Annotated in this window: 90 protein-coding genes, 1 tRNA gene and 2 pseudogenes (1 of these 93 running past the window's edge); 53 read left to right on the plus strand and 40 right to left on the minus strand. The window is 66.8% G+C overall.

Going from position 1 to position 115,343, the window contains the following annotated elements:
* Positions 1–165 precede the first annotated feature (165 nt).
* Positions 166–798, plus strand: a complete 633-nt coding sequence (locus tag AC1Q7H_RS22265) for a TetR/AcrR family transcriptional regulator (RefSeq protein WP_153956031.1) — start codon at positions 166–168, stop codon at positions 796–798.
* Here the strand turns inward: AC1Q7H_RS22265 and AC1Q7H_RS22270 are convergent, their stop codons facing one another.
* Positions 799–1,752 (minus strand): delta(1)-pyrroline-2-carboxylate reductase family protein, encoded by a 954-nt coding sequence (locus AC1Q7H_RS22270; protein ID WP_013958418.1) that lies wholly within the window; start codon positions 1,750–1,752, stop codon positions 799–801.
* 59 nt (positions 1,753–1,811) lie between these two features.
* Positions 1,812–2,825, minus strand: a complete 1,014-nt coding sequence (locus tag AC1Q7H_RS22275; RefSeq protein WP_211980441.1) for an aldo/keto reductase — start codon at positions 2,823–2,825, stop codon at positions 1,812–1,814.
* Positions 2,826–2,925: 100 nt separating this feature from the next.
* Here AC1Q7H_RS22275 and AC1Q7H_RS22280 point away from each other — a divergent pair, with 100 nt between their 5' ends.
* On the plus strand, positions 2,926–3,849 hold the full coding sequence (locus tag AC1Q7H_RS22280; RefSeq protein WP_041228246.1) for a LysR family transcriptional regulator: 924 nt from the start codon (positions 2,926–2,928) through the stop codon (positions 3,847–3,849).
* Here AC1Q7H_RS22280 and pbpC read toward each other — a convergent pair.
* The 4 genes from pbpC to AC1Q7H_RS22300 form a co-directional block, all read right to left on the minus strand.
* Positions 3,839–6,064 carry a penicillin-binding protein 1C gene (gene pbpC / locus AC1Q7H_RS22285; protein ID WP_249221215.1) on the minus strand — a complete coding sequence of 742 codons (2,226 nt, stop codon included), beginning with the start codon at positions 6,062–6,064 and terminating at the stop codon, positions 3,839–3,841. The genes AC1Q7H_RS22280 and pbpC overlap by 11 nt on opposite strands.
* Positions 6,061–6,765, minus strand: a complete 705-nt coding sequence (locus tag AC1Q7H_RS22290) for a lysoplasmalogenase (protein ID WP_211980442.1) — start codon at positions 6,763–6,765, stop codon at positions 6,061–6,063. The genes pbpC and AC1Q7H_RS22290 overlap by 4 nt, the downstream gene beginning before the upstream one ends.
* On the minus strand, positions 6,762–12,833 hold the full coding sequence (locus AC1Q7H_RS22295) for an alpha-2-macroglobulin family protein (protein WP_492381710.1): 6,072 nt from the start codon (positions 12,831–12,833) through the stop codon (positions 6,762–6,764). Before AC1Q7H_RS22295 ends, AC1Q7H_RS22290 begins: the two co-directional genes overlap by 4 nt.
* A gap of 109 nt (positions 12,834–12,942) precedes the next feature.
* Positions 12,943–13,428, minus strand: a complete 486-nt coding sequence (locus AC1Q7H_RS22300; RefSeq protein WP_013958424.1) for an Lrp/AsnC family transcriptional regulator — start codon at positions 13,426–13,428, stop codon at positions 12,943–12,945.
* Between the two features lie 169 nt (positions 13,429–13,597).
* Between AC1Q7H_RS22300 and phhA the strand changes: the two genes are divergently transcribed.
* The 4 genes from phhA (at position 13,598) to AC1Q7H_RS22320 (ending at position 17,581) form a co-directional block, all read left to right on the plus strand.
* Positions 13,598–14,527, plus strand: coding sequence for a phenylalanine 4-monooxygenase (gene phhA, locus AC1Q7H_RS22305; RefSeq protein WP_013958425.1), 930 nt, complete (start codon positions 13,598–13,600; stop codon positions 14,525–14,527).
* Between the two features lie 149 nt (positions 14,528–14,676).
* Positions 14,677–14,976, plus strand: a complete 300-nt coding sequence (locus AC1Q7H_RS22310; protein WP_041228247.1) for a 4a-hydroxytetrahydrobiopterin dehydratase — start codon at positions 14,677–14,679, stop codon at positions 14,974–14,976.
* Between the two features lie 143 nt (positions 14,977–15,119).
* On the plus strand, positions 15,120–15,824 hold the full coding sequence (locus AC1Q7H_RS22315; RefSeq protein ID WP_013958427.1) for a response regulator transcription factor: 705 nt from the start codon (positions 15,120–15,122) through the stop codon (positions 15,822–15,824).
* 59 nt (positions 15,825–15,883) lie between these two features.
* The gene (locus AC1Q7H_RS22320) at positions 15,884–17,581 is read left to right on the plus strand and encodes a sensor histidine kinase N-terminal domain-containing protein (protein WP_492381711.1); all 1,698 of its coding nucleotides are present in this window, start codon (positions 15,884–15,886) and stop codon (positions 17,579–17,581) included.
* A gap of 43 nt (positions 17,582–17,624) precedes the next feature.
* Here the strand turns inward: AC1Q7H_RS22320 and AC1Q7H_RS22325 are convergent, their stop codons facing one another.
* The gene (locus AC1Q7H_RS22325) at positions 17,625–18,140 is read right to left on the minus strand and encodes an SET domain-containing protein (RefSeq protein ID WP_492381712.1); all 516 of its coding nucleotides are present in this window, start codon (positions 18,138–18,140) and stop codon (positions 17,625–17,627) included.
* 1,179 nt (positions 18,141–19,319) lie between these two features.
* On the opposite strand from AC1Q7H_RS22325, the gene AC1Q7H_RS22330 reads away from it, so the two are divergent.
* Both AC1Q7H_RS22330 and AC1Q7H_RS22335 read left to right on the plus strand, forming a co-directional pair.
* The gene (locus tag AC1Q7H_RS22330) at positions 19,320–19,598 is read left to right on the plus strand and encodes an HU family DNA-binding protein (RefSeq protein ID WP_012354324.1); all 279 of its coding nucleotides are present in this window, start codon (positions 19,320–19,322) and stop codon (positions 19,596–19,598) included.
* A 239-nt stretch (positions 19,599–19,837) separates the two neighbouring features.
* Positions 19,838–20,857 carry a DUF2272 domain-containing protein gene (locus tag AC1Q7H_RS22335; protein ID WP_492381713.1) on the plus strand — a complete coding sequence of 340 codons (1,020 nt, stop codon included), beginning with the start codon at positions 19,838–19,840 and terminating at the stop codon, positions 20,855–20,857.
* A gap of 74 nt (positions 20,858–20,931) precedes the next feature.
* Here AC1Q7H_RS22335 and dinB read toward each other — a convergent pair whose 3' ends face one another.
* The 3 genes from dinB to AC1Q7H_RS22350 form a co-directional block, all read right to left on the minus strand.
* Complete coding sequence (gene dinB / locus AC1Q7H_RS22340; RefSeq protein ID WP_492381714.1) at positions 20,932–22,011, minus strand: DNA polymerase IV; 1,080 nt, start codon at positions 22,009–22,011, stop codon at positions 20,932–20,934.
* 53 nt (positions 22,012–22,064) lie between these two features.
* On the minus strand, positions 22,065–22,970 hold the full coding sequence (rarD, locus tag AC1Q7H_RS22345) for an EamA family transporter RarD (RefSeq protein WP_492381715.1): 906 nt from the start codon (positions 22,968–22,970) through the stop codon (positions 22,065–22,067).
* Positions 22,971–23,121: 151 nt separating this feature from the next.
* Positions 23,122–24,258 (minus strand): TRAP transporter substrate-binding protein, encoded by a 1,137-nt coding sequence (locus tag AC1Q7H_RS22350; RefSeq protein WP_492381716.1) that lies wholly within the window; start codon positions 24,256–24,258, stop codon positions 23,122–23,124.
* 529 nt (positions 24,259–24,787) lie between these two features.
* Here AC1Q7H_RS22350 and AC1Q7H_RS22355 point away from each other — a divergent pair.
* Complete coding sequence (locus AC1Q7H_RS22355; RefSeq protein WP_492381761.1) at positions 24,788–26,413, plus strand: carbohydrate porin; 1,626 nt, start codon at positions 24,788–24,790, stop codon at positions 26,411–26,413.
* On the opposite strand, the gene AC1Q7H_RS22360 is transcribed toward AC1Q7H_RS22355, so the two are convergent.
* The 11 genes from AC1Q7H_RS22360 to def all read right to left on the minus strand — a co-directional run bounded on the left by AC1Q7H_RS22360 (position 26,397) and on the right by def (position 37,453).
* Positions 26,397–27,131, minus strand: a complete 735-nt coding sequence (locus AC1Q7H_RS22360) for an aquaporin (protein WP_013958435.1) — start codon at positions 27,129–27,131, stop codon at positions 26,397–26,399. The genes AC1Q7H_RS22355 and AC1Q7H_RS22360 overlap by 17 nt on opposite strands.
* 294 nt (positions 27,132–27,425) lie before the next feature.
* A complete protein-coding gene (locus tag AC1Q7H_RS22365) occupies positions 27,426–28,046 on the minus strand; it encodes a LysE family translocator (RefSeq protein ID WP_013958436.1) in 621 nt (206 codons plus the stop codon).
* A gap of 107 nt (positions 28,047–28,153) precedes the next feature.
* On the minus strand, positions 28,154–28,645 hold the full coding sequence (locus AC1Q7H_RS22370; protein WP_211980451.1) for a hypothetical protein: 492 nt from the start codon (positions 28,643–28,645) through the stop codon (positions 28,154–28,156).
* Between the two features lie 296 nt (positions 28,646–28,941).
* Positions 28,942–29,017 (minus strand) — tRNA-Phe (locus AC1Q7H_RS22375).
* 52 nt (positions 29,018–29,069) lie between these two features.
* A complete protein-coding gene (locus AC1Q7H_RS22380; protein WP_492381717.1) occupies positions 29,070–29,780 on the minus strand; it encodes a response regulator in 711 nt (236 codons plus the stop codon).
* Positions 29,781–29,832: 52 nt separating this feature from the next.
* Positions 29,833–32,265 carry a sensor histidine kinase gene (locus AC1Q7H_RS22385; protein WP_211980453.1) on the minus strand — a complete coding sequence of 811 codons (2,433 nt, stop codon included), beginning with the start codon at positions 32,263–32,265 and terminating at the stop codon, positions 29,833–29,835.
* On the minus strand, positions 32,262–33,167 hold the full coding sequence (locus AC1Q7H_RS22390) for a DUF4390 domain-containing protein (protein ID WP_492381718.1): 906 nt from the start codon (positions 33,165–33,167) through the stop codon (positions 32,262–32,264). Before AC1Q7H_RS22390 ends, AC1Q7H_RS22385 begins: the two co-directional genes overlap by 4 nt.
* A 9-nt stretch (positions 33,168–33,176) precedes the next feature.
* A complete protein-coding gene (gene rsmB / locus AC1Q7H_RS22395; protein ID WP_492381719.1) occupies positions 33,177–34,598 on the minus strand; it encodes a 16S rRNA (cytosine(967)-C(5))-methyltransferase RsmB in 1,422 nt (473 codons plus the stop codon).
* A gap of 133 nt (positions 34,599–34,731) precedes the next feature.
* Positions 34,732–35,592 (minus strand): zinc metalloprotease HtpX, encoded by an 861-nt coding sequence (gene htpX, locus AC1Q7H_RS22400; protein ID WP_013958442.1) that lies wholly within the window; start codon positions 35,590–35,592, stop codon positions 34,732–34,734.
* A 188-nt stretch (positions 35,593–35,780) separates the two neighbouring features.
* Positions 35,781–36,794 (minus strand): methionyl-tRNA formyltransferase, encoded by a 1,014-nt coding sequence (gene fmt / locus AC1Q7H_RS22405; RefSeq protein ID WP_211980456.1) that lies wholly within the window; start codon positions 36,792–36,794, stop codon positions 35,781–35,783.
* A gap of 152 nt (positions 36,795–36,946) precedes the next feature.
* Complete coding sequence (gene def / locus AC1Q7H_RS22410) at positions 36,947–37,453, minus strand: peptide deformylase (protein WP_013958444.1); 507 nt, start codon at positions 37,451–37,453, stop codon at positions 36,947–36,949.
* A gap of 160 nt (positions 37,454–37,613) precedes the next feature.
* Between def and AC1Q7H_RS22415 the strand changes: the two genes are divergently transcribed.
* From AC1Q7H_RS22415 to AC1Q7H_RS22440, 6 genes and pseudogenes are all read left to right on the plus strand, one after another.
* Positions 37,614–38,795: a LysM peptidoglycan-binding domain-containing protein gene (locus AC1Q7H_RS22415; RefSeq protein WP_211980457.1), complete on the plus strand. Its 1,182-nt coding sequence runs from the start codon at positions 37,614–37,616 to the stop codon at positions 38,793–38,795.
* A 53-nt stretch (positions 38,796–38,848) separates the two neighbouring features.
* A pseudogene (locus AC1Q7H_RS22420) lies at positions 38,849–39,070 on the plus strand (DNA-processing protein DprA); the annotation flags it as partial.
* Positions 39,005–39,366 (plus strand): annotated as a pseudogene (locus AC1Q7H_RS22425) (DNA-processing protein DprA); the annotation flags it as partial. The pseudogenes AC1Q7H_RS22420 and AC1Q7H_RS22425, both read left to right, overlap by 66 nt.
* A gap of 36 nt (positions 39,367–39,402) precedes the next feature.
* The gene (locus AC1Q7H_RS22430; protein ID WP_249221218.1) at positions 39,403–39,774 is read left to right on the plus strand and encodes a DprA-like winged helix domain-containing protein; all 372 of its coding nucleotides are present in this window, start codon (positions 39,403–39,405) and stop codon (positions 39,772–39,774) included.
* Positions 39,749–40,153, plus strand: a complete 405-nt coding sequence (locus AC1Q7H_RS22435) for a thioredoxin domain-containing protein (protein ID WP_153956046.1) — start codon at positions 39,749–39,751, stop codon at positions 40,151–40,153. Before AC1Q7H_RS22430 ends, AC1Q7H_RS22435 begins: the two co-directional genes overlap by 26 nt.
* 147 nt (positions 40,154–40,300) lie before the next feature.
* Positions 40,301–42,988 (plus strand): DNA topoisomerase III, encoded by a 2,688-nt coding sequence (locus AC1Q7H_RS22440; RefSeq protein ID WP_211980458.1) that lies wholly within the window; start codon positions 40,301–40,303, stop codon positions 42,986–42,988.
* 73 nt (positions 42,989–43,061) lie between these two features.
* Here AC1Q7H_RS22440 and AC1Q7H_RS22445 read toward each other — a convergent pair whose 3' ends face one another.
* On the minus strand, positions 43,062–44,009 hold the full coding sequence (locus tag AC1Q7H_RS22445) for a LysR family transcriptional regulator (protein ID WP_013958449.1): 948 nt from the start codon (positions 44,007–44,009) through the stop codon (positions 43,062–43,064).
* Positions 44,010–44,209: 200 nt separating this feature from the next.
* On the opposite strand from AC1Q7H_RS22445, the gene AC1Q7H_RS22450 reads away from it, so the two are divergent.
* Entirely contained in the window at positions 44,210–44,464 is a 255-nt protein-coding gene (locus AC1Q7H_RS22450) for a hypothetical protein (protein WP_211980459.1), read from the plus strand.
* Positions 44,465–44,758: 294 nt separating this feature from the next.
* Here AC1Q7H_RS22450 and AC1Q7H_RS22455 read toward each other — a convergent pair whose 3' ends face one another.
* The 3 genes from AC1Q7H_RS22455 to AC1Q7H_RS22465 all read right to left on the minus strand — a co-directional run bounded on the left by AC1Q7H_RS22455 (position 44,759) and on the right by AC1Q7H_RS22465 (position 47,719).
* A complete protein-coding gene (locus tag AC1Q7H_RS22455) occupies positions 44,759–45,208 on the minus strand; it encodes a YMGG-like glycine zipper-containing protein (protein WP_013958451.1) in 450 nt (149 codons plus the stop codon).
* A gap of 223 nt (positions 45,209–45,431) precedes the next feature.
* Positions 45,432–45,626 (minus strand): YbdD/YjiX family protein, encoded by a 195-nt coding sequence (locus AC1Q7H_RS22460; protein WP_013958452.1) that lies wholly within the window; start codon positions 45,624–45,626, stop codon positions 45,432–45,434.
* A gap of 23 nt (positions 45,627–45,649) precedes the next feature.
* Positions 45,650–47,719: a carbon starvation CstA family protein gene (locus AC1Q7H_RS22465; protein ID WP_492381720.1), complete on the minus strand. Its 2,070-nt coding sequence runs from the start codon at positions 47,717–47,719 to the stop codon at positions 45,650–45,652.
* A 407-nt stretch (positions 47,720–48,126) separates the two neighbouring features.
* Between AC1Q7H_RS22465 and AC1Q7H_RS22470 the strand changes: the two genes are divergently transcribed.
* Positions 48,127–49,533: a cache domain-containing protein gene (locus AC1Q7H_RS22470; protein ID WP_492378194.1), complete on the plus strand. Its 1,407-nt coding sequence runs from the start codon at positions 48,127–48,129 to the stop codon at positions 49,531–49,533.
* Positions 49,530–50,204, plus strand: coding sequence for a response regulator (locus AC1Q7H_RS22475; RefSeq protein ID WP_013958455.1), 675 nt, complete (start codon positions 49,530–49,532; stop codon positions 50,202–50,204). Before AC1Q7H_RS22470 ends, AC1Q7H_RS22475 begins: the two co-directional genes overlap by 4 nt.
* Before the next feature lie 61 nt (positions 50,205–50,265).
* On the opposite strand, the gene AC1Q7H_RS22480 is transcribed toward AC1Q7H_RS22475, so the two are convergent.
* Positions 50,266–52,122 carry a phosphoenolpyruvate carboxykinase (GTP) gene (locus AC1Q7H_RS22480; protein ID WP_492378195.1) on the minus strand — a complete coding sequence of 619 codons (1,857 nt, stop codon included), beginning with the start codon at positions 52,120–52,122 and terminating at the stop codon, positions 50,266–50,268.
* Positions 52,123–52,583: 461 nt separating this feature from the next.
* On the opposite strand from AC1Q7H_RS22480, the gene AC1Q7H_RS22485 reads away from it, so the two are divergent.
* From AC1Q7H_RS22485 to AC1Q7H_RS22545, 13 genes are all read left to right on the plus strand, one after another.
* Positions 52,584–53,609 (plus strand): D-2-hydroxyacid dehydrogenase family protein, encoded by a 1,026-nt coding sequence (locus AC1Q7H_RS22485; protein ID WP_211980463.1) that lies wholly within the window; start codon positions 52,584–52,586, stop codon positions 53,607–53,609.
* Positions 53,610–53,837: 228 nt separating this feature from the next.
* A complete protein-coding gene (locus AC1Q7H_RS22490; RefSeq protein WP_041228251.1) occupies positions 53,838–55,010 on the plus strand; it encodes an MFS transporter in 1,173 nt (390 codons plus the stop codon).
* Positions 55,011–55,148: 138 nt separating this feature from the next.
* A complete protein-coding gene (locus AC1Q7H_RS22495) occupies positions 55,149–55,814 on the plus strand; it encodes an MOSC domain-containing protein (RefSeq protein ID WP_249221219.1) in 666 nt (221 codons plus the stop codon).
* Between the two features lie 260 nt (positions 55,815–56,074).
* Positions 56,075–57,298 (plus strand): efflux RND transporter periplasmic adaptor subunit, encoded by a 1,224-nt coding sequence (locus tag AC1Q7H_RS22500; RefSeq protein WP_492381721.1) that lies wholly within the window; start codon positions 56,075–56,077, stop codon positions 57,296–57,298.
* A gap of 3 nt (positions 57,299–57,301) precedes the next feature.
* A complete protein-coding gene (locus tag AC1Q7H_RS22505) occupies positions 57,302–60,499 on the plus strand; it encodes an efflux RND transporter permease subunit (protein ID WP_211980465.1) in 3,198 nt (1,065 codons plus the stop codon).
* Positions 60,500–60,662: 163 nt separating this feature from the next.
* Positions 60,663–61,511 carry a ChaN family lipoprotein gene (locus AC1Q7H_RS22510; protein WP_492381722.1) on the plus strand — a complete coding sequence of 283 codons (849 nt, stop codon included), beginning with the start codon at positions 60,663–60,665 and terminating at the stop codon, positions 61,509–61,511.
* A 326-nt stretch (positions 61,512–61,837) separates the two neighbouring features.
* Positions 61,838–62,806, plus strand: a complete 969-nt coding sequence (locus AC1Q7H_RS22515; protein ID WP_013958464.1) for a tripartite tricarboxylate transporter substrate binding protein — start codon at positions 61,838–61,840, stop codon at positions 62,804–62,806.
* A gap of 215 nt (positions 62,807–63,021) precedes the next feature.
* On the plus strand, positions 63,022–63,495 hold the full coding sequence (locus AC1Q7H_RS22520) for a tripartite tricarboxylate transporter TctB family protein (RefSeq protein WP_153955222.1): 474 nt from the start codon (positions 63,022–63,024) through the stop codon (positions 63,493–63,495).
* 32 nt (positions 63,496–63,527) lie between these two features.
* A complete protein-coding gene (locus AC1Q7H_RS22525; RefSeq protein WP_492381723.1) occupies positions 63,528–65,042 on the plus strand; it encodes a tripartite tricarboxylate transporter permease in 1,515 nt (504 codons plus the stop codon).
* Positions 65,043–65,166: 124 nt separating this feature from the next.
* Positions 65,167–66,225, plus strand: coding sequence for an AbrB family transcriptional regulator (locus tag AC1Q7H_RS22530; protein ID WP_013958467.1), 1,059 nt, complete (start codon positions 65,167–65,169; stop codon positions 66,223–66,225).
* Positions 66,226–66,275: 50 nt separating this feature from the next.
* The gene (locus AC1Q7H_RS22535) at positions 66,276–66,698 is read left to right on the plus strand and encodes a PaaI family thioesterase (protein WP_492381724.1); all 423 of its coding nucleotides are present in this window, start codon (positions 66,276–66,278) and stop codon (positions 66,696–66,698) included.
* A gap of 22 nt (positions 66,699–66,720) precedes the next feature.
* Positions 66,721–67,617 carry a patatin-like phospholipase family protein gene (locus tag AC1Q7H_RS22540; RefSeq protein WP_492381725.1) on the plus strand — a complete coding sequence of 299 codons (897 nt, stop codon included), beginning with the start codon at positions 66,721–66,723 and terminating at the stop codon, positions 67,615–67,617.
* A 67-nt stretch (positions 67,618–67,684) separates the two neighbouring features.
* Positions 67,685–69,154, plus strand: a complete 1,470-nt coding sequence (locus AC1Q7H_RS22545; protein WP_492381726.1) for a dihydrolipoyl dehydrogenase family protein — start codon at positions 67,685–67,687, stop codon at positions 69,152–69,154.
* A gap of 3 nt (positions 69,155–69,157) precedes the next feature.
* On the opposite strand, the gene AC1Q7H_RS22550 is transcribed toward AC1Q7H_RS22545, so the two are convergent.
* Both AC1Q7H_RS22550 and AC1Q7H_RS22555 read right to left on the minus strand, forming a co-directional pair.
* Positions 69,158–70,624 carry a sensor histidine kinase gene (locus tag AC1Q7H_RS22550; RefSeq protein WP_013958471.1) on the minus strand — a complete coding sequence of 489 codons (1,467 nt, stop codon included), beginning with the start codon at positions 70,622–70,624 and terminating at the stop codon, positions 69,158–69,160.
* 2 nt (positions 70,625–70,626) lie between these two features.
* Positions 70,627–71,301, minus strand: a complete 675-nt coding sequence (locus AC1Q7H_RS22555; protein ID WP_013958472.1) for a response regulator — start codon at positions 71,299–71,301, stop codon at positions 70,627–70,629.
* Positions 71,302–71,597: 296 nt separating this feature from the next.
* On the opposite strand from AC1Q7H_RS22555, the gene AC1Q7H_RS22560 reads away from it, so the two are divergent.
* Complete coding sequence (locus AC1Q7H_RS22560) at positions 71,598–72,692, plus strand: ABC transporter substrate-binding protein (RefSeq protein WP_193351065.1); 1,095 nt, start codon at positions 71,598–71,600, stop codon at positions 72,690–72,692.
* A gap of 9 nt (positions 72,693–72,701) precedes the next feature.
* Here AC1Q7H_RS22560 and AC1Q7H_RS22565 read toward each other — a convergent pair whose 3' ends face one another.
* A complete protein-coding gene (locus AC1Q7H_RS22565) occupies positions 72,702–73,445 on the minus strand; it encodes a TetR family transcriptional regulator (protein WP_153955225.1) in 744 nt (247 codons plus the stop codon).
* A 615-nt stretch (positions 73,446–74,060) separates the two neighbouring features.
* Here AC1Q7H_RS22565 and AC1Q7H_RS22570 point away from each other — a divergent pair.
* The 3 genes from AC1Q7H_RS22570 (at position 74,061) to AC1Q7H_RS22580 (ending at position 80,019) form a co-directional block, all read left to right on the plus strand.
* Positions 74,061–75,311 (plus strand): efflux RND transporter periplasmic adaptor subunit, encoded by a 1,251-nt coding sequence (locus AC1Q7H_RS22570; protein WP_013958475.1) that lies wholly within the window; start codon positions 74,061–74,063, stop codon positions 75,309–75,311.
* A 65-nt stretch (positions 75,312–75,376) separates the two neighbouring features.
* Entirely contained in the window at positions 75,377–78,529 is a 3,153-nt protein-coding gene (locus AC1Q7H_RS22575) for an efflux RND transporter permease subunit (protein ID WP_013958476.1), read from the plus strand.
* 2 nt (positions 78,530–78,531) lie between these two features.
* On the plus strand, positions 78,532–80,019 hold the full coding sequence (locus AC1Q7H_RS22580; RefSeq protein ID WP_013958477.1) for an efflux transporter outer membrane subunit: 1,488 nt from the start codon (positions 78,532–78,534) through the stop codon (positions 80,017–80,019).
* A 65-nt stretch (positions 80,020–80,084) separates the two neighbouring features.
* Here AC1Q7H_RS22580 and AC1Q7H_RS22585 read toward each other — a convergent pair whose 3' ends face one another.
* The 7 genes from AC1Q7H_RS22585 to AC1Q7H_RS22615 all read right to left on the minus strand — a co-directional run bounded on the left by AC1Q7H_RS22585 (position 80,085) and on the right by AC1Q7H_RS22615 (position 88,488).
* On the minus strand, positions 80,085–80,924 hold the full coding sequence (locus AC1Q7H_RS22585; RefSeq protein WP_013958478.1) for an OmpW/AlkL family protein: 840 nt from the start codon (positions 80,922–80,924) through the stop codon (positions 80,085–80,087).
* An 87-nt stretch (positions 80,925–81,011) separates the two neighbouring features.
* Complete coding sequence (locus tag AC1Q7H_RS22590; RefSeq protein WP_492381727.1) at positions 81,012–82,292, minus strand: DUF2957 domain-containing protein; 1,281 nt, start codon at positions 82,290–82,292, stop codon at positions 81,012–81,014.
* A 37-nt stretch (positions 82,293–82,329) separates the two neighbouring features.
* The gene (locus AC1Q7H_RS22595) at positions 82,330–83,682 is read right to left on the minus strand and encodes a DUF2957 domain-containing protein (protein WP_492381728.1); all 1,353 of its coding nucleotides are present in this window, start codon (positions 83,680–83,682) and stop codon (positions 82,330–82,332) included.
* Between the two features lie 250 nt (positions 83,683–83,932).
* Positions 83,933–84,829, minus strand: coding sequence for a DUF1571 domain-containing protein (locus AC1Q7H_RS22600; RefSeq protein ID WP_492381729.1), 897 nt, complete (start codon positions 84,827–84,829; stop codon positions 83,933–83,935).
* A 206-nt stretch (positions 84,830–85,035) separates the two neighbouring features.
* The gene (locus AC1Q7H_RS22605) at positions 85,036–86,010 is read right to left on the minus strand and encodes a TetR/AcrR family transcriptional regulator (RefSeq protein ID WP_013958482.1); all 975 of its coding nucleotides are present in this window, start codon (positions 86,008–86,010) and stop codon (positions 85,036–85,038) included.
* A 268-nt stretch (positions 86,011–86,278) separates the two neighbouring features.
* A complete protein-coding gene (locus AC1Q7H_RS22610; RefSeq protein WP_492381730.1) occupies positions 86,279–87,874 on the minus strand; it encodes a GMC family oxidoreductase in 1,596 nt (531 codons plus the stop codon).
* 8 nt (positions 87,875–87,882) lie between these two features.
* On the minus strand, positions 87,883–88,488 hold the full coding sequence (locus AC1Q7H_RS22615) for a hypothetical protein (RefSeq protein ID WP_492381731.1): 606 nt from the start codon (positions 88,486–88,488) through the stop codon (positions 87,883–87,885).
* A 114-nt stretch (positions 88,489–88,602) separates the two neighbouring features.
* On the opposite strand from AC1Q7H_RS22615, the gene AC1Q7H_RS22620 reads away from it, so the two are divergent.
* From AC1Q7H_RS22620 to AC1Q7H_RS22645, 6 genes are all read left to right on the plus strand, one after another.
* On the plus strand, positions 88,603–89,676 hold the full coding sequence (locus AC1Q7H_RS22620; protein ID WP_211980477.1) for an AraC family transcriptional regulator: 1,074 nt from the start codon (positions 88,603–88,605) through the stop codon (positions 89,674–89,676).
* A gap of 259 nt (positions 89,677–89,935) precedes the next feature.
* A complete protein-coding gene (locus tag AC1Q7H_RS22625) occupies positions 89,936–91,510 on the plus strand; it encodes a flavin-containing monooxygenase (RefSeq protein ID WP_492381732.1) in 1,575 nt (524 codons plus the stop codon).
* Positions 91,511–91,571: 61 nt separating this feature from the next.
* Positions 91,572–92,462: an SDR family NAD(P)-dependent oxidoreductase gene (locus tag AC1Q7H_RS22630; protein WP_211980479.1), complete on the plus strand. Its 891-nt coding sequence runs from the start codon at positions 91,572–91,574 to the stop codon at positions 92,460–92,462.
* Positions 92,459–93,421 (plus strand): alpha/beta fold hydrolase, encoded by a 963-nt coding sequence (locus AC1Q7H_RS22635; RefSeq protein WP_492381733.1) that lies wholly within the window; start codon positions 92,459–92,461, stop codon positions 93,419–93,421. Before AC1Q7H_RS22630 ends, AC1Q7H_RS22635 begins: the two co-directional genes overlap by 4 nt.
* Before the next feature lie 47 nt (positions 93,422–93,468).
* Positions 93,469–94,344 (plus strand): metal-dependent hydrolase, encoded by an 876-nt coding sequence (locus AC1Q7H_RS22640; RefSeq protein ID WP_492381734.1) that lies wholly within the window; start codon positions 93,469–93,471, stop codon positions 94,342–94,344.
* The gene (locus AC1Q7H_RS22645) at positions 94,341–94,505 is read left to right on the plus strand and encodes a rubredoxin (RefSeq protein WP_035817912.1); all 165 of its coding nucleotides are present in this window, start codon (positions 94,341–94,343) and stop codon (positions 94,503–94,505) included. The genes AC1Q7H_RS22640 and AC1Q7H_RS22645 overlap by 4 nt, the downstream gene beginning before the upstream one ends.
* A gap of 106 nt (positions 94,506–94,611) precedes the next feature.
* Here AC1Q7H_RS22645 and yidC read toward each other — a convergent pair whose 3' ends face one another.
* The 4 genes from yidC to rpmH form a co-directional block, all read right to left on the minus strand.
* The gene (gene yidC / locus AC1Q7H_RS22650; RefSeq protein WP_492381735.1) at positions 94,612–96,279 is read right to left on the minus strand and encodes a membrane protein insertase YidC; all 1,668 of its coding nucleotides are present in this window, start codon (positions 96,277–96,279) and stop codon (positions 94,612–94,614) included.
* 21 nt (positions 96,280–96,300) lie between these two features.
* Entirely contained in the window at positions 96,301–96,612 is a 312-nt protein-coding gene (yidD, locus tag AC1Q7H_RS22655; protein ID WP_013958492.1) for a membrane protein insertion efficiency factor YidD, read from the minus strand.
* A 10-nt stretch (positions 96,613–96,622) separates the two neighbouring features.
* Positions 96,623–97,087, minus strand: a complete 465-nt coding sequence (rnpA, locus tag AC1Q7H_RS22660) for a ribonuclease P protein component (RefSeq protein WP_085959671.1) — start codon at positions 97,085–97,087, stop codon at positions 96,623–96,625.
* Between the two features lie 173 nt (positions 97,088–97,260).
* The gene (gene rpmH / locus AC1Q7H_RS22665) at positions 97,261–97,395 is read right to left on the minus strand and encodes a 50S ribosomal protein L34 (RefSeq protein WP_008650850.1); all 135 of its coding nucleotides are present in this window, start codon (positions 97,393–97,395) and stop codon (positions 97,261–97,263) included.
* 818 nt (positions 97,396–98,213) lie between these two features.
* Between rpmH and dnaA the strand changes: the two genes are divergently transcribed.
* The 12 genes from dnaA to pglX (AC1Q7H_RS22725) form a co-directional block, all read left to right on the plus strand.
* Positions 98,214–99,971: a chromosomal replication initiator protein DnaA gene (gene dnaA, locus AC1Q7H_RS22670; RefSeq protein WP_153955238.1), complete on the plus strand. Its 1,758-nt coding sequence runs from the start codon at positions 98,214–98,216 to the stop codon at positions 99,969–99,971.
* A gap of 368 nt (positions 99,972–100,339) precedes the next feature.
* Complete coding sequence (gene dnaN / locus AC1Q7H_RS22675) at positions 100,340–101,455, plus strand: DNA polymerase III subunit beta (protein ID WP_492381736.1); 1,116 nt, start codon at positions 100,340–100,342, stop codon at positions 101,453–101,455.
* A 229-nt stretch (positions 101,456–101,684) separates the two neighbouring features.
* Entirely contained in the window at positions 101,685–104,210 is a 2,526-nt protein-coding gene (gene gyrB, locus AC1Q7H_RS22680) for a DNA topoisomerase (ATP-hydrolyzing) subunit B (protein WP_035817900.1), read from the plus strand.
* A 480-nt stretch (positions 104,211–104,690) separates the two neighbouring features.
* The gene (locus AC1Q7H_RS22685) at positions 104,691–104,822 is read left to right on the plus strand and encodes a hypothetical protein (RefSeq protein WP_492381737.1); all 132 of its coding nucleotides are present in this window, start codon (positions 104,691–104,693) and stop codon (positions 104,820–104,822) included.
* A gap of 78 nt (positions 104,823–104,900) precedes the next feature.
* Positions 104,901–105,812 carry a helix-turn-helix transcriptional regulator gene (locus tag AC1Q7H_RS22690; RefSeq protein WP_492381738.1) on the plus strand — a complete coding sequence of 304 codons (912 nt, stop codon included), beginning with the start codon at positions 104,901–104,903 and terminating at the stop codon, positions 105,810–105,812.
* Complete coding sequence (locus AC1Q7H_RS22695) at positions 105,809–106,420, plus strand: DUF1819 family protein (RefSeq protein ID WP_492381739.1); 612 nt, start codon at positions 105,809–105,811, stop codon at positions 106,418–106,420. Before AC1Q7H_RS22690 ends, AC1Q7H_RS22695 begins: the two co-directional genes overlap by 4 nt.
* On the plus strand, positions 106,417–107,073 hold the full coding sequence (locus AC1Q7H_RS22700; RefSeq protein WP_492381740.1) for a DUF1788 domain-containing protein: 657 nt from the start codon (positions 106,417–106,419) through the stop codon (positions 107,071–107,073). The genes AC1Q7H_RS22695 and AC1Q7H_RS22700 overlap by 4 nt, the downstream gene beginning before the upstream one ends.
* Positions 107,074–107,084: 11 nt before the next feature.
* On the plus strand, positions 107,085–110,645 hold the full coding sequence (gene brxC, locus AC1Q7H_RS22705; protein WP_492381741.1) for a BREX system P-loop protein BrxC: 3,561 nt from the start codon (positions 107,085–107,087) through the stop codon (positions 110,643–110,645).
* An 8-nt stretch (positions 110,646–110,653) separates the two neighbouring features.
* A complete protein-coding gene (pglX, locus tag AC1Q7H_RS22710) occupies positions 110,654–112,462 on the plus strand; it encodes a BREX-1 system adenine-specific DNA-methyltransferase PglX (RefSeq protein ID WP_492381742.1) in 1,809 nt (602 codons plus the stop codon).
* The gene (locus tag AC1Q7H_RS22715; RefSeq protein WP_492381743.1) at positions 112,459–113,604 is read left to right on the plus strand and encodes an AAA family ATPase; all 1,146 of its coding nucleotides are present in this window, start codon (positions 112,459–112,461) and stop codon (positions 113,602–113,604) included. Before pglX (AC1Q7H_RS22710) ends, AC1Q7H_RS22715 begins: the two co-directional genes overlap by 4 nt.
* The gene (locus AC1Q7H_RS22720; protein ID WP_492381744.1) at positions 113,601–114,134 is read left to right on the plus strand and encodes a hypothetical protein; all 534 of its coding nucleotides are present in this window, start codon (positions 113,601–113,603) and stop codon (positions 114,132–114,134) included. The genes AC1Q7H_RS22715 and AC1Q7H_RS22720 overlap by 4 nt, the downstream gene beginning before the upstream one ends.
* Before the next feature lie 283 nt (positions 114,135–114,417).
* On the plus strand, positions 114,418–115,343 hold the 5' portion of the coding sequence (gene pglX / locus AC1Q7H_RS22725; RefSeq protein WP_492381745.1) for a BREX-1 system adenine-specific DNA-methyltransferase PglX. The gene runs 841 nt beyond the window's last position; 926 of the gene's 1,767 nt are visible here — the first part of the coding sequence; its start codon is at positions 114,418–114,420; the stop codon falls past the right edge of the window.

Below are 115,343 nucleotides of genomic sequence, written 5' to 3' on the forward strand. Positions count from 1 at the left end.
TGAGCAACAACAGACGCCGCATTAGCCGCCGAAAGGACGCCGACGGCGTCCGCGCTATCCTTCCCCGGCCTAAAGGCCGAGGCTTGCCGCGCACCTGGTCAAATAGGCATCCGGCCCGAATATTCCTGATTTGCCGCCGGCACCACCTGTCTTTCGCCCCCGCCCATGCCACCGACCCGCCCGGCCGCACAAAAGCCTCCAGCCTCCGTCACCAAGAACCGCCGCGGTCTGGAAACCCGCGAACGCGTCATTGCTGTGACGCGCGGGTTGATCAGCGCGCACGGCTACGCCGAGGTGACCCTCGACCAGATCTCCGCCGAGGCCGGCGTGGCCAAGAGCAGCCTGCTGTGGCATTTCGGCAGCAAGGAAATGCTGCTGGCGGAAGCCGCAACCAGCTTGTTCCGGGATATCGGCGAGGGGCTGGGCGCAGAGCCGCACCGGGGCAAGACCGCGGCGCGGCGGCTGGAAAACGCCTTCGACCGGGTGGCCGACTATTTCACGGCCAATCCGGAAGCCAAGGGTGTCGTGCTGGCCCTGCTGTTCTCAGGCAGCGTACCGCCCAGCGTGCGCGAGGAGATCCGCCGCAGTTGGGACGCGCATATGCAGGACCTGGTCGATGCGCTGTCCTCACCCGGGCGCCCGCTGCCCGCGCCGATGGCGCGCCTGATGGTGGCGACCATCCACGGCTGCTACTGCCACTGGTATGCCAGCGACCGCAGCGAACCGATCGCCGGCTTCCTGGCACCGGCGCGCGAGCTGTTCAGCGACTGGCTGCGCGCCAGGGACGGCGGCGAGTAATCATCCGCGGCTGGCCAGCACGCAAGCGGCCAGGTCCCACAGCGCGTAGCCCACGCTCTTGAACACCAGCGGGCTGCCAGCCCGCGCACGGATGGCATCGGCCCGCAGGATCGCGGTCTCGAACGGCTGCACGTCGGCCCAGTCGATGCCGGCCTGCAGCAGGTCGCCGGCCTCGTCCTCGATACCGAACAGGGTATCGGCCAGCAGCCGGCCGCTATCCGCGGCCACGTGGCATAGCGCCGGCGGCAGTTCGCACATGTCCGGCCGGAACGCACCGACTGCGGCAATGAAGTGATCGTCGCGCCAGAGGCCGCTGTCCAGGTCCGGCACCACCGGGCTGCGGCTGGACGTGACCGTGACCACCATCGATACACGCGGCAATACCGCCGCGGCCGACTCGGCCACCTGTGCTTCCACGCCCAGCGTGCGCGCGTGCGCAGCCAGCGCCTCGGCCTTGTCGCGCGTGCGCGAATGCAGCCACACCTTGCGCACGCCCAGCCCGGCCACGAAGGCCTCCAGGTGCGTCAATGCCTGCACCCCGGCACCGACGACCAGCAGCTCGCCGTCCGTGCGCGCGGCAAAACATTGCGCCGCCAGCAGCGACACGGCCGCGGTGCGCCGTCCCGTCACCGTGGGGCCGTCGAGCATGGCGATGCGCTGGCCGGTGTGCGCGTCGGCCACCACCACCTCGCCGAGGATATTGGGCAGCCCGCGCTGCGGGTTGCCGGGATGGACGGTGATGTTCTTGGTCATCACCAGGCTGCGGTTGCGCGCGGGCATCACCAGCAGCGTGCCTTCGCCACCTTGCGCATCGCCCACCGGCAGCGCAATGCGCGGCGGCGCCATGGCGGTGCCGTCGCGCAGCTCGGCCAGCATGTCGGCGATGGCCTGCGCCAGTTCGGGATACGGCAGGCGCGCCGCCGTGCTGGCGGCATCGAGGGGGACGAGGGACATGCTCTGGCTCCGGCAAGATGTTGCGAAGCGCCATTATTGCGCATGCCCGGCCATGCGCTTCAGCGCGCCAGCAACGCCATCACCTGTGCGGCATAGCGCGTACCCGCCGCTGCGCCGGCCGGGAATACGGCGTCGGTGCCGGCCAGGTCCTGCGCATCCAGCCGCACCGCCAGCGCACCGAGGTTGTCGTCCAGGTTGGCGATGCGGCGCGTGCCGGGAATCGGCACCACCTGCGGCCCGCGCGCCAGCACCCAGGCCAGCGCCAGCTGCGCCGGCGTGCAGCCCTTGTCCGCGGCCAGCGCGCGCACTTTGTCGACTAGCGCCAGGTTGCGCGCGAAATTCTCGCCCATGAAGCGCGGGTTGGTACGGCGGAAGTCGTCCTCGTCGAAATCCTCCGGGCTGCGGATCGCACCGGTCAGGAAGCCGCGGCCCAGCGGGCTGTATGGCACGAAGCCGATGCCCAGGCGCTCGCAGGCCGCAAGGATGCCGTCCTCGTCCGCGTCGCGGGTCCACAGCGAATACTCGCTCTGCAGCGCCGTAATCGGGTGCACCTGGTGGGCGCGTTCAAGCGTGGCGGCACTGGCTTCGGACAATCCCAGCCAGCGTACCTTGCCGGCCTTCACCAGGTCCGCCATGGCCCCCACGGTCTCTTCGACCGGCACCGCCGGATCCACGCGATGCTGGTAGTACAGGTCGATATGGTCCGTGCCCAGCCGCTTCAGGCTAGCCTCGCAGCTGGCACGCACATAGTCGGGGCGGCCATTGACACCGCGCGTGGCCGGGTTGGCCGGGTCGCGCACCAGGCCGAACTTGGTCGCCAGCACGACCTGGCCACGCCGCCCGGCGATGGCGCGGCCCACCAGTGCCTCGTTGGTGTGCGGGCCGTAGATATCGGCGGTGTCGAGCAGGTTGATGCCGCGTTCCAGCGCGTGATGGATGGTGCGGATCGACTCGGCGTCGTCATGCGCCCCATAGAAGTCGCTCATGCCCATGCAGCCGAGGCCGAGCGGATAGACGCTGGGACCGGTCTTGCCCAGCTGGCGGAATGGAGTGGAAATGGCGTTCGCGGTCATCGAGGGCTCCTGTTGGCCGGTCGGGCACCGGCGGTGCATCGGATGGAGCAAGTATGGGCACTCGACCCGCGCGGAAACAGCGTGCTACGCTGCATGTATCATGAAGCCAGACTTCACAATCGATATCGATTCCCTGCCCGCGCTGGCCGCGTTCACGCGCGTGGCGCGGCTCGGCAGCTTTACCGCCGCCGCGGCTGCGCTGGCGGTCAGCCCCTCGGCGGTCTCGCAGACCATTCGCCAGCTGGAAGCGCGCGTGGGCGTGCGGCTGCTGCAGCGGACCACCCGCAGCGTCGGCCTGACCGAAGCCGGGGCCGCGTTGCTGGCGCGCGTGGAGCCGGCGCTGGCAGAAATCGGCGCCGCCACCGACGATATCCGCCAGCAGCGCGACATGCCAGCCGGCACGCTGCGGCTGACCACCCCGACCACCGCCGGCGCGCTGGTGCTGCGGCCGCTGCTGGCCGACTTCATGCGCGCCTGCCCCGCCATCACCGTCGACGTGATCACCGACGACCGTTTCGCCGACCTGGTGGCCGAAGGCTTTGACGCGGGGCTGCGCCTGGGCGAAGCCTTGCAGCGTGACATGGTCGCGATCCCCGTCACCGGCCCGCTGCGCATGGTGGTGGCCGCCTCGCCCGATTACTTTGCCCGCCATGGCACGCCGCGCCATCCGCGCGACCTGCACGCGCATGCCGGCCTGCAGTACCGCTTTGGCCCGCACGGCAGCGTCTATCGCTGGGAGTTCGTCGAGGACGGCCGCACCGTTACCGTGGCCACGCGCCCAGCGCTAATCGCCAACGACAAGACCCTGCTGCATCAGGCGGCGCTCGACGGCATGGGGCTGATCTACGAATTCCCGGTCCATATCCAGCCGGCGCTGGACAGCGGCCGGCTGGTCACTGTGCTCGACGCCTGGCTGCCGCCGTTCGACGGCTTCTACCTGTACTACCCGGGCCGCGTGTTGATGCCGCCCAAGCTGCGCATATTCGTCGATTTCCTGAAAGCGCGCGCCGGCCTCAGCGCCTAGCCGCAGGCACAGGCGCGCGCACTGATGCGCCGCGCACTTCGATGCCGATGCGGTCCACCACCTTGCCTGACGCATCGAGCAGCTCCACCTGGTGCCGCCCCGGCCACGGCAGCCATGCCACCTCGCCGCCGCGCCCCAGCGGCTTGCCGTCCATGCGCCAGCTGACCGTGCGCGCGGTCTGGCCGGCCACGCCCTCGGCATGGAACCAGACACGCTGCGCCGCGGGCGGCATGTCGGGGTCCAGCGCAAACACGGTGCCGTCGGCAGGATTGGCGATCACGGGTGCGGTCGGGCGCGCGGCGGGTGCGCTCACGCTGACGCGCCGGATCGCGGTGCCGGCCAGAAAGACTTCATCGCGCGCTGGCTCCAGCCCGTCGTCGAAGCTCAGCGCTACGCGCTGCACGCCGGCGGGCATAGCGGGCGCCTGGCTGGCGCGCGCGCGGTGCAGCGCTTCCATGACGTCGTGCCAGACCGGCGCTGCGCCCGATACGCCCGAGACCTCGTGCATGCTGGCGCCGCTGGCATTGCCGACCCACACGCCCACGGTGTAATGCTGCGACCAGCCGATGCACCAGTTGTCGCGCATGTCCTTGCTGGTGCCGGTCTTCACCGCGGTCCAGAAGCGCGTGGTGAGCGGGCTGTCCAGGCCGAAGGTGCGCGCGCGCGCATGGCGGTCCGACAGGATGTCGGCGATCACGTAGCTCGCGCCTGGCTGCATCACCGCTGTCATCGATGCGGCCGCGGCCCCTTCCCGCAGCCGTGGCGGCGCGTAGCGCCCGCCATTGGCCAGGGCCCGGTACGCATTGGTCAGTGCCAGCAGCGACACATCGGCGCTGCCCAGCGCCAGGCTGAACCCGTAGTAGTCGCCGGCCTCGGTCAGCGGCAGCCCAAGCGCCACCAGCCGCTTGTGGAAGCGGTGCGGGGTCACCATCACCAGCGTACGCACCGCGGGCACGTTCAGCGACGCGGCCAGCGCCGCGCGCAGGCTGACCCAGCCGGCATAGCGGTGATCGTAGTTCTGCGGCACGTAGAGCCCGCCGCCGACCGGCAGGTTCACCGGCCGGTCGTCCAGCAGCGAGGCCGCCGTCAGCCGCTTCTCTTCCAGCGCCTGCTCATACAGCAAGGGCTTGAGCGTCGAGCCCGCCTGCCGCAGCGCCGCCGCGTGGTCCACCTGCGCGGCGCCTGACAGCGTGCCCGACGAGCCCACATAGGCCAGCACGTCGCCGCTGGCATTGTCGATCACCACCACCGCGCCGTCCTCGACATTGCGCCCGGCCAGTTCGCGCAGGTGCCGGTCCAGGCTGGTGGCAGCCGCGCGCTGCAGGCGGGCATCGAGCGTGGACGTAATACGCGCAGGCATGGGTACGCCCGCAGCCAGCTGCGAGCGCGCCTCGCTGACCAGGCGCCGTGCCAGGTGCGGTGCCAGTTGCGGCGACGCCGCCGACGGCGCGGCCGCCGCGGCGCGCTGCGCCACCGGCCCGGTACGCAGCAGCGCCAGTTGCGCAAAGCCTTCCAGGCCATCGCACTCGCGCGGCAGGCCCATCTCGCGCAGGATGCCGCAGGCGCGGCTTGCCACCTGAGCGGCTTTGGCATTGGGCGCACGCACCAGCGCCACCGCCAGTGCCGATTCGCGCGCGTTGAGCCCTTCCGGGTACTTGCCGAACAGCACCTGCGACATCGCCGACAGGCCCACCAGCTCGCCGCGGAACGGCACCAGGTTCAGGTAGGCCTCCAGGATCTGGTCCTTGCTCCAGCTACGCTCCAGCGCCGCCGCGCCCGCGGCCTGCCCCAGCTTCTGCGTGAAGCTGCGGCCCTGCCCCGGCACGCCCGGCCGGCGCAGGTCCTCATCGAGCAGGCCCGCCAGCTGCATGGTCAGCGTCGAGGCGCCGCGCGTGCGCGTGTTCCACAGGTTGGCCCAGGCCGCGGCCGCCACGCCGTGCCAGTCGACCCCGCTGTGGGCATAGAAGCGCCGGTCCTCCGACAGCACGATGGCGGTGCGCAGCGCGGGCGAGGTATCGGCCAGCGCGACCCAGTCGCCGCGGCGCGCGCGGAAGTCGTCGCGCACGCGCCCCACGGTGTCGCCGTGGCGGTCCAGCACCACCACGTCGGCACTGCGCCAGTCGGTACGAACCTGCTCGAAAGACGGCAGGGCCATGGCCGGTGCGGACCAGATCAACGCCGTCACCAGCACCATGCGAATACTGCGCTGCTTCATGTCTGCCTGCGTCCCGCCACGATGCCCGCCACCAGCAGCACCTGCGCCGCGGCGTAGGTCCACCAGATGCCAAGCTGGAAGGATTCGAACGGCACCAGGAAGCGCGCGATGCCGATCATCATGTCCGAGGCGGCAAAGCACAGCGCCCCCAGCGCCGCCAGCGGCGTGGGCAGGCGCGCCACCAGCGCGCTGCAGGCCATCGCCGCAAGCACGCCCACGTATATCGCCACCGGCACCGTCAGCGGGCCCATATTGGGCCAGAAGCGGCCCAGCATGGTGCCTGCCACGCCCAGCATGGCGCCGCACGCAATCAGCCGGTGCGGGCGCGTGTCGCCCGCCAGCGGCACCAGCACGCGCAGGTAGGCCAGGTGCGCCAGCAGGAAGGCGCCAAGCCCGCCCATGAACGAAAACGTCAGCGTCGGCAGCGCCAGCAGGAGGTCGCCCAGGGCTGAGAACAGCAGCGCCGTGACCAGCCAGCGGCGCTCCACAAGCGGCCGGTGGAACCACGCGGCGCGTGCCAGCAGCACCGCCATCGCGGTCTTCCATGCGGGCTGCATGGCGATATGCCCGGTCAGCGGCGCGCCGTCAGGCAGCTCGATCGCCACCTGCACCAGCAGCGCGCCGTAGATGATGCCGGCCAGCGTGCCCGCGATCCACCACTCGCGCACGCGTGCCGGCATCATCATCGACAGCCAGCTCATGGGCGCGCCCCCACTGCCAGCCGCGCATTGGGCGCCACGCCGAACACGTCGGGCGCGTACATCGCTTCCACGCGCGTGGGCGGCAGCGCGAAGTCGCCGGCGTTGTTCAGCCGCACCGTGTATTCGACCGATACCGTGCCTTTGGGCAGGTAGCCGAAGTACTCGCGGTAGGCTTGCGGCGTGCGCTCGGTGTAGGCCGGCCAGGCCGCGCCCTTGCGCTGCTCGCCGCGCGTGGCGATCTGGGAGTCACGGCCCAGGCCGCTGCCGAGGATGGTGGCGCCGGCAGGCACCGGATCGCTGACCACCACCCAGGTCATGTCGGCCTGCGCATCGATCTCCAGCTTGACTCGGTAGACATCGCCGCGCGACCACTTGCCCTTCACCGCCTGCTCCTGCGGCGTCACGGTGCGCTTGATGCGGTAGCCCGCGGCCAGCGGCGCGGTCACCGGCACCGCCGCCAGCGCCCGCACCGTGGCCCACGGATGGCCGGCGCCGGCGTGCTCCACCTGCAGCGTGCCGCCGTCGGCTCCGGTCGGCCACGGCAGGTCGATGCTGCCCTGGGCCACGCCGTCGGTGCGCTGCGCGCGCGCCCAGTCGAAACTGCGTGAGGCGTCGGCCGCATTGCTCAGGCTCGCCCGTGTGGTGCCCGCCACCGGCGTCTTCTCGAACGCCTGCGAGAAGCGCGTCACTGCCAGCATGCCCCAGGCATTGGCAGTGGTGGTGCCCCAGGCACCATGCACCTGCCGGCCCAGCAGCCCGGTGGCCAGTTGCGGCGCATCTTCCTTCCAGCCCGGCAGTTCCGACGCCAGCGCCAGCAGGCGCGCGGCATTGGTGTCGCCGCCGGCCATCATCCACCACCAGTTGTCGTTGCGCTCGGTGGAGAACGCCAGGCGCGTGCCCTGCACCGTCAGGCGCGAGCGCAGCAGCTGCTGCGCCTCGGCCAGGCGTTGCTCGCGCTGCGGGATGTCCTGCATGCGCGTGAGCAGCAAGGTCCAGTCCAGCAGCGCAGAGGTCGGCCACTGCGCCGGCAGGATCTGGATCGAGCCCAGCATGCGCGCCTGCGCATGGCCGGTGCGCGACAGGGCCTCGAGCGCGGCCAGCTTGCGCGCTTCCAGGTACTGCGTGCCGGCCACCGGCGCCCAGCTGTCGCGGCGGATGCGGCCTTCGACGAAGTCAGTCAGCCCGCGCTCCATCTGCGTGCGCTGCGCGTCGGGGATGCGCAGCGCCAGCCCGGCGCGCGCGGCCTCGTCGGTGACCGCCAGCAGGTAGGCGGTCAGCACTTCGCTGCCGAAGTCGCCGTCGGCGTTCAGCGGGAAGTACGAGGCCAGCCCGTTGGCATCGAGATAGGACGGCAGCTGCGTCATCAGCGCGTCCCACGCGGCGGTGTCGTTCAGGCCGATCGCTTTCGATGCGCGCTGCTCCAGGCAGGTGAACGGGTAGTTGCGGAACCACTCGCGCACGCCCGGCATGCCGCCCGCCAGCGACGACTCGAAGTTGACCTGCAGCCCGCCGCGCACCTTGCCCGCCGGATCCGCCAGGGCACCCGGCGGCGCCTTAATTGGCACCGACAGCGACGGCGACACCTGCGCCAGCGTGGCCTGCTGCACCGTCACCGGCACGGCCGGCACGATCTGCTGCGACACCTTGATGCGGTCGGCCGCGCCACCCGTGCCCTGCTCGCTCGCCTGCACTTCCCACGTCACCGTGCCGCTGCGCGAGTACGCCAGCAGCGCGGGCGCGGTCACGTCCCAGCCGATCTCGCGCGCTTCGCCGGCAGGGATCTGCACGGTCTGCACCGGCAGGCTGGTCTCGTTGCCGAGCAGCGTGCCGCGCGCGCTGGCCTGCACCGTCATCGCGCGCCTGGTGGTATTGCGCAGCGTGAACATGGCGCGGTAGCGGTCCTCCTCGCGCACCAGCAGCGGCAGGCCGGAAATCACCTGCAGGTCCTGCGTGGCGGCGATGGTGGCGCTGCCCGTGCCGAAGCGGCCGAGGCCGAGGTCCGCCACCGCGACGATGCGGAAGCTGGTCAGCGAATCGTTGAGCGGCACCTCGATGCTGGCGCGGCCCTCCGCGTCGAGCTGCACGCGCGGGTTCCATACCAGCAGCGTGTCGAACAGCTCGCGCGTGGGGCTCTTGCCGCCGCCGCCGCCCGCCGGCACCGCCTTGCGCCCGTAGTGGCGGCGCCCGATGATTTCCATCTGCGCGGTCGACGTCTCCACGCCGTAGCCGCGCCGCTGCAGCATCGCATCGAGCAGGTCCCAGCTGGTGTTGGGCATCAGTTCCAGCAGCGCCTGGTCCACCGCGGCCAGCGCCACTTCGCCGTTGGCGGCAGGCTTGCCGTCTGGCAGCTTCACCTGGATCGCCACGCGCGCCTTGCCGCGCACCGGATAGCTGGCCTTGTCCGGCGTCACGGTAACGTCGAGCCGGTGGCCCGCATTGCCGACGCGGATCTCCGCCAGCCCCAGCCGGAAGGCCGGCTTGGACAGGTCTACCAGCGCGGTCGGCGCGGCGTATTCGCGGCCCTCGCTGCGGAACGCGCGCCACCACTCGCCCGGCTGGCGCCAGCCCCAGGTGAAGAACGAATACCAGGGCACCTCATGCAGGCGCCCACGCAAGGCCAGCACCGACACGTAGACGTTGGGCCCCCACTCCGGCTTCACCTGCACGCGCACGGTGGGATCGCTGCCGTGCAACTCGACCACCTGCGTCTGGTAGATGCCCTCGCGCTCCACCGCCACCAGCGCGGTGGCGTGGCGGAACGGCATGCGCACCTGGAACACCGCGGTCTCGCCCGGCGCGTAGGACTTCTTCTCCGGCAGCAGGTCGATGCGGTCATGGTTCTCGCCGCCGAACCAGAGCTCGCCCTGGCGCGTGACCCAGACCGTCGAGGCCGCTTGCGCGGTGCGCCCGTCCTTGTCGCGCGCGCTCGCCACCAGTTCGATCTGGCCGGCCTGCTCCAGCGCCACGTCGCAGCGCGCACGGCCCTGCGCATCGGTGCGGGTCTCGCACACGGTGCCGAGGTCGCGCGTCTCGGAGCGGTTGTCATAGCGGTAGAAGCCGCCCACCACGCGCTTGCGCGCCGAGGTGGTGATGCGTGCCCGCGCGTTGATCTTGACCGGCGCATCCGCCACCGGCTTGCCGTTGACGTCCAGCACCACGCCGTGCACGGCCAGCTTCTGCTTGACCGAGACCCAGCCATCGGTGCGGATGCCGGCCACCACCGCCGCCGGCCACACCGGCACGGTCTGGCGCAGGGTCTGGATCTCGCCGTTGGGGTCGGCAAAGCCGGCTTCGAGCAGCAGGTCGCGCGGGGCTTCGGTCTTGGGCAGCTTGCGCAGCGTGACAGTGCCGTTGCCGTTCTTGTCGAGCGTCACCGGCAGCTTGTCGGCGACCAGCTTCTGGCCGTCGGCACTGGCATCGCTCTGCTCGCCCTCATCCATCTCCTCGTCGCCGCTGGCGCTTTCGCGCTGGGCGCGCGGCGGGTTGAACGAGAACTCGTCATAGCCGGGGAAGCTGACGTATTTGTCGCGCAGCAGCGCGGACACGCGCACGGGCAGCCCGGCCGCGCCGCCGCCGGAGAGGTAGTGGATCTCCACGCCGACCGGCAGTTCGGCAGGCGCGACCACGGGCCCCGCCTTGCCAGCCACCTGCAGCGTGCCGGCCAGCACCGGCAAGCGGAATGCCTCGACCCGGAAACTGCCGCTGGTGTAGCTGCGCGCGCCGCCATTGTCCTGCGCGCCTTCGCCCTTCTGCGTTTCCAGCTCCACGCTGTAGACCCCCAGTTTGGCCGCCGGCGGCACCTGGAAGGTGCTCTCCGCGCTGCGCCCGCCGGTCGCCGTATGGCGCCATTGCAGCGGCAGCTCGTAGGTCTGGCCGCTGCCTTCATGGCGGATCACCACGCGCGTGGGCAGCGGACGGCTGGCCGGCGGCAGGGCAAAGCCCTGCGCGGTCTCGGCACGGATCAGGTGCTTCATCGACACGGTCTCGCCGGCGCGCAGCAGCGTGCGGTCGAAGATGGTGTGGGCGCGCACTGTGGGTGCGGTGCTGGTGTCGGTCGGCACATTGAAGCGCCAGCTCTCGATGCCGCGGTTCCAGTCCGACATCACGAAGGCCATGTCGGCCTTGCCGCGTGCCTGCGGGTGGCCGACGCCGATGCGGGCAGAGACGAAATAGCCCGACAGCCCGTTCTGGTCGCAGGCGCCTTCGGGCGCGGCCGCCAGCCTGGCAAAGCGCACCACGCCGCTGGCGTCGGTACGGCCTTCACCCAGCAGGCGGCCGCTGCAGTCGCGCACCGCCACGGCGGCATCGGCAACCGGCTTGCCATCGTCCAGCGCGGTGACCCAGGCCAGCCCGGTGCGGCTGCCATCGTCTTCATTGCCGGCACTGCGGCCCAGCTTGAAATGCACGCCCAGGTTGGTAACCAGCGCCGCGGTGCGCACGTACATCGGCGCGCGCTTGCCCAGCAGCGACTCGCCCAGCATCGGCGAGGCGATCTCCACCACATGGAAGCCCGGTTCCGGCAGCGGGATGCCCACCACCTCGAACGGCCGCGGCGCATCGCCCGAAGGCTTGGGCACGGCCAGCTTCTGCACGCCGGGGGCGCGCTCGAGCAGAGACACCGAGCGCGTCTCGATCGACACCGCATTGCGCGGGTTGTTGACGCGATACGGCGAGCGGCCCGCCAGCACGGCGTCGAGCTCGGGCCGGGTATAGCTGGCCTCATGCATGCGGCGCACCAGGCCAAACCATTGCATCACGGCCGTGTCGTCGTCCACGCGCAGCTTCATCACGGTGCCGGCCCTGGCCTGGACGCCGCGCACGGCGAGGTCAGCCTCGACGTTGCGCAGCGTCACCGGCAGCAGCGGCGGGTAGTCGGCCGGCGCCTTGCCGCGCGGCAGCTCGCCGAAGCGTTCCACCACGCCAAACGGCGCCGCGGCAAACTTGGCCAGCGGCGGCATCGATGCGGTGGCCACCTTGAGCGGGAACAGGTCGGCATTGGCCAGCGAGCGGCCGCTGTCGTCCTTCAGGTTGCGCGGCACTTCGATGGTGAACTGGGCCTTCTCCGCGAACGGCGCGGCAAAGGTCAGCGCGCTGACGCTGGCGTCCGGCGCCAGGTCGGGATCGAACTGCGGCGCACGCGGGCCGGACGGCGTCTTCAGCACCACGCTCTCGGCCAGCTTGCGCGGCACCGGCGAGGAGAAGCTGACCGACATCGGCCGCAGCGGCGTGCACGGCGACTGCGCGTGTTCACGCTCGCAGCTGAAGCTTGCGGTGAAGGGTTCGCGCACGGTGTAGTCAAAGCGGCGCTCATCGCGCGTGGCCACGCCGGAGGGCGTGGCAATACCCGCGCCCAGCACCAGCTGCACCCGCGCCGCGGCCGGCAGCCGCTGCTGGCAGGCAAGCAGGTGCACGGCATCTGGCGCCTGCTTGGCGATGCGTTCCCAGTGGATGGCTTCGAGCACGGCATCGCGCTCCTTGCCGGCGAGCAAGCGCACCGGGATGCGCTCGCCCAGCCCCTGCGCCTGGCACCAGGCGTGTTCGCGCACCGAGGCCGCGGTGGCGGCGCCATTGAAGCGCAGCGCAAAGACCTGGTCTTCCTCGATCTCGCCGCCCGCAGGCCGGCTGGACACGACCGTCGGGCCGCCGGTCTCGAACCGGTACTCCGGTTTGCCGGCATAGGCGGTGCCGGCCACGCTGCGCAGGCCGGTACGCATGCGCACGGTGCAGCGCACGCCCGGCGGCAGGTCGCTGGCAAAGTCGTAGACCCAGTTCTTCGCATCGATCCAGCGGGCCTGCCCGCCGGTGCCGGCACCGGTGCAGGAAACCGCCGCGGGAGCGGTGGCCTGGACGTCGCCCATCGGCACCATGTCCTCGTCGAAGCGGATCGCCACCTGCCTGACCTGCCCGACCGTGCCTTCGGGGGAGAAGCGCGTCACCTGTGCGGCCTGCGCGCCGCCTGCTGCCAGGATTCCAAGCGTGGCCACCAGGGCCAGGACTGCACGCGGCGCATGCGATTGCATTGGTAACCTGCCAAGACCCCGATCGGCTCGAGCGACGATTCCCTTCATCCTGCCATCCTCCGTTCCCGCCACGTTTGCGGCACCCGGCGAGGGTGACACGCACGCCACAGGAGCGCAAGACCGGCACGCAAACCTGCAACGCGCCGCAGGAAAAGTTTTAGCGCAGGTGCGACAGCGGCAAGGGCCCGTCGCATTTGATGGCGGTCAGCACGATATTCGAACGCACGCTTTCCACACCCGGCACGCGCATCAGCCGCTTCATGGTGAATTCAGCCAGCGTGGGCAGGTCTGGTACGACCACGCGGATCAGGTAGTCAGCCTCGCCGGCCACCGAATAGCACTCCTGCACCTCTTCCAGCAACAGGATCTCTTCGCGGAAGCGTTCGATGATGGTGTCGGCATGGTGGGCCAGCTTGACGCTGATAAAGACCATCACCCCCAGGCCCAGCGCCTGCGAGGACAGGTTGACGCGGTAGCCGGTGATGACGCCGTCGGCTTCCAGCCGCGCCAGCCGGCGCCCGACCTGGCTGGGCGACAGGTGCACGCGTTCGGCCAGTTGCTGGTGAGTGGTGCGGCCGTCGGCCTGCAGGACGGCCAGCAGCGCGAGGTCGAAGGGGTCCAGGGAGACGCCGGAGGCAGCCATACACAAATTCCGCACTCTTTATTTGAACGATGCACATTATATGCGCCACCACACCAAAACAAGCGGATTTTGCGGCCTTTCTGCGCGCTCGGCTGTCTAAACTACGCAGTAAATCCGCATTCATGCTGCCGCCGATGCAGCAAGCACGCATTACAAGGAGACGCGCACCATGTCCATCGCCACGGCCACCGAAGCCCCCGGCGCCTTCCAGGGCACCCTGACCGACAAGCTCAAGGAACAGTTCGACGCCGGCCTGCTGTCCGGCCAGGAACTGCGCCCGGACTTCACCATCGCCCAGCCGGTGCACCGCTACACCAGCACCGACCACGCCATCTGGCGCAAGCTATACGAGCGCCAGGCCGCGATGCTGCAGGGCCGTGTCAGCGATGAATTCCTGCAGGGCCTGGCCACGCTGGGCATGGACAAGGACCGCGTCCCCGATTTCGACCAGCTCAACGAAACCCTGATGCGCGCCACCGGCTGGCAAGTCGTGGCCGTGCCCGGCCTGGTGCCGGACCAGGTGTTCTTCGAGCACCTGGCCAACCGCCGCTTCCCGGCCAGCTGGTGGATGCGCAAGCCCGAGCAGCTGGACTACCTGCAGGAGCCGGACTGCTTCCACGACGTGTTCGGCCATGTGCCGCTCTTGATCAACCCGGTCTTTGCCGACTATATGGAGGCCTACGGCAAGGGTGGCCTGAAGGCGGCCGGGCTGGGCGCGCTGGACATGCTGTCGCGGCTGTACTGGTACACGGTGGAATTCGGCCTGATCCGCACCCCGCAGGGCCTGCGCATCTACGGCGCGGGCATCCTGTCGAGCCAGGGCGAGTCGATCTACAGCCTGGATTCGGCCAGCCCCAACCGGATCGGCTTCGATGTGCGCCGCATCATGCGCACGCGCTACCGCATCGACACCTTCCAGAAGACCTACTTCGTGATCGACAGTTTCGAACAGCTGTTCGACGCCACCCGCCCGGACTTTGCGCCGCTGTACGAAGAACTGCGCGCGCAGCCGACGCTTGGCGCGGGCGACGTAGCCCCGGGCGACCAGGTGCTCAATGTCGGCACCCGCGAAGGCTGGGCCGATACCGAAGACATCTGATCCGGCCCTCGCCGGCAAACCCGGCGCTCCCTGCCCCGCTTGCCGCTTTGTGAAACAATGCCGGCATGCCCGCCGCCACGGCGCGGGCGGGCCGGCTTTCCGCATTGATTTGCGGCCTTCGTTTTCGTTACGACCAGATCGAGCCCCCTATGACTCCGCTTTCCCCGCAAGCCCGTGCCACGCTGCTGGCAGACCTGCCCGGCTGGACCACCGTCCAGGACCGCGACGCGATCTTCAAGCGCTTCACCTTCCATGACTTCAATGCCGCCTTCGGCTTCATGACCCGCGTGGCGATCCAGGCCGAGAAGGCCGACCACCACCCGGAATGGTTCAACGTCTACAACCGGGTCGACATCACGCTGTCCACGCACGATGCCAACGGCCTGACCCAGCGCGACATCGACCTGGCCCACTTCATCGAGCGCGCCGCCGACGCGGTGACCGACTAAGCGCGGGCACGGCGGCAGCTGTAGGCAATCCGTAAGGAACCGGGCGCCTGCGCCTAGTACAATCTGCGGCAGGCCCGCGCCTTCCGTGTGCGCCAAGAGGCCTTCCCTCCAGCCATGCCCAACTTCCTGCCCGAGCTGCCGCCATGCGTATCCTGCTGATCGAGGACGACCGCCAGATTGCCAGCGGCGTCGAAGCCGGCCTGTCCCGTGCCGGCCACCAGGTGCGCGTCGTCCACGACGGCGTCTATGCCACCGAACATCTGCTGCGCGAGCAGCACGACCTGGTCATCCTGGACCTGGGCCTGCCCGGCATCGACGGCATGACCCTACTGGCGCGCTACCGCGCCCGCAACCGCACCACCCCGGTCATCATCCTGACTGCGCGCGACGAGCTGGAAGACAAGCTCTCGGGGCTGAACGCCGGCGCCGACGATTACCTGATCAAACCCTTCGCCCTGCCCGAGCTGGAAGCCCGCGTGCGCGTGCTGCTGCGCCGCAGCCAGCAGGGCGAGGCCGCACCCGAGCGCGACGTGCGCCTGGGGCGCCTGCGGCTGTCGGGCAACGACCGCCGCATGTTTATCGACGCCCGCCCGCTGGAGCTGTCGCCGCGCGAGTTCGCGGTGCTGGAACTGCTGCTGCAGCGCCAGGGCCGCGTGGTCAGCAAGGCGCAGCTGCAGGACCACCTGGCCACCTTTGCCCACCCCGCCGGCGAAGGCGGCGATACTGTGGGCGACACCGCGATCGAGGTCTATGTGCACCGCGTGCGCAAGAAGCTCGAGGACAGCGATGTCGAGATCGTCACCGTGCGCGGCTTCGGCTACCTGCTGCAAATCCGCGCCGGACAATGAAACCGCTCCGGCCGCCGCGGTTATCCGACACGCGGCCCTGTCCTTCGGCCTAGCCGGCAATGTGGCCTCGCTCCCGCACCTCCTCCCGGATTTCCTGGCGCACGGCCTCCCGCATCGCAACGCGGAACGTGCCCCCATCTTCCGCCACGGCTGACGCCGCGGGCGCCACCCCTGCGCCCGCGGCGACGCGCCAGGCCTCCCGCCCCGGCTCCAACATCAGCCTGCGCGCGCACCTGCTGCGCGCACTGGCCACGCCGTTGTTTGCGCTGGTTCTGACCAGCGGCTCGCTGTCGTACTGGCTGGCGGCGCATTACACCACGCAGGTGTTCGACCGCGCGCTGTATGGCGTGGCCAACAACATCGCCCAGCAGATCCGCATTGCCGGCCCGCGCCTGGAGCAGGACATCCCGATGATCGCGCAGACGCTCGTCGAGGCCGAGGGCACCGACCGCATCTACTGGCGCATCCACGGCCCCGACGGGCTGATCGGCGGCATGGACACTTGGCTGGGCTACGGCACCGGCCAGACCACGCTGCACGATGCGCGCCTGTTCTACGCCTGGTTCAGCGGCCGCCAGGTGCGCGCGGTGCGGCTGCCGGTGATGCTGCCCAGCGCCGCGGTCGACGAACTCGGCACCAGCGAGGCCGGCAAAGCCGCGCGCGGGCCGATCGTGGTGGAAGTGGCTGAGCTGCTGGACCGGCGCGAGACCGCCGCCAACGAGATCCTGCTGTCGGTGTCGGTACCACTGATCCTGCTGCTGCTGGTCGGCAGCCTGATCCTGTCGCACGTGCTCAAGGAAGAGCTGGTGCCGCTGCAGATCCTGGCCGACAAGCTCAACCGGCAGACTGCCCGTTCGCTCGCCGCGCTGGACGAGACCCAGGTGCCGGCCGAGGTGGCACCGCTGATCCGCGGCCTTAATGCGCTGCTGGCGCGGCTGCGCGACGCGCTCGACGCGCAGCGCAAGTTCATTGCCGATGCGGCGCACCAGCTGCGCACGCCGCTGACCGCGGTCAAGCTGCATGCCGACCGGGCCCAGGAAGCCGATTCGCTGGAAGTCGCCCGGCATGCGCTGCGCGAGGTGCAGACCGCCGCCGACCGCGCGGTGCGGCTGTCCAACCAGCTGCTGTCGCTGGCGCGCGCCGAGCCCGGGCTGTCGCTGGAGCGTCTCGGACCGGTGGAACACTTCGACCTGGCCGAGCTGGCCTTCGAGATCGGAGCCGAATGGGTGCCGCAGGCGCTGGCGCAACGCATCGACCTGGGCTTCGAGATCCTGCCCGGCCCCACCTTCACCGGCAGCGCGCCCGCCGTGGTGCGCGGCAACCGGCTGCTGATGCGCGAGGCTCTGTCCAACCTGATCGACAACGCGGTGAAGTACGTGCCCGCGGGCGGGCGCATCACGGTGCGCGCAGGCGGCGAGGCCATGGGTCACCGCGGCATGGCGGTGGTGATGGTGGAAGACAACGGCCCCGGCATCCCGCCGCAGCGGCGCGAGGAAGTCTTCAAGCGCTTCTTCCGCGGCGACCGCGCCCCCGAGCCGGGCGGCGGGCGGGCGGCCCACAGCGGCGGCGCCGGGCTGGGGCTGGCCATCGTCCATGAGATCGTGACGCTGCACCAGGGCACCATCCGCATCGAGGACGTGCCGCCGGTGCCGGGTGCGGCTGGCGATGCACCGGCGGCAGGCGGTGCGCTGGAACGGCGGCCGACCATGCGCTTCGTGATCCGGATCCCCTGCGAACCGCCAGGATCGGTGGCCTGAACCCGCTGCTGCGCTGGCGGCGGCGCGGGTCGAGACGCGCGCTTTACTTGTCCTTCGTCTTCTTTTCCTTCGGCGCCAGCATGGTGCCGCGGCATTGCGGGCTGCCGCAGCGGCACTCGAACTCTTTCTTCAGCTTGGCCGTATAGCGCGCGTCAATGACCAGGCCGTAGTCATAGAACAGTTCCTCGCCCTGGGCGATATCGCGCAGCGCGTGGATAAACACGCGGCCCTTCTTCTCGCGCGCCTCGCAGTTGGGTTCGCAGGCATGGTTGATCCAGCGCGCGCGGTTGCCGCCGTACTTGGCGTCGATCACGCTGCCGTCGTCCAGGCTGAAGTAGAAAGTGTGGTTGGGATCGCTGGGATCGTGCGGATGACGCTCCAGCGCCTTCTTCCACGAAATGTGCTCGCCCTTGTACTCGATCACGCGTTCGCCTTCGGCAATCGGGCCGATCGCATAGACGCCCTTGCCGTGCACGCCTGACTGGCGCACCTCGATCCGGTCGCTCGCCGTCTTCTTCCTGCCCTCGCCTGCTGCCTTGCGCTTTGCCTTGTCCGCCATTTGCCTTTCCGTGCTCGTCGCCTGTTGTGCCTGAGTGGCCCGCTGTGCCGGCCGTTCCGGCGCGATCGGGGATGATACCGGTGCAACCGTGACACGTATACGTAACGTCCTTTTTTCCGGCGCCCTCACCGTATACGCCTTTGGGTGCAGCCGACAGGTATACGGCACCCCGTTTACACCCCAGCCGCGACGCGCGTTTACCTGCGCGTATGTGGATAACCCCGCCCGGAACTGTGGACAAGCACGCGGATTGGATGTGGGCTGCCTGGGGCTGGCATGGGGATGCCTCAGGCATAAGTCGGAGGGGGTTCGGCACCGGCCTCGCCCATCGGGCTGAGTCATCCACCTCGGCCAACATTGGATACGACCACTTCTCGTTTACGTAAACCTTTGAAGCGAAAGACGTTTACACGGTTTTCCACAGCGGGGGCGGGTGTTTACCTACTACTACTATTTGTATACATGAAAGAAAAAGGTAAACCGAAAGAACGAGCCAGGCACGTCAGCGAAAGAAGGAAGGCCCCGAAAGGCTTCATCCGAATGGCCGGGGCCGTAAACGTCGCGATAGCGAGAGACTTGGTGGTTTTGGGTTTGATCGGGGGCGTATACCTCGGGCGTATACGCCCAATCACACCAGCTTGCGCGTATACGCTGGCGACAGGATCTGGGGCCGGGCTGTAACCGATCCCCAAGGCGCCATGCATGCGCCGAATAGCCGCGCGGTTCGCCGCCAGGCCCATGATCCGGCAACATGCAACATAGTGCAGTTCGTGCATCCGAGGCTCCCAGAGCGCCTGCAAGCGCTTCTGGCCGACGCTGGCTCTCCAGCCCTGTCCAATACGCCTGAGCGTGCGCAGAGGGCCTCTGAGGGGCTCTGGCGACGGATGGGCAAGGGCACATGCCCTCAATCGCGTTGCACGAACCCCGGTGCCCTGCCCTGTCACCTTAGGGCCCTTTCGTCACCTTCCGCCACTTGCCATGGCTGCGCCCGGCTGCGTCGATTTGCCGCGAAGCCCAGCCTGGCGCGGCCTCGCGGAAACTGCCAGGTAACAATCTGTTCCCGGTGCGCCTTGCCCGACACGGTATCATGTGGCCCGCGGCGTCTTTGCCGAAGCGGTGCCAGCCAGGCCGCCCGGCATGCGGACGCCTGTGTTTTATCAACTCGATACGGAGTGAAGCATGACGAAAACCGAACTGATCGACGCTATCGCAGCCGGGGTGGACGGTCTGACCAAGGCCAAGGCAGAACAGGCACTGAACGTGACCCTGTCGGCCATCATGGACGCAGTGGCCAAGGGCGACACGCTGAGCCTCATTGGCTTTGGCACGTTCAGCAAGGGCGAGCGTGGCGAGCGCATGGCGCGCAACCCGCGTACCGGCGAAGAAATCAAGGTCGAAGCAGCCAAGACCGTGAAGTTCAAGGCTGGCCAGAAGTTCAAGGACGCTGTCAACCAGTGAGCCTGACGGGCTGCACTGCAGGGCCCGAATTGTCAGACCCCGCCATGCCGCCGCCCGGTGCCCGAGGGCGCAGGCGAGCGCCAGGCGGGGGACGTTATCCACAGCGGTAAGCTGATCTTCTGCAGTATCCGCCGCATCGCTGAATCCGCCTTCGGGGCGATCGCGCGCGAAGTCTTCTAACAGGCGCCCAGCCGTGGCCTTGACAGGCCGGACCGGGTGCCGTGCCACATGGGGCCTCCATGCTCGCCCGTCCGCCGCGCCGCAGATCTCCACAGCGTTATGCACAGCGCTTTCCACAGCCGGTTCCACAGCTTTCTCCACAGGCTGCGGGCACCATGCGCGCGGCTTGCGTTGCCGTGGCGCTGGCATTGCTGACTGCCTGCACCACCGTCAGCGAGCCGGTGCGGCCGCAGGCGCGCGCCCTGCCCGACACCGAAAGGCCGGAGACGCGCCCGGGCGCCACGCCGCGCGAACGCATCGTCGAAATCGCCACGCAGGAATGGGCCCGCTGGGGCGGGCAGGTGGTGCGGCTGGGCCGGGACGACACGTCCTGCGTCACCTACAGCCCGGTGCCCGCACCGGAGCTGCCTGCGCCACTGCCAGGGATCCTGGAGGCCCAGCCAGCGTCCCCCGCAGAGGCAGCCGGGGCACCCGCTGCCGCCACCACCGACACCGAATCCAAAACCAACGGCAACCCGCCACCCGCTGCCAGTTGCCTGTCCTTTCCGGACGGCACCGGCATGGAAGCCACGCCCCTGGGCTGCACGCTGGCGCGCCGCTACTGGGGCATCGTCGGCGAAGCGCCCAGCTGCCGGCAGGTGACGCGGGGGTCCTGGGCCTGGTCGGCGGTGTTTATCTCATGGGTGCTGCGCAAGGCGGGGCTGGACGAGCGCCAGTTCCTGACCGGGCAGTCGCACTCGATGTACGTGGTCGATGCCCGCGACGGCATCCTGCCCAGGCCGGCCTTCCATATCGAGCCCGTCCCCGCCATGCCCCGGCCCGGCGACATCATCTGCGCCGGGCGCGGGCGCGACCGCTATCTCGAGGACATCGCCGAAATCGGCTTCGGCACCACGCCCATGCACTGCGACATCGTGGTCGGCGTGGATCCGGCCACGCGCGTGGTGCGTGCCATCGGCGGCAATGTCCAGCAGTCGGTGTCGATGGAGGAGATCGAGCTGGGCGATTCGGGCCGGCTCGACGGCGTCACCAATTCGCATATGCCGTGGCTGCTGGTGATGCGCAACGACCTGCAATAGCTGGTTTATTGATGCCATTTATCAAGGCATCACGATTTCATGTGATTTGATTATTCGCCGGAATAATCCTGCGCTCAGTCAAACAGTTCCAGCTGCGACGTATCCCGGTCGCTGGTCCCTACCCCCACCCCCAGCAGCCGCACCGGCAAGCCCCGGCGCGCATGGCCCTCGGCCAGCAGGCGCGCGTAGACGGTGCGGTCCGGCGCGTGGCCGCGGCATTCCACCGTGGTCTGGCGGAAGTCAGAGAAGCGCAGCTTCACGGTCAGCTTGTCGATGGTGTCATGTGCCTGAGCCCGGTCAATGCGGGCTTCGAGCATGGCGACGAGCGGTTCCAGCTCGGCCATGCAGGCCTGCAGGTCGGGCAGGTCGTCGGCATAGGTCTCTTCCACGCTGATCGACTTGCGCTCGCGCTCGGGCGTGACCTCGCGCTCGTCGACGCCGCGGCACAGCTTGTAGAGCCGCGCCCCGAAGACACCGAACTCGCGGTGCAGCCGGTCCGGCGACCACGGCCGCAGGTCGCCGCAGGTCTCGGCACCCAGGCGCCGCAGCTTGGCCGCGGTGACCTTGCCCACGCCGTGGATGCGCTCCACCGGCAGCGCGGCGACAAAGCCATCGACCGCCGCCGGCTTGACCACGAACAACCCGTCGGGCTTGTTCCAGTCGCTGGCGATCTTGGCCACGAACTTGCTCGGCCCCACCCCGGCCGATACCGTCACGCCCACTTCATCGCGCACACGCTGGCGGATTTCCTCGGCGATGCGGGTGGCGCTGCCGGCGTGGCGGGTGCACAGGCTCACATCCAGGTAGGCCTCGTCCAGCGACAGCGGTTCGACCAGCGCGGTGTATTCGCGATAGATCGCGAAGATCTGGCGCGAGACCTCGCGGTACTTGTCCATTGCCGGGCGCACGATCAGCAGGTCCGGGCAACGCTTGAGCGCCTGTGCCGATGGCATCGCCGAACGCACGCCAAAGGCGCGCGCTTCATAGTTGCAGGTGGCAATCACCCCGCGCCGGTCGGGCGAGCCGCCCACGGCCATCGGGCGGCCGCGCAGCGACGGCTCGTCGCGCATCTCGACCGAGGCATAGAAACAGTCGCAGTCGCAATGAATGATCTTGCGCTGGACCGCGGGCGTGGCATCAGGCGGGGCAGACATGGTGGCCAGGCACCGTATCGGTTATCCGTGCGATGAATGAAATCGTTTGATTTTCAGTTGGCTTCATTGATGGATTGGATGACTGCGGGCTTCTGCCGCGTATTCATCCATAGCCCCTCGGCCGCATACAAGGCCAGCGACAGCCAGATCAGTGCGTAGCCGACCTGCTTCTGCACCGGGAACGGTTCGTTCCACAGCCATACGCCCAGCAGCAGCTGCAGCGTCGGCCCGGTGTACTGCAGCAGGCCCAGCAGCGACAGCGGAATGCGCCGCGCGCCGGCGGCAAAGAACAGCAGCGGCACCGCCGTCACCGGCCCGGCCAGCAGCAGCAGCCACTGCGTACCCGGCGCTGCGTGGGTAAAGCTGTCCTGGCCGGTGGCGAACAGCCAGGCCAGCGCCGCCGCGGCCAGCGGGAACAGCAAAAGCGTCTCCAGCGACAGCCCTTCCAGCGCACCCAGCGCACCGGTCTTGCGCAGCAGGCCATAGCCGCCGAAGCTGGCCGCCAGCCCCAGGGCGATCCACGGCAACTGGCCTGCCGCCACCGTCAGCCAGGCCACCCCGGCCGCGGCGACCGCGATCGACAGCCATTGCAGCAGGCGCAGCCGCTCGTGCAGGAACACCACGCCCAGCAGCACGCTGAACAGCGGGTTGATGAAGTAACCCAGGCTGGCATCGACCACGCGGTTAGCCGACACCGCCCAGATATAGAGGAACCAGTTGGCGCACAGCAGCGCCGCGCTGGCGGTGAACGACAGGAGCAGGCGCCGGTCCTTGAGCACCCGGCCGAGCCACGCCCACTGGTGCCGCCACGTCAGGATCAGGCCCAGGAATACCAGCGACCACACCATCCGGTGCAGCAGGATCTCCAGCGGCGCAATACCGGGCAGCGATTTGATATAGAGCGGGAGCAGCCCCCAGATGACGTAGGCCAGGAGGGCGTAGAGAATGCCGAGTTGCATAGGGATTTCCGGTAGATGCCGGCGATTCTACCGGCGCCGCGCGATCCCCGCCCGGCGGGCGCCCGCGTGCCGTGGCCAACAAAAAACCCCATGCTCCCGAGGGAACATGGGGTTTGCGGCAGGCCGCGGACGGCCCGGGGCCGTGTGCCGCTTACAGCTTGCGCGCGAAGCTGAACTGGGCGAAGCCCTGCTCGGCCACGTTGAACCAGGCGGCTTGGTTGTTGCGGAACACGCGCCAGTCGTCGTAGATCTTCTTGAACGACGGGTTCTTGGCGGTTTCGTCGGCATAGGCTTCCTGGGTCGCCTTGAAGCACGCTTCCATGATCTCCTTGGAGAACGGGCGCAGCTTGACGCCGTTTTCCAGCAGGCGGGCCAGCGCCTGCGGGTTGACCGTGTCGTACTTGGCCATCATGTTGGTGTGCGCCTCGATGGTGGCGGTTTCCAGCGCGCGCTTGTACAGCGCCGGCAGCTTCTCGTACTCGGTGGCCGAGGCGTAGAACGACAGCTGCGCGCTGCCTTCCCACCAGCCCGGGTAGTAGTAGTACGGCGCCACCTTGTAGAAGCCCAGCTTCTCGTCATCGTACGGGCCCACCCACTCGGCCGCGTCGATGGTGCCTTTTTCCAGCGCGGGGTAGATGTCGCCGCCGGCGATCTGCTGCGGCACCACGCCCAGGCGCGACAGCACCACGCCGGCAAAGCCGGCGATGCGGTACTTCAGTCCCTGCAGGTCGGCCACGGTCTTGATTTCCTTGCGGAACCAGCCGCCCATCTGCGCATTGGTGTTGCCGCCCAGGAAGTTGACGACGTTGTATTCCTTGAAGAACTCGCGCATCAGCTTCATGCCGTTGCCCTGCAGCATCCAGGCGTTCTGCTGGCGTGCGGTCAGGCCGAACGGGACGGTGGTGTCAAAGCACAGCGTCGGGTTCTTGCCGAAGTAGTAGTAGCCGGCGGTGTGGCCGATCTGCACGGTGTTGTTCTGCACCGCGTCCAGCACCTGCAGGCCCGGCACGACTTCACCGGCGGCAAAGACCTTGATGTTGAACTTGCCTTCGGTCAGTTCCTTGACGCGGGTCGACAGCAGTTCGGCACCGCCGAAGATGGTGTCGAGCGACTTGGGGAAGCTCGAGGCCAGGCGCCATTCCACGGCCGGGTTGCTGCCGACCACGGCCGGCGCTGCCGGGCCGCTGGCGGCGGCGGGCGCTGCCTTCTCTTCACCCTTGCCGCACGCGGCCAGTGCCCCGGTGGCGGCCACGGCCGACGCTTTCAACAGAAAGGAACGACGTTCCATCTCCACTTCTCCTCTTATAGATATTGATTCGGATGCAGGCTCGCGGCTTGCATGATGCCGCGCGCCGGACCGTGACGCACCAGCCGCCGGGGTACGGCGGCCTGCGCAACGCTGTGCCTGTTGCGAACGGGCACGGCGGCGTGCCCCGCATGCCGGGCGCCGGAAGCGGGCCACGGTAAAGGGCTGTCTTACCCGAAAGACAAGCCAGCCGATTATAGCGGTGGCTCTTTCGCCACGGGGTACCGTGCAAGTGCGGGTTTTCGCTAGTCAATCGCGCCATATCCGGGGGTTTTTCGCATTGTGAGACAGCGCAGGGTGTGATGGATTTTGTAACCCGGCTTGCGGTCAAATGGGTCGGCTGATAAAAAAACAGTCCCGCCTCCGGAGCCCTTGCCTGCTCCGGCCATCGTTGTTGCTTGCTGAATTGCTGTCCGAATTGCCGCCGGTCTCCCGTCTAATTCCCGCCACACCGCCTTGTCCCGGCCCTGCCGGGCGCGGTGGCCTGCCCCTGCGCCGCCTCGGTTTTGCCGTGCTGGCCGCGTGGGGCCTGGTCGCGTGCGCGCAGACCGGGGATGCGACCACCAGTGCCACCACGCCGCCACCCCGCATCGAACCGCACCCGGCGGTGACCGCGGGTCCGGCGCAAACCGCCCGGCCTGCCACGCCGGCCACGGCAGGCGCGGAGGACCCGCTGGCGGCGCTGATCGCCGGCGACGCGGCACCCACGGCCAGCGTGACCGTGCCAGCGGCACCGGCACCAGGCATCACGGGCGAGCCGGCGGCCCAGCCTGCCGTGCAGCCTGACGGCAGCGCGCCGGCAACCCTGGCCCGTACCAGCCCGGCTGCCGACCCCGACTTCGTCGGCCCGCCCGAACCGCCACCCCAGCCGCCGCCACCACTGGTGCTGTTCCCGCCCCGGCTCGGCCAGTTCCAGGCCGAAGCGCCCGCCCAGCCGGCGGACAGCGCCACCGGTGACACACCGCCGGATGCCCCGCCGGTACTGCACTCGCAGCTGCCCGCCGAGGACCCCGCCGGGGATTCCGTGTGGCGCCTCGGTTACAGCGGCCGCGCCGCGGCCGAGGAACGCCCGGCTACCATGCGCGCCTGCCCCGGCGGCGCGCTCTCCACCGGCATCGGCAACGGCCTGGCCTGCCGCAGCGCCGGCGAGGTCAAGATCCGCGAATCGGTGCTGGACCTGGACGGCGGTGCGCAGGTGATGCTGATCGCGCAGGCGCGCGGCACCGACGCCACCACGGTCAATGGCCGCCCCCAGGCGATCGATCCCTATGCCCTGGTGCCGCAGTTCTATACCGCCGTCAGCGGCCTGGCAGTGCTGGACGGCGCCACCATGTGGGCCGGCCGGCGCGACAATGCGCCGTTCCTGCTGTCGTCCGGCCTGCTGCCGCCCAATTCCACGGCGATGCGCTTCGGCGTGGACAACGCCAAGGTGATCGGCGATGTCGGCCTGAGCTACCAGTACACCGCGCGCGCGGACCAGAACGGCCAGAACCTGCCCAGCTACCACTCACTGCGCACCGCGCCCATCAACACCAACGAACAGGGTTCGATCCAGCTCGGCTTCACGCGGGTGGAGGCGCAGCCGCTGGTGCAAGATCCCGGCGGCGCATGGTGGGCGTCTGCGTTGCACGAGCAGAAAGGCGTGCTGTTCGGCACCAACCGGCTCGGGGTGCAGTTCGGATCGGGAGCGCGCAACGCCATGACCGGCTACACCGGCATGGGACCGGCACTGTCGCGCACGCGCGTGGCCGAATCGATGGAATGGAAGGGCCGCTCAGGGCTGAGCGGCGCGGTGGAGCAAAGTCTGCAGTTTGACCGGTCGCCGGTCGGCACGCTGCAGTGGACCACCACGCGCTTGCGTCCTGCTTACGTAGCGAGCAACCAGTTCCGCCTGAATTTCGAGGTCTCGCACGACCAGATCTCGTCCGGCTTCGGCGTCGGCGGCCAGCGCACCGCGCTGACCGTGGCGCCCACGCTGACACTGGGCAAGTCGGCGGGCAATGCCAACCTGCGCGCCTTCTACACCTATAGCCGTGCCAGCGACGTCGACGGCATCGGCTACACCGCGCCGGCCGACGCGTGGGCCTCGCAGCCGAGCGGCTCGATCTTCGGCGTGCAGCTCAATCGGCGCTGGTAGGGGCGCTGGCGGGCGCAGCGCGCCAGTCGGCCTGTGCCGTGGCAGCAGTGGCGGCCGCACCGGGTTTGCGGCACAGCCAGTGGAACAGCAGCGTGGCAGTCAGCCCGCCGCCGATCTGAGCCAGCACGAAGCCCGGCACGTCCTGCGGCCGGATCCCGGTAAAGGTATCGGTCAGCGCGCAGGCGATGGTCAGCGCCGGGTTAGCAAACGAGGTCGACGACGTGAACCAGTAGCCCGCGGTGATATAGCCTGCCACCACGAACGGCACCAGCTGCGGCCGGCTGCGCAGCGTTCCGATGCCCACGCCGACCAGGCCGAAGGTGGCCACGCACTCGCTCCACCACATTGCCGCGCCGGTGCGGCTCTGCGCCGACCAGGCCAGCGCCGGCTCGCCGAACATCGCATGGGCGGCCAGCACGCCGCAGATTCCGCCCGTCACCTGCACCAGCACATAGCGCAGCGCATCGCGCGGCGGCAGCGCGCCCTGCAGCAGCGCCGACAGGCTGACCACCGGATTGAAATGCCCGCCCGAGACCGGGCCAAGCGACACCAGCAAGGCCACCAGCCCGGCACCGGTCGCCAGCGAATTGGCCAGCAGCGCCAGCGCGGTATCGCCGGCGGCGAGGCGCTCGGCACGGATGCCGGAGCCCACCACAATCGCCACCAGCAGCGCCGTGCCCAGGCCTTCGGCCACCAGGCGGCGTGCGAGCGTACTCATCGCTGCGCTCCGTTGACGGCGCGCAGCAGCGATAAAGCGGAGCAACGAACGGGATACGAGAGCGACCGCGAGATCGCGGCAAAGGCAGTAAGGAAAACGTGCAGCGGCAAGATGGACAACGTCGCCTGAGACGACGCCTCGAACGGTGGCGGTTCAGTAGCAAGCCCGCGCACACGCGGTGAGCGCGGACGCGACAGTGTTCCGCTCGCGCACGGAGCGCGTCAATGCGTGGCCGCTTTGTTGTGTGCAGACGCGCGGTATCGAATCGCCGCGCGGGCCGCGGGCCGCGGGCCGTTACCGGTTGCTGGCCGCCAGCCGCAGGCCGAAGCCGACCAGCGCGATCCCGGCCAGTCGCGTTGCCAGCGTGCGCGCGAACGGCAGCGCCCGCAGCCGGCTGGCCACTGCGTTGCCCGCCAGCACCAGCGCCGCCTGGTAGGCTAGGCTGAGCACCGTGACGTGTGCCATCATCGCCGCCAGCGTGGCCGGCGACGCATCCGGGCGCAGGAACAGCGGGAAGAACGCGACAAAGAACAGCACCACCTTGGGGTTGGTCAGGCTCACCGTGAAGCCCTGGCGCAGGTATACGCGCGCTGACTTGCGCGGCTCGGGCACGCCGGCGTCCGCGGCAAAGCGTGTACGCAGCAGCTGCACGCCCATCCAGCACAGGTACGCGGCACCGAACCATTGCAAGCTGTGGAAAAGCAGCGGATTGGCCCGCATCACCGCCGCCAGTCCCGCCACCGCGGCGAGCATGTACCCGAGGTCGCCCAGCAGCGTGCCGCAGACCGCGCCCATGCCGGCCGCCACGCCATTGCGCGCGGTGGCGTTGAGAATGGCGATCGTGCCCGGGCCGGGGATCAGCTGGAACACCAGAATGGCGAGCACGAAGCTGGTGTAGTTCTGGATGTCGAGCATGGTGGCCTGGCAGTGTCGGATGCGAGCGCGGGATGCTTCGCTGCCGCCATGTTAGTGCAGCCTGGCCCATCGCGGCAAAGCGAATGGCTTCACGGCCGCAGCGCGCCTCAGCGCAGCAGGAACGCGATGTCCTCGACGCGGATCTGTGCCACCGGAATGCCCTTGCGGCGCTGGAACAGGATGTGCTGCTGCACGCGGCTGCGCTGCTCGGCAAATGCCGCGGGATCGATTGGCGTGCCCAGGCGCATGTAGTGCTGCACCAGCAGCTTGTAGGCGCGGTGGCGCACCTGCATGGCCTCGGTCTCTGCACGCAGCCGCCGGATCTCTGCCGGGCTGCGGTCGACCGCCTGGTGCAGCTCCTCGACCGTGCGCGCATGCAGCTCGCGGTAGACGTCGCGCTCGGCCTCCATCTGGTGCAGCTCGTCGCGCAGCGCGCGGATCTTGTGCTGCAGCTTCAGCGTCTGCGAGACCGCCTGCTGCACCCGCCCCGCCGCCCCCAGCGCGTGGCTGGCCGCGGCCATGGTGCTCTTCCACAACCCGCGCTCGTCGCCCGCAGTCTGCGGCGGCCAGCGGTTGTCCGTTCCGATCAACGTATCCATCAGACCCCCCAGTAAGAAAGTGATAGCCCTGGGCCGGATGTCCGCGTTATGGGTGCGGCTTGGCCGGCTCGGTCCACGCCGCCGGGCGGCAGCGCATCAGGGCATCGTAGAGATACATATATCGGCTGCCAAGTAGAAGATATTTACTTCTGGGTTGGCTGTTGCGCGTTGCTGGCGTTGAGTCGGGAAGTGTTTCGCCGTTGCGGCGACAGCACGGGGACGGGAATCCGGGCGCGTTTATGACTCTGCACCCCAATGCAAAAAGCCCGGCTGCGGGAGCCGGGCTTTTCTTGTTCTGGTGGCCTGGGACGGAATCGAACCGCCGACACAAGGATTTTCAATCCTCTGCTCTACCGACTGAGCTACCGGGCCAAAGAAGGGAAACTATAACTGGACTTTTTTGGTCAGTCAAGCGTCATGTGCGTCACTGCTCGGCCGGCTCGGGCTTGTTGCGGCCCAGTTCGACGCCGAGCTGCTTGAGCTTGCGGTACAGGTGGGTACGCTCCAGCCCGGTCTTCTCGGCCACGCGGGTCATGCTGCCGTGTTCGCGCAGCAGGTGGTATTCGAAGTAGGCGCGCTCGAACAGGTCGCGCGCTTCGCGCAGCGGCATGTCGAAGGAGAACTGCATCTCGGCCTCGGGCACGCGCGCGGGGTTGCCGTTGGGGGCGGCCTCGGCGGTGGCCTCGGGCACGCCGTCGGCCAAACCGGGTTCGGCCGACGGCGCCGCGGCGGGCGCGGCGGTGGCGGCCGTGCCGCTGCGCGGGCGTTCGATGCCGTGGGCCAGGCCCTGCTCGACCGCGGACAGCAGCTTCTGCAGTGCGATCGGCTTCTCAAGGAAATTGAGCGCGCCGATCTTGGTCGCCTCGACCGCCGTGTCGATGGTGGCGTGGCCCGACATCATGATGACGGGCATCGTCAGCTGTCCCTGCGCGGACCATTCCTTGAGCAGGGTCACGCCATCGGTATCGGGCATCCAGATATCGAGCAGCACGAGGTCGGGCGTACCCGCCGCGCGGTATTCGCGCGCTTGCAGCGCGTTCTCCGCGAGTTCAACCACGTGGCCTTCGTCGCTGAGGATCTCCGAGAGCAGCTCCCGGATTCCCATTTCGTCATCGACTACGAGGATCGTTGCCATACTTCCCCTCTTAACCCCACCGCAGCGTTCCGGGACCGGACGCCATTGTTGACTATGTCAGTTTAACGAACAGGATCGAGATCTGTGCACCGACGATCTCCGCACCTTCCATGCGATTGCGCAACTCGATTCGCGCGCCGTGTTCGTCAATGATCTTCTTTACCATCGCGAGCCCCAAGCCCGTGCCCTTGGCTTTCGTGGTCACATAGGGCTCGAACGCACGGCTCAGGATTCGTGGTGCAAAACCGGGACCATTGTCCGCAATGGTGAGCTTGACGGCCTGGCGGTTTTCGCCGGCAGAATCTTTGTATTCTACAGTCTCGGTGTGCAGAGTGATATGGGGCGCCGCCCTACCGGCCGCGACGTTCTCGGTGGCGGCATCCTGTGCGTTCTGCAGCAGGTTGTGGATGACCTGGCGCAACTGCGTCGGATCGCCCTTGATCTCGGGCAGCGCGGTGCCCAGCGTCGGATGGATCACCGGATGCTCGTGCACCGCGGGATCATCGATGCCATACAGGTGCAGCACCTCCGCCACCAGGCTGTTGAGCTGCAGCGACTGCAGCACCGCGGGCGGCGTGCGCGCGTAGTCGCGGAAATCATCGACCATGCGCTTCATCGCGGACACCTGGTTGACGATGGTGGCGGCGCCACGCTTGAGCACATCGGCGTCGGTGCCCTCGAGCTTGGGCGAGAGCTTCATCTGCAGGCGCTCGGCCGAGAGCTGGATCGGCGTCAGCGGGTTCTTGATCTCGTGCGCAAGGCGCCGTGCCACCTCGCCCCAGGCCACCGAGCGTTGAGCGGAAATCACATCGGAGATATCGTCGAACACGATCACGTAGCCGGGCTCATCGCGCTCGCCGCCGGGCAGGCGTGCGCCGCGCACCAGCAGCGTAAGCGGCTGTTCTTCGCCCTGCGGCAGCTCGATCTGCTTCTGCCAGTGCTCGGCGCCGCCCAGCACCTCGCTGGTGTTCTGGTCCGAGAAGGCCTGGCGCACGATCTCGCCGAACGGCCCCATGCCAGGAATCTGCTCCACCGGCAGGCCCAGCACCGCGCTGAGCGGCTGGCGGAAGATGCGCTCCGCGCCGGGATTGGCGGTAATCAGCACAAAACGGCGGTCGAACACCAGCACGCCTGCGGTCAGGTTCTGGAGCACGCTTTCCAGGTAGGCCTTCGATTGCTCCAGCGCGGTGCGGTTCTCTTCCACCGCCAGCCGCGCCTCGGCCAGCTGGCGCGTCATCTGGTTGAACTGCTGCGTGAGCATGCCGAGCTCGTCGCGGCTCTTCAGTTCGCGCTTGGGCGAGAGGTCGCCCTCGGCCACTTCCTTGGTCCCCTGCAGCAGCATCAGCAGCGGCCGCGCCAGCTGCCCGCCCAGCAGCAGCGCCAGCATCACCGCGATGAAGACGGCCAGGAACAGCGTCAGCGTCAGCGTGCCGATATACATCTTGCGCAGGCCGGTGCGGCCCAGCGCCTTCTCCTGGTATTCCTGGTACGCGCGCTGGACCTCGTCGGCATTGCGCGCGAGCACCGCCGGCACCGGGTGCAGCACCTGCAGGTAACGCTCTTCGCGCACGGTCTCGCCGACCAGCCCGAAGCCGCTCGACGGCGATTCCTCCGGGCGGCGCTCCACGGACAGGCCGGAGCCGGCCCAGCGCGGCGACTTGGCCAGCGCGCGCGGGGCGCTGCCGCCTGCCGCGTCAGTCTGTGCGGTGGTAGGGCTTGCGCCCAGTGGAATGATCACGCGCAGCCGGTACAGGTGGCTGCTGTCGGCGCGCTCGGTGCTCGGGCTGCCGTCACCTGACGGGTCGGTGCCGCCCTCCACCGCCGCGTAGCCACCGGCGAGCCGTGCCTGTTCGGCCAGCACGCCGGAAGGCAGGTCCGGCACCAGCGATGCATAGTTGCTGGACGCCGTGGCCAGCACGCGGCCGCTGCCGGTGAAGATGGCGGCTTCCTGGACCCCATACTGCTCGCGCAGGCGGTTCAGCTGCAGCGAGGTGGCCACGCCGGAGGCGCCGGCGAGCTGCTCGGCCATCAGGCGTGCCTTGACCTGCAGGTCGGCGAGCGAGCTGTCGATGGTGGCGCGGCCCAGGTTCAGGCCGGCCTCGAGCGCAGTTTCCACGCGCACGTCGAACCAGGACTCGATGCTGCGCGAGACGAACTGCAGCGAGACCAGGTAGATCAGCACGCCGGGCAGCACGCCCACCACGCCGAAGAACACGGCGAGCTTGGTCATCAGCCGCGTGCCGAACTTGCCGCGGCGATAGCGCAGCCACAGCGTCAGCGCCAGCGCACCCACGATCAGCACCAGCAGGGCGCCGATCACCAGGTTCACCTTGAACAGCAGCGTGAAATAGCGATCGAAGAATTCGGTGTTGGCCGATGCTCCGGCCAGCAGGCCCACCAGCACCAGCGCCAGGAAGACGATGATCCCGGCCACGACGCGGTACAGCACGCGCCGGAACCGGCTGTCCCACAGCGAGTTGTTCATGGCTGGCTCGATGCGGGCTGCACCAGCAGTGCGGGCGACAGTCCATACGACACCGTCTGCATGGTCAGGCCGCGCGAGTCAATGGCAGCGGCCGGCGCCGACGCAGGCGCAGGTACGGCGGGCGATGCCGGCAGCGCCGGCGATGCGGGGCCTGGGGCCGGCGCGGGCGGCGGCGGTGCTGCGGGCGGCGGCGGTGGCGGTGGCGGTGGCGGCGGTAGGTTCAGGTCCGTCGGCACCGTATAGGCAAAGCGCCGCCAGTCGGAGGCCAGGTTCCATTCACGCGTGTTGACGGCATTGATCTGGAACGGCTTGGGCAGTTGCGACAGGTCCAGCCGCATGCGCACTTCGGCGTGGTAGGTCTCGCCCGGCTTGACCGCATTGCGCTCGAACACGCGCCAGCCGCGCACGCGCTGGATGAACTGCAGCGCGCTCTTCAAGCGCGTGAATGGCAGCTGCAGGCCGCCGGTGGAGACACGGTACTGGCGCGTCAGCGGCTGGTACGACAGGCGCACGCTGCGGGTGGTGTTGACCGGCTTGTCGTCGAACCAGTACCAGCGCGAGCGCGAGAGCTGGAAGTCGACCGCGAAATAGAGGGAGATGCCCTTGTGCAATGCGTCTTCCAGCACGGGCGGCAGGTCGAAGTCGAAGCTGGCGGCAAGCTCGAAGCCGCCATCCTGGAATTCGATGCGCGCGTCGGTGGCCTCGATGACCTGTGCGCGCGCAGCGGGCGGCAACCACAGTAGCGAGGCGAGCGCCAGCACCAGTGCAAGCCACCACCGCGCCAGCAGGCCACGCCTGCCCGCGCCGCCGGGGCGCAGACGCGGGCACGCCTGGTCCGCGGCAGTGTCCACGTTCGTGTTCAACATGACGCGGAAGTCTGACAGGCGCGGCGTGCTCAGCATCGGATCAGATCAGGCGCGTTTCTGGAAGCGGGCGTAGAAGAAGCCATCGTGATCCGACGGCAGGCTGGTGCCGGCCGTGGCGTCCTTTTCGCCATTGGCGCCGGCTGCTTGCGTGGTATGAGTGCCGGGCAGCAGCTGCCCCGGCGCCTGCAATCGTATCGCATCTGCCAGCTGTGCACCAAACCAGCGCGCCTGCTCCTCGCCTTCCGTTGGGAAAATAGAACAGGTGACATAGACCAGGATGCCGCCCGGTTTGAGCAGCGGCCACAGTTGCGAGACGATGCGGCGCTGCTCGGTGATGAGCTTGGCAATATCGGTCTCGCGGCGCAGCCAGCGGATATCGGGATGGCGCCGCACAATGCCCGAAGCGGAGCACGGCACGTCGGCCAGGATGCGGTCAAAGAGCTGGCCGTCCCACCAGTCGGCGGGCCGGCTGGCATCGCCGACCACGATGCTGGCCTGCTTGCCCAGGCGCGCCAGGTTCTCGCCGATGCGGGTGGTGCGCTGCGGATCGCTTTCCACTGCGGTGACGTCGATATCGGCCAGTTCCAGCAGGTGCCCGGTCTTGCCGCCGGGCGCCGCGCAGGCATCCAGCACGCGCATGCCGTCGGCCACCTCGAGCAGCGGCGCGGCCAGCTGCGCGCCGGCATCCTGCACCGAGACCACGCCTTCGGCAAAGCCCGGCAACTGCGTCACCGGCACCGCGCGCACCAGGCGCACGGCCTGCGGGCCGACCACATGGCCAGCCAGGCCGGCGTTGGCAAGATCGGTCTGGTACTGCTGCACGGACACGCGCGCGGTGTTGACGCGCACCGTCATCGGCGGGCGCACGTTGGCGCTGGCGGCCAGGGCCATCCACTGGTCCGGGTAGGCCTCGCGCAGCATGCGCAGCCACCACGGCGGCAGGTTCCAGCGCGCCTGCTCGTCGCGGTTGACGTCGGCCAGCAGCGCCTTGCGTTCGCGCAGGAAACGGCGCAGCACCGCGTTGACCAGGCCGCGCGCATGCGCAGTCTTGGGTTCGGAGGCGGCGGCGCTGACCGCCTGGTCGACCACCGTGAAGGTGCTGTAGCCCGGGCGGCCGGCGTCCGCGTCCTGGCGCGCCTTGTCCGCGCTGTCCTGCTTGTCGCGCGGGCCCGGCGCGTGCTCCAGCAGCAGCGCCAGTGCCACGGCCAGCAGCGAATCGACCTGCGCGCCCGGCGGGCGCGTGACCAGCTTCGTCACCAGTGCGCGTGCCGTGCCGAACTGGCGCATGGTGCGATAGGCGATGTCCTGCAGCGCGCCGCGCGTGGCGGCATCGCGCACGCGGTCCAGGCGCAGCTGTGCGGCGGCGTCCTCGATCGCCTGGGGCAAGGCTGTGCCTTCGCTGACGGCGCGCACCGCGGTGGCGGCGCCAAGCATCTGGAAGGCAAGCGAATCGGGAGGCAGGCGCATATCGGTCAGGCAGCGGGTCAGGTGTTGGAATCGGGAAGCAGGCCGGCACGGGCACAAAAAAAAGCCCGCCGGTCCATGCGGAACAGCGGGCAGTTTACCCTGTGCGGGGGCCCTGCCCCGGATTTCCGGCCGCTCAGGCGGGATAGGTGCCGGTCTGGGCCATCTGCATCAGGCGCGCGATGCGCTCCTCGGTGGCCGGGTGGGTCGAGAACAGATTGGCGATGGCGCCGCCCGAGAGCGGGTTCATGATCATCATCTGCGCCGTGGCCGGGTGTTCTTCTGCCGCCTGGAACGGGATGCCCTGGGCGTAGCGGTGGATCTTGTCCAGTGCGCTGGCCAGCGCCTGCGGGTCGCCGCTGATCTCGGCGCCGCCGCGGTCGGCCTCGAACTCACGTGCGCGTGAGATTGCCATCTGGATCAGCGATGCCGCCAGCGGGGCCAGGATCGCCACGGCAATGCTGGCGATCGGGTTGCTGCGGTTGCCGTTCTCGTCGCGCCCGCCGAAGAACATTGCCATATTCGCCAGCGCCGAGATCGCACCGGCCATGGTGGCGGCGATGGTCGAGGTCAGGATGTCGCGGTGGCGCACGTGCGCCAGCTCATGCGCCATCACGCCGCGCAGTTCTCGCTCGGACAGCACCCGCAGGATGCCGGTGGTGGCCGCCACCGCGGCGTGCTCCGGGTTGCGGCCGGTGGCAAAGGCGTTGGGCGCGTCTTCGTTGATCAGGTACACGCGCGGCATCGGCAGGCCGGCGCGCTGCGCCAGTTCCTGCACCATGCCGTAGAACTGCGGCGCGCTGCCGGCGTCGACTTCCTGCGCGTTGTACATGCGCAGGACCATCTTGTCCGAGAACCAGTAGGAGAAGAAGTTCATGCCCAGCGCAAGCAGCAGCGCCATCATCATGCCGCTGCGCCCGCCGATCATGCCGCCGATGACGATGAACAGCGCCGTGATGGCCGCCATCAGCATGAAGGTCTTGACCCAGTTGAACATTGCGGTGATCTCCGTGTAATCGTGAGCCGCGTCCCGGGGGAAAAGCGGACGCGATGACCGTTAGATAGGGGGTGATACCCGAAAATTCAACGGCTGTTCAACGGTTTCAGGGGGAGCCGTGGCCGGTCGCGCCCGCCGGGCGGTTCCACCGGCACTTATGTTGCCATGTGCGGCAAAGGCCTGCCCGATCATGCCTGTGCGGCGCCGTTGCCGGGTACCGCGCAGCGCGTGCCCGGCGGCAGCGGCAGCCCTTGCAGGAACTGCTGCGCCGGCTGGCGGCGCCCGCCCGGCTTCTGCAGCTCGGTGACCTGCAGTGCGCTGCCCTCGCCGCAGGCGATGAGGACGCCGGCGGCGTCGGCCGCCAGCACCGTGCCGGGCAGATGCGGCAGGCTGCTGGCGGCGGCCAGCGGCACGGCCTGCCAGCACTTGATCACGGTATCGCCGACCTGCACCGTCGCGCCCGGGAAGGGGTTGAACGCGCGCACCTGGTTGGCCAGCGCCGCGGCCGGGCGGCGCAGGTCCAGCGGCGCCTCGTCCTTGGCGATCTTCTCGGCGTAGGTGACGCCTTCGGCCGGCTGCGGCGTGGCGGCCAGCGCGCGGCCGGCGGCCAGTTCCTGCAGCGCTGCCACGGTCATGCGCGCGCCCAGCGCGGCCAGGGTGTCGTGCAGCTTGCCGGTGGTGTCGTCCGGGCCGATCGGCACGGCCTCGCGCGTGAGCATGTCGCCGGTGTCCAGGCCTTCGTCCATCTGCATCAGCGTGATGCCGGTCTCGGCATCGCCCGCTTCGATGGCGCGGTGGATCGGCGCTGCGCCGCGCCAGCGCGGCAGCAGCGAGCCGTGGATATTCAGGCAGCCCAGGCGCGGCAGGGTCAGCACCTCGGCCGGCAGGATCAGGCCGTAGGCGGCCACCACCATCACGTCGGGGGCGGTGCCGGCGAGCGCGTCGATGGCCGCGGCGGCGTCTTCCGGGTACTTGCCCTGGCGGCGCAGCGAGCGCGGCTGCAGCACTGGTCCAAGGCCGCTGGCGGCGGCGAACTGCTTCACCGGGCTGGCCTGCAGTTGCATGCCGCGGCCGGCGGGGCGGTCAGGCTGCGTCAGCACCGCCACGACGGGAAAACCGGCGGCGTGGATGGCTTCCAGCGCGACGCGCGCGAACTCGGGCGTGCCGGCAAAGGCGACACGCAGGGGTCTGGCTTGGGACATGGCAGGTTCCGTGGCCTGAAGCAGAACCGGCCGCTATCGCGGCCGGTGCTTTTGTTCTTCGGAAGTCATAAAGATAACAGACCCCGCGCGGGTGCCGCGCGCTGGCGCCGGGATTCCGGGCGGGCTGTTACATCTTTGTGGCAGGACGCCGCTTACATGCGGGTGCGCTCGCGCTTCTGCAGCCTGCTCTTGATGCGGTTGAGCTTGAGCGGCGACAGGTACTCGACAAAGACCTTGCCGCGCAGGTGATCGATCTCGTGCTGGATGCAGACCGCCAGCAGGTCGTCGGCTTCGAGCTCGAAGCTTTCGCCCTTCTCGTTGAGCGCGCGCACGCGCACCCGGTCGGGGCGCTCGACGCGGTCATAGACCTCGGGCACCGACAGGCAGCCCTCTTCCCACACCTTGCGGTTGTCGCTGGCCCAGATGATCTCCGGGTTGATAAAGACCTGGAGCTGGTCGCGCGTTTCCGAGACGTCGATCACCACCACCTGCTCGTGCACGTTGACCTGCGTGGCGGCCAGCCCGATGCCGGGCGCTTCGTACATGGTTTCAGCCATGTCCTTCACCAGCTGGCGGATACGGTCGTCCACGGCCGCAACGGGTTTGGCAACGGTGTGCAGGCGGGGATCGGGGTAGGTCAGGATATCGAGTTTTGCCATGATGCTCAGGCGCAACGCCGGCTGCTGCCGGCAACCGGACCGCGTTGCGGCGGCCGGTGTTTACATGCAGAATCGGGGCGCAAGTACAAAAATTCAAGGCGCGCCGCAACAGGCGCGCTCTCCCGGGTCAATCCGGCCGAACCACCGGCCGGTCAGGAAAATGCGCGATCTTACCAAAGAACACCAGGCGGCGTCGGGCCGCAGGCTGCACGCGTTCACCCCTAAGTTTGCTTGTGCGTTGTTGAGTGCTGCTGGCTTCACTGCCGCGGCCACGCTTCCGGCCCTGGCCGCGGACCTGACGGTCACGCCGGCACAGCAGGCCGAAGCCCAGCGCACGGCCCAACAGGGTATCCCCGTTTCAGAACTGTCTCCCAATGCGCCGTCGCAGTACACCGTGCGCATGGGTGACACGCTGTGGGGGATCTCGGGCCGCTTCTTGCGCCAGCCATGGCGCTGGCCTGAGCTATGGGGCATGAACCGGCAACAGATCCGCAACCCGCACCTGATCTATCCGGGACAGATCCTGTACCTGATCCAGCGCGACGGCCGTGCCTGGCTGTCGACCACGCCGGGCGGCAGCGGCACGGTGCGCCTGTCGCCACAGATGCGCGGCGGCGCCGCCGATGGCGCCGCCATCCAGAGCATCGCGGCCGCCGATATCGAGCCCTTCCTGATCCGGCCGCTGGTGGTCGACCAGGACACGCTGGCCACCTCAGCGCGCATCGTCGCCGTGTCCGAGTCGCGCGTCATCCTTGGCCGCGACGACACCGGCTACGCGCGCGGCATCCCCGCCGACGCGCCGCAAGGCAGCGACTGGCAGGCCTACCGCCCGGTCACCCCGGTGCGCGACCCCGTCACCAATGCCGTGCTCGGCTACGAGGCCGAATACGAAGGCAACGTGCGCCTGGCGCGCGGCGCGCAGGGCCCGGACGCGGTCTCGACTATGCAGGTCACGCAGGCCAGGCAAGAGATGGGCGTGGGCACGCTGCTGATGCCGCAGCCCGCGCGCGAAGCGCTGCGCTACGTGCCGCACGCGCCCGATACGCAGTTCGACGGCCGCGTGGCCAAGGTCTATGGCGGGGTCGAGTTCGGCGGCGCAAGGCAGGTGGTGGTGCTCAACCTCGGCAGCCAGGCCGGGGTGGAGCCCGGGCATGTGCTGGCGCTGTCGCGCGCCGGCGAGACCGTGGCCGACAAGACCGACAGCAACCGCGCCATCCGCCTGCCCGACGAACGCTACGGCCTGGCCTTTGTCTTCCGCGTGTTCCCGGGGGTGTCGTATGCGCTGGTCACCGACGCCTCCAACGTGATCGCGGTCGGCGACCGGGCGACCTCGCCGCGCTGAGCCGGTCTTGGCGACATCGCAGGCGGCCCCGGCGGCCGCCGCTTCCCTTTGCCATGCCGGCGCTGCCGGCACTGGTCGAACGCACCCTCGCCTGGCTCGGCACACCCGGCAACCATGTGGTCACGATCGGCGACGACACCTACCCTGCCCGCCTGTTCGACCTGCCCGACCCGCCGCCGCTGCTATATATCAAAGGCGATCCCGCGCTGCTGGCGCGTCCTTCGGTGGCCATCGTCGGCGCGCGCGGCGCCACCGAGCAGGGCAGGCGCGATGCGCAGGCCTTCGGGCGGGCGCTGTCCGAGTCGAGGCTGGCGGTGGTTTCGGGGCTGGCGCTGGGCGCGTCGATGCCGCCGCCCATACCGGCGGGCTGCAGGGCTGCGGCGGTACCGTCGCTGTTACGGGTACGGGGGCCGGCCGGGTCTATCCGGCCGAGAACCTGGCGCTGGCGTACCAAGTGGCCCCGCGCGGCGCGCTCGGGCTCGCTGATCACCGCACGGCTTGCGGCGAGCTGGCGCGCGAGGTATTTGCGGTCCCGGGCTCGATCCACGCGCCGCTGTCAGCAGGCTGCCACCTGCTGATCCGCCAGGGCGCCAAGCTTGTAGAGCGCGTGGAGGACGTGCTGAAAGAGATCAACCTGCTGCCGGCACCTGCCTGCCCGGCTGCCAGGCGCGTTTCCGCGTCCGTACCGGAGCAACCAGATCTTTCTGACTTTGCTGGCTACGCCGACCCCCTGCTGGCCGCTCTCGGCTACGATCCGGTTACGCTGGATGCACTGTGCGAGCGCAGCGGCCAGCCGCCGGAAGCCGCCGCGGCGCGCCTGCTGGAACTGGAACTGGCCGGGCCGCCGAGCGTCTACCGGGAAACCTGTTCCGGCGGCTTGGGTGAGCCGCAGCGCAATACCGATACAATCGCCGGCAGCCCGCGTGTCGCGGGCGCCTCATGTTTCCGATGCCATGACCGTTTACTTTCCAGAACGTGACGCCGGCGCCATTGCCGGGTGCCTGGCGGCGCGGCCGCAGGGCCGTCTGGTGGCCTGCCTGTGCGCGCAGTGGTGCGGCACGTGCCGGGACTACCTGGCGGCGCTGACGGCGCTGGCCGCGCGCCATCCAGAGGATTGCTTCGTCTGGATCGACATCGAGACGCATGCGGATGCGCTTGGCGATATCGATATTGAGAATTTCCCGACGCTGCTGGTGCAGCCTGCGTCGGGTGGCACGCCCCAGTTCTATGGCACCCTGCTGCCGCACATCGAGGTGCTGGAACGCATGCTGAGCCGCAGTGCGGCGATGCCGGCGAGTGCCGAAGACGTGCCGCAGGTGCTGGACTGGTTGCTTGCCGGGGGGAGCAGCGCCGCCTAGGCGGCGCCAAGGGCGGCGGCGGAGCTTGCTTGCACCGCCGTTGAAACCGCGCTTATTATTGGCGCCTCATAGCCCCCCGGCGTTCTGATTACTTCGTTTGTAGTGCAATTCGCGGGTTGCCGGATGCAGCTCGCAAGGACCCTTCCCATGTCAAAAGCCCTCATCATCGCGGAAAAACCGTCGGTCGCGGCGGATATCGCCCGTGCCCTCGGGGGGTTTACCAAGCACGACGAGTATTTCGAGAGCGACGACTACGTGCTGTCCTCTGCCGTCGGCCACCTGGTCGAGATCGCCGCGCCGGACGAATACGAGGTCAAGCGCGGCAAGTGGAGCTTCGCCAACCTGCCGGTGATCCCGCCGCATTTCGACCTGCGCCCGATCGCCAAGACCGAGTCGCGCCTGAAGGTGCTGAACCGGCTGATCAAGCGCAAGGACGTCACCGCCCTGATCAACGCCTGTGACGCGGGGCGCGAAGGCGAACTGATCTTCCGGCTGATCGCGCAACAGGCCAAGGCCAAGCAGCCGGTGCGCCGGCTGTGGCTGCAGTCGATGACGCAGCAGGCGATCCGCGATGGGTTCGCCAGCCTGCGCGAAGACGAAGACATGCTGCCGCTGGCCGACGCCGCGCGCTGCCGCTCCGAGGCCGACTGGCTGGTCGGCATCAACGGCACCCGCGCCATGACTGCCTTCAACAGCAAGGGCGGCGGCTTCTTCCTGACCACCGTGGGCCGCGTGCAGACGCCGACGCTGTCGATCGTGGTAGAGCGTGAAGAGAAGATCAAGCACTTCGTGCCGCGCGACTACTGGGAAGTGCGGGCCGAGTTCATCGCCGCCGCCGGCTTATATGAAGGCCGCTGGTTCGACCCCAAGTTCAAGAAGAGCGAGTTCGATCCCGAGGCGCGCGAATCGCGCCTGTGGAGCGAGGCCGAGGCCAAGAGCATCGTCGCCGCCTGCCGCGACAAGACCGGCACGGTCACCGAGGAATCCAAGCCGTCGACGCAGCAGTCGCCGGCGCTCTTTGACCTGACCACGCTGCAGCGCGAGGCCAACTCGCGCTTCGGCTTCTCGGCCAAGAACACGCTGGGCCTGGCGCAGGCCCTGTATGAGAAGCACAAGGTCCTGACCTACCCGCGTACCGATGCGCGCGCGCTGCCCGAGGACTACCTGGACACGGTCAAGCAGACCATGGACATGCTGGCCGACAGCTCGCCCAACTACCTGCCGCACGCCAAGAAGATCCTGGCGCAGGGCTGGGTCAAGCCGAACAAGAAGATCTTCGACAACAGCAAGATCAGCGACCACTTCGCCATCATCCCGACGCTGCAGGCGCCCAAGAACCTGTCCGAGCCGGAGCAGAAGCTGTACGACCTGGTGGTGCGCCGCTTCCTGGCGGTGTTCTTCCCGGCGGCCGAGTTCCAGGTCACCACCCGCATCACCGAAGTCGCCGGCCACCACTTCAAGACCGAAGGCAAGGTGCTGGTCAACCCGGGCTGGCTGGTGATCTACGGCCGCGAGGCGCAGGGCGACAAGGACGCCGCCAACCTGGTGCCGGTGGCCAAGGACGAGAAGGTCAAGACCGACAAGGTCGAGAGCGTCGGCCTGACCACCAAGCCGCCCGCGCGCTACAACGAAGCCACGCTGCTGTCGGCAATGGAAGGCGCCGGCAAGCTGGTGGACGACGACGCGCTGCGCGAAGCTATGGCCGGCAAGGGCCTGGGCACGCCGGCGACGCGCGCGGCCATCATCGAAGGCCTGCTGACGGAAAAATACCTCGTGCGCGAAGGCCGCGAGCTGATTCCGACCGCCAAGGCGTTCCAGCTGATGACGCTGTTGCGCGGCCTGGGCGTGCTGGAACTGACGCAGGCCGAGCTGACAGGCGAATGGGAGCACAAGCTCTCGCAGATCGAACGCGGGCGCATGAAGCGCGACGAGTTCATGCTTGAGATCGCGCAGATGACGCAGCAGATCGTCAAGCGCGCCAAGGAATACGACAGCGACACCATCCCGGGCGACTACGCCACGCTGGACACGCCGTGCCCGCAATGCGGCGGGCAGGTCAAGGAGAACTACCGCCGCTTTGCCTGCACCGCGTGCGAGTTCTCGATCAGCAAGATCCCGGGCGGGCGCCAGTTCGAGATCGAGGAGGTCGAGGAGCTGCTGCTGAAGAAGGAAATCGGTCCGCTGCAGGGCTTCCGCAGCAAGATGGGCCGTCCGTTCGCCGCCATCCTCAAGCTGGGCAAGGACGACGAAGGCCATTACAAGATGGAATTCGACTTCGGCCAGAACGACGACGACAACGACGGCGAGCCGGTCGACTTTAGCGGCCAGGAGCCGGTGGGCACCTGTCCGAAGTGCGGCGGCTCGGTGTTCGAGCACGGCATGAAGTATGTCTGCGAGAACAGCACGACCAGCCCCAAGAGCTGCGACTTCACCACCGGCAAGATCATCCTGCAGCAGGAAATCAGCCGCGAGCAGATCGGCAAGCTGCTCACCGACGGCAAGACCGACCTGCTGACGGGGTTCAAGTCGTCGCGCACCGGCCGCAACTTCAAGGCCTTCCTGGTCAAGCAGCCGGACGGCAAGATCGGCTTCGAGTTCGAGGCGCGCGAGCCCAAGGCGGGCGCCAAGACGGCGGCGAAGACCACGGCCAAGGCGGCGTCGAATGGCACGGCCGAGGCGGCGCCGGCAACCAAGACGGCAGCGAAGGCCGCGGCCAAGACGCCGGCCACCAAGGCACCGGCCACCAAGGCACCGGCCAAGAAGGCGGCGGCCAAGAAGGCTCCCGCCAAGACCGCCGCGGCCAAGAAGTCGCGCGCGGCAGCCGCCGGCGAGTAAGCGTCAGCGCGTCACGGCAAAACGCCCGGCATCGCCGGGCGTTTTGCTTTGGGTGGCTCGGCCAGGCAGGCGCTCAGGTGCGCACGGCTTGCGCGCCGTGGCTGGCGGATGGCGCCGGCTGCGCTTCCTTGCCCCGTACCTGCCCTTCTTCGAGAAGGAAGTCGATAAAGGCGCGCACCTTGGTCGGCAAGAACTTGCGGCTCGGATAGACCACGCTGACATCGCGCCGCGGCAGCTGGTATTGCGGCAGCACGTGCACCAGCTTGCCGGATTCGATATTGGGGCGCGCCAGGTAGGACGACAGCATGGCCACGCCCATGTCGGCCAGCGCCGCCTGGTGGGCCAGCTCGGCATTGCTGCACATCAGCCCGGGGCGGATCGGCACGGTCACCTCGCCTTCCGGGCCCAGCAGCGTCCATTCGTGCTCGGCGCTGGGCAGGCGCATGGCAATGCAGCGGTGGTGGCTGAGTTCATGGGCATGGCGGATCGGCGCATGCGCCGCCACGTAGCCCGGCGACGCGCACAGGATCACCTCGGCCGACAGCAGCGGGCGCGCCACCAGGTGCGAGCCCAGGCCCAGGTCGGACAGCATCACGGCGACGTCGCGGCCTTCTTCGACGATATCGACGTTGCGGTCCGACAGGATCACGTCGAACACCACGTCCGGGTACAGCCGCTGGAAGCGCGCCAGCAATTCCGGCAACAGGTGCAGGCCGAACATCACCGGGGTGACCAGCCGCAGCGTGCCGGACAGCGACTGGCTGCGCGCCGTGACTACGCTTTCGGCTTCTTCCACGTCTTCCAGGATCTGCTGGCAGCGCTGCAGGTAGGTTTCGCCGGCGTCGGTCAGCGACAGGCTGCGGGTGGTGCGGTTGAGCAGGCGCGTGCCCAGATGACTCTCCAGGTCGGCCACGTAGCGCGTCACCACTGCGTTGGACATTTCCAGCTGCTGCGCTGCACGCGCGAAGCTTCCCAGTTCCACCACCTTGGAAAACACACGCATCGATTGCAGGCGATCCATGACACAGTCTCCCGGTTCTGCGCTGAATTCTTACGTAATCAGCCTATTTTATTGTTCGAATCAAAACTAATCATTGTGGATCCTGATATTTATTGATATGAGGGAAATGCCTAATATCTAGCCATCGGATGCCGCAACGCAACATAGTCTTTCGTAGAAGTGACGGTTAAGGCATCCATGCAATAGAGAAGGCCTGAATCATGAAAACCAACCGCTACGCCCTGATCGCTGTCGCCACCCTCGCCGCCGCCCTGTCGGCCGCACCGGCCTTTGCCAAGAACGGCAAGTTCGATGTGTTCACCGACGGCGCCAAGGCAGCCAAGTTCGATCCGTACACCGACGGTGCCCGCGCCGGCAAGTTCGACACGTTCGCCGAAGGCGCCCGCACCGGCAAGTTCGATACCTTCGCCGAAGGCGCCAAGTACGACACCACTACCGATCGCGCGCCGCTGTAAGGCTGCCTGGCTGCCTCTGGCCCGCCTCCCCGGGCGGCCTGGCAGCGCGATCCCGGGGCCGCTTCCTCCCCTTGTGCGGCCCCGCCTGCTTCAAACCTGGTCTCCACAGGTCCTTGGGGGAGCGCCTCGCAGCCTCTCCGCCTCTATTGGAGAAGAAGCCCGCACCGGTTCCGGTTGCGGGCTTCTTTGTTTCTGCATCCGGCGGGTTTGCAACCACTGGCGAATGATTATGCCAGACGCCGCAAATGAAAAACGGGCCATGACGGCCCGTTTTGCTGCCCCACCTACGACTTCTTAGTCGTCGTAGTGGTGGTGATGCTTGTGCTTCTTGCGCTTGTAGTTGCTGTTGTAATAGCGACGGTCATTGTCGTACGAGTTGCTGCGCGAGACATTGCCGCCCAGCGCCGCACCCGCGCCGCCGCCAAGGCCGGCGCCGATCAGGCCACCGGTGCGGCCGCCCATGGCGTTGCCAGCCGCGGTGCCGGCACCGCCGCCCAGCGCGCCGCCGATGATGGCACCGGTGCGCTCGCGGCGGTTGGAGGTCACTGCGCCACCGGCGCCACCGCCTACTGCACCACCGATCACTGCGCCGGTGCTGCCGCCCAGCGCGCCGCCCACCGCGGCACCGGCGACGCCGCCGAGTGCGCCGCCCAGGGCGTTGTTCATGTCGCTCGCGACGGCCGGCAGCGCGCAGGCCGCCAGGGCGAGGGCAATGGTCAGGTTGCGAACGGGATGGCGAGTCATATCTTTTTTCCTCTAATTGCCATGATGTGTCGCAAGTGTAGAGAGGGAGCCGCGCCCTTGCTGTAACCACCTGTAAAGGCCTGTAACCCGCTACAGAAACGGTATCCGTGCATTACAAAAGCGCGGCAAACACGCAACACTTCATAAAAAGACAGGCGATCATGTGATCGCCTGTCTGCTTTGTATGCCGCCGGCCCGCAGGACGGCTGCGTTCAGCGTGTGCTCAGCAGCACTTGCCCTGCCCGCCGCCGTAGCGTGCCTCCTGGCGCTCGCGGAAGAAGGCTTCGTAGCTCATCGGCTCGCGGTCCGGGTGGGTGCTTTCCATGTGCGCGACATAGGTCTGGTAGTCGGGCAGCCCGACCATCAGCCGCAGCGACTGCCCAAGGTAGCGTCCCATGGTTCCGAGTTGTTCCAGCATGGCGGGCTCCTGTGATCCCTGGGTTACTGGGCCGAGGCGCCCGAAGGAAGCGGCTCGAACGGCGTTTCCTTGGCCGTCGGGCGGGCGGCGGCGCGTGCCTGCATCGCGGTCTTGAAGCCGTAGAACACGATCGACAGCACCACCAGCATGAACAGCGCGCACAGGCCGGCGTCCAGGTAGTCGTTGAAGACGATGCGGTGCATCTGCTCCATCGACTTGGCCGGGGCCAGCACCTTGCCGTCGGCGATGGCGGCGCTGAACTTGGCGGCGTGGGTCAGGAAGCTGACCTTGGGGTCGGCGTGGAACAGCTTCTGCCAGCCGGCGGTCAGCGTGCAGATCAGTAGCCAGACGGTCGGCACCAGCGTGACCCAGGCGTACTGGCCGCGCTTCATCTTGACCAGCACGCAGGTGCCCAGCACCAGCGCCACCGCGGCCAGCATCTGGTTGGAGATGCCGAACAGCGGCCACAGCGTGTTGATGCCGCCCAGCGGATCGACCACCCCTTGGTGCAGGAAGTAGCCCCAGGCCGCCACGCACAGCGCGGTGGCGGTCAGGTTGGCAACCAGCGAGTCGGTCTTGCGCATCGACGGGATAAAACTGCCCAGCAGGTCTTGCAGCATGAAGCGGCCGGCGCGGGTGCCCGCATCGACGGCGGTCAGGATGAACAGCGCCTCGAACAGGATGGCAAAGTGATACCAGAACGCCATCATGGCCTGGCCGCCCACCACCTGGTGCAGGATGTGGGCGATGCCCACCGCCAGCGTGGGCGCGCCGCCGGCGCGCGAGATGATGGTGTTCTCGCCGACATCCCTGGCGGTCTGCACCAGCACGTCCGGGGTGACCACGAAGCCCCAGGTCGAGACCGCGTGCGCCACCGCTTCCGGCGTGGTGCCGATCACGGCGGCCGGACTGTTCATGGCGAAGTACACGCCCGGCTCGATCACCGAGGCGGCCACCAGGGCCATGATGGCGACGAAGGACTCGGCCAGCATCGCGCCGTAGCCGATAAAGCGCGCGTGCGACTCATTCTCCAGCAGCTTGGGCGTGGTGCCCGACGAGATCAGCGCGTGGAAGCCCGACACCGCGCCGCAGGCGATGGTGATGAACAGGAACGGGAACAGGTTGCCCGACCACACCGGCCCGCCGCCCTTGGCGAACTGCGTGAAGGCCGGCATCTTCAGCTCCGGCGCGACGATCAGGATGCCGATGGCCAGCGCGATGATGGTGCCGATCTTCAGGAAGGTCGACAGGTAGTCGCGCGGCGCCAGCAGCAGCCACACCGGCAGCACGGCGGCGATAAAGCCGTAGATGATCAGCATCCAGGTCAGCGCCTTGCCGTCGTACGTGAACAGCGGCGCCAGCGTGGCGCTTTCATGCACGTACTGGCCGCCGATGATGGCCAGCATCAGCAGCACGAAGCCGATCACCGACACCTCGCCGATGCGGCCCGGGCGGATATAGCGCGTGTAGATGCCCATGAACAGCGCGATCGGAATCGTCACCGCCACGGTGAAGGTGCCCCACGGCGAATCGGCCAGCGCCTTCACCACGATCAGCGCCAGCACCGCCAGGATGATGATCATGATCATGAAGCAGCCGAACAGCGCGATCATGCCCGGCACCGTGCCCATTTCGGACTTGACCAGGTCGCCCAGCGAGCGGCCGTCACGGCGCGTGGAGATGAACAGCACCATGAAGTCCTGCACCGCGCCGGCGAACACCACGCCGGCCAGGATCCACAGCATGCCTGGCATATAGCCCATCTGCGCGGCCAGCACCGGGCCGACCAGCGGGCCGGCGCCGGCAATCGCCGCGAAGTGGTGGCCGAACAGCACCGCCTTGTTGGTCGGCACGTAGTCCAGGCCGTCGTTGTGGCGCCAGGCCGGCGTCATGCGTTTGGGATCGAGCTGCATCACCTTGTCGGCGATAAAGCGGCTGTAGTAGCGGTAGGCGATCAGGTAGATGCAGAGCGCGGCAACCACGATCCACAGCGCGCTGACGGCCTCGCCGCGCGCCAGCGCGACGGTGCCGAAGGCAAACGCGCCGAGCACGGCGACGGCCAGCCACACCAGGTGTTCTCCGATGCGATTCATAGTGAAGGTCTCCTCAGACCGGGATGTCTTGGATAGCCTGCGGCGGCGAAGGACTGGTAACAGGCAACTGGCAGGATCGGCAGCGGGGGTGCGCCGAGGGCGGGCAGCGGGTGCAATCCGGCGGTGAGGGTGTCTCCTGGGATAGCTGCTGCGCGCCCGGTTGTGTCGTCGTTTCCGGATCTCGTCTTGCAGGCAGGCGGTGCACCGTCCGGGTGTGGACAGTGCACCAGCTGCGTCCGCGCATGCGCCCTGCTGGGGCGGCGGCGCGTCCGGCGTGTAGTATTGACACCCGCCAAACCCCGCACAAGCGCGTAACTACGCAGCACTTCTGCGTAGTACTACGCAAATCGACGGTGGCATGCCGCCTGCGCGGCATCGGTGTTTACCCCCGGGTCCCCCTCACTTGTATGAAACTCCGCCAGAAGATCCTATTGCTCGCCGTGGCGCCGTTGGCGGTGGCCATGCTGGGCATCGCGCTTGCCGTGCGCTTCCAGGCCACGCAGCTGGCGCAGCATGAACGCGCGCTGGTCGAGGCCGCCTACCTGCAGAGCAAGGAAACTGAGCTGCGCCACTACGTAGAACTGGCGCAGAGCGCGATCGCGCCGCTGGTGCGCTCCGGGCGCAGCGACGCCGCCACCCGGCAGGCTGCGATGGAAGCACTTGCGCGCCTGGACTACGGCCCCGACGGCTACTTCTTCCTGTACGACCTGCAGGGCCGCAACCTGATGCACCCGCGCCAGCCCGAACTGGTCGGCCAGGACCTGTGGACGCTGCGCGACCCGCAGGGTGCGCTGACCATCCAGCAGCTGATCGCCGCGGCCAAGGGCGGTGGCGGCGCGGTGCGCTACCTGTGGAGAAAGCCCTCGTCGCAGCAGCTGGCGCCCAAGCTTGGGTATGTGGTGGCAGTGCCCGAATGGGGCTGGATGCTCGGCACCGGCATCTACCTGGATGACGTGGAAAGCACGCTGCGCCAGCTGGATGCGCGCGCCGAGACCGATATCCGCGCGACCATGGCCTGGATCGGCGTGATCGCCGGCATCAGCATCCTGCTGGTCGCCGCCAGCGGCCTGGCGCTGAACGTCAGCGAGCACCGCGAGGCCGACGCCAAGCTGCGCCAGCTGGCGCAGCGCGTGGTGCAGTCGCAGGAAGAAGAGCGCGCCCGGCTCTCGCGCGAGCTGCACGACGGCATCAGCCAGCTGCTGGTGTCGGTCAAGCTGGTGCTGGAAACCGCCACCAACCGCCTGCGCCTGGCCCCGGCCGAAGGCGCCGCGGTGGCGCCGGTGCTGGGCATGGCGCTGAACCGGCTCGATACCGTCTTCAATGAAGTGCGCCGCGTGGCGCGCAACCTGCGCCCCGCCCTGCTCGACGACCTGGGCCTGTACGCGGCACTGCAGCACCTGGCGCGCGAGATGCAGGGCGGCAGCGGGCTAGAAATTGCAGTGACCGAGAGCGGCACCCCGCGCGAACTGCCCGACGAGCAGGCCACGGCGCTGTTCCGCATCGCACAGGAAGCCTTGACCAACGTCGAGCGCCATGCCGGCGCGCGCCGGGTCGCGGTGGCGCTGGCCTTTGATGCCGATGCCACGCGCCTCACCGTGCGCGACGACGGGCATGGCTTCGACGTGGCGCGCATGCAGGAGGACCCGCAGCGCGGCATCGGCCTGCGCAACCTGCGCGAGCGCATCGCCGCGCTGTGCGGGCAGTTCGACATCGTTTCGGGCATGGGCGGCACCCAGCTGGTCGCTTCACTGCCGCTGGCCAGGCCCGCGGCCATTGCGCACGATCCCGTTTCAGCAGGACCCTCGCCGTCATGACCCAGCTAGCCGACTCCGCCGAAGTGCCCGCCCGCGTATTGCTAATCGACGACCATGCGCTGGTGCGCGACGGCATGCGCATGCACCTGGCGCTGCAGCCCGGCCTGCGCGTGGTGGGCGAAGCCGACGACGGCGAAGCCGCGCTGGCGTGGCTGGACCGCGCCGGCGCCGCCGAGCTGCCCGACCTGGTCATCACCGATATCGGCATGCGCGGCATGGGCGGCATCGCCCTGGCCGCGGCGCTGCATGACCGCTATCCGGAACTGGCGGTGCTAATCGTGTCGATGCACGACAACCTGGAGTATGTGCGCCAGGCGGTGCGCGCCGGTGCGCGCGGCTATGTGCTCAAGGACGCGCCCGCCGACGAGCTGATGGCGGCGATCCAGTCCGTGCTGGCCGGACGGGTCTTCTACAGCGCTCGCATTGCACGCGGCATGGCCGAGCAGAGCCCCGCCGCAGGGCCGCTGGATGCGCTGACGCCGCGCGAGCGCGACATCCTGCGCGGTATCGGGCGGGGCCTGGCCAACAAGGAGATCGCGGCGCAGCTGGGGGTGTCGGTACGCACGGTGGAGACGCACCGGCTGAACCTGAAGCGCAAGCTTGGGATCGAGGGGCGGGCGGGCCTGGTGAAGTATGCGGTGGAGACGTTGGGGGACAGCGAGAGGGAATAAAAAAAACGCCCGTCTCTGAAGAGACGGGCGTCTTTATCGCGAACTACGCGAACCGTGGCGATCAGCCGTCCAGCCGCTTGCCCAGCGCCGCGCGCACTTCGGCCAGCGCCTGCGGCAGCCGATGCCGCAGCTTGGTGAACAGCTCGTCATGCAGCGCCAGCTCCTGCTGCCACGCATCGCGATCGATCGAAGTCACCTGCGTGAACTGCGCCGGCGTGAAGTCCACGCCATTCCAGTTCAGGTCCTCGTAGCGCGGGGTGGTGCCGAACACGTGCTCGGCGCCCTGCCCCTTGCCTTCGACGCGGTCGATCATCCACGACAACACGCGCATATTGTCGCCAAAGCCCGGCCACACGAAGTTGCCGTCGGCGTCCTTGCGGAACCAGTTGACGCAGTAGATCTTCGGCAGCTTCGCGCCCGCGGCTTCCAGCTTCTGGCCGAGTTGCAGCCAGTGGCCGAAGTAATCGCTCATGTTGTAGCCGCAGAACGGCAGCATGGCGAACGGGTCGCGGCGCACCACGCCCTGCTGGCCGGCGGCCGCGGCGGTGGTTTCCGAACCCATGGTGGCGGCCATGTAGACGCCTTCGGTCCAGTTGCGGGCCTCGGTCACCAGCGGCACGGTGGTCGAGCGGCGGCCGCCGAAGATGAACGCATCAATGGGTACGCCGGCCGGGTTGTCCCAGTTCTCGTCGATCGACGGGCACTGCGACGCCGGCGCGGTGAAGCGGGCGTTCGGGTGCGCTGCCTTGGCGCCGGTGGCCTTGGCGATTTCCGGGGTCCAGTCCTTGCCCTGCCAGTCGACCAGGTGCGCGGGCGCTTCCTTGGTCATGCCTTCCCACCATACGTCGCCGTCGTCGGTCAGTGCCACGTTGGTGAAGATGACGTTTTCCTTGAGCGTCGCCATCGCGTTGAAGTTGGTCTTCTCGCTGGTGCCCGGGGCCACGCCGAAGTAGCCGGCTTCCGGATTGATCGCGTACAGGCGGCCGTCCTGGCCCGGCTTGATCCAGGCGATGTCGTCGCCGATGGTGGTGACCTTCCAGCCCTCGAAGCCCTTGGGCGGGATCAGCATGGCGAAGTTGGTCTTGCCGCAGGCCGACGGGAAGGCCGCTGCCACGTGGTACTTCTTGCCCTCGGGCGAGGTCACGCCCAGGATCAGCATGTGCTCGGCAAGCCAGCCTTCATCGCGGCCCATGGTCGATGCAATGCGCAGCGCGAAGCACTTCTTGCCCAGCAGCGCGTTGCCGCCGTAGCCCGAGCCGAACGACCAGATCTCGCGCGTTTCCGGGAAATGGACGATGTATTTGGTCGGGTTGCACGGCCAGGCCACGTCCTGCTCGCCGGCGGCCAGCGGCTTGCCGACAGTGTGCACGCACGGCACGAACTCGCCGTTGGTGCCCAGGACGTCGTACACCGCGCGGCCCATGCGCGTCATGATGCGCATATTGACCGCCACGTACGGCGAATCGGACAGTTCCACGCCAATATGGGCGATCGGCGAGCCCAGCGGGCCCATCGAGAACGGAACCACGTACAGCGTGCGGCCGCGCATGCAGCCCTCGAACAGGCCGTTCAGCGTCTGGCGCATCTCGGCGGGTTCGGTCCAGTTGTTGGTGGGGCCGGCGTCTTCCTGCTTTTCGGAGCAGATAAAGGTGCGATCTTCCACCCGCGCCACGTCCGAGGGGTCCGACAGTGCCAGGAAGGAATTCTTGCGCTTGGCCGGGTTCAGCCGCTTCATGGTGCCGGCGGCGACCATCTGCTCGCACAGGCGGTCATATTCTTCCTGCGAGCCGTCGCACCAATAGATATGGTCGGGCTTGGTCAGGGCGGCGATTTCAGCGACCCAGGCCACCAGCTTGGGGTGCTTGACCCAGGCCGGCGCATTGACGGGCGCCGTACCTTGCATCGTGGGGTGGTTCATACTGCAGACTCCAGATTCGTAAAGGGAAGGAAGGGAAGGAATCCTTGCAAAGCCTGGCCAGCGGGCAGATGGGGCCGTCACACCCCCGGAGTGATGTCACACTCGGATCGACACATCCCGTTACAACTCCGCGGCGGCCTCGTTTATGCAAAAGGTCGCGGCGGTCCCTGCGGCTGCGCTACAGTTGCGCTTCGCGCGCGCAGGGGTGGCTGCGCGTGCTGGCCGGACTTTGTCCGGGTGCGATCGCGTGACGGGAGCAAGGCTCGACCGACAATCCGCGGCGGCACCGGAACGGGCAAGGATACCACTGGCGCACCCCCCTGTTTTTTGCTGTGCAACAATCGCTGCCACCGGCCGGCGTGGGGTTTTTCGATATTTCTCAACAATACTGTTGGCCGGCGCGCAGCTTGGTGGCCGCGCGCACCAACCGGCACAAGACCGTTAGACAACCAGAGTTGCCGATGAAGATTGCCGTACTCGACGATTACCAGGATGCCGTGCGCAAGCTGCCTTGCTTCAGCTTGCTGGAGGGGCACGACGTCAAGGTGTTCAACAACACCGTCAAGGGCGTGGGCCAGCTGGCCGCACGCCTGTCAGACGTCGAAGCCGTGGTGCTGATCCGCGAACGCACTCGCATCACCCGGCAACTGCTGGAAAAACTGCCCAAACTCAAGATCATCAGCCAGACCGGCCGGGTCGGCGCCGGCCCCGGCAACCATATCGACCTGGACGCCTGCACCGACCGCGGCGTGGCCGTGCTCGAAGGCGTGGGTTCACCGGTGGCGCCGGCCGAGCTGACCTGGGCGCTGATCATGGCCGCCCAGCGCCGCATCCCCCAGTATGTCGCCAGCCTGAAGCACGGCGCCTGGCAGCAGTCGGGGCTGAAATCGACGACGATGCCGCCCAATTTCGGCCTGGGCCAGGTGCTGCGCGGCCAGACCCTGGGGATCTGGGGCTATGGCAAGATCGGCCGGCTGCTGGCCGGCTATGGCCGGGCCTTTGGCATGAAGGTGCTGGTCTGGGGCCGCGAGGCGTCGCTGGAAGGCGCCCGTGCCGACGGGCTGGGCGTGGCCGAATCCAAGGAGCAGTTGTTTGCCGACAGCGATGTGCTGTCGCTGCAGCTGCGCCTGAACGACGACACCCGCGGCATCGTCAAGCAGACTGACCTGACGCGCATGAAGCCCACGGCACTGTTCGTCAACACCAGCCGCGCCGAACTGCTGGAAGAGAACGCGCTGGTCACCGCGCTGAACCGCGGCCGCCCGGGCATGGCGGCGATCGACGTGTTCGAGTCCGAGCCGATCCTGCAGGGCCACGCGCTGCTGCGCATGGAAAACTGCATCTGCACGCCGCACCTGGGCTATGTGGAGCGCGACAGCTACGAGCTGTACTTCCGCACCGCGTTCCAGAACATCCTGGACGTGCTGGCCGGCAACCATGACTGCATCGTCAACCCGAAGGCGCTGGCGCCGGTGCTGACGCGCTGAGTCACCAGCGGCCGGATTCCCTCCGGACAGCCCGCCCCGACACCACCCCTGTTCCGCCATGCGGGACAGGGGTGTTTCACATCTGGCCGGGCATTTTCTCTGGAAAACGCGAATTCCACGAAACCGCTACACTCGGGACTTCCCTTACCGCCCGGCCTGCCACGGCCCGCGGCAGCCCAGACAACAACAAGGCGCCCTCCTGCGCCAATCCCTATTCCCAAGGCCGGCATGGACCCCAGGCTAGTGACGCTCTGCGTCGGCAATTTCGTCATTGGCACCGGTGCGATGATCGTTACCGGCATGTTGAACGACATTGCCGCCGATTTCGGGCTGGGCGCGGCCAGCGCCGGGCAGCTGATCTCGGTGTTTGCGCTGGCCACCTGCATTGGCGCACCGCTGTTCGCCACGCTGGGCTCGCGCATCGACCGCCGGCTGCTGCTGGCCGGGTCGCTGCTGGTCTATGGGGTGATGCACCTGGCCGCCGCGTTCGCGCCCAGCTTTGCGGCGCTGATGGCGATCCGCTTCCTGACCGCGATCGGCGCGGCCATCTATACGCCCCAGACCGCCGCCACGCTGCCGCTGCTGGTCAACGCGCAGACGCGCGGGCGCGCCATCAGCTTCGTGTTTCTTGGCTGGAGCATCGCCAGCGTGGTGGGCGTACCGCTGGGCACGTGGATTTCCAGCACGCTGGGCTGGCGCGTCAGCATGGCGCTGGTCGGTGCCCTGGCGCTGCTGGTGTCGGCGGCGGTCTGGCGCGCGCTGCCGCGCGGGCTGATCGTGCCGCCGGCCGGGCGAGAGGCCTGGGGTGCGGTGCTGCGCCACAAGCCGATCATGCTGGTGGTGCTGACCACCATGATCTCATCGGCGGGCATGTTCACCGTGTTTACCTATATCGCCCCGCTGATGCGCGATGTGTACGGCATCAGCGGCGGCGCGCTTAGCCTGATGTTCCTGGCCTACGGCGCCTGCGGCGTGTTCGGCAATGCCATGGCGGCGTCGCGCATGGACCGGGTCACGCCCAGCCGGATCGTGCAGGTCACGCTGCTGACCTCGATCACGGCCATGGTGCTGTGGCCGCTGGCCGGGCTGGGCAGCGTGGCGCTGGTGCTGCTGTTCATGCTGTGGGGCGTGGGCGGATTTGCCACCAACAGCGCGCAGCAGGCGCGGCTGGTGCTGCTGGCGCCTGAGCGGGCATCGGTGTCGATCTCGCTGAATTCTTCGTCGATCTACCTGGGCCAGGCGGCCGGCGCCATGGCCGGGGCTGCCATCTATACGCTGGCCGGCGCCGATACGCTGCACTGGGGTGCGGCGGCGCTCATGCTGGTGGCGCTGGCGGTATCGCAGCGCGCCCGGGCGCTGGGCTGCCAGTGGCAGCGGCCGCAGGCGGCGCAGCAGGCGTGATGCCGGGCTGAACCCCGAGGCGGCTCCCCGCCGCCGGGTTCCTTGTGAGGGACCGCACCAAGCACTTGTCCACAGTGTTATCCGCCCCGTTATCCTCAGGCATATCCGCAGCTTATCCACAGCCCTTTCCACAACCGGATGAACAACCACGAAGCGGGGGCGCACGTGAGCGAATCCAGACCTCGGCCGGGCCTTGCGCGTGTGCTGGCGGTCAGCATGGCCAAGGCCATCCCGTTGGTGGTGGCCGGGGCGGGCACCGAGGCGGTGGTGCTGTCGGGCATTCGCAAGCACCCTGTCAGCACCCTGCTGCACCCGTTGCGGGTACAGGTGCAGCCGCTGGGCCTGGCCGGCGACGAACAGGGCGACCTGACCGTGCACGGCGGGCTGGATAAGGCGGTCTACGCCTATCCTTTCGAGCACTACCCGTGGTGGAATGCGCGCCGCCGCGCCTGCGGGCAGCCCGAGTCAGGCCCACCGTTGCCGTTTGGCGCCATGGGCGAGAACCTGACCCTGGAGGGGCTGCTTGAATCCCAACTCTGGATCGGCGACCTGGTGCGCGTGGGCACGGCCCTGCTGCGGGTGGAGTCGCCGCGCAAGCCCTGCTACAAGTTCAACGCCGCGCTGGGCTACCGCCACGCGGTGCGCGACATGATCCAGAGCGGCTACTCCGGGGTCTACCTGAGCGTGGTGCTGAAGGGAGAAGTGCGCGCCGGCGATGTTGTGGTTGTGCAGGCCGGGCCACGCGAACTGTCGGTGGACAGCGTCAATCAGTGGCGCCGCGATGGCCGGCGGCAGCTTTTCTGATAATGTTTGTCTAACCATACAAGCGCCCCGCTACACACATCTCCGGCTTCCCCTGTGGCCCGGACGGCGTTTGCCGGCGCCGGGCATTACCAGACCCTTGCAACCCTGTAACGGACTGTAATACGCGGCGCTGGCTCCGGCGGGCGAAGCGCGGTATCAGTAGAGTCTTTGCGCGACATGCACCGGCAACATCTGGACACAACCAGCCGGGCGATCACGGGGGAGTGGCGCGAAGACGCGGTGCAGAGGGTCCACACAATATGAAATCTGACAGGATCGACCAGCCCAAGGGCTTCGTCGACAGCAACTGGAGGGCGGCCACCGGAACCGGGCGCGGCCGCGTGTCGCCGTGGGCGGTGGTGGCCGTGCTGCTGGTCATTGCCGGGCTGGGCTGGTTTGCGTGGCGTACCTGGTTCGCGCCCAAGCCGGCGCCCAAGGCGCCGGCAGTCGTGGTGGTGTCCACCGCGCGCGTGCAGCAGGGCGACGTGCCGCTGCAGGTCACGGCCAACGGCAATGTCACCGCGCTGTCCACCGTCGAGGTGCGCCCGCAGGTGTCCAGCACCGTGCGCACCGTCCATATCAAGGAAGGCCAGACGGTCAAGCCGGGCGACCTGCTGTTCTCGCTCGATACCCGCATGGACGAGGCCAACCTGGCCAAGGCGCAAGCCCAGCTGCTGCGCGACCAGGCTGACCTGGCCGATGCCCGCCGCACGCTCGCGCGCAGCCAGGAGCTGCTGCAGCGCAACTTCATCTCCAAGAGCGCGGTCGACACGGCCCAGGCCAAGGTGGATGGCTTTGCCGCCACCGTGCGCGCCGACCAGGCCGCCATCGACGCCAGCCGCGTGGCGGTCAGCTACGGCGCCATCCGCGCCACCATCAGCGGCCGCACCGGCGTGATCAACGCCTTCCCGGGTTCGCTGGTGCTGCCCAACAGCACCCAGCCGATGGTCATCATTGCCCAGGTGCAGCCCATCGCCGTCACTTTCAGCCTGCCCGAGCGGCAACTGGGCGCGCTGCGCGAGGCGCTGCACGCGGGTCCGGTGCAGGTCACCGCGCTGCCCAACGACGGCAGCAAGACGCCGGTGACCGGCAGGATCACCTTTGTGGATAACACCGTCGATCCGCAGTACGGCACCATCCGCGTCAAGGCGCAGTTCGACAATGATGAGCAGCGGCTGTGGCCGGGCACCTATGCCAACGTCAACGCCGTGGTGCAGACCCTCAAGGGCGCGCTGTCGGTGCCGCCGCAGGCGGTGGTGACCGGCCCGGAAGGCCGCTTTGTCTATGTGGTCCAGCCCGACAGCAAGGTCGCGCGCGTGCCGGTGCAGGTGGTGACCACCACGGCCGCCGCCGCTGTGGTCGAGGGCGTGCAGCCCGGCGCCCGCGTGGTGGTGGAGGGCACGCAGAACCTGCGCCCCGGCGCGCTGGTGCGCGAAGCCCCGGCCGCCGCCGCCCGCCCGGCCAGCGCCACCGCGGGGCACTGAGCCATGACGCTGTCTGAACTCTGCATCCGCCGTCCGGTGATGACGGTGCTGCTGTGCTTGGCCGTGGTGGTCACCGGCATCGTGCTGTACCCGACCATCCCCATCGCCGCGCTGCCCAGCTTCAATTCGCCGGTGATCCAGGTCACCGCGACCCTGCCCGGGGCCAGCCCCGAGACCATGGCGGCATCGGTCGCCACGCAGCTGGAAAAGCAGTTTGCGACGATCCCGGGCGTGTCGGTGATCAGCTCGTCGAACACGCTCGGCAACTCCAGCGTCACCATTGAATTCAACAACGACCGCGATATCGACGACGCGGCCGTCGACGTGCAGGCGGCGCTGTTCCGCGCCCAGCGTTCGCTGCCGATCGAGATGACGGTGCCGCCGTCGTACCGCAAGGTCAACCCGGCCGATGCGCCGGTGCTGCTGCTGGCGATCAACTCGCCGGCGATGAGCCTGGCGGATCTGAACGCCTTCGGCGACAACCTGATCTCGCCCACGCTGGCCACGCTGCCGGGGGTGGCGCAGGTGCAGATCTTCGGGCAGAAGCGCTTTGCGGTGCGCGTGCGCGCGCACCCGGATGCGCTCGCCGCGCGCGGGCTGACGCTGGACGAGCTGGCCACGGCGCTGAACCGCGCCAACGCCAACACGCCGGTGGGCACGCTCGACAGCGCGCGCCAGACCCTGACCATCCAAGCCAACCGGCAGCTGACCAGCGCCGACGCCTTCCGCAACATCATCGTCGCCAGCCAGCCCAACGGCGCGCTGGTGCGGCTGTCCGACGTGGCCGAGATTGAGGACAGCGTCGAGACCATCAAGACTGGCAGCTGGCTCAACAACGAGCGCTCGATCGTGCTGGCGGTGCTGCGCCAGCCCGACGCCAACACCGTGGCGGTGGTCGATGCCATCAAGGCCGCCCTGCCCCGCCTGATCGCGCAGATGCCGGGTTCGGTCAATGTCGCGGTGGTCAACGACCGCTCGAACTCGATCCGCGAATCGATCCACGACGTGCAGTTCACGCTGGCGCTGACGGTGGCGCTGGTGGTGATGGTGATCTTCCTGTTCCTGCGCCGCGCCGCCGCCACGCTGATCCCCACGGTGTCACTGCCGATCTCGCTGATCGGCACGGTGGCGCTGATGAAGGCGTTTGGCTACAGCCTGGACAACGTCTCGCTGCTGGCCATCACGCTGGCGGTGGGCCTGGTGGTGGACGACGCCATCGTCATGCTCGAGAACATCGTGCGCCATATCGAGGACGGCGTGGCGCCGCTCAAGGCCGCGCTGGTGGGTTCGCGCGAGATGGGCTTCACCATCCTGTCGATCTCGATCTCGCTGGTGGCGGTGTTTATCCCGATCTTCTTCATGCCGGGCGTGATCGGGCTGTTGTTCCATGAGTTCGCGGCGGTGGTGTCGCTGGCGATCCTGGTGTCGGCGCTGGTGTCGCTGACGCTGATCCCGATGCTGTGCGCACGTTTCCTGTCGGCCGAGAACGTGCCGGTGGATGAATCGCACCATGCCTACGGCGACCACGTGCCAGCGCAGCCCGCCATCGCGCAGAAGCAGACCTTCGGCATGCGCTCCACGCAGTGGTTCGAGAACCTGTTCGAGTTCACGCTGCACCGCTATGCGCGCGGGCTGGACTGGTGCCTGACGCATCGCCGCACCGTGCTGGCGGTCGCAGGGCTGACGTTCGTGCTGACCGCCGTGCTCTTCGTCACCATTCCCAAGGGCTTCTTCCCCGAGGAAGACATCGGCCAGATCCGCGTCAACGCCGAAGGCCCGCAGGACATCTCCTTCGACGCCATGGCCGAGCGCCTGCGCGACGCCGCCGAGCGCATGCGCGCCAACCCCGCGGTCAAGAGCATCGTGGTCGCCATCGGCGGCGGCCCGTCGCCGGCCATCAACACCGGGCGCATGTTTGTCGAACTGAAGCCACGTGGCGAACGTGAGGTCATGCCCAGGGTGATCGAGTCGCTGCGGCGCGATGTTGCCGGGGTGCCGGGGCTGGCGGTGTACTTTGCGCCGGTGCAGAACCTGCAACTGGGCGGGCGCCAGAGCAAGAGCCGCTACCAGTACACATTGCAGAGCGTGAAGGCCGGCCAGCTGCAGGACTCCTCCGACAAGCTGATGGCGAAGATGCGCGCCGATCCGATCTTCCGCGACGTCACCAGCGATTCGCAGCAGTCCGGGCTGGAGGCGCACCTGTCGATCGACCGCGACAAGGCCAATGCGCTCGGCGTGCAGATGCAGGACGTGCGCACCGCGCTGTATTCCGCTTTCGGCGAGCGGCAGGTGTCGACCATCTACACGCCGATCGACAACTACTACGTGATCCTGCAGGCGGCCGATGTCGACCGCACCGACGAGAGCGCGTTCTCCAAGCTCTATGTGCGCAGCAAGACCGGCCAGATGGTGCCGATCTCCGCCTTCGCCACCACCGAGCGCCGGGTCGGGCCGATCGCCGTCAACCACCAGGGACAGCTGCCTTCGGTGACGGTGTCGTTCAACCTGGCGCCGGGCGCGGCGCTGGGCGATGCTTCGGCGCGCATCGACCGCTACCGGCAGGAGATCGCCATGCCCAGCTCGATCTTCACCAGCTGGGGCGGCGACGCGGCAGTGTTCCAGTCGTCGCAGACCACGCAGATCGTGCTGCTGGTGGCGGCCATCGCGGTGATCTACACGCTGCTGGGCGTGCTGTATGAAAGCTATATCCACCCGCTGACCATCCTGGCGGGTTTGCCCTCGGCGGCGGTGGGCGCGTTGCTGACCTTGTTTATCTTCAACGTGGAGCTGTCGCTGATCGCGGTGATCGGCGTGCTGATGCTGATCGGCATCGTCAAGAAGAACGCCATCATGATGATCGACTTCGCGCTGGCCGCGCAGCGTGAACAGGGCATGCCGCCGGCCAAGGCGATCCGGCAGGCGTGCCTGCTGCGCTTCAGGCCGATCATGATGACGACCTTTGCCGCGGTGATGGGCGCGTTGCCGCTGGCGCTCGGCTTAGGCGCCGGTGCCGAGCTGCGCCAGCCGCTGGGCCTGGCCGTGGTCGGCGGCCTGCTGTTCTCGCAGGTGATTACGCTGTTCATCACGCCGGTGATCTACCTCGCGCTGGACCGGTTCTCCGGGACGGGGCCGCTGCAGATCGATTCGGAGGGGAACAAGCTGCCGGAGAAGGCGCCGGGCGAGACGGTGCACCAGCACTGAGGCACCGGCAGGCAAGAGGTGGCCGCAGCTTTGCTGCGGCCTCTTTGCTTTCGAGGCGCCGGCCAGGGTCGACGACGTGACCATCATCACCAACCCGGGCAACAAGCGGGAGCGCAGGCCGCCAACCCCGCCACGACAACGAGGTAAGGAAAGGAACCGCGTGATGTCACTCCGTTTTCCTGTCGCAAACATGTGTGCCGGCATGCTGGCCGCCGCTGTCGCTGTGCTCGCCACCGGCTGCGCGGCCACCCGCCCCGCGCCCGAGGCGGTCAGCGCTGCCTTTGCCGGCAAGTCTTACGTGCTGTTGGGCGAGGTCCACGATAACGCCGCCGCGCAGCAGCAACGCCTGGCCGCGCTGACGCGTGCCGTCGAGCAAGGCTGGCGCCCGGCCATCGCCATGGAGCAGTTTGACCGCGAGCGCCAGGCGGATATCGAGCGCGCCCGCCGCGAGCGCCCGCGCGATGCCGACTACCTGATCGCCCAGGCCGGCGGCGATGCCTGGCAATGGCCGCTGTACCGGCCGGTGGTGGCGCTGGCGTTGCAGTACGACCTGCCGCTGGTGGCGGCCAACCTGTCGCGCGCCGACGCCGGCAAGATCGTGCGCGGCGGACTGGACAGCCTGTTCCCGGCCGGCGAGCGCCAGCAACTGGGCCTGTCCGGTGCGCTGCCCGACGACCTCGTGGCGGCGCAGACGGCGGTGCTCGACCTGGGCCACTGCGGCAATTTCCCCAAGGCCATGCTGCCCGGGATGCTGGCGGCGCAGGCCGCGCGCGATGCGGTGATGGCGCAGACGCTGCGCCCCTACGCGCTGCGCGGCGCGGTGCTGATCGCCGGCAACGGCCACGTGCGGCGCGACATCGGCGTGCCGCGCTGGCTGGGGGCGGGCGTGGCGCAGGTGGTCAGCGTGGGGTATGTGGAAAACCCGCCGGCCGACGGCGAGTTCGACATGGCCGTGGTGGTGCCGGCGGTGGCGCGCAAGGACCCATGCCTGCAGGCGAAGCCGGCGGGTTGACGGGCCTGCGCCCGCGCTGCAATGCGCCATCCACGTAAACCCCGACCCATTCTCCCCCCAATTGACAGCCTTTTGACAGTTTCCGCCGCCTAGAATCCGCCCCATGACCGGTAATTCCGGTCTGACGTTCACCAAAAATCCAAGAACAGTCCCGGCCACGCCCCGCCGCGCCGGACAGGAGACAAGCACCGGCACTGCGCCTTTCGCACAGTCCCCCCGGGCTACCTTCCCGTCCTCGCAACGCAGTGGCAGCCGGAACGCCCGGGTCGGATCGCGGCTGCCAGCAGGCTGGCACGGCGCATCCCCGGTACAACCAGGAGACCGCTATGCGCCGTACCTATTCCCGCCTGGCCCATGCCGTGATGGCATCGGCCGCCGTTGCCGCCACCTTCGCCGCCGCGCCGGCCTTTGCGCTGGACAGCGTCAAGGTCATGATCGGCGCCAACCCGGGCGGCGGCTTTGACCAGACCGGCCGCTCGCTGGGCGCCGCGATGATTGCCGCGGGCACGGCCAAGACCGCCTCGTATGACAACAAGGGCGGCGCCGGTGGCACCATCGCGCTGACCCAGTTCGTCAATACCGACAAGGGCAACCCCAATGCGCTGATGGTGGTGGGCGCCGTGATGGTGGGCGCGATCGAGACCAACAAGCCGCCGGTTACGCTGAAGAACGCCACCCCGATCGCGCGCCTGTTCGCCGACACCATGGTCATCACCGTGCCGGCCAGCTCGCCGATCAAGTCGGTCAAGGACCTGACCACGCAGCTCAAGGCCAACCCGGGCAGCGTCAGCTGGGGCGGCGGCTCCAAGGGTTCGATCGACCACATCCTGGCCGGCCTGATTGCCAAGGAATCGGGCGTCGATCCCAAGAAGATCAACTACGTACCCTTCCAGGGCGGCGGCGAAGCCTCGGCCTCGATCATGGGCGGCCACGTGACGGTGGGCATTGCCGGCGTGTCGGAATTCCTGCCCTTCATCAAGAGCGGCAAGATGCGCGCGCTGGCGGTGACCTCCAAGGACCGCACCGCCGATATCCCGACGCTCAAGGAGCAAGGCGTGAACGTCGAGATCTACAACTGGCGCGGCGTGTACGGCGCGCCCGGCATCAGCGCCGAGCAGCGCAAGGCCATGATCGACGCCGTGGTCAAGGCCACCGAGAGCAAGTCCTGGAAGGACACGCTGCAGAAGAACGACTGGACCCCGTTCCTGCTGACCGGAGACGAGTTCGGCAAGTTCGTCGACAGCGAATCGGCCCGCCTGGGCGGCTCGCTGCGTGAACTGGGCGTGGCCAAGTAAGAACCGCCCGCAGCACCGCTTCAACCCGCTTTACCTGTCGTGCCTGCCAACCCCGCCGGTGAACCCGGCGGCAGGAAAACGGCGCAGGGCCCGGTGTCCACCTGCGATACCAGACAAATAACCATACGTCGCCGGGCCCTGCCGCCGCGCGGGCAGCACCTGCCAGCGTCGCGGACGCCAGCGCCCCTGCTGGCGACAAAGGCCAAGGAGTCTCCATGAAACCCTCGCACCTCGCCATCGGCATTGCCGTGCTGGCGCTCTCGCTGTTCTTCTTCCTCGGGCTGTCCGGCATTTCCGGCGAAGAGGGTTATGCCGGCCTGTCGCCGCGCTTCATGCCCACGCTGGTGGCCGTCGGCCTGGCGGTGTGCGGCGCGCTGCTGACGTGGCAGGGCGTGCGCGGCGGTTTCCGCAACATGCCGGAAGAAGATGCCGAGCTGCCGGACGCGCCGCACAACTTCGGCGGCTTCCTGTGGGTGGCCGCGGGCCTGGTGCTGAACATGGCGCTGATCGGCACGCTTGGCTTCGTGTTCGCTTCCACGCTCCTGATGGTGTGCGTGGCGCGCGGCTACGGCAGCCGCCGCATCGTGCGCGATGCGCTGATCGGCCTGTGCATCACGGTGCCGATGTGGGCGCTGTTTGAATTCCTGCTCGGCATCAACCTGCCGCTGCTGCCCATCGCTGGCTTCTGAGCCCGCCCGCCCGACCAGCAAGGAGTCTTCGAATGGATACCCTGAACCTGCTGATGCACGGCTTTGCCGTCGCGATCACGCCAATCAACCTGATGTGGGCCCTGGTGGGCTGCTTCCTCGGCACCGCCATCGGCGTGCTGCCCGGCATCGGCCCCGCGCTGACGGTGGCGATGCTGCTGCCGCTGACCGCCAAGGTGGAGCCGACCGCGGCGCTGATCATGTTTGCCGGCATCTACTACGGCGCGATGTACGGGGGCTCGACCACTTCGATCCTGATGAACACCCCGGGCGAGTCTTCCACCATGGTGACAGCCATGGAAGGCAACCTGATGGCCAAGAACGGGCGCGCCGGCCCGGCGCTGGCCACCGCGGCGATCGGCTCGTTCGTGGCCGGCACCATCGCCACCGTGCTGCTGTCGATGTTCGCGCCGGTGGCGGCGGACGTGGCGCTGCAATTCGGACCGGGCGAGTATTTCATGATCATGCTGCTGGCCTTCACCACGGTCTCGGCCGTGCTGGGCTCGTCGCTGCTGCGCGGCATGACCGCATTGTTCCTGGGCCTGGGCATCGGCCTGATCGGCATGGATTCGCTGTCGGGCCAGACCCGCTATTCGATGAACGTGCAGGAGCTGTACGACGGCATCGACATCGTGGTGGTGGCGGTGGGCCTGTTCGCCGTGGGCGAGGCGCTGTTCAACGCGTTCTTCCCGCAGCCGGTGGGCACGTTCAACAAGCTCAGCTCGGTCCACATGAACAAGTCGGACTGGAAGCGCTCGGTCCCGGCGTGGATCCGCGGCACCCTCATCGGCTTCCCGTTCGGGCTGATCCCCGCCGGCGGCGCCGAGATCCCGACCTTCCTGTCGTATGCCACCGAGAAAAAGCTGTCGGACCACAAGGAAGAGTTCGGCAAGGTCGGCGCGATCGAAGGCGTGGCCGGCCCCGAAGCGGCCAACAACGCCGCAGTGACAGCGACGCTGGCGCCGCTGCTGACGCTGGGCATCCCGACCTCGAACACCACCGCGATCCTGCTGGCCGCGTTCCAGAACTACAACCTGCAGCCGGGCCCGATGCTGTTCCAGACCTCGGGCGACCTGGTGTGGGGCCTGCTGGCGTCGCTGTATATCGGCAACGTCATGCTGCTGGTGCTGAACCTGCCGGCGATCGGGCTGTGGGTGCGCATGCTGCGCGTGCCCACGCCGCTGCTGTACGGCGGCATCCTGATCTTCGCGGGGCTGGGCGCCTACGGCATCCGCCAGTCGTGGTTCGACCTGCTGCTGCTGTTCGTGGTCGGCCTGCTGGGCATGGTGATGCGCCGCTTCGACTTCCCCACCGCGCCGGTGATCGTGGGCATGATCCTGGGGCCGATGGCCGAGAAGCAACTGCGCAATGCGCTGTCGATCGGCCAGGGCGACTGGACCCTGTTCCTGCGCCAGCCGATCTCGGCCACCATCCTGGCGCTGACCGTGGCGGTGGTGGTGATCCCGCGCCTGTTGCGCTGGCACGCGACCCGCACCTCGGCGCACGCGCAGGCCGACAACGCGGCATGATGCGCGCGATCTTGCGGTAAGCTTTGCGAGGCCCGCACGCCAATGGTGTGCGGGCCTCTTGTCTTTCGTCGTCCGTCTTCCAGAACAACAAGCCGCCGGCGCTCCCGCGCCAGGCCGCTGTCACATGCGTCTCTTCTCCAACCCCTGGCTATCCGCGCTGCCCACGCTGGCACTCGGGCTGGCCGCCGCCCTGCTCTGCACCGCGCTGCATACCCCGCTGCCGTGGATGATCGGCCCGTTGCTGTCCGTGGCCGCCGCGCGCATGGCCGGGGCCGACCTGCGGGCGCCGTCGCAGGCCCGCAATGCGGGCCAGTGGGTGATCGGCGCGTCGCTCGGGCTCTACTTCACGCCGGACGTGGTGGCGCGGCTGGTGGAGTACCTGCCCTACATCATTGCCGGCTCGCTGTTCGCGCTGGTGCTGGGCGCGGGCGGCGCCATCCTGCTGCGGCGGACCACCGGCGTGGCCTTCAAGACCGCGTTCTTCTCCACCGCCATCGGCGGCGCCTCGGAGATGGCCAACCTGGCCGAGCGCAACGGCGCGCGCATCGACCAGGTGGCGGCCGCGCATTCGCTGCGGGTGCTGATGGTGGTGGTGACCGTGCCGGCGATCTTCCAGTACGGCGGCATCCACGGGCTCGACCCCTATATCCCCGGCCCGCGCGTGGTCAGCGCGCCGGGGCTGCTGGCGCTGATCGCCATCACGCTGGGCGTGGCGCTGCTGGTGAAGCGGCTGAACATGCCCAACCCGTTCGTGATCGGCACGCTGCTGGCCGCAGCAGTGTTGACTGCATCCGGGATCGAACTGTCGGCCATCCCCACCTGGATGAGCCGTGCCGGCCAGCTGTTGATCGGGGTCTCGCTGGGGGTGCGCTTCTCGCGCGAGTTCCTGCATACCGCGCCGCGCTTCCTGTCGGGCGTGGCGCTCTACACCGTGCTGGCGCTGGTGGTATCAGCGCTGGTGGGCTGGGGGCTGTCGGCGCTGTCGGGCGCGCACCCGGCCACGGTGATCCTGGGCACCACGCCGGGCGGCATTGCCGAGATGTGCATCACCGCCAAGGTGCTGGAGGTGGGGGTGCCGCTGGTGACGGCGTTCCACGTGATCCGGATGGCCTTCGTGGTGCTGGCCACCGGCCCCCTGTATCATTGCCTCAAACATCGCGTCGCGCCGGAGGAGACAGAGTAGCGGTCCGCCACAGGACGGCTACGGTGCGGCCAGCCAGAACCAGGAGCGCCATGTCCGAAGCCGCACCGCAATTCAGCCTCACCGATATCGACGCCACGCTGGAGCGCGTGCTGGCGCCATGGGTGCGCCAGCTCGGCCTGCGCGCCGAAGCCGTCGATGCCCAGGGCGTCACGCTGCGCCTGCCGTTCAGCGAGTCGTTCCGCCATGCGGGCGGCGTGGTCTGCGGTCAGGTGCTGATGTCCGCCGCCGATACCGCCATGATCGTCGCCGTGGCCAGCGCGCTGGGCGCCTTCCGCCCGATGACCACGGTCACACTCACCACCAACTTCATGCGCCCGGTGATCGACGGCGACGTGCTGGTGCGCGCCAACGTGCTGCGCCTGGGCAAGACCGTGGTGTTCGGCGAGATCGAGCTGACCGGCCCCGACGGCAAGCTGGCGGTGCAGGCCACCACCACCTACACCCTGCTCTGATCCGCTCGCAACGCCAGCGTCCATGACCTCCGGCCACGCCAATCCCTTCGACCAGATCGTCTTTGCCGGCGGCGGCAACCGCTGCTGGTGGCAGGCGGGCTGGTGGGACACGGTCGCGCCGGAACTGCAGCTGCGCCCGCGCGTGATCGCCGCGATCTCGGCCGGCGCGGCGACGGCGTGCATGGTCTATGCGCACGATTCGCACCAGACCATGGACTACTACCGCGAGGTGCTGTCCAACAACCGCCGCAATGCCTACTGGGGCAACCTGCTGCGCAATGAGCGCGTGTTCCCGCATTACGGCATCTACCGCACCGCGCTGCTGACGATCTTCGCCGACGGGCGCCTCTCGCACCTGCAGCAGGCGCCGGAAATCCGCATCGGCGTGGCCCATATCCCGCGCTGGAGCGGCCCGCGCCTGGCGGTGGCAGCGGGGCTGCTGGCGTACAACATCGACAAGCATGTGCTCAAGACGCTGCACCCGCGGCTGGGGCGCAAGCTTGGTTTCCGCCCGGAGTTCGTGCGCGCGCAGGACTGCGCCTCGCCCGAGCAGCTGGCCGACCTGCTGCTGCAGTCGGCCTCCACGCCGCCCTTCACGCCGGTGCTGCGCCGCAGCGGCCGCCCGGTGCTGGACGGCGGGCTGGTCGACAATGTGCCCGTGGACGCGCTCGATGCCACCCCGGGCAATGTGCTGGTGCTGGTGACACGGCTGTATCCGCGCCCGCGCCGTTTCGTGCTTGAGCAAGGCGGCCAGCGCCGCCTGTACCTGCAGCCCTCGCAGCGCGTGCCGATCTCGAGCTGGGACTACACCCGGCCCGATGCCATGACGCACGCCTATGAGCTGGGCCGCCGCGACGGGGAAACTTTCCTGCGCGAGTGGCCGTCGATCCTGAATACCGAACTGCGGCCCGCTGCCTAGTGTTTCGTTTGCTGGCGCTGGCCTGATTGTTGTCGATGCGGCCCGCGTGCCGCGACAGGAGGCATGGATGACTAAGCGCCAGACAACCCCCGCCGGGGCCAAGGAACCGCGGCGCGCCCGCGAGGTCAGCGCGGCGCCGCCGGTGGAGCAGGTGCCGCGCGTGCGCAACGGCCGCACGCGGCGCAACGACAAGGTGCGCAAGGCAGACCTGGTGGTGATCGGCGGCGGCTCGGGCGGCGTGGCCTGCGCGCGGCGCGCCGCCGCGCACGGCGCACGCGTGATCCTGGTCGAGCGCGATGCCATCGGCGGCACCTGCGTCAACCGCGGCTGCGTTCCCAAGAAGATGCTGTCCTACGGCGCCGGCTGGTCGGCGATCCTGTCGGGCTGCCTGTCGCACACGGGCGGGCATGAGGACTGGCGCGACGCCATCGTCCGCGTCAACGCCGAAGTCGCGCGGCTGAACGCGGGCTACACCCAGCGCCTGCACGAATCCGGCGTGGAAATCCTGCGCGGCGATGCGCTGGTCACCGGCAAGGGCGAAGTGCGCGTCGGCGACGAGACCATCCACGCGCGCCGCATCCTGATTGCCACCGGCGCGCGCCCGCGCGCGCTCGAAGTCCCCGGCGGCGAACTGGCCGCCAGTTCCGACGACGTCTTCACCTGGCAGACCGTGCCGGGTTCGATCGCGGTCATCGGCGGCGGCTACATCGGCGTGGAGCAGGCCTCGATCCTGTCGCGCTACGGCGTCAAGGTAGACCTGATCGTTGCCGGCGACCGGCTGCTGCCCCACTTCGACCACGACATCTCCCGGTCGCTGGCCGATGCACTGACCGCGCGCGGCGTGCGCCTGCACCTGAACGCCAGGGTGCACCTGCTGAGCCAGGCCAACGGCGCGGTGGAAGTCTGCTACCGCCCCACCGACCGCCCCGGCCAGACCGAGGCCGTGCGCGCGCAGGCCGCGCTGGCGGCGATCGGGCGCATTTCCAACGTGCAGGGCTTCGGGCTGGAGGCGGTTGGCGTGGACTTTGGCGACAAGGGCGGCATCCGCGTGGACCGCCAGTTCCGCAGCAGCGTGCGCGGCATCTACGCGCTCGGCGACGCCATTGACGGCCTGCACCTGACACCGGTGGCCACCGCGCAGGGCCGCTGGCTGGCCGACCGCCTGTACGGCCGGCGCGGCGAACGCGCCGATTTCGACTTCGTGCCCACCGCGGTGTTCTGCGAGCCGGCCATCGGTGCCGTGGGCCTGACCGAGGCCCAGGCGATCGCAGCCGCCGGCAAGCCCGAACGCATCCGCACCGTGGTCAAGCGCTTTGTCTCGCTGGAAAACCGCTTTGGCGGCACGGCCCACCAGTCGATGTTCAAGCTGGTGCTGAATGCGCGCAGCGGGCGCGTGCTGGGTGCGCACCTGATGGACGACGCCGCGCCCGAGATCGTGCAGACGCTGGCCGTGGCGTTGCGGCTGGGCGTGCGCGAATCGCACCTGGAGACCACGGTGCAGCTGCATCCGACGGTGGCAGAAGAGTTGTTTGGTTAGGCGTTATTCACCGATGGGCAGCTTCAGCACCGCGCGCACGCCGGTGCCCTGCAGCCCATCGCCAAGCTCCACCGTGCCGCCAAACCGCGCCGCCATCTCGCGCGAGATGGCCAGCCCCAGCCCGGAGCCCGGCTCCGCATTGCCCACGCGCCGGTAGAAGCGCGCGAAGACTTTTTCGCGCTCTTCGGCCGGAATGCCCGGGCCATCGTCTTCCACCACCAGGCAGGCGGTCTGGTCGGCGCGCGTGGCCGACAGCGTGATGCGGCTGCCGCGCGGCGAGTACTGGATCGCGTTGTGGACCAGGTTGGCCAGCGCCTCGCGCAGCAGCGCGGGGTCGGCGCGCACCGGCAGCTTCAGCCCCGCCACCGGCTCCCAGCCGAAGTCCTGCTGCTTGCCGCGCGCCAGCGGCAGGTAGTCCAGCGCCACCTGTTCGGCCACGGTGACAGCGTCGATGATGTCGATGCCATCGGCTTCCTGGGCGGCTTCGCCGTGGTGCTGGCGTACCCGCGCCAGCGCCAGCAGCTGGTTGGTCAGGCGCGCGGCCTGCTCCAGCTGGGTGACGATGCCGCCCACGGCTTCGCCGGCGGCCTGGCGCGCGGCCTCGGGGTCGGGCGCGCGCAGCTGGCGCTGGGCGTATTCGGCCTGGGTCTTCAGGATGGCCAGCGGCGTGCGCAGCTGGTGCGCGGCATCGGCGATGAACTGGGCCTGCGACTGCGCCATTGCCGCCGAGCGCGACACATGCAGGTTGACCGCGTCGACCAGCGGGCGCACCTCGGCGGGCACGCGCTCGAACGTAAGCGGTGTCAGGTCGTCCGGCGAACGCGCTTCCACATCGTCGCGCACGCGCGCCAGTGGGCGCAGCACGTAGGTGACGCCGCCCACCAGGATGCCGGCGCTCAGCAGGATCAGCAGCAGGTCGCGCGCCAGCGCGCTGCGCCAGACCGTACCGATCAGCGTGGTGCGCGGCTCGGCGGTCTCGGCCACCTGGATGATCACGCGCATGCGCGCATCCGGCCGGTACACCGGCCGCGCCATGGCGGCGATGCGCACGGCCTCGCCCCGGTATTCGGCGTCGTAGAAGCGCGGCTGGTTGTTGACGAGGTTGCCGGCCGGCAGCGGCAGGTCGTCGTAGCCGGTGACGGTCTCGACCTGGCCGGCGCGCTCGGTCGACACGCGGTAGAACACATGGGTCTGCGCCGCGGTCTCGAACATTTCCATGGCGGCGTCGGGCAGGGTGAGCTGGACGCTGTCGCCGGCCATGCCGATGGCATTGTCGATGGCGCGGATCGAGCCATAGAGCGAGCGGTCATAAGCCGTGTTGGCCGCGTCGCGCAGGGTGCCGTAGGTCAGCCAGGTGTCGATCGCCATCATCGCCGCCAGCGCCGGCACCAGCAGCAACAGCAGTTGCCGGCGCAGGCTGCCGCGGCGCCACAGCAGCACCGGATGGCGCGGCCACATCCGCAAGTGCATGATTAGCGCCCGGCCTCAGGCTCCAGCAAGTAGCCGAAGCCGCGCAGCGTGACGATGGTGACGCCGTGCCCGGCCAGCTTCTTGCGCAGCCGGTAGACCAGCACCTCGATCGCGTCGGGAGAGACATCGGCGTCGAGCGAGAACACCTTGTCGAGCAGCTGCGCCTTGGTCAGCGGCTGGCCGCTGCGTGCCAGCAGCGCGCCCAGCAGGGTCGATTCGCGCGGGGTCAGCGCCAGCGGAGCGCCGTCCAGCGTGAAGCTGCGGGTCTCGCCGTCGAATACCAGCGTGCCGCACTGCAGGCGCGGATGCGCGCGCCCGCGGCTGCGCCGGATCAGCGCCAGCAGCCGCGCTTCCAGCTCGGCAATGGCAAAAGGCTTGGGCAGGTAGTCGTCGGCGCCAAGGTTCAGGCCGCGCACGCGTTCGTCCAGCGTGTCCTGCGCAGTCAGGATCAGCACGGGGGTGCGGTCGTCGCGCCCGCGCATGGACTTGAGCACGGCCAGCCCGTCCTTGCCGGGCAGGCGCAGGTCGAGCAGCACCGCGTCGTATTCCTCCGCCTGCAGGCGGGCCTCGGCCTGCAGCCCGTCGGCGACGTGCTCGATCACAAAGCCGCCCTGCTCCAGCGCGCGGGCGACCCAGCGTGCCAGTTCGATTTCATCCTCCACCAGCAGGATGCGCATGCCGGTCTCCTCCTCTGCCGGTTTGGTCCATATTTCGGTTGCGGCGGCGGAAAACGTCCGGATAACAGGGGGCTGCACCGATGGAGCGCGCCCGCCGCGGGCGCCTATAATACCCCCGCCCCGCTGGTCCCGGCGCGTGTTGTCCGCGCGCCCGCTCCCTTCCACAGGCAGTTCTTCCGTTTCCGACCACCGTGCCCACGCGTCCACCCCCGCCGTCCCTGCCGTGCGCCTGCGAGCCGCCTGCCTCGGCGCAGCGCCGCCGCCTGCTGGGCGCGTCGCTGCTGGCCGGCGCCACCTTGCCGGCCGCATGGCCCCTTCATGCCCAGTCTAGGCCGCCGGCGCCGCCGCCGGGGTATCCGTCCGGGTATGACGCCACCATCGCCGGCGCCATGCGCGAAGGCATGGTCACGGTCTATGCATCGACCGACCTGAAAGTGGCGCAGCCGCTGATCGCCGCGTTCGAGGCGCGCTACCCGGGCATCCGCGTGCACTACCAGGATCTCAACACGATCGATCTGAACCAGCGCTTCCTGGCCGAGACCGCGGCGCTGGGCGGCAAGCGGCCCGCGCCCGATGCGGCCTTTGCCGACGTGCTGTGGAGCACGGCGATGGACCTGCAGATCAAGCTGGTCAACGACGGCCATGCGCAGCGCTACGCCTCGCCCGAGCGCGCCGGCCTGCCCGGCTGGGCGGTATGGCGCGACGAGGCCTGGGGCACCACTTTCGAGCCCGCGGTGATTGTCTACAACCGCTACCACCTGGCCGGCATGCGCCCGCCGCGCAGCCGCAGCGGGCTGGCGCGGCTGCTGCAGGAACACGCGCCGCGCTGGCATGGCAAGGTGGTGACCTATGACGTGGAGCGCTCGGGCGTGGGCTACCTGCTGGCGCAGCAGGACGCGCGCATGGGCAGTGAGTTCTGGTACCTGGCGCAGGCGCTGGGGCGCGCCGGGGTGCAACTGTCGGCGTCCACGGCCGAGATGATCGAGCGCATCGCCAGCGGCGAGCTGGTGATGGGCTACAACCTGCTGGGTTCGTACGCGCTGTCGCTGATGGAGCGCGGCGCGGCCATCGACGTGATCGCCCCGCGCGACTACACGCTGGTGATGTCGCGGGTGGCCTTTATTGCCCGGCGCGCGCCGCGGCCCAATGCGGCGCGGCTGTGGCTGGACTACCTGCTCTCGCGCGAGGGCCAGGCGCTGCTGGCCAAGTCCACCTCACAGCTCTATACCATCCGCACCGATACCGACAGCGTACACACCGCGGCGGCATTGTCGGAGCGGCTGGGCTACGCGCTCAAGCCGATCAGCGTCGGCCCGGGCCTGCTGGCCGCGCAGGACGCGATGCGCAAGCGCGCCTTCCTGGCGCGCTGGCGCGAGGCCATGCGCGGCTAAGCGCGGCGCTCAAGGCACCAGGTCGCCGGTTTCGAGCCCGCCCGGTTGGGCGTTGGGGCAGGCCTGCTGGCACAGTGTGGACAGTTCCCGGTCCAGCGCCGCCATCGGGCGCGGCACGTAGCCATGGCGCAGCGCCGGTGAGAACTTCAGGGTATCGATAAAGGCGTCGGACATGCGCTCGGCGTTGGCGTCGAGGTCGAAGTCCTGGGGCGAGAACAGCCAGTGCGCCAGCACCCCGCCGATGGCGGCATGGAAGGCGTTGACGGCCAGGTCCAGGTCCAGGTCGGCGGGCAGCTGGCCGCGCTCCAGGGCCAGGCGCAGGTGCTCGCGCATCTTGATCAGGCCGTCCTGGTGCGACTGGCGCTGGCGCTCGAAGATGGCGCCGTTGTCCTGCACCATTTCACACTTGTGGAAGATGATCTCGAACACCCGGCGCCAGCGCGGGTTGACCACGGTCTGGCGCATCACATAGGCGCAGATGTCGCGGATGCCGCCCAGCGGGTCTTCCTGGCGCGCGAGCCGCTCGGGGTCGCACAGCGCTTCCACGGGCAGGTTGACGCGGTCGCACATGGCGGCGAACACATCGCTCTTGTTCTTGAAGTGCCAGTAGATCGCGCCGCGCGTGACACCCGCCGCCTCGGCGATGTCGGCGAGCGACGGGCGTGCCACGCCGCGGGCGTGGAACACGGCTTCGGCCGCGTCGAGAATCCGGTGGCGCGTTTCAAGCGCCTCTTCCTTGGTACGTCTGACCATTTTTGTCTCTGGTGCCGGCGGCATGACGCGATGGAGCCGTCATGGCCAGCCTTGTTGGTTCTCCCTGGTGCGGCCGCTGAGGCAGCCGCACGGGCCGGCGCACGCGCCGGCGGGTCGTTGTCGTCACATGCCAATGTGCTTGCAGCCTGCGAGCCGACACGACGGCGCGCATCCTAACCTGAGCCGGCGGTTTGCGCCGTGATTCCGAACGGGTAGGACGCAATTCGGACCGATCGGTTGGGTTTGACCGGGCTCGGGATCCGTATTGCCGCGGCCCCGCGGCGCCGGTTGTGCGCCGAAAGGCCCTTCTGCAACATCAACTTAACATACATGCTTGAATGTATATATAATACGCGCTTGCCCGGCGTTCGGCCAGCCGCCTTCTGTGACATACCCAGCACAGCTGGCAATCCCTGCCGCAGGCCAGCCGGTCATGAATCCAGTCGTTACATAAAAGCCACCGTTCGTCGCATCTGACATTGCGACGCCGCGATTTGTGGCTAGCATCACGCTTTTGTCCGCCGCGAACCGTGCGGCGTGCTGTGTCGTTTCCGTTTGTCGGATGACAGCTCGGGACGACGCGGCAGATCTCAAATTGCCATCATGGGGTTATCGATGAGGAAGTCCCAACGTATCCGTTGCGTTGCAGCCTATGCACTAGCGGCGCTGTCTGCCGTGGCGCTTGTTGCCTGTGGCGACAAGAAGGCCGAAGGCGGCCCCCCGCCCCCGCCGGAAGTGGGTGTGGTGACCGTGACGCCGTCGCCGGTCGCCGTCGTCAATGAACTGCCGGGCCGCCTGGAAGGCATACGCACGGCCGAAGTGCGTGCTCGCGTCGAAGGCATCGTGCTGTCGCGCAACTACACCGAAGGCGGCGAAGTGAAGGCCGGCCAGGTGATGTTCCGCATCGACCCGGCGCCCTACCAGGCCACGCTGGCTTCAGCCCAGGCCGCGCTGCAACGCGCCGAGGCCAATGCCGTGTCGGCGCGCCTGAAGGCCGAGCGCTACAAGCCCCTGGTGGCCGTCAACGCGGTCAGCAAGCAGGAGTACGACGACGCCGTGGCCTCCGCCGGCCAGGCCAATGCCGACGTGGCCTCGGCCAAGGCGGCGGTGCGCACCGCCCAGATCAACCTGGGCTACACCACCGTGACCGCGCCGATCAGCGGCCGTGCCGGCCGCGCGCTGGTGACCGAGGGCGCGCTGGTGGGCAAGGGCGAGGCGACCAAGCTGGCGCTGGTGGAGCAGGTCGACCCGATGTGGGTCACCTTCACCCAGCCGGCTTCGGAAGTCACGCGCCTGCGCCGCGCCATCGAGTCCGGCATGGTCAAGGGCATGAACGGCGGCGCCAAGGTGCACCTGTATGTCGAAGACGGCCGCGAGTACGAACAGACCGGCAAGCTGCTGTTCTCTGACATGACCGTGGACCCGACCACCGGCGCGATCACGCTGCGCGCGCAGTTCCCCAACCCGAAGCGCGAGCTGCTCTCGGGCACCTTCGTGCGCGTGAAGATCGAGCAGGGCGTGGATGAGAACGCACTGACCGTGCCGCAGCGGGCGCTGATCCGTGGCGCGCAGGGTGCCAGCGTGATGGTGGTGGGTACGGACGGGAATGTCGCGGCGGTGCCGGTCAAGGCGCCGCAGGCCATTGGCGACAGCTGGGTGGTGACCGAAGGCCTGAAGGGCGGCGAGAAGGTGATCGTCGAGGGCCTGCAGAAGATCAAGGTCGGTGCGCCGGCCAGGGCCGTGCCGTTCAAGCCGGCCGGGGCCTCGGCACCGGCCGCGGCGACGGCCTCCGCCCCGGCGACGCCGGCCTCGGCCCCCAAGGCCGAGAGCCAGCAGCAAGCCAAGTCTGACGCCAAGCAAGGCTGAACCCTGCCGTACCACCAATACGGCAAATAACGGCTAGACCGCTAGACCAAGAGGGAGCCAGTTTTATGGCCAAGTTTTTTATCGACCGGCCGGTGTTCGCGTGGGTGCTCGCGCTGATCATCGTGCTGGGCGGCATATTGGCGATCCTGCAGTTGCCAATCGCGCAATATCCGAACATCGCCCCGCCGACGATCTCGGTCACCGCCACCTACCCGGGTGCGTCGGCCAAGACGCTGGAGGATTCCGTCACCTCGGTGATCGAGCAGGAGCTTAACGGCGCCCCTAACCTGCTCTACTACAACTCCACCAGCGAGTCGTCCGGCCTGGCGAGCATCACCATCGCCTTCGCGCCGGGTTCGAACGTCGACCTGAACTCGGTCGAAGTGCAGAACCGCCTCAAGCGCGTGGAAGCGCGCCTGCCGGCTGAAGTGCGCCAGCAGGGCGTGCGCGTGGACAAGGCCGGGAACAACTACATGATGTTCCTGACCGTGTCGTCCAAGTCCGGCACGGCTGATGCGATCCAGCTCGGCAACTATGTCTCGGCGCAGGTGATCGACTCGATCCGCCGCGTGCCGGGCGTGGGCCAGGCCGACCTGTTCGGCACCGAGTACGCCATGCGGATCTGGCTGGACCCGGCCAAGCTGACCGGCTACAACCTGACCCCGACCGACGTCACCGCCGCGGTGGGCGAGCAGAACATCCAGGTCGCCGTGGGCGAGCTGGGCGGCACGCCCTCGCCCAAGGGCACCGAGCTCAACGCCACCGTCACCACCGAAAGCCGCCTGACCACGCCGGAGCAGTTCGGCAACATCCTGCTGCGCACCAACCCGGATGGGTCGTCGGTGCGTATCAAGGACGTGGGCCGCGTGGAGCTGGGCGGCGCCGACTACTCGACGCTGGCCCGCACCAACGGCAAGCCGTCGGCGGCCATCGCCATCAAGCTGGCCCCGACCGGCAACGCGCTGGCCACGGCCACCGCGGTGCGCGCCAAGATGGAAGAGCTGTCCAAGACCTTCCCGGCGGACTACCAGTACTCGGTGCCTTACGACACCTCGGCCTTCGTCAAGATCTCGATCGAGGAAGTGATCAAGACGCTGCTGGAAGCCGTGGTGCTGGTGTTCCTGGTGATGTACCTGTTCCTGCAGAACTTCCGCGCCACGCTGATCCCGACCCTGGTGGTGCCGATCGCGCTGCTGGGCACGTTCGGCGCGCTGCTGGCGTTCGGATTCTCGATCAACGTGCTGACCATGTTCGGCATGGTGCTGGCCATCGGTATCCTGGTGGACGATGCCATCGTGGTGGTCGAGAACGTCGAGCGGATCATGAGCGAGGAAGGACTCTCGCCACGTGAAGCCACGCGCAAGGCCATGGGCCAGATCACCGGCGCCATCATCGGCATCACGCTGGTGCTGACCGCGGTGTTCATCCCGATGGCGTTCTTCTCGGGCTCGGTGGGCAACATCTATCGCCAGTTCTCGCTGTCGCTGATCTCCTCGATGGCGTTCTCGGCGCTGCTGGCGCTGACGCTGACCCCGGCACTGTGCGCGACGCTGCTCAAGCCCGTCGAAGCCGGCCATCATCATGAGAAGACGGGCTTCTTCGGCTGGTTCAACCGCACCTTCGCGCGCGCGTCGACCAGCTACCAGGGCGTGGTGGCGCGCATCCTCAAGCGCACCGGCCGCTACCTGATCATCTACGCGGTCATCATCGTCGGCGTGGTGGTGCTGTTCAAGCGCCTGCCGTCGTCGTTCCTGCCCGACGAAGACCAGGGCTACATGATCACCGTGGTGCAGCTGCCCAACGGCGCGACCCAGGACCGTACCATCGGCGTGCTCAAGCAGATCGAGGACTACTACCTGCAGAAGGAAAGCAAGGTGGTGGACCAGATGATCACGGTGGCGGGCTTCTCCTTCTTCGGCCGCGGCCAGAACGGCGGTATCGCGTTCGTGCGACTGAAGGACTGGAAGGAACGCACCGGCGCCGGCGAGACCGCGCAGGCGCTGGTCGGCCGTGCTTTCGGCGCGCTCTCGTTCATCAAGGACGCGATCATCTTCCCGCTCAACCCGCCGGCGATTTCCGAGCTGGGCAACTCCTCGGGCTTTGACTTCCGCCTGCAGGACCGCACCGGCCAGGGCCACGCCAAGCTGATGGAAGCGCGCAACATGATGCTGGGCATGGCGGCCAAGAGCCCGGTGCTGATGGGCGTGCGCCCGGAAGGCCAGGAAGACGCGCCGCAGCTGCAGATCGACATCGACCGCGAGAAGGCCAAGGCGCTCGGCGTCACGGTGGCCAGCATCAACTCGACGCTGTCGATTGCGTTCGGCTCCAACTACGTCAACGACTTCATCTATGAAGGCCGGGTGCGCAAGGTGATCGTGCAGGCAGAAGGCTCAGACCGCCGCCTGCCGGACGACCTGACCAAGCTGCGCGTGCGCAACAGCAACGGCGACATGGTGGCGTTTGCCGCGTTCGCGACCTCTAAGTGGGTGATGGGCTCGCCGCGCCTGGAGCGCTACAACGGCATGCCGGCGGTGAAGCTGGCGGGCCAGGCCGCGCCGGGCCGCAGTACCGGTGAAGCCATGCGCGTGATGGAAGAGAACTTCGCCAAGCTGCCGCCGGGCTTCGGCTTCGAGTGGTCCGGCCAGTCTTATGAAGAACGCCTGGCCGGCTCGCAGGAACCGATCCTGTACACGCTGTCGCTGATCATCGTGTTCCTGTGCCTGGCCGCGCTGTATGAAAGCTGGTCGATCCCGTTCTCGGTGCTGCTGGTGGTGCCGCTGGGCGTGCTCGGTGCGCTGCTCGGCGTGACGCTGCGCGGCATGCCCAACGACGTGTACTTCAAGGTGGGCCTGATCGCCACCATCGGCCTGTCGGCGAAGAACGCCATCCTGATCGTGGAATTCGCCAAGGACCTGCAGGCGCAGGGCAAGGGCCTGATCGAAGCCACGCTGGAAGCGGTGCACCTGCGTTTCCGACCGATCCTGATGACGTCGATGGCGTTCATCCTGGGCGTGCTGCCGCTGGCGATCGCCACCGGCGCGGGCTCGGGCAGCCAGCGCGCCATTGGTACCGGCGTGATGGGCGGGATGATCACGGCCACGGTGCTGGCGATCTTCCTGGTGCCGGTCTTCTTCGTCGTGGTGCGCAAGCGCTTCAAGGGCAGTGCGCGCCAGCGCATGCTGGACCAGAAGTGGCACGAGCCGAAAGAGGAAATCTGAACATGACCAAGACTCTGACCACACTGCTGCTGGTGGCCGGCGTTCTGACGGGGTGCACGCTGGCCCCCCACTATGATCGCCCTGCCCCGCCGGTGGCAGACAGCTTCCCGGTGGCGCCCGAGGGCTACGCCACCGCCGAGGCGAAGAGCGGCGAGACCCGCCGCGCTGTCGACATCGGCTGGCGCGAGTTCTTCCGCGACCCGCGCCTGCAGTCGCTGATCGCGACCTCGCTGGAAAACAACCGCGACCTGCGCACCGCCGCGCTGCGCATCGAGGAAGCGCGCGCGCAGTACCAGGTGCAGCGCGCCGACCTGCTGCCGACGGTGAACGCGAATGCTGGCTATACTCGTGCCAGCACCAACGCTGCCACGGGGGTATCGGTTCTGGGCCAGCCTGCGGTATCGCAAGTCTACTCGGCCAGCCTCGGCATCTCGTCCTACGAGCTGGACTTCTTCGGCCGCGTGCGCAGCCTGTCGAACGCGGCGCTGGCGCAGTACTTCTCCACCGAAGAGGCGCATCGTTCGGCGTATATCTCGCTGGTGTCGGAAGTGGCCAAGGCCTACCTGTCCGAGCGTTCCTTCGCCGAGCAATACGAGATTGCACGGGACACACTCAAGGCGCGCGAGAGCACCTATGGGCTCGCCAAGCAGCGCTTCGACGTCGGCGCCACGTCCGCCCTGGACCTGCGCGACAACGAGTCGCTGGTGGCCCAGGCGCGTGTCGCCGCCGCGCAGCTCGCACGCCAGCGCGCGCAGGCGCAGAACGCGCTCGAAGTGCTGGTGGGCAAGCCCATCGGCAGCATCGAGAACCTGCCCGAGCCGATGCGCCTGTCCGACGAACGCATCATCAGCGATATTCCCGCGGGCCTGCCTTCGGACCTGCTGGAGCAACGCCCGGACATCCGCCAGGCCGAACAGCAGTTGCTGTCGGCCAACGCGAATATCGGCGCGGCACGCGCGGCGTTCTTCCCGCGCATCACGCTGACCACCAGCATTGGCACGATCAGCCCGACGTTCTCGAACCTGTTCGATGCCGGCACTAAGGCGTGGTCGTTCGCGCCGCAACTGACGCTGCCGATCTTCGACTATGGCCGCAACAAGTCCAACCTGGACCTGGCCAATGTGCGCAAGAACATCCAGGTGGCCAACTACGAGAAGACCATCCAGACGGCCTTCGCGGAAGTGGCGGATGCGCTGGTGGCGCGCGGCACGCTGGAAGACCAGGTGGCCGGCCAGGAAGAAGTGCGCAATGCCGAAGCCGCGCGCTACGAACTGGCGCGCGTGCGCTTCCGCAGCGGGATTGCCAGCTACCTGGACGAGCTCGATGCGCAGCGCCAGCTGTTCACCGCCGAGCAGGCACTGATCCAGGCGCGGCAGCTGCGGCTGAACAACGCGATCGATTTGTACCGGTCGCTGGGTGGTGGTTTGCAGGAGAGCGGTGCGGTGGCGCAGCAGGGGACGCCTGCGCAACAGGGGACGGTGACGCAGTAAGGGTTGCCGCTTGCCGTTGCACCAATAGAAAACGACGCGCTCAGGCGCGTCGTTTTTTTTCAGCCTCAGAACTTGTACGAAGCCGCCAAAAAGAACACCAGCGGATTCGGCTCCAGCTTGGTCTTCGACGTCGACAACACCGTCCCGTCGGACGCCTTGATCGTCATCGACGACGTCGACTTCAGGGGGATATAAGTCACCGCCGCCGTCACACCCCAATGCTCGTCAAAGTTATAGGTGCCACCGATATTGAACACCGGCGCCCATGACGACGATGCATCCGCACTCACCGACGTCGGCCCCGGGATGCCCGCCCCCGCCGCCAGGATCGCGCCGAGGTTGTTGTTGACCGAACTCGCAAACGCCGGATTGACCTCGATGTTGGTAAAGAAGTTGTACGACACCCCCAGCCCCAGGAACGGGCGGAAACGCGTGCCCGGATCCAGGAAGTGGTACTGCACCATCGCCGCCGGGCTCCACTGCCGCGCCTTGGTGATGATGGGGTTCAGCGCGGGGTCGCCCAAGCTCTGGCGGCCGAGCGCGCCGGCCGGGCCCGGCGGAATCAGTTCGCCGTGGCCATAGAGCTTGAACTCCGGCGGGATGCCGCCCACCGCGGTGACCGCGATATGGTCGGTGACGAAGTGGCTGAAGGTCAGCCCCAGCGTATTGGCATTGGACGACGAGAGGCTGCTGCCCGGCGCGGTGAAGCTGGACGGCAGGCCCAGCGGGTAGTTGATCGGCACGTCGAGCAAGGTGGTGGTCAGCGGGCCGCTCTGGCCATGGGTCTGGATATAGAACCAGCCGGCGGATACCACGTTGTCGCCCTTCTTCTGGGCATGGGCAGGCAGGGCGAAGCTGGCCAGCGCGGCCAGCATCAGCGTGAGCGTGAGGCGTATGGTTTTCATCTTGTGTCCCCCGGCAGTGGATGTCTTTGTTTGGTCGAGTCGTGGTGCAGTGGCCCGGGCTGCGATGGCCCGGGCCTGGTAGCGTGCTTACTGCACGAATGCGCCGACGGTGAAGTACGGGCCGCTGTCGCGCTGTTCCAGGAAGCCGAACACGCCGCCGGTGAACATCAGCTTGCCGGTCGGCGCCGAACCCGCGGGCGCCTCGCGCCGCGACGTACGGACCACGCCCGGCACTTGCTGCGAGTAGTCCAGCCGGTAGGGAATCGCCAGCGACGCATCGGATGGCCGGAACGGATCCATCATGGTGGCGGCGGCGCCGACCAGCGCGGTCACGCGGTAGTTGAAGTTGCTGTCGACGCCGACGTATTCGCCGTTGACCGCGCCTTCGGTGACCGCCACCGCCGGCGCCATCATGCCGATGCCGATCTCGTCATCGGCACCAAGCGGGCCGTTGGCGAGCGAGTCATTGGCATAGCCCACGCGGATCATGACCGGCACCAGCTGGCCGCGCAGCTTGCCCACGATCAGGTAGGCCTTGCCCAGCGTGCTGCCCAGCGTGGGCGGCTGGCTCTCGGCCTTGTAGTTGGTCGACAGCAGCGCGCCGTTGGCCTGCGGCACGAAGTTGTTGCCCTTGCGCTCGCACGTGTTGGTGGCGTTGTCGCAGACGGTGAATGAACCATTCGCAGCCAGCGCCATGCGGTAGTCCTGCGCCACCGTCTTGAACTGCTTGGACGGCACCTCGTGGAAGCCCGTGCCGTTGTATTGCCCGGCGATCTTCGACAGGTCGGTCTCGGTCTGCGCGAAGCCGATGAACTGGAAATACGGGAAGGTGGTATCCGGCACCGCGCCGGCGCCCAGCACGCCGTTGAACTGGATGCGCGCGCCGGGGATGGTGCCGCCCATCACGCCCTCGCCGACGAAGAGCTTGGCGGGACGGTTCGGATCGAGGCTGGCCCCGCTCAGCTCGAACGCGCACTGGTTCAGCTTCTCGGTCGGCAACCCCGTCTCTGCCTTCAGCGCGCCGCGCATCACGTTCTGGCCGTTGGTGGGGTCGCTGCGCGTGGGCTGCACGGTTCCGGTCTGGCGCGGCACGGAAGAATCGAGGAAGGTCACCTGCCAGGTCTTCCTGGTGGTGTCGATCTGCACCTTCACCAACTCGCCGGAGCCGGTGCCGCCGGTGAAGGTCGTGGAGTAGTCGAGCGATGCCGGGCACAGCCGCGTTTGCACCGCGGCCGGCGTGGACGGCGCGTCATCGCCGCCGCCGCCGCCGCAAGCGGCGAGCATGGCAGTGGCGGCCACGGCCAGCGCACGCGCCGGCACCGTGGATGGGCGCGAGGCCCGCGGCAGGATCATTCGATGGGGTTGCATGGTGTGGTCTCCTCGGTCTTGTGTCTTCTTGGTGGACTCAGGGTGCTGCCAGCACGCCGACGCGGAAGGTCGGGCTGGCGCCGCCGGTGCCGGACAGGTGGCTGAACACGCGCCCGCTGGCGATCAGCGCACCGCTGGTGCCGCTGTTGTCGGTGGTGGCAATCATGCCCGGCGCGTTCTGCGTGAAGTCGAGCTGGAAGGCGCCGGTCTGGTTCATCGTCATCGGGTCCAGCAGCTCCACGCGAGCGCCCTTGACCAGCGAGGCGGTGTAGACAAAATCGCTGCCCGAGCCGATATACCCGCCGTCGAGCTGGCCGCTGGCCAGCGACTTCGCCGGCGCCATCAGTGCGAGCCCCGACTCGTCGTCGACATTGACCGTCAGCGGCAGCAGCGAGATCTGCGCGTAGCCGGTGCGCACCAGCAGTGGCACCAGCGCGCCGTTGAGCTTGCCCACCACCATCAGGCCCTTGGCGCGGCTGGCGTTGTTGTTGGTGATGGCCGCACTCTGGAACGAAGGGTAACGGCGGCTGCCATCAGCATTGCTGCTTTCAAAGGCACCGTCGGCGCTGCGCAGCTTCCAGCTGTTGCCAGTGCTGAGGCAGCTGCCGGCCACGACGGTGCAGCTGCCGTCGGCGTTGAGCGTCTCGGTGGTCTGCGCGGTCGCAGGCGTGAAGTGGCTCGACGAAGTCAGCGAGCCGCCGGACGGCACCTGGTGGTAGCCCAGCAGGTTGTAGCTGCCGGCCACCCTGGTGAAATCGGTCTCGGTCTGTGCGAATGCCAGTACCGGGTAGAACGGGAACGTGGTGGCGGGGATCGCGCCCAGCCCGAGCACGCCCGGATAGGAGATGGTGGCACCCGGGATGCCGCCGCCGGCAACGCCGTTGCCCAGGAAGATCACCGGCGGCCTGGTGCTGTCGATATTGGCCTGCGAGGTGCCGTCAGACGCCGTCGCTGTCTGCAGCGCGACTGCGCAGCGGTTCTGCTCGGCGGTTGGCAGCGAGGTCATGTTGGCAAAGGTGCCGGTAAAGGTCACGCCCGCGCGCGTCGGGCTTACGCTGCCGGGTTGCTTGGGCACCGGCGACTCGATGATCTCCAGCTGGTAGGTGCGCGCCGCGGTGTCGAAGCGCAGCTTGACCAGTTCGCCCGCGCCGGAGCCGCCGGTGAAGGTGGTGCTGTAGTCCAGTGCCGCCGGGCACAACGACCCCGGCGGGCCGCCGATGGTGACCGGTCCCTGCGTGGGGCATGTGCCCGTGTTCGCGCATTGCGGCGGTGCCTGCGTGCTGGCGCGCGGCGCCTCTTCGTCGCCGCCGCCACCGCAGCCGGCCAGCGCCGCGGCAAGGCTCACCCCTGTCAAAACCAAAGTGCTGCGTCGAAGCATCGACATGGTCATTGCCTGTCTCCTGATTTTTTCTGGCGACCCCTGGTTCTGGATCTGGTGTCCGGCTCTGCGGCCGGATCCCTCCCGGGTGCGGCGACTCTCGCCGCTCGCGTGTTTTTGCGTCAATAGAGCGGCCGTTCCAAACAGGCGCGCCTGGCGTGCATGCCGCATGTGGCGGTGGATTGCGGGTGTTGCACGGACTGCGCGGCGAAGCGGCGCGGCCACCGATTCAAACGCACGGTGCGCGCCGCTTTGCCACATTTCAGAAGCGATAGTCAGGATTGGCGGGATCGAATGCCGAGGCCTCGAAGGTCTTGCGCACCAGCTTGTCGAACACGATCTTCTCGACCATGTTGCCGTCGGCATCCCAGGCGGTTTCCACGCGGATATAGGGATGCTTCAGGTCCAGCATCAGCTGCACCTTCTTGGCGTAGTACTGCGGCGCGCCGGCCGGCAGGTCCCAGGTCAGCGCCACCATGCGCACGCCCTGCTCCTGCACGATCTCGGCCTTGCTGTATTTCTCGGGCAGGCCGGCAGCGCGCAGGGACTTCGCGTCGCGCTCCAGCATCGACAGCACGAACTGGAAGCCCAGGTCGCGCACGGTGTGGTTGGACTGCGAACGCGCCAGCGTGCCTTCCAGTCCGATCCACATCGAGGTGAAGCCCAGCACGCCGCCCAGGTGGCCGTACATCTCGTCCTTGCGGCGGGTTTCGTCATAGATGATTTCCTGGCCCGACTGCGCGCCGCCGGGCAACCACTTGGCATAGAGCTGGCGCGGCTGATGGCGGTAGCGGATCTGCATCTTCGCGGGCTGGTCTTGCCACTGGTTGTTGAGCCGTTCCTGGCGCGACATCCAGTACTCGTACTCGGGATAGCGGTTCATCTCGGCGCGGGCCCATTTCAGCAGCGCATCCGGCTGCAGCGCCTGGAACACGGCCAGCACCTGCTCATCGGACAACCGCGCGAGTTCGCCGCTGGCGACCTGGCGCGAGAACAGTGCGGCTTGCTGTGCGGATGTCTGGCCGTCATAGCCCGTGCCCGCGGCGGCGGTGGTGGTGGCCGTCTGGGCCATGGCCACGGGGGGTATGGCCAGTGGCGCAGCCAGCAGTCCGATGACGGCACCGGCGACGGCGGCAAGGTAAAGCGGTTGGATCGACATGGCAGCTTCCTCCTCAAGATGTCCGCCAGGAGGCGGAGCGCGGGCAGCGCAGGGCGAACGGGGCCACCGCCGCGCCCGCGGGAATTCCGACCGGGCGCACGGGGTCCGCGGGGCCTGTGCGTGGCCTCGCTGAATGGATCGACGGTTCAGTTTTTGCGTGAGCGCGGTGGCGCCGGCCCGGCGGTAACCGGGCGCGGCGCGCGCCGCTATGTCCTGGTGCGCATTCGCATCCAGTCATCCAGCGGGTTGCTGGGGAAGCTCACGGTTTGCTCGCGCGCGCGGACCGGCATGCTGGTCACGGCTGAGCGTTTGGTGCCCTCATTGCGCACGGTGCGTGCGCTGATGCGGGCCTTGCCGAGGGCGGCGGCGGTTTGGCTGGCTGCATCGTCCATGGTTGCCGCCATCGCGGCGCAACTGGCACTCAGTTCATCGGCAGACTGCGCCGCGGCCAGCCTGCTGGCGCGCTGCTCGGCCTGCTGCTGCTCGCCGAGCTCGAATACCGACTGCAGGGCCGAGAAGTCGTCCGCACTGGGTTGCGCCACGTTCAGCACGGCTTCCACCATGGCAGTGAGCTGCGCCAGCACGTGCGCATCGCTCATCTGCCGGCCCTGCGTGAACACCGGCAGCAGGCTGGTGAGCTCTTCGCCGGCCAGCACGCCGGCCAGCGCCTTGAGCGCAAACTGCAGGCGCCAGCCGAGCTCATGCCGCGGCAGCCCCGGAATGGCGCGCGAGAAGGCGTCGAAGAAGCGCCCGTACACCGGGGCGTAGTGCTCCAGCAGGTATTGCTGGATAAAGGGCGAGGTGTCCGAATACACGCGCCCGAGCAGCCGCAGGAACGATGGCCCGCCTACCGACGGGTCGCGTGCCATCTGCAGCGCGGGCACGAACAGCGCACCCATCACGTGCTCGCAGCGGATGCTGTTGCCGGGCCAGCGCGCTTCGCACGCATCGAGCAGCGCCAGGCGCCGCGCGTTGAGCGGATCCAGCCGCCGGCTCAGTACCGCGTGCATCATGATGTCTTTGCTGCGGAAGTGGTAGTTCACGGCGGCCAGGTTGACGATGGCGCGCGACGTGACTTGCCTGAGCGAGGTGGCTTCATAGCCGACCTCGGTAAACAACTTTTCCGTGGCGTCGAGAATCCGGGCCTTGGTGTCTCCAGCCGAGCTTTTGCCGGTCTTCATGGGGGCGTCTCTCTTCGTTGCTGCCGTAAACCCCTTAGCAATTTGCTACGCTGTTCCGCTCCCTGCTCTGACGGCATACGGATGCTTGAAACAGCTGTACGAAGCCTATCCACCGCTTCGAGCGTTTCACAAGACCTGAATTGGAGTGGGCATTCTAATTGCGCCACTGGTGTGGGGAATCGCACAACAATGTCGCCCGCCGCCTGCATGGAGCAGGCATGCCGGATGCCTGCAATGCAGGACATTGCAGGCTTGCGCGGCCAATACCTCATGACGTGAGGCTCCGTGCCAGCGCGTCCGCATTCTGCGCCGTCAGCGCGAACACTGACAATTGGGGGTTGGCCCCCACGCTGGTCGGAAACACCGAACCGTCGAACACCGACAGGTTGGCCAGCTGGTGGTGGTTGCCATGGCTGTCCACCACGCCGCCGCGCGCATCGTCGCTCATGCCGCAGCCGCCCATCAGGTGCGCGGTGAACAGCGCGGTGCGGAACGGCTTGAGCGGCAGTTGCGCGATGGCGTCGCGCGCCTCGGGCCAGCTGCGGTACTCGGCGGCATCCAGGTGGGCGGGCCGCACGCGCTCCGCACCGGCGGCAAACTGCGCCTGCGCCATGCTCAGCCACGCACGCCGCACGCCGTCCCAGGCGTAGTCGCTCATTTCATAGTCCAGCAGCGGGCTGCCGTCGGCCGCCAGCCGCACGCGCCCGCCCGTGCTCTCTGGCACAAAGCCGTCGCGCAGCAGTGCCAGCATGGCGTTGGTATGGGGCAGTTGCGCCATGTCGCGGCGCAGCGCCTCGCCCACGCCGTTGACCACGCCCGCGCTGATGCCGGGGAACAAGGGCGGCACCTCCAGCTTGTAGCCCATCGGCCCGGTCGCGCCATCCTTCCACTGGAAGTGGTCGGAAGCGATCGACTGCGGTGCGCCATAATAGGGATCAATTCGCTCCGGCATTTTGGCGATGCTGATATTCACCGGATGGATAAACGTGCGCAATCCCAGCCGCTCATGCGGGTCCGGCATGCGCGAGCGCAGCAGCAGCGCCGGCGTGTTGATGGCGCCGCCGGCGGCGATGAAGTGCCTGGCCCGCACGATCACGCCGATGCCGGTGGGCGTGTAGCCATCGGCGCCCAGCGCCTCGCCCGTGACCGACTGCACGCGCTTGCCGTCATGGTCCAGCGTGCGCACGCGAACGCGGTGCACCAGCGTCGCACCGCTGGCCAGTGCCGCGGGGATGGTCGATACCAGCATCGACTGCTTGGCATTGACCGGGCAGCCCAGCCCGCAATAGCCGGAGTTCCAGCAGCCCTTCACATTGCGCGGGATCACATGCCATTCCCAGCCCAGCGTCTCGCAGCCGCGCTTGAGCACATCGTTGTTGGGATTGGGCGCCATCGCCCAGGGCGCGATGCCCAGGCGCTCTTCCACTTTCCTGAACCACGGCGCCATGTCGGCCTCGCTGTGGCCGGTGACGGCATGATGCGTGGCCCAGTGCGCCAGCGTCTGCGGCGGCGTGCGGAAGCTCGATGACCAGTTGACCGTGGTGCTGCCGCCGACGGAGCGGCCCTGCAGGATGGCGATGGCGCCGTCGGCCGTGGTGCGGGCCGCGGCCTCCTGGTACAGCTCGCGATAGGCGCGATTCTCGTCCATGTCGCGGAAGCTGTCCGAGGTGCGCAGCGCCCCCTCTTCCAGCAGCACCACGCGCAGGCCCGCGCGGCTGAGCGCCTCGGCGCTGATGCCGCCGCCCGCGCCGCTGCCGACGATGACGACGTCGGCATCCAGCGTGCGCGTGGTGGTTAAGGTTGCAGCGTCCAGTACCTTCCAGCCGGCGGCGATGCCGGCATCGTAGAGATTGTCGATGGCCATGTCGGGGATCAGGCGTGCAGCGCCTTGTAGACGGCCGCGTTGGGGCCGGGATAGCCGCTGCCAGCCCACGCGGCCGGCAACACGTAGTAGCTCACGCTGGTGAGCTTGACCAGCACCACCGCGCCGGCATTGAGCGTGGCCAGGCGGCTGGCGCGCCAGCGCGCCAGGAAGGCCTGCACCTGCGTGGGCGTGGCCGCGCTCCAGTCCTGGCGGATACCGGTCAGCGCCCAGCGCAGCGGCATGCTGGCAAGCAGGCCGAACAGCTTGCGCAACTCGGCTTGCGCGCCCGCGCCCATCGCGGCGCAGGTTGCGTCGATATTGCGCAGCGCGTCCTGCTCAAGGGTCGCGCGCCGCTGCGGCGGGGATTCGGCCAGTTCGGTGACGATGGCCGGCAGCAGCGCGCGGAACATCGCCACGTCTTCCGGGCGCAGCCAGGTCATGCCGGCCTGCGGCGCGGGATGGGCCGACGAGCAGCCGGCCAGCGACGGCACCAGCGCGGTACAGGCCAGCGCGGCCGAGAAGCCGAGGCCGACTTTCAGGAAGCCGCGCCGCGTCAGCGCGTGCAGCGCCTCGGCATCGGCATCCGCACGGCGGTGTGGATGATTGGGGGGCATGTTGTCTCCTTGCGTCGGTCTCTTGTATTCAGGCGGGGCAGGCCCGCATTGACGCTACCCGGAGTTTGGATAAAGATCGGTGCCCGGTCTTGATCCCGCACGACAGGTGATTTGATGCCACGCGCCAACCAGCCCGACGGCGGTGCCAGTGGTGCGCCAGCGGGCACCGCATCGGGCACCGTCTCGCTTGCCTACCTCCGCGCCGTGCTCGACCACGGCGCGCGCCAGGGCATTGCCCCGGCCGAACAGCTGCGCGCCGTCGGCGTGCCGCCCGAGCTGCTGCACGCCACCGGTGCGCAGACCGCCACGCGCATTCCCGGCGCGGCCTACCTGGCGCTGCTCGACTGGCTGGAGCAGGTCACCGGCGATCCCGATGTCGGCCTGCGCGCCGGCGCCGCCTTCGCGCCGCGCCACTATGCCGAGATGGGCTACGTGGTGCTGACCACGCCCACCGTGCGCGACGCCATCCTGCAAGGCATCCGCTATGAGGTGCTGGCCAACGATATCGGCGGCACCCGCCTGATTGAAACGCCGCATGCCGCCTGCATGACCTGGGAAGCCCGGCATGGCCCGCTGTCGCGCCATGCGCATGAGCTGCACATGGCAACCTGGGTGGTGTTCGCGCGCTGGCTGATCGGTGAGCAGCACGTGGCCACGCAGGTGGAATTCCCGCATCCCGCGCCCGCCGATACCCGGCTGCATGCCGAGGTGTTCGGCTGCCCCGTGGTCTTCAACGCCGCGCGCCATGCCATGCATATCGAACGGGCCTTGCTGGACCTGCCATCGCTGCAGGCCGACGCGGGCATGCAGGCGCAGATGACGCGCATCGCCGATACCCAGCTGCAGCAGATCGTGCCGGCCGGGGCCGACGCATTGGCGCAGGCGCGTGCCTATATCAGCGGGCGGCTGCCGCAGGGCGAACTGCCGATTGCCGACGTGGCAGCGCACTTAGGCATGCCCGTGCGCACCCTGCAGCGGCGGCTGCAGGCGCAGGGCATCAGTTATTCACAGCTTGTGGATAACGTGCGGCGCGCGCTGGCGCAGCAGTATCTTGCCGATCCCGGCATCAGCCTGGCGCAGTGCGCGATGCGGCTCGGCTATTCCGAGCAGAGTGCCTTCACCCACGCCTTCAAGCGCTGGACCGGTGAAACGCCGCACGGCTGGCGGCGCAAGGGACAAGCGGCCTAGCGCCCCCAATGTTGCGGCCACGCCTTCGTGATCCGCGAAGCCTGAAAAAAATCTCCCGGTTTCAAACGCACGACCGAATTCCACAGCGCAAGCGCCTGCGGGGTGGCATCGCCTTGTTTCATGTGCGCCAAACGCCGCTGGAAATCCCCAAAAATTAGAACCATCCTTCAACTCACGGCATTGACCACCTGCCCGGCGCTTCCTACGATGACATCCATCAATGTCACAATAAACACTGTAATAACGGTGAGGAGCGCCCATGAATGCACCCGCGGAGCTGCCGCAGCAGGCATCCCCTGCCCTTGAGCACACAGACATTGCCATCATCGGCAGTGGCTTTGCCGGCCTCGGCATGGCGATACGACTGCGCGAGCGCGGCGAGCGCAACTTTCTGATCTTCGAGAAGGCCGGCTCCGTCGGCGGCACCTGGCGCGACAACCATTACCCGGGCTGCGCCTGCGATGTGCAGTCGCACCTGTATTCCTTTTCCTTCGCGCCGAACCCGGACTGGTCGCGCATGTTCTCGACCCAGCCGGAGATCCGCGCCTACCTGGAAGGCTGCACCGACCGCTTCGGCCTGCGCCCGCACCTGCGCCTGCACCATGAACTGCGCCACGCCGCCTGGGACGAAGCCGCGCAGGTGTGGCGCCTGGAGATGGCCGACGGCAAGGTGGTCCGGGCGCGCGTGCTGGTCTCCGGCATGGGCGGGCTGAGCCGGCCTTCCTACCCCAATATCCCCGGTCTGGACTCGTTCGAGGGCGAGTGCTTCCACTCGCAGCACTGGAACCACGCCTATGCGCTCGCCGGCAAGCGCGTGGCCGTAATCGGCACCGGCGCCAGCGCGATCCAGTTCGTGCCGCAGATCGCGCCGCAGGTGGCGCAGCTGGACCTGTACCAGCGCACCCCGCCGTGGATCATGCCCAAGCCGGACCGCGAGGTCAGCGCGACCGAGCGCTGGCTGTTCCGCCGCCTGCCGTTCACGCAGACGCTGGTGCGCACCGGCATCTACTGGATGCTGGAATCGCGCGTGCTGGGCTTTGTGCTGCATCCGAAGATCATGAAGGTGGTGGAGCGCGTCGCACGCGGCCATCTGGCCAGGCAGGTGCGCGACCCCGCCTTGCGCGCAACGCTGACGCCGGACTACACCATCGGCTGCAAGCGCGTGCTGATCTCCAACGACTACTACCCGGCACTGACGCGCGACAACGTGGACGTTGTCACCACCGGCATCGCCCGTGTGGAGCGCGACGCGGTGGTGCTGCGCGACGGCACGCGCCGGCCCGCGGACTGCATCATCCTGGGCACCGGCTTCCATGCCACCGACCCGATGCCGCGCGGCGTGATCTCCGGCCTTGACGGCGTGGACCTGGTCGATGCCTGGCGCGACGGCGCGCAGGCCTACCTGGGCACCACCGTGGTGGGCTTCCCCAACCTGTTCTTCGTGGTCGGCCCCAATACCGGCCTGGGCCACAGCTCGATGGTGTTCATGATCGAGTCGCAGGTGGCCTACATCGTCGACGCCCTGCAGCAGATGCGCCGCGAAGGCGTGCAGGCGGTGGACGTGCGCGAGCCGGTGCAGCGCCGCTTCAACGAACGGCTGCAGGCGCGGCTGGGCCATGCGATCTGGTCCGCCGGTGGCTGCGCCAGCTGGTACATCGACCCGCGCAGCGGCCGCAACACCACGCTGTGGCCGGGCTTCACCTGGCAGTTCCGCCGCGCCACGGCCAGCTTTCGCATGACCGACTACGACCTGTACCCGGTGCGGCGCGCATTGCCGGACGAGACCGCAATGCAGCCCGGGTCGGCCGATATCGCCACGGTCGCCGGTGCCTGACGTACACGCATTCCCCCCGACTCACACCCAAAAGAACGACATCACCGGAAGGAGACCGGACATGAAGGACTTCCGCAACAAGGTTGCCGCGATCACCGGCGCCGGCTCGGGCATCGGCCGCGCGCTAGCGATGGCGCTGGCACGGCAGGGCTGCCACCTGGCGCTATCAGACCGTAACGAGGCCGGGCTGGCGCAGACGGTGGCCCAGGCCATGGCCGCCGCACCGCAGGCCCGCATCACGCAGCACACCGTGGATGTGGCCGACCGCGCCGCGGTCTACGCGTGGGCCGCCGCGGCCGCCGAGGCCCACGGCCGCATCAACCTGATCTTCAACAACGCCGGCGTGGCGCTGTCCAGCACCGTCGAGGGCATGAGCTACGACGACCTGGAATGGATCATGGGCATCAACTTCTGGGGCGTGGTGTACGGCACCAAGGCCTTCCTGCCGTACCTGAAGGCCAGCGGCGACGGCCACGTGGTCAATACGTCGAGCATCTTCGGCATCTTCGCCCAGCCCGGCATGGGCGCCTACAACGCCAGCAAGTACGCGGTGCGCGGCTTCACCGAATCGCTGCGGCAGGAGCTGGACCTGATGGACTGCGGCGTGTCGGCCACCACCGTGCACCCGGGCGGCATCAAGACCAATATCGCCCAGGCCAGCCGCGTGTCATCCAGCGTCAACGGCTTCCTGGTGCGCGACGCGCAGCACGGCAAGGATGAATTCGAGAAATTCTTCATCACCTCGCCCGACAAGGCCGCGCGCGTGATCCTGGAAGGCGTGCGCCGCAATCGCCGGCGCGTGCTGATCGGACCGGACGCCTATGCCGCCGATGCCATGGCGCGGCTGCTGCCGGCGGCCTACCAGTCGCTGGTGGTGCGCGAGACGCGCCGCAAGCGCGATCTGGGCCCGGTTGCGGCACCGGCCTCGGTCGGCCAGGGAGAGCGCCCGTGAACCGGCTCGCGATCGAACAGGATGCTGCGTTGCTGGCGCCACCGGGGGCGCTCACGCGCTGGTTCGGGCAAGGCCGCGTAGGGCTATTCAGCCTGTCGCGCGCCACGCTGGCGCGGCGCCATGCGCTGCCGGCCTCGCGCTGGGTGCGCGTGCTCGATGCGATGGTGCACTACACCGATGAAGGCCCCGCCGACGGCGAGACCCTGGTGCTGATCCACGGCTTCGGCGCTTCGCTGCATACATGGCAAGGGATCGTGCCGGCGCTCGCGCAGCGCTATCGCGTGCTGCGGCTGGACATCGCCCCGTTCGGGCTGACCGGGCCGCTGCGCGATGCGCGCGGCCGCATCGAAACCATGGACGTGCACCGCTACCGCGATTTCATCGATGCCTTCCTGGCTGCGGTGAACGTGCGCCGCGCCAGCATCATCGGCAACTCGCTGGGCGGGCTGATCGCGTGGGACCTGGCGGTGCGCCGGCCCGATGCGGTCGACAAGCTGGTGCTGATAGATGCCGCCGGCTTCCCGATGCGGCTGCCGATCTATATCGACCTGTTCCGCCATACGCCGGTGCGCTGGTCGGCGCCGTGGATGCTGCCGGAGTTCATCATCCGCGCCGCCACGCGCGACGTCTATGGCGATGCCTCGCGCGTGCCGGAGTCCACCTTCCGCCGCTACGTCGACTTCTTCTACGCCGAAGGCAGCCGCGAGGCCGTCGGCAAGATGGTGCCCAAGCTCGACTTTGCCCAGCTTGACACCCACCTGCTCGGCAGCGTGCGCGCGCCCACGCTGGTGCTGTGGGGCGAGCGCGACCGCTGGATCCCGCCCGCTCACGCGCAGGCCTTTGCCGAGCGCATCCCCGGCGCGCAGCTGCGCCGCTACGCGGGGCTTGGCCATGTGCCGATGGAAGAAGACCCGCAACGCGTGGCCGCAGACCTGCTGCCGTTCCTGGCAGCCCAATGAATTCCCACCGGCGCAACACGCGCCGGCCCTCACCCAAGGAGACCGCCATGATGCCAGTCCGCCGCGACGTGCATCCCCACCTGCCGCCAGAGCGCATCAGCGACTGGCACGAACGGGGCCGTCACATCACCCATTTCATCAACGCGCTGTCGATCTTCTTCCCCGCCGGGGAGCGCTTCTTCATGGACAGCGTGCGCAACTACCGCGACCAGGTGAAAGACCCCGAACTGAGCCGCGCCATCGCCGGCTTTATCGGCCAGGAAGCGATGCACACGCGCGAGCACATCCTCTACAACCGGCTGATGGAAGACGCCGGCCTGCCCGCCGCGGCGCTGGACCGCACGGTGTGGAAACTGCTGGACCTGCTGCGCAAGATCCTGCCCAAGTCCTGGCAGCTGGCCCACACCATCGCGCTGGAGCACTACACCGCGATGCTGGCCGGCGGCCTGCTGCAGGATCCGCGCCACATGGGCGCGGCCTCTGAGACCGGCTACCGGCAGGTGTGGACCTGGCACGCGCTGGAAGAAACCGAGCACAAGGCCGTGGCCTACGATGTCTGGAACACGGTGATGAAGCCCGGCCCCTACCGCTACTTCCTGCGCACCTTCACCATGCTGACCACCACCGTGACGTTCTGGGCCATGGTGTTCGTGTTCCACATCGCGCTGGTGATGGGCGACAAGGGCTGCCGCAACAAGCTGACCGGGTTTGGTGGCGTGCTGCGCTTCCTGTGGGCCTCGCCCGCCGTGCTGCCCAAGATGATCCCGGAATGGCTCAGCTACTTCCGCCCGGGCTTCCATCCGTGGGACGACGACAACCGCGCCGAGCTGGCACGCATCGCCCCGCTGGTCGAAGAGATCGAAGACACCGCGCGCGCCGCCGGCGTCTCTACCCGTGCGCCCTCGCTGCGGGGGGCCGCATGACCATCTGGCAGTGCCGTATCTGTGGATTCGTTTACGAGGAAGCGCTCGGCATGCCCGAGCACGGGATCGCGCCCGGCACACCGTGGGGCGCGGTCCCGCTGGAGTGGAGCTGCCCGGACTGCGGCATGGCGAAAGCGGATTTCGACATGGTAGCGCTATAGGCGGGCGGTGGCCAATGAGGGGTGATGGCTGTCAGCACCCCGATCCATCAAACAAAAAGCCCGGCATCACTGCCGGGCTTTTCGCTTACCGCAACTTGCAACAGCTTCAGCTCTTGGCCACCACTGCCGCCTTGCCCTTGCCGAGCATGCGGTTGATCTGCCATTGCTGCGCAATCGACAGAATGTTGTTCACCACCCAGTACAGCACCAGGCCGGCCGGGAAGAAGAAGAACATCACCGAGAACACCAGCGGCATGATCATCATGACCTTGGCTTGCACGGGGTCCGGCGGGGTCGGGTTCAGCTTGGTCTGCACGAACATCGACACGGCCATCACGATCGGCAGGATGTAGAACGGATCCGGCACTGACAGGTCATGGATCCAGCCCAGCCACGGCGCGCCGCGCATTTCCACCGACGACAGCAGCACCCAGTACAGCGCAATGAACACCGGGATCTGGATCACGATGGGCAGGCAGCCGCCGAGCGGGTTGACCTTCTCGGTCTTGTACAGCCCCATCATCTCCTGGTTCATCTTCTGCGGGTCGTTCTTGTAACGCTCGCGGATCGACGTCATGCGCGGCTGCAGGTCCTTCATCTTGCCCATGGACTTGTAGCTTGCCGCCGACAGCGGGAAGAACACCAGCTTGATCAGCACCGTCAGCGCGATGATCGACCAGCCCCAGTTGCCCAGGAAGCCATGCAGCTTCTCCAGCAGCCAGAACAGCGGCTTGGCCAGGATGGTCAGCCAGCCATAGTCCTTCACCAGCTCCAGGCCCGGGGCGATCTTCTCGAGCATGTGCTCTTCCTGCGGGCCGGCGAACAGGCGTGCATCGGTGGTCACCGTGGCGCCCGGGGCCAGTTCACCCAGCGGCTGCTGGACGCCCACGCGGTACAGGTTCGGGTCGATCTGCTGGACGTAGAAGCTGTGCTCCTTGCCGGTCTGCGGGATCCAGGCCGAGGCAAAGTAGTGCTGCACCATCGCCACCCAGCCATTGTTGGCGGCGGCCGGCACGCTGGCCTTGCCCTTGGCCACATCTTCAAAGCTGATCTTGTGGTACTTGTCGGCGTCGGTGTAGATGGCCGGGCCGGTGAAGGTGCTGTAGAACTGCGACTGCTCGACCTTGCTGCCGTCGCGCGCCAGTTCCAGGTACAGCGTCGGCGAGACCGGCGCGGCACCCGCGTTGGTCACCGCGAACTTGGTGTCGACCACATAGGTGCCCTTGTGGAACACATAGGTCTTGACCAGCTTCACGCCGTTCTTCTCAGCGGTCAGCGCCACTTCCAGCTGCTCGGCGCCGTCCAGCGTGCGCGGGCCCGGGGCGGCGGTGAACACCGTGGTGTGGTTGGGCAGGTCGCCGCCGATCAGGCCCGAGCGTGCCATGTAGGTGCGCACGTTGTCGCGCTCGAACAGCACCACCGGCTTGCCGTCCTTCTCATGCTCCTTGAGCAGCTCCAGGCGCGACACGATGCCGCCGGCGGTGTCGATCTCGGCGCGCACCGTGTCGGTGGTTACCACGATCTTCTCGCCGGCGGGCTGGGCCGCGGCCTGCGGCGCGGCCGGGGCAGCGGTACCCGCTGCGCCTGGCGCCACGTTGGCCTTGGGCACGTCGCCCTGGGCGACAGCGCCGCTGGCGGCGGGCGCCGAAGCGGCCTGTTGCGTCGTGCTCGGGAAGAACATCGACGCATGGCCTTGGGAGCGCTGCCAGTTGTCGTAGAGCAGCACGAGGGCCATCGAGAAGATGACCCAGAGGATGGTGCGTTTGATATCCATGTCTGGCTGTGGTCGGAGAAATCAGGGTCTGGGCAGACGGATCGCAACAGGCGCATGGCCTGCGGCGGCATGGACGGAACGGCCCGCGTGGGTGTCCGGCCTGGCAGTGTCGTCAGCTTGCGTGCCCGGCACGGGATCATACCCGCCTTGGGCGAAAGGATGGCAGCGGCACAGCCGGCAGGCGGCCATCCAGCTGCCGCGCGCGGCGCCGTAATGGATGACGGCGTCGCGGGCGTAGTCGGAACAGGTCGGCAGGAAGCGGCACTGCGAGCCCAGGTAAGGACTCAGGGCGATCTTGTAGATACGCAGCAGGGCTAGCAGGATTCGCTTCATGGCAGGCGGTTCAGGCCGGAAGGCCTGGTGGCTGGCTTTGCGAGGGGCTCGCCGGTGGCGCCGCGGGTGGCGGTGCCGAGGGCGAGGCAGGCGGTGCGGGTGGCGGCAGCGGCTTGGCCGCTACGTCGAGCAGGCTGGCGATTTCCGCCGCGCATGCCCTTCGGACCGCCGCGCGCGTCGCAAATTCCGCGCGCGGAAACTTGGCTTGCAGGCGCAGCAGCACGTCGCGCCCCGCCAGGTGCTCACGGCGCTGGCGAAACAGCTCGCGCGCCATGCGCTTCACCAGGTTGCGCTCAGCCGCGCGCGGCGCGAACTTCTTGCCGACCACCACGCCAAGCCGGCCTTCCGGACGGTCATTGGCGCGCACGTAGAGCACGAAATGCGGGCTGCGCCGCCGGGGCCGCAAAGCAAAAACGGATGAAAACTCATCCGTCTTTGTTAGCCTCGCGGCTTTGGGGAAGGCATGGGCTGACACGCTGGGTGACACTGGTGAGCGCTGGCGAATACTACTGCTGGCGCAAAAGCGGCGCCCTGCGGCAAGCGGCCGGCCGACCTGAAGCCGAGGCGGTGGGCATTGACGGCTGCGCGGCACGGCTGCGGTACGCTGCAGCCGGCGCCGGGCGCGCCGTCAGGCCGGTCGCCCGGGCCTCAGATGGCCAGGCGCTTGCGGCCCTTGGCGCGGCGTGCGTTGATGACGGCACGGCCGCCGCGGGTCTTCATGCGCACGCGGAAACCGTGGGTACGCTTGCGGCGGGTAACGGAAGGTTGGTAGGTACGTTTCATGTTGCACTCTCTGGTTGATCTTGGCTCGCCCGACTCCGGCCGGTGCCGGGGTGCCGTGGCCGCCGCGTATGGTTCGCATGGGGCTGCCGCAAGCAAGAAACTGCCGCGGCGTATCCGACGATTCTGGTTCTGTCTTTGCTGCCGGCCGAATGGCGCGCGCTGCAGGCGGGGTGGCCTGTGGGCGCGGACGGCACGAACAGGCCAGACCCGGCGATGCGCATACGTGATCCCCTGCCGCATCGCAGAACCCGCCATTTAAACGATTTTCTCCGGCGCTGTCAAGGCACAAGTCTGTGTGCAAGGGCACAATTGCCACAGCGCCCAATGGCCCGTGGTGCGCCATTGTCCACAACAGGCGGTGGGTAACTGCATGTGTCCCGAGGGACACCTCTACCGCAGTCATCCACAGGCGAAGTCCCTGTTTTGCCTGAAATTTTGCCCGTTTCCGCACCCCGGAAAGCCGCATCACAGCAAGGGTTGTGCACACAAATCCACTGCATTTGCACAAGTTGTCCACAGACTTATCCTTTGTGGATAACTCAGGGGCGGGGGTACAATCCGGGTCCAAACACAACACGGGCTGCGTGGCGCAGGCGCAACCCGGGCTCCCACCGCGGCAACGCATGACTGAACGCACGCCAGTGCAGCGAACCTGAAGGTTCGTTGGCGGCTGCATTGGCATGCTGCGGAGGCCTCACCGAACGGAACTGATTCCTAATACGGTAAGGATGGCCCGGATCGCGCGGCGTAGATGCTGCTTGTGGCGTGCCGGGGGAACCGCTTAATTGCGGCCGGGTACGATTACCAAAAAACAAACAATGCAAGATTTCTGGCAGGCGGCAGCAGCGCAATTAGAGCGCGAGCTGACGCCGCAACAGTTCAAAACGTGGATCAAGCCGCTGGCGCCCGTTGCGTTCGATGAAGAAACGCACGCGCTGCGCATTGCCGCGCCCAACCGTTTCAAGCTGGACTGGGTCAAGAGCCAGTTTTCGGGGCGCATCACCGCACTTGCCTGCGAGTACTGGGAAGCGCAGGTCAGCGTCCAGTTCGTGCTGGATCCCGCCGCGTCGGGCCGTGCCGCTGCCTATATGCAGCCGGCCCAGCCCGGCATGGGCCCGGGCGGCATGGACGGCCACGCAGCACCGGGTACGGGCATGGCCGGCTATCCCGGTGCCCAGCCGATGGGCGGCCAGGCCCCGTTTGCCATGCCCGGCCAGCCTGGCTATGGCGAGTACCCCACCCCAGCCGCGTACGGCATGGGCCAGCCGCAGTACGGCAATCCGGTCGGCATGCCCTCCGCAGCCCCGGTCCCGGCCGGCGCGCGTGCGCAGGCCCCAGGCATGGGCGGCCAGCACCCCGGCCAGCATCACCCGCAGCACGGCGCCGACATGGGCGAGATCGACGTGGTCCACATGGACCCCGCCGAGGCCAGCGCCCGCTCCTACCGCGTGCAGCCGCAGCAACCCCAGCAGCCGCACCCGTCCCATCAGCCCCACCAGCAGATGGGCGGCGCCACGCCGATGCCCGGCCACCAGCCCAGCGACACGGTGCATGAGCGCTCGCGCCTGAACCCGATCCTGACCTTTGACAACTTCGTCACTGGTAAAGCCAACCAGCTGGCTCGTGCCGCGGCCATCCAGGTGGCCAACAACCCGGGCAAGTCGTACAACCCGCTGTATCTCTATGGCGGCGTGGGCCTGGGCAAGACTCACCTGATCCACGCCATCGGCAACTACATGCTGCTGGAGAACCCGCGCGCGCGCATCCGCTACATCCACGCCGAGCAGTACGTCTCTGACGTGGTCAAGGCGTACCAGCGCAAGGCGTTCGACGAGTTCAAACGCTACTACCACTCGCTGGACCTGCTGCTGATCGACGATATCCAGTTCTTCTCCGGCAAGAACCGCACGCAGGAAGAGTTCTTCTATGCCTTCGAGGCCCTGATTGCCAACCGGGCGCAGGTGATCATCACCAGCGATACCTACCCCAAGGAAATCAGCGGCATCGACGACCGCCTGATCTCGCGCTTTGACTCGGGCCTGACCGTGGCCATCGAGCCGCCCGAGCTGGAAATGCGCGTGGCCATCCTGATGAAGAAGGCCGCCGCGGAAAGCGTCAACGTGCCCGAAGAGGTTGCCTTCTTCGTCGCCAAGCACCTGCGCTCAAACGTGCGCGAGCTGGAAGGTGCGCTGCGCAAGATCCTGGCGTTCAGCAACTTCCACGGCAAGGACATCACCATCGAGGTGACGCGCGAAGCGCTCAAGGACCTGCTGACCGTGCAGAACCGCCAGATCTCTGTGGAGAACATCCAGAAGACCTGCGCGGATTTCTACAACATCAAGGTCGCTGACATGTACTCGAAAAAGCGGCCTGCCAATATTGCACGGCCGCGCCAGATTGCGATGTACCTGGCCAAGGAGCTGACGCAGAAGAGCCTGCCCGAAATCGGCGAGCTCTTTGGCGGCCGCGACCACACCACCGTGCTGCACGCCGTGCGCAAGATCGCCGACGAACGCAGCAAGGACGCGCAGCTGAACCACGAGTTGCACGTGCTGGAGCAAACGCTCAAGGGCTGATGCATGGCCGATGCCCAGGGTACCCCCGGGAAGGCGTTTTGAAGGGTCGGCCCCTCGGGGCTGGCATACTGTAGGGTGCGCGCCACGGACATCCCGTGGCGCCTGGGGAATTAACGTCAGCGTCGCCGGGGCAAGTGTCCGGAAAATGGCCACTGATAAGGCTTTGCGGTGAGTCGGGACGGGATGGCAAGTGCGGTTTGCGCCAGCGTGGCTTTTTGTGCACAGCTGGCCCGCCGGCCGGTCCCGCCCCGCTTCACCGCAGCGGCTTATCCTTGGTACAATGGCATATTAACTCCTTGATTCCTAAGTGAATTTGGAGTTGTTTGCGTTCTGCGGTCGCCGATTACAAACGACGAAGGATAAATTCAATGCAATTGGTCAAAACCTCGCGAGACAACCTGCTGCGTCCGCTGCAAATCGTGAGCGGCATCGTGGAGCGCCGCCACACCCTCCCGATCCTGGCCAATCTGCTGATTCGCAAGTCCGGGTCCAACGTTTCCTTCCTCTCGACCGACATCGAGATCCAGATCACCACGCACGCCGAATGCGGCGTTGGCAGCGACAGCGTTGCTACCACCGTGGCCGCGCGCAAGCTGCTGGACATCCTGCGCGCCATGCCTGACGGCGACGTGGCCCTGTCGCTCAACGACAAGCGCATGACCGTGCAATCCGGCAAGAGCCGCTTCGCACTGCAGACGCTGGCCGCAGAGGAATTCCCGACCGTTGCCGAAGCCAGCGAATTCAACGCCAGCGTCAGCCTGCCGCAGAAGACCTTCAAGCACCTGCTGGCGATGGTCCACTTCGCCATGGCGCAGCAGGACATCCGCTACTACCTGAACGGCATGCTGCTGGTGGTCGAAGGCAAGAAGGTCATGGCAGTCGCCACCGACGGCCACCGCCTGGCCTACTGCGGCGTTGAGCTGCAAACCGAAGCCGTCGGCGTGGGCGCGCGCCAGGAAGTCATCATCCCGCGCAAGACCATCCTGGAACTGCAGCGCCTGCTGGAAGACAACGACGATCCGGTGCAGGTGCAACTGGCCGCCAACCAGGTCAAGTTCACGTTTGCCAATATCGAACTGATCTCCAAGCTGGTTGAAGGCAAGTTCCCCGACTTCCAGCGCGTGATTCCCAAGGGCTACAAGAACGCCTTCGCCATCGACCGCGTGCGGCTGCAGCAGGCGCTGCAACGCACCGCGATCCTGACGACCGACAAATTCAAGGGCGTGCGCTGCATCCTCGACACGCACATGCTCAAGATCAGCTCCACCAACGCCGACCAGGAAGAGGCGCAGGAAGAGCTGGAACTCGATTACTCGGGCGACGCGCTCGATATCGGCTTCAACGTGACCTACCTGCTTGACGTGCTTGCCAACCTGAAGAGCGAGCAGGTGCAGGTCAGCCTCGGCGACTCGAATTCGAGTGCGCTGATTACCGTGCCGGAAGACGACAACTTCAAGTACGTCGTCATGCCGATGCGCATCTGATGATCCGGTAACAGGACCAGGCCAGACAAGAACCGGAGCAGCAAACGGCACGCAACGACACCTGGCCCAGGCCGGGACGTCCTGGGGATGACCATCCCGCAGCGGGGGCAGGATCGAAACGACGATCCGCCCCTTTTGCCGTTTTTAGTAACCCGCCATGCGGACCCTTTCGCGCCCCGCCGCTATGCCGGCCCGGCCCGAATTCCGCCATTGCCGTGAGTAGAAAGACATGACCGAACAGCAGAACCCGCAGCAGGAAAACACCTACGGAGCCTCTTCGATCCAGATCCTGGAAGGCCTGGAGGCGGTACGCAAGCGCCCGGGCATGTATATCGGTGATACCTCCGACGGCACCGGCCTGCACCACCTTGTCTTCGAGGTGCTGGACAACTCCATTGACGAAGCGCTGGCCGGCTACTGCACCGAGATCCAGGTCACCATCCACAGCGACAACTCGATCTCCATCGTCGACAACGGCCGCGGCATCCCGCCCCTGGTCAAGTTCGACGACAAGCACGAACCCAAGCGCAGCGCGGCGGAAATCGCCATGACCGAGCTGCACGCCGGCGGCAAGTTCAACCAGAATAGCTACAAGGTCTCCGGCGGCCTGCACGGCGTGGGCGTGTCCTGCGTGAACGCCCTGTCCAAGTGGCTGCGCCTGACCGTGCGCCGCGACGGCCAGGTCCACCTGATCGAATTCGCCAAGGGCGACGTGCAGAACCGCATCGTCGAGACCGTGACCGGCCCCGACGGCCAGCCCGTTGAAGTCTCCCCGATGAAGATCATCGGCGCCACCGACAAGCGCGGCACCGAAGTCCACTTCCTGGCCGACGAAGAGATCTTCACCAACGTCGAGTTCCACTACGAGATCCTCTCCAAGCGCATCCGCGAGCTCTCGTTCCTGAACAACGGCGTGCACATCAAGCTGGTCGACCAGCGCACCGGCAAGGAAGAAGACTTTGCCTTCTCCGGCGGCGTGAAGGGTTTTGTCGAGTACATCAACCGCTCCAAGAGCGTGCTGCACCCCACCATCTTCTACGCCAACACCGAAAAAGACGGTATCGCCGTGGAAGTGGCCATGCAGTGGAACGACGGCTACAACGAGCAGGTGCTCTGCTTCACCAACAACATCCCGCAGCGGGATGGCGGCACCCACCTGACCGGCCTGCGCGCCGCGATGACCCGCGTCATCAACAAGTACATCGAAGAGAATGAAGTCGCCAAGAAAGCCAAGGTGGAAACCACCGGCGACGACATGCGCGAAGGCCTGTCCTGCGTGCTCTCGGTCAAGGTGCCCGAGCCCAAGTTCAGCTCGCAGACCAAGGACAAGCTGGTCTCTTCCGAAGTGCGCCTGCCCGTGGAAGAACTCGTCGGCAAGGCCCTGAGCGACTTCCTGCTGGAAACCCCGGGCGACGCCAAGATCATCTGCAGCAAAATCGTAGACGCCGCCCGCGCCCGCGAAGCCGCCCGCAAGGCCCGCGAAATGACCCGCCGCAAGGGCCTGATGGACGGCATGGGCCTGCCCGGCAAGCTGGCCGACTGCCAGGAAAAAGACCCCGCCCTGTCAGAACTCTTCCTGGTGGAGGGCGACTCCGCAGGCGGCTCCGCCAAGCAAGGCCGCGATCGTAAGTTCCAGGCCATCCTGCCCCTGAAGGGCAAGATCCTGAACGTAGAGCGCGCCCGCTTTGACAAGATGCTGTCCAGCCAGGAAGTGCTGACCCTGATCACCGCACTGGGCACCGGCATCGGCAAGGACGACTACAACCTGGACAAGCTGCGCTACCACCGCATCATCATCATGACCGATGCTGATGTGGACGGCTCGCACATCCGCACCCTGCTGCTGACATTCTTCTACCGCCAGATGCCCGACATCATCGAGCGCGGCTATGTCTATATCGCGCAGCCGCCGCTGTACAAGATCAAGCACGGCAAGGAAGAGCGGTATATCAAGGATGATGTCGAGCTCAATGCCTACCTGCTGAAGCTGGCCATGGAGAAGGCTGTGCTGGTGCGCCCGGATGGTACGGAGATCAATGGGGATGCGCTGACTGAGTTGGCGCGGCAGTATCAGCTGACTGAGGGGGTGATTTCTCGTCTGTCACGCGTGGTTGATACCGATGCCCTGCGTGCCATTGCTGATGGGGTGGCGTTGGATCTGGATAGCGCGGCTGCTGCTGAGGCGTCTGCTGTGGCGCTGAAGGCTAAGTTGGCTGAGATGCATGCCAAGACGTTGATTGGGGCTGCCGTGAATGACGACGGTACCGCTGACGTCTATGCGCAGTTTGATGAGAAGACGGATAAGCATCGGTTGATGATTGCGCGTCGTCATCATGGGAACGTGCGGTTGTCGCATCTGGATGCGGACTTCGTCCATGGTGCTGACTATGCTGCTCTCTCCAATGCGGCCAAGACTTTCCAGGGGCTGACTCCGGAAGGCACCAAGGTGCAGCGTGGCGAAGGCGAAAAGCTGCGTGATCAGACTGTCAATGACTTCCACGGGGCCATGCAATGGCTGCTGGCTGAGGCTGAGCGTGGGGTTTCTCGTCAGCGCTATAAGGGGCTGGGGGAGATGAATCCTGAGCAGTTGTTTGAGACGACGCTTGACGTTACCCAACGACGTCTGCTGAAGGTGCAGATTGAGGATGCTATTGCGGCGGATCAGATCTTTACCACCCTTATGGGGGATGAGGTGGAGCCGCGGCGGAACTTTATTGAGAGTAATGCCTTGGTGGCGCGGAATATTGACGTTTGATCTGTTGTTGTAGTGTGGGAAACCGGAATTAGCTGGACTACACGCGCTCTTGCTGGACTCGAAATCCGGAATTAGCTGGACTGCCGTGCGAGTCCAGCCGCCCCGGAGCCAGGATGTGACTGAGGACTCCTGAACGCCGTATTCAGCGGTCAAGGTTGGATAGGGATTCCGACACGTTTGTCGAGCTGCTGTAAGGGGGGAGAACCAGGACAGTTCTTAAGTGTTGGCCTTCGACATGCGCATAGCAGGAAGCCGTCCTATCGAAATGCAGCATCGGTCGAGAGTTTGATCCTCCTTCGGTCCACCAAAAACATGTTCTAGGCTCTCTAGGAAAGTCCAAAAACCCCACAAAATTAAGGCTTGTGGGGTTTTTTTTTCTTCTTGCGTCCAACTTCGTCCATTGACCTCCTAGAGGCATGAGGGGGCATTTTAGGGGGGCACTTCAGCCGCCCTTTTGCTGGTGCCCGCACGGAGATCGGAATGCCCTTGACCGATGTCGAAGTCCGCGGCGCGGGCCCGCGCGATAAGGCGTACCGACGGCATCGTGACGAAGAATACTTCTACCTGAAGATCAAGGCCGCCTTCCCCGGAATTCCTGGTGTAACCTTGTAACGGGCGAACACGGAATCATTTTGATGTGATCAGCATCCTTGTTTGATATAATGAGCGTATTATTTTGTTTTTTCTTGGATGCCGCTCATCATCGACGCTGAATCGCTTGCGCACTTGCCGCTTCCACAAAAGGATCGGCTCAAGCACATCGAGCTGCGGTTGCGCTTCCTTGGAGAGGTACGTCGCCCCGACCTGATGCGGCGGTTTGGCATCCAGTCGGCTGCCGCCTCTCGTGATCTGGCGCTCTACAAAGAGCTGGCACCGAACAACATCGACTACGAAAGTCGGGGTAAGCGATACCTGCTGGGTGCCGGATTTTCGCCTCTTTTCCCGACGCCTTCATCTCAAGTCTTGAGCTGGTTGGCTGAGCAACTGGGTGATGCAACTGCGCCAACTTCTGACGCGCTCCTGCCGTGCCTCATACCATCCCGGCTTTCATCCCCTGGGCTCGACATGTTGGCATGCATTACGCGTGCCATTCACCTGGGGCAGGTACTCAGCATCCGCTATCACTCCGTTAGAAGCGGAGAGTCATGCCGCGAGATCGTTCCCTTTGCGCTGCTCGACACTGGGCTGCGATGGCATGTGCGCGCTTTTGACCGCAAGTCCCAAGCGTTTCGCGACTTCGTTCTTACGCGCATCAGCGAGCCGACCCCACGCCTCAACGATGCGCCGTTGCGCCATGAGCTGCCTGAACAAGACGTGCAGTGGACGCGCATCGTGGAACTGGACCTGGTGCCACATCCAGATCAACCGCGCCCCGAGATCACCCTCATGGACTACGACATGCCTGGTGGTCTGTTGCGTCTGAGGCTGCGGGCGGCGCTGGCCGGCTATGCGCTGCGCAAGTGGAGCGTGGATTGCTCGCCAGAACACGGCTTGCGCGGCCCCGAGTATCGCCTTTGGCTGAAAGATCATCTGGCCCTATATGGGGTCGAGACCGCCATCTTGGCACCGGGCTACGCACCGGGAAAAGAGCAGGCTGCATGACAGTGCGCTATCAACTGTCCTTCACGACTGGTGGTCTCTTCCTGCAAGAGGCGTCCATAGTCGCAGAATGCTACCTCCGGCTCGGCGATTGGCCAGCAACACGCGCTCGGGTGCGGCAAGAGAACCTTCTGCAGGTACGCACCGCTGCAGCGGCCACTCGCATCAGTAAGGAGATCACCGCACGCCTGCAGCAGTTGAACGAAGTCGAACTACGGACTTTGCTGGAGTCGAGCCTTCGGGACCAAGCCTACTTGCTTTGGGTGGCGGTTTGCCGACGCTATGCGCTCATCCGTGAATTCGCTATTGAGGTGCTGCGCGAACAGTATTTGCTGCTCCGCCGCCAAGTGTCATTCGCTGACTACGACAGCTTCTACAACGGCAAAGCGCTTTGGCACGCGGAACTCGATGAGATTGCACACTCCACGCAACTCAAGTTGCGGCAGAACATGTTTCGCATGCTTCGCGAAGCAGATCTGGTGTCAGATAAGCACGAGATTCACCCTGCCCAGCTCGGTCCACATCTAGCTCAACTCCTGGCAAAGCAGGGGCGGCAAGAGCTCCTGGTCTTTCCCGCCACCGAAAACGACCTTGAGAGATGGCTTCAATGAATCAGAAGATCAGTCAACAACCACTGGCCATCCGCTTTGAGCATTTGATCCGAGTGATCGGCAGCGATCGCTTCTTGCAAATGCGCGGGCTGAACAACGATCTGCCCTTCTACATCTGCGAGTTTCGCGCCGGCGAAGCTTTTGAGATGCAGCGCATGCAACGCCAACTCATCAGCTCCTTGGCCAATCTCAGCGTGCCATGCCTGGGTGGGCGCGGCGTCAGGGTGCTGGACATCAATCTGTATGACCTCAGCATCGAGCTGCTGCAAGCGAGGGAAGGCAGCAGCGACGGTAGACAGCTCTGGGATGAACTCCTCGCCGTCGAAGCCAATGTCGAGAAGGACAGCCTGCTCGAACTGCTGCAAAACGTGCTCGGTATCGAGGACTACTTGATCCCCGCCATTGGCGAGCGTTTGCAGCAAGCCGACTTTGACGTGCTGTTCCTGTCCGGCATCGGCGAGGTCTTTCCCTACATCCGCTCGCACAACGTCCTCAACAACCTGCAAAGCACCGCCAAGGACAGGCCCACCGTGCTGTTCTTCCCCGGCGAATACCGGCATTCGCTGGAGCAGGGCGCGTCGCTGGAGCTATTCGGGCTGTTGCACGACGACAAGTACTACCGCGCTTTCAATATTTTCGAGACTCAGGTTTGAGGAAAGACCCGATGGAACTCAACCACATCTTTTTGCGCCCAGTCAGCCGCCCGATAGAGGGCGTAATCAAGGCCGACGACGAGTCGAGCCTCTATGTAGAGCTTAACGAGTATGTGCTGACAGACGAGGTCGCCAAGCGGCTGGAGCACTTCCTTGATGCCTACAACGACTACCACGGTGCGAACGGCGTCTGGGTCTCGGGCTTCTTCGGCTCGGGTAAGTCACATCTGTTGAAGATGCTGGCTTTGATGCTGGAGAACCGCACCATTGATGGCAGCTCCGCACTCGATATTTTTCTGCCCAAGATTCCGAAAGAAGACGAACTGGTACGCGCAGCCCTCAAGAAGGCCGTTTCAATTCCTTCGAAGAGCATCCTGTTCAATATCGACCAGAAGGCCGACATCATCAGCAAGAGCCAGACTGACGCGCTGCTCTCGGTATTCGTCAAGGTCTTCAACGAGATGTGCGGGTACTTTGGGAAGCAGGGCTACATCGCGCAGTTCGAGCGAGACCTAGACAGCAGGGGGCAATTCGATGCGTTTAGGGCCACCTATCAGCGTCACGCGAACAAATCCTGGGAGCGTGGCCGAGAACAGGCTCTGCTGGAATCGGGAAACATCGCCCGCGCCTATGCAGAGATCACCGGCGAAGATCCTACGCTGGCCAAGGGCATCCTGGACAAGTACCGCGCTCAGTACAGCGTCTCGATCGAAGACTTCAGCCACCAGGTAAAGGCGTGGCTGGACAAGAAGCCGGCCAACTTCCGTCTCAACTTTTTTGTGGACGAGGTGGGGCAGTACATCGCTGACAACACCAAGTTGATGACCAATCTGCAGACGGTGGCAGAAAGTTTGGCCACCAAATGCCAAGGCCGCGCCTGGATCATCGTCACCGCTCAGGAGGACATGAACTCCGTGCTGGGGGACATGAACAAGCAGCAGAGCAACGACTTCTCAAAGATTCAGGCCCGCTTTGCCAATCGCCTCAAGCTCACCAGTGCTGACGTGGCTGAGGTCATCCAGAAGCGCCTCCTCACCAAGAACGAGATCGGCACCGAGCTGCTTGCCATCACTTATGACCAGCAACTCAACAATTTCAAGACCCTGTTCGAGTTCGCAGACGGTGGTCAGCAGTACACGAACTTCCGGGACGCGGAACACTTCACCTATTGCTACCCCTTTTTGCCCTATCAGTTCCCGCTGTTCCAGGCGGCAATTCGTGGCATCTCGCTGCACAACGGCTTCGAAGGCAAGGCCAACTCGGTGGGCGAGCGGTCCATGCTCGGCGTATTCCGGGAAGTGGCGATTGCCATTGATCAGGAGCCCGTGGGCCAGCTCGCCACGTTCGACCGCATGTTCGAAGGAATCCGTGGCGCGCTCAAGAGCGCCATCCAGAGCGCCATCAACAATGCCGAGCGCCATCTGGGCGACCCTTACGCCGTGCGCGTGCTCAAGGCGCTTTTCCTGGTCAAGTACGTCAAGGAGTTCAAGGCGACGCTACGCAATCTCAGTGTGCTGATGCTGGAGCGTTTTGGCGACGACCTGCCCGCGCAGCGCAAGCGGCTTGAAGCTGCACTCAACCTGCTTGAACAGCAGACCTACATCCAGCGCAATGGTGATGTCTACGAGTACCTGACCGACGAAGAAAAAGATGTCGAAGAGGAGATCAAGAACACCGAGGTCGAGACAACCGACATCCTCAAGGAGCTGGAAACCCTGCTTTTTGATGGCGTCCTCAGACAGCGCAAGATCCGCCACAGCAACGGCCAGGACTATGTCTACACCCGCAAGATGGATGAACGAGCGCTAAGTCGTGAACACGAGCTGGCCATCCACATCGTCACGCCGCTCTCCGACAACTTCGACAACATAACCCTGCAGCGCATGCAAAGCATGGGGCGTGATGAGTTGCGGGTGGTCTTGCCGGCCGACGTACGCTTCATGCAAGACCTGACGATGTACAAGCGAACCGAGAAGTACATTCGTCAGAACAGCAATACCACGCAAGAAGCAGTCAAGCGCATTCTGGATGCCAAGGGCTTCCAGAACAGCGAACGCTTGAATGACCTGCAATTGCGCGCCCGTGGCCTGCTGGGCAAAGCCACGCTCATCATCAACGCGGCGGATGTGGACGTCAGCACCGAAGACGGCCAGACCCGGGTGCTCAAAGGCTTCGAGCATCTGCTGCAAACCACCTACCCCAACCTGCGCATGCTGCGCGATGTGCCATTCAACGAGGTAGACATCGGCAAGCACCTGCGCATGGTGGAAGATGGGCTGCTGGCCAATGACGCCACCAGCCTCACCGAGCCCGAACAAGAACTGCTGGCCTTCATCCAGGGCAACGCTCGGGGCGGCGTGCGCACCACCGTCAAGAGCTTGGTCGAGCGTTTCGAGCGCAAGAACTACGGCTGGTATTACGCTGCCATCCTTTGCAACCTGGCCCTGTTGTGCGCGCGCGGCAAGGTCGAGGTCCGGCAAGACAGCAACCCGCTGGAGCATGACGCTCTGGAGCGCAGCCTGCGCAACACCAATGCCCATCCCTCGCTAGTGCTTGAGCCACAGGTTGAATTCAGCGCCTCGCAAGTACGCACGCTTAAAGAGTTCTTTGCGGACTTCTTCGACAAGCCGGCCAGCAGCAACGAGGCACGTGCGCTGGCTCACGAGACTATCGACGCGCTGAAGGACCTGGAGATCGAACTGGCCGACCTGCACGGACAGAAAACACAGTTGCCGTTCCTGAGCGTGCTGACGCCGGTACTGGCCACCCTGAAGGACGTGGCGAGCAAGAACTCCAATTGGTTCCTGACCGACCTTGCCCGTGCCGAAGACGCCTTGCTCGATACCAAGGAAAACATCATCGACCCGTTGCGGCGCTTCGTGAACAGCCCGCAGCGTGCCATCTTTGAGCAGGCCCGCTTGCTGGTCGCCGAGCAAGAAGACAACTTTGCCTATGTGGGCGCGGCCGAAGTGGAGGCTGTTCGCAATCTGCTGGCCGACAGCAAGCCCTGGCAAGGTAATCGTTTGCAAGAGCTCAAGCCGCAGCTGGATGCCCTGCAGCAAGACATCGGCAACCAGTTGGCCAGTGAAAAGGGAGCCGCCACCAACCGCCTTGCAGAACTGGAACAAAGGCTGCGAGCCACCGAGGAATATGACCGTCTCAACTCCACCCATCAGTCGCAGCTGAGCCAGCCTTTTACTGATGCCCGCCTGGCGCTGCAAGGCCAGAAGCGCATTGCCATGATCCGCGATCAGCTGCGGCACTTCGAGGACATCCGCTTTCCACAGCTGCTGGTGCAATTGGAGCAATGGGCCAAGCCCGAGACTCCTGCGCCGTCTGGGGCCACCCCGGAGGCAGATGCCAAGCCTTCCGTTGGCGAAGGAATGCCACCGGCCAGCACGACATTCACCAAGCCGGCGTCACCTGAACCCAAGCTGGTGCCCGCCCGCACCATCAAGGTCAGTTACGCCAAACCGTGGCTGACCAATGAGGCTGAGCTCGACGACTACCTGAACAAACAGCGCGAAGCCTGGCTGAGGGAAATCCTGGCCGGCAACCGCGTGCAGATCTGAGGTAGGCCATGGATACAACCAGACTCAAAAAATTCGCCCAGTTCGCCCGTCGCACCCTGGGCGAGCAGGTCAGCGCCAAGCTGGCCTTGATGCTGTCTGAGGGCAGCGCAGCGCGTCGCGAAAGCGCGGCGGCCGTCAAGAAGCTGGAAGACGCCATCAAGAGCAACGGAAAGGAACAGGTCATCGAACGGGTGGCCTACACCTGGTTCAACCGCTTCTGTGCGCTGCGCTTCATGGATGTGAACCGCTACACGCGCATCGGCATCGTGTCGCCCGCTGAAGGTCAGTTCCAGCCAGAGATCTTGCTGGAAGCCAAGATGGGCCACGTTGACGAAGAGATGGTGCCTGCCAAAGCCCGCCAGCAGATTGCCGACCTGCTGGCCGACAAAAGCCCTAGCCACGACCCGCAAGGCGAAGCCTATCGCCTGCTGGTAGTAGCGGCTTGCAACGCCTGGCATCAGGCCATGCCTTTTCTGTTCGAGCGCATCGACGATTACACCGAGTTGCTGATGCCCGACGACCTGCTCTCAGGCAACTCCATCCTGGCCTACACCCGCGAGGCCATGACGCCGGACGCCTGCGAAGACGTGGAAGTCATCGGCTGGCTGTACCAGTTCTACATCTCCGAGAAGAAGGATGCCGTCTTCGAAGGGCTGAAAAAAAACCAGAAGATCACCCCAGACAACATCCCGGCTGCCACCCAGCTATTCACCCCGCACTGGATCGTTCGCTATCTGGTGGACAACTCGCTGGGGCGCCTGTGGCTGCTCAACCGCCCCACCTCCAAGCTGGCCGAGCAGATGGCCTACTACATTCCGCCCGAGAAGCCGGAAACTGACTTCCTCAAGATCAAGGGCCCGGAGGACATCAAGGTCTGCGACCCCGCGTGCGGCTCGGGCCACATGCTCACCTATGCCTTTGACTTGCTGTACGCCATCTACGAAGAAGAAGGTTACGACGCGGCCGAAATCCCGGAAAAAATCCTCACCCATAACCTCTTCGGGATCGAGCTCGACGAGCGCGCCGGCGAGTTGGCTGCCTTCGCACTGACCATGAAGGCCCGAGCTCGCCAGCGCCGCTTCTTTAACAAACGCGTCAAGCCCAACATCACCGTGCTGGAGAAGGTGAGTTTCAGCCGTGAAGAGCTGGACGAGTACATGGGCCACGTCGGCCGCGATTTGTTTGCCTATGGCCTGCGTGAAACGCTGCAGCAGTTCAGCGAGGCCGACAACTTCGGCTCGCTGATCGTACCCAAGGTAGGCAATGTGGCTGATGTGCTTACCACGTTGGAAGCTAAGGATATGGCCGGCAACCTGTTCCTGGCAGAGACTCATCAGCGCGTACTGAGCGTGTTGCGCATGGCCGAAGCTCTGGCCCCACGCTACGCCGTGGTGGTGGCCAATCCACCTTACATGGGCGGAAAGGGCATGAATGGGCGCTTGAGCGCTTGGGCCAAAGAGACCTACCCCAACAGCAAGTCCGACCTGTTTGCAATGTTCATCGAGCGCAACCTGGACCTTGCGGTGAAGAGTGGTGCGGTCGCCATGATCACCATGCAGAGCTGGATGTTCCTGTCATCGTTCGAGGCGCTGCGCAGCCGCATTCTGAACCAGCACACCATTCTCTCGATGGCGCATCTGGGCGCGCGGGCATTCGACAGCATTGGCGGCGAAGTGGTTTCCACCACGGCTTTCGTGCTCGAAAACGCTCAAAAACCCGACTACCGGGGTGCCTACATGCGCTTGGTGGATGGCAATTCGGAAGCGGAAAAGATGGAGATGATAGCCAAGGCCATCGCTCAAGGCAGGGCGGCATGATTACCAATCTGCAGCTCAAGAACTTTACTGCCTTCACTGAGCTGGCCATCGACTTCTCACCGGGCATCAACATCATCATCGGCGAGAACGGCACTGGCAAGACCCAACTGCTCAAGGCCATTCTGGCCCTGAGCGGGCCGGAAGCTCGTGGGGAACAAGCCGGAGAAAAACTGGCTCGCAGGCTGTGTCGGCTCTACCACCCGCTCAGCGAGCAAGTTGGCGAGCTGCGCCGCGCTGGTACGCGAGGGAAGGCGGTACTCAAAGGCACCTTTGCGTCAGGGCAAATGATTGCAGCCAAGTTCTACGGCAACGGTACCCAAGCCCAAGTCAACTGCGGCATCGGTGGAGGCGTTGCAGGAGCTATCTTCATTCCAACAAAAGAGGTGTTGTCTCTGGTGCGCGGCCTCACCGCCGAACAACCGGATCAGCCAACCATCGAGCGCATCTTCGATGATGGCTATCTAGACCTAGCTTGCCAGCTCACCCAAAAAGGGCCCGATGATCTGGATGCCAAGGTCCAGCTTGATCCGCGCTTTGCCAGCATTGTGCCCCGCCTGACCAACCTCATCAAAGGGCAATACCTGCTGGAGAGCGGTCGCTTCGTTTTCCAACCCGGCTGCTACGTGGAGAAGGATGCCGCCACGCGTAGCAAGGCCCAGTATGCGCAGATGTACCAGGACAGCACCGAATGGAAGTTCGTGTCCAGCAGCAAACACCGCCAGTCCAGCGCCATGACAGCCGAGGGCTTCCGCAAGATCGGCGTGCTGCAACGCCTGCTCAGCAACGGCAGCCTCAACCCCGGCACCACCGGCCCGCTGCTGTGGGACGAGCCCGAATCCAACCTCAACCCCAAGCTGATGAAGGATCTGGTGCTGGCTTTACTGGAGCTTGCCCGCAACGGCCAGCAAGTCATTCTGGCCACGCACGACTATGTGCTGCTCAAGTGGTTTGACCTATTGATGGACAAGGGCAAGGGGGATCAGGTGCGGTTCTTCAGCCTCTATCGCGACGCATCCACAAAAGATGTCATGTCATCAACGACCGATGACTATCTGCACATCGCACCCAATCCCATTGATGACGCCTTCGGCTATCTCATCAACCAGGAAATCGAGAACGACATGGGGGAACTGGGAAAATGAAAGTCGTTGTTGCTGATGGCTTTGAGTTTCGCTTCTCTGATGCGGTGGACGCCTATGTATTTGACGAAAAAGACAGCAGCAAGCCTACTTTTCACGGTGCACCGATGAAGGGAGTCGATATCGTCGCAGAATTAGAAAATGCATATATTTACGTGGAACTCAAGGACTATGACGACCCATCCGCTTATGACGTAGGGAGGGCCGCGAATGACGATGAGCGTAAGGGACGTCAGGATAGTTTTAAGTGGCTAAAAAACTACCTGAAGTACAAATTCAGGGATTCACACCTTTATCGTTATGCCGAGGGAAAAGTTGATAAACCTGTTCACTACATTTGCGTTCTGACATTCGACAACGCGCTGAATAGCAGGATGCTCAACGAGCTAAAGCGAGAGCTACCCGTCGGCAAGAAGCCCAGGCGTTGGACCCAAGCGCTGGCGACAAGCTGTCAGGTTGTAAACCTGGATAAGTGGAACGAAGTTTTCCCGAAATGGCCTGCGATTCGCATCGCGTCTGCGGAAAACGCGTAGCGGAGGACGCCAATGACCATCAACACGCTCGGGGCCTCGATGTCGTGCAGTACCTTGATCTCGTCATGCGAGATCAAGTCGATGGTGCCGATGCGCAGCGAGTCGGAATAGGCCAGAGGCGACTAGCCTCGGGGCCGAAATCGGACGATCCGGATTTCTGGGCAGTGTGGGGGTCAAGGCAGCGACGGCCAGACGGTCGAGCGTCCCGTGAATTGGAAAACGATTGCGAACGACTGGCAACAGATCAGCATGTCAGTCAACGAACAAGATTTGGAGATTAACGATGAGTAACAGCCAAGTCGAAAAGGCTAAACAAGGCCTGGAGAGATATTTTTATCGCGCCTCGGCCATTGACTTTAAAAGCATACCTGATAGTCCGATTGCCTATTGGCTGACACATCGTTTTGTCTCAAATTTTGAGTTATTTCCGAAACTGGGTAGCATACTTTCATCTAGAGAAGGTCTAACAACTGGCAGCAATGAAACATTTCTGCGCCTATGGTTTGAGGTTTCGGCATCCAAAACATCTTTGCCTGGTAATGTAAAGAAAAATGCCAGATGGAAGGCTTACCTAAAGGGCGGAGAGTATCGGCGTTGGGCTGGCAACAACGAGTATTTGGTTGACTGGGAAAATGAGGGAAAGAGAATCCTCAACTTCATTGACCAGAAAACAGGCAGAGTAAGATCCCACAACTACAACGGCGAATGGGCATTTAAACCGGGAATAACTTGGTCGAGCGTTTCCGGCGATGGATTTTCAGTTAGAAATGTCGCCGGCGAGTACATGTTTGATACTACCGGTTCGATGGGATTTGTTACTCCAGACTTTGATCGGCTCGGGGTGGTCGCCTATTTAAATAGCATAGTAGCTTCAGATTACATGGAAGTTCTTTCCCCTGCCATTCGCTTTCAGCCTGGGCACGCTCTCAATTTGCCATTTAATAAGGCGCCGATTTCAACCGCGAGTGCCATCTCCGCAAGAAATATAGCCATCTCGCAGTCTGACTGGGACTCCTATGAAACCTCTTGGGACTTCACCAGCCTTCCGCTACTACGCCACGACCATCGCCAGCCCACTCTCAAAGCCAGCTACCAAAAGCTCCGCGCTCACTGGCGTGAGATGACACTGGATATGCAGCGTCTGGAAGAAGAGAACAACCGCATCTTCATCGATGCCTACGGGCTGCAGGACGAACTGACGCCCGAGGT

The sequence above is a fragment of the Cupriavidus sp. GW823-FHT06D04 genome (assembly GCF_058795055.1).

Coding starts and splice junctions, on each gene's coding strand:
- AC1Q7H_RS22350 (WP_492381716.1), bottom strand. CDS start 24,258: ATGGAACGTCGTTCCTTTCTGTTGAAAGCGTCGGCCGTGGCCGCCACC.
- AC1Q7H_RS22365 (WP_013958436.1), bottom strand. CDS start 28,046: ATGCTCGACATCCAGAACTACACCAGCTTCGTGCTCGCCATTCTGGTG.
- AC1Q7H_RS22625 (WP_492381732.1), top strand. CDS start 89,936: ATGAATGCACCCGCGGAGCTGCCGCAGCAGGCATCCCCTGCCCTTGAG.
- AC1Q7H_RS22500 (WP_492381721.1), top strand. CDS start 56,075: ATGAAATCTGACAGGATCGACCAGCCCAAGGGCTTCGTCGACAGCAAC.
- AC1Q7H_RS22545 (WP_492381726.1), top strand. CDS start 67,685: ATGACTAAGCGCCAGACAACCCCCGCCGGGGCCAAGGAACCGCGGCGC.
- AC1Q7H_RS22475 (WP_013958455.1), top strand. CDS start 49,530: ATGACCCAGCTAGCCGACTCCGCCGAAGTGCCCGCCCGCGTATTGCTA.
- AC1Q7H_RS22310 (WP_041228247.1), top strand. CDS start 14,677: ATGACTCCGCTTTCCCCGCAAGCCCGTGCCACGCTGCTGGCAGACCTG.
- AC1Q7H_RS22335 (WP_492381713.1), top strand. CDS start 19,838: ATGCTCGCCCGTCCGCCGCGCCGCAGATCTCCACAGCGTTATGCACAG.
- phhA (WP_013958425.1), top strand. CDS start 13,598: ATGTCCATCGCCACGGCCACCGAAGCCCCCGGCGCCTTCCAGGGCACC.
- AC1Q7H_RS22315 (WP_013958427.1), top strand. CDS start 15,120: ATGCGTATCCTGCTGATCGAGGACGACCGCCAGATTGCCAGCGGCGTC.
- rarD (WP_492381715.1), bottom strand. CDS start 22,970: ATGCAACTCGGCATTCTCTACGCCCTCCTGGCCTACGTCATCTGGGGG.
- AC1Q7H_RS22585 (WP_013958478.1), bottom strand. CDS start 80,924: ATGAAAACCATACGCCTCACGCTCACGCTGATGCTGGCCGCGCTGGCC.
- fmt (WP_211980456.1), bottom strand. CDS start 36,794: ATGTCCCAAGCCAGACCCCTGCGTGTCGCCTTTGCCGGCACGCCCGAG.
- AC1Q7H_RS22685 (WP_492381737.1), top strand. CDS start 104,691: ATGCCCTTGACCGATGTCGAAGTCCGCGGCGCGGGCCCGCGCGATAAG.
- AC1Q7H_RS22435 (WP_153956046.1), top strand. CDS start 39,749: ATGACCGTTTACTTTCCAGAACGTGACGCCGGCGCCATTGCCGGGTGC.
- AC1Q7H_RS22455 (WP_013958451.1), bottom strand. CDS start 45,208: ATGACTCGCCATCCCGTTCGCAACCTGACCATTGCCCTCGCCCTGGCG.
- AC1Q7H_RS22490 (WP_041228251.1), top strand. CDS start 53,838: ATGGACCCCAGGCTAGTGACGCTCTGCGTCGGCAATTTCGTCATTGGC.
- AC1Q7H_RS22615 (WP_492381731.1), bottom strand. CDS start 88,488: ATGCCCCCCAATCATCCACACCGCCGTGCGGATGCCGATGCCGAGGCG.
- AC1Q7H_RS22380 (WP_492381717.1), bottom strand. CDS start 29,780: ATGGCAACGATCCTCGTAGTCGATGACGAAATGGGAATCCGGGAGCTG.
- AC1Q7H_RS22520 (WP_153955222.1), top strand. CDS start 63,022: ATGAAACCCTCGCACCTCGCCATCGGCATTGCCGTGCTGGCGCTCTCG.
- AC1Q7H_RS22270 (WP_013958418.1), bottom strand. CDS start 1,752: ATGTCCCTCGTCCCCCTCGATGCCGCCAGCACGGCGGCGCGCCTGCCG.
- AC1Q7H_RS22415 (WP_211980457.1), top strand. CDS start 37,614: ATGCGCGATCTTACCAAAGAACACCAGGCGGCGTCGGGCCGCAGGCTG.
- AC1Q7H_RS22565 (WP_153955225.1), bottom strand. CDS start 73,445: ATGGTCAGACGTACCAAGGAAGAGGCGCTTGAAACGCGCCACCGGATT.
- AC1Q7H_RS22320 (WP_492381711.1), top strand. CDS start 15,884: ATGTGGCCTCGCTCCCGCACCTCCTCCCGGATTTCCTGGCGCACGGCC.
- def (WP_013958444.1), bottom strand. CDS start 37,453: ATGGCAAAACTCGATATCCTGACCTACCCCGATCCCCGCCTGCACACC.
- AC1Q7H_RS22600 (WP_492381729.1), bottom strand. CDS start 84,829: ATGTCGATCCAACCGCTTTACCTTGCCGCCGTCGCCGGTGCCGTCATC.
- AC1Q7H_RS22640 (WP_492381734.1), top strand. CDS start 93,469: ATGATGCCAGTCCGCCGCGACGTGCATCCCCACCTGCCGCCAGAGCGC.
- AC1Q7H_RS22515 (WP_013958464.1), top strand. CDS start 61,838: ATGCGCCGTACCTATTCCCGCCTGGCCCATGCCGTGATGGCATCGGCC.
- AC1Q7H_RS22530 (WP_013958467.1), top strand. CDS start 65,167: ATGCGTCTCTTCTCCAACCCCTGGCTATCCGCGCTGCCCACGCTGGCA.
- AC1Q7H_RS22370 (WP_211980451.1), bottom strand. CDS start 28,645: ATGGATACGTTGATCGGAACGGACAACCGCTGGCCGCCGCAGACTGCG.
- dinB (WP_492381714.1), bottom strand. CDS start 22,011: ATGTCTGCCCCGCCTGATGCCACGCCCGCGGTCCAGCGCAAGATCATT.
- AC1Q7H_RS22510 (WP_492381722.1), top strand. CDS start 60,663: ATGTCACTCCGTTTTCCTGTCGCAAACATGTGTGCCGGCATGCTGGCC.
- pglX (WP_492381742.1), top strand. CDS start 110,654: ATGGATACAACCAGACTCAAAAAATTCGCCCAGTTCGCCCGTCGCACC.
- AC1Q7H_RS22450 (WP_211980459.1), top strand. CDS start 44,210: ATGAAAACCAACCGCTACGCCCTGATCGCTGTCGCCACCCTCGCCGCC.
- AC1Q7H_RS22620 (WP_211980477.1), top strand. CDS start 88,603: ATGCCACGCGCCAACCAGCCCGACGGCGGTGCCAGTGGTGCGCCAGCG.
- AC1Q7H_RS22580 (WP_013958477.1), top strand. CDS start 78,532: ATGACCAAGACTCTGACCACACTGCTGCTGGTGGCCGGCGTTCTGACG.
- htpX (WP_013958442.1), bottom strand. CDS start 35,592: ATGTTCAACTGGGTCAAGACCTTCATGCTGATGGCGGCCATCACGGCG.
- AC1Q7H_RS22550 (WP_013958471.1), bottom strand. CDS start 70,624: ATGCACTTGCGGATGTGGCCGCGCCATCCGGTGCTGCTGTGGCGCCGC.
- AC1Q7H_RS22690 (WP_492381738.1), top strand. CDS start 104,901: ATGCCGCTCATCATCGACGCTGAATCGCTTGCGCACTTGCCGCTTCCA.
- AC1Q7H_RS22525 (WP_492381723.1), top strand. CDS start 63,528: ATGGATACCCTGAACCTGCTGATGCACGGCTTTGCCGTCGCGATCACG.
- AC1Q7H_RS22495 (WP_249221219.1), top strand. CDS start 55,149: ATGAACAACCACGAAGCGGGGGCGCACGTGAGCGAATCCAGACCTCGG.
- AC1Q7H_RS22295 (WP_492381710.1), bottom strand. CDS start 12,833: ATGAAGGGAATCGTCGCTCGAGCCGATCGGGGTCTTGGCAGGTTACCA.
- AC1Q7H_RS22485 (WP_211980463.1), top strand. CDS start 52,584: ATGAAGATTGCCGTACTCGACGATTACCAGGATGCCGTGCGCAAGCTG.
- AC1Q7H_RS22590 (WP_492381727.1), bottom strand. CDS start 82,292: ATGCAACCCCATCGAATGATCCTGCCGCGGGCCTCGCGCCCATCCACG.
- AC1Q7H_RS22715 (WP_492381743.1), top strand. CDS start 112,459: ATGATTACCAATCTGCAGCTCAAGAACTTTACTGCCTTCACTGAGCTG.
- AC1Q7H_RS22445 (WP_013958449.1), bottom strand. CDS start 44,009: ATGGATCGCCTGCAATCGATGCGTGTGTTTTCCAAGGTGGTGGAACTG.
- rsmB (WP_492381719.1), bottom strand. CDS start 34,598: ATGCGCCTGCCTCCCGATTCGCTTGCCTTCCAGATGCTTGGCGCCGCC.
- AC1Q7H_RS22330 (WP_012354324.1), top strand. CDS start 19,320: ATGACGAAAACCGAACTGATCGACGCTATCGCAGCCGGGGTGGACGGT.
- AC1Q7H_RS22465 (WP_492381720.1), bottom strand. CDS start 47,719: ATGAATCGCATCGGAGAACACCTGGTGTGGCTGGCCGTCGCCGTGCTC.
- AC1Q7H_RS22595 (WP_492381728.1), bottom strand. CDS start 83,682: ATGACCATGTCGATGCTTCGACGCAGCACTTTGGTTTTGACAGGGGTG.
- AC1Q7H_RS22700 (WP_492381740.1), top strand. CDS start 106,417: ATGAATCAGAAGATCAGTCAACAACCACTGGCCATCCGCTTTGAGCAT.
- yidD (WP_013958492.1), bottom strand. CDS start 96,612: ATGAAGCGAATCCTGCTAGCCCTGCTGCGTATCTACAAGATCGCCCTG.
- AC1Q7H_RS22265 (WP_153956031.1), top strand. CDS start 166: ATGCCACCGACCCGCCCGGCCGCACAAAAGCCTCCAGCCTCCGTCACC.
- pbpC (WP_249221215.1), bottom strand. CDS start 6,064: ATGAAGCAGCGCAGTATTCGCATGGTGCTGGTGACGGCGTTGATCTGG.
- AC1Q7H_RS22605 (WP_013958482.1), bottom strand. CDS start 86,010: ATGAAGACCGGCAAAAGCTCGGCTGGAGACACCAAGGCCCGGATTCTC.
- dnaA (WP_153955238.1), top strand. CDS start 98,214: ATGCAAGATTTCTGGCAGGCGGCAGCAGCGCAATTAGAGCGCGAGCTG.
- AC1Q7H_RS22575 (WP_013958476.1), top strand. CDS start 75,377: ATGGCCAAGTTTTTTATCGACCGGCCGGTGTTCGCGTGGGTGCTCGCG.
- brxC (WP_492381741.1), top strand. CDS start 107,085: ATGGAACTCAACCACATCTTTTTGCGCCCAGTCAGCCGCCCGATAGAG.
- AC1Q7H_RS22385 (WP_211980453.1), bottom strand. CDS start 32,265: ATGAACAACTCGCTGTGGGACAGCCGGTTCCGGCGCGTGCTGTACCGC.
- AC1Q7H_RS22645 (WP_035817912.1), top strand. CDS start 94,341: ATGACCATCTGGCAGTGCCGTATCTGTGGATTCGTTTACGAGGAAGCG.
- AC1Q7H_RS22610 (WP_492381730.1), bottom strand. CDS start 87,874: ATGGCCATCGACAATCTCTACGATGCCGGCATCGCCGCCGGCTGGAAG.
- AC1Q7H_RS22470 (WP_492378194.1), top strand. CDS start 48,127: ATGAAACTCCGCCAGAAGATCCTATTGCTCGCCGTGGCGCCGTTGGCG.
- AC1Q7H_RS22720 (WP_492381744.1), top strand. CDS start 113,601: ATGAAAGTCGTTGTTGCTGATGGCTTTGAGTTTCGCTTCTCTGATGCG.
- AC1Q7H_RS22695 (WP_492381739.1), top strand. CDS start 105,809: ATGACAGTGCGCTATCAACTGTCCTTCACGACTGGTGGTCTCTTCCTG.
- AC1Q7H_RS22570 (WP_013958475.1), top strand. CDS start 74,061: ATGAGGAAGTCCCAACGTATCCGTTGCGTTGCAGCCTATGCACTAGCG.
- AC1Q7H_RS22630 (WP_211980479.1), top strand. CDS start 91,572: ATGAAGGACTTCCGCAACAAGGTTGCCGCGATCACCGGCGCCGGCTCG.
- rpmH (WP_008650850.1), bottom strand. CDS start 97,395: ATGAAACGTACCTACCAACCTTCCGTTACCCGCCGCAAGCGTACCCAC.
- AC1Q7H_RS22555 (WP_013958472.1), bottom strand. CDS start 71,301: ATGCGCATCCTGCTGGTGGAGGATGAAATCGAACTGGCACGCTGGGTC.
- AC1Q7H_RS22440 (WP_211980458.1), top strand. CDS start 40,301: ATGTCAAAAGCCCTCATCATCGCGGAAAAACCGTCGGTCGCGGCGGAT.
- AC1Q7H_RS22325 (WP_492381712.1), bottom strand. CDS start 18,140: ATGGCGGACAAGGCAAAGCGCAAGGCAGCAGGCGAGGGCAGGAAGAAG.
- AC1Q7H_RS22275 (WP_211980441.1), bottom strand. CDS start 2,825: ATGACCGCGAACGCCATTTCCACTCCATTCCGCCAGCTGGGCAAGACC.
- AC1Q7H_RS22460 (WP_013958452.1), bottom strand. CDS start 45,626: ATGCTGGAACAACTCGGAACCATGGGACGCTACCTTGGGCAGTCGCTG.
- AC1Q7H_RS22480 (WP_492378195.1), bottom strand. CDS start 52,122: ATGAACCACCCCACGATGCAAGGTACGGCGCCCGTCAATGCGCCGGCC.
- gyrB (WP_035817900.1), top strand. CDS start 101,685: ATGACCGAACAGCAGAACCCGCAGCAGGAAAACACCTACGGAGCCTCT.
- AC1Q7H_RS22540 (WP_492381725.1), top strand. CDS start 66,721: ATGACCTCCGGCCACGCCAATCCCTTCGACCAGATCGTCTTTGCCGGC.
- yidC (WP_492381735.1), bottom strand. CDS start 96,279: ATGGATATCAAACGCACCATCCTCTGGGTCATCTTCTCGATGGCCCTC.
- AC1Q7H_RS22290 (WP_211980442.1), bottom strand. CDS start 6,765: ATGAGCTGGCTGTCGATGATGATGCCGGCACGCGTGCGCGAGTGGTGG.
- AC1Q7H_RS22360 (WP_013958435.1), bottom strand. CDS start 27,131: ATGAGTACGCTCGCACGCCGCCTGGTGGCCGAAGGCCTGGGCACGGCG.
- AC1Q7H_RS22505 (WP_211980465.1), top strand. CDS start 57,302: ATGACGCTGTCTGAACTCTGCATCCGCCGTCCGGTGATGACGGTGCTG.
- AC1Q7H_RS22280 (WP_041228246.1), top strand. CDS start 2,926: ATGAAGCCAGACTTCACAATCGATATCGATTCCCTGCCCGCGCTGGCC.
- AC1Q7H_RS22390 (WP_492381718.1), bottom strand. CDS start 33,167: ATGCTGAGCACGCCGCGCCTGTCAGACTTCCGCGTCATGTTGAACACG.
- dnaN (WP_492381736.1), top strand. CDS start 100,340: ATGCAATTGGTCAAAACCTCGCGAGACAACCTGCTGCGTCCGCTGCAA.
- AC1Q7H_RS22300 (WP_013958424.1), bottom strand. CDS start 13,428: ATGGCTGCCTCCGGCGTCTCCCTGGACCCCTTCGACCTCGCGCTGCTG.
- AC1Q7H_RS22535 (WP_492381724.1), top strand. CDS start 66,276: ATGTCCGAAGCCGCACCGCAATTCAGCCTCACCGATATCGACGCCACG.